Source organism: Streptomyces sp. 351MFTsu5.1, from assembly GCF_000383655.1.
GTDB classification, from domain to species: Bacteria; Actinomycetota; Actinomycetes; order Streptomycetales; family Streptomycetaceae; genus Streptomyces; species Streptomyces griseorubiginosus.
The window spans coordinates 53941-166874 of sequence record NZ_KB911784.1 but is presented as its reverse complement, the minus strand read 5'-3'; the positions used below and the strand labels follow the sequence as shown (position 1 = coordinate 166874).

109 protein-coding genes, 2 tRNA genes and 3 pseudogenes (1 of these 114 running past the window's edge) are annotated in these 112934 nt (G+C 71.1%); 56 read left to right on the top strand and 58 right to left on the bottom strand.

Going from position 1 to position 112934, the window contains the following annotated elements:
• The 6 genes from glmU to H295_RS0123600 all read left to right on the top strand — a co-directional run.
• Window positions 1-221: the end of a bifunctional UDP-N-acetylglucosamine diphosphorylase/glucosamine-1-phosphate N-acetyltransferase GlmU gene (gene glmU / locus H295_RS0123625; protein WP_078616733.1), read on the top strand. The gene continues 1228 nt to the left of window position 1, outside the view; only the last 221 of its 1449 coding nucleotides appear in the window; its start codon lies off the left edge, out of view; the stop codon is at window positions 219-221.
• Window positions 222-298: 77 nt separating this feature from the next.
• The gene (locus H295_RS0123620; protein ID WP_020137830.1) at window positions 299-1279 is read left to right on the top strand and encodes a ribose-phosphate diphosphokinase; all 981 of its coding nucleotides are present in this window, start codon (window positions 299-301) and stop codon (window positions 1277-1279) included.
• 198 nt (window positions 1280-1477) lie between these two features.
• Entirely contained in the window at window positions 1478-2071 is a 594-nt protein-coding gene (locus tag H295_RS0123615) for a 50S ribosomal protein L25/general stress protein Ctc (RefSeq protein WP_020137829.1), read from the top strand.
• Between the two features lie 73 nt (window positions 2072-2144).
• Complete coding sequence (gene pth, locus H295_RS0123610; RefSeq protein WP_020137828.1) at window positions 2145-2747, top strand: aminoacyl-tRNA hydrolase; 603 nt, start codon at window positions 2145-2147, stop codon at window positions 2745-2747.
• A 63-nt stretch (window positions 2748-2810) separates the two neighbouring features.
• Window positions 2811-3314, top strand: coding sequence for a hypothetical protein (locus H295_RS0123605; RefSeq protein WP_020137827.1), 504 nt, complete (start codon window positions 2811-2813; stop codon window positions 3312-3314).
• 137 nt (window positions 3315-3451) lie between these two features.
• Entirely contained in the window at window positions 3452-4156 is a 705-nt protein-coding gene (locus tag H295_RS0123600) for an LPXTG cell wall anchor domain-containing protein (RefSeq protein WP_020137826.1), read from the top strand.
• A 67-nt stretch (window positions 4157-4223) separates the two neighbouring features.
• Here the strand turns inward: H295_RS0123600 and ppc are convergent, their stop codons facing one another.
• Window positions 4224-6965 (bottom strand): phosphoenolpyruvate carboxylase, encoded by a 2742-nt coding sequence (ppc, locus tag H295_RS0123595; RefSeq protein ID WP_020137825.1) that lies wholly within the window; start codon window positions 6963-6965, stop codon window positions 4224-4226.
• A gap of 308 nt (window positions 6966-7273) precedes the next feature.
• Between ppc and H295_RS0123590 the strand changes: the two genes are divergently transcribed.
• Genes H295_RS0123590 through H295_RS0123580 form a run of 3 tightly spaced genes read left to right on the top strand, consistent with a single transcriptional unit; the run spans window position 7274 to window position 9242 of the window.
• Window positions 7274-8284, top strand: a complete 1011-nt coding sequence (locus tag H295_RS0123590) for an acyl-CoA desaturase (RefSeq protein ID WP_020137824.1) — start codon at window positions 7274-7276, stop codon at window positions 8282-8284.
• Window positions 8281-8961: a TetR/AcrR family transcriptional regulator gene (locus H295_RS0123585; RefSeq protein ID WP_028809670.1), complete on the top strand. Its 681-nt coding sequence runs from the start codon at window positions 8281-8283 to the stop codon at window positions 8959-8961. The genes H295_RS0123590 and H295_RS0123585 overlap by 4 nt, the downstream gene beginning before the upstream one ends.
• 5 nt (window positions 8962-8966) lie before the next feature.
• Window positions 8967-9242 (top strand): hypothetical protein, encoded by a 276-nt coding sequence (locus H295_RS0123580; protein WP_043217863.1) that lies wholly within the window; start codon window positions 8967-8969, stop codon window positions 9240-9242.
• Between the two features lie 66 nt (window positions 9243-9308).
• Here the strand turns inward: H295_RS0123580 and H295_RS45620 are convergent, their stop codons facing one another.
• Window positions 9309-9482 carry a CsbD family protein gene (locus tag H295_RS45620; RefSeq protein ID WP_020137821.1) on the bottom strand — a complete coding sequence of 58 codons (174 nt, stop codon included), beginning with the start codon at window positions 9480-9482 and terminating at the stop codon, window positions 9309-9311.
• A 65-nt stretch (window positions 9483-9547) separates the two neighbouring features.
• On the bottom strand, window positions 9548-10354 hold the full coding sequence (locus tag H295_RS0123570; RefSeq protein WP_020137820.1) for a trans-aconitate 2-methyltransferase: 807 nt from the start codon (window positions 10352-10354) through the stop codon (window positions 9548-9550).
• An 89-nt stretch (window positions 10355-10443) separates the two neighbouring features.
• Here H295_RS0123570 and H295_RS0123565 point away from each other — a divergent pair, with 89 nt between their 5' ends.
• Window positions 10444-10941, top strand: a complete 498-nt coding sequence (locus H295_RS0123565; RefSeq protein ID WP_007382615.1) for a MarR family winged helix-turn-helix transcriptional regulator — start codon at window positions 10444-10446, stop codon at window positions 10939-10941.
• A 163-nt stretch (window positions 10942-11104) separates the two neighbouring features.
• Here H295_RS0123565 and H295_RS0123560 read toward each other — a convergent pair whose 3' ends face one another.
• Window positions 11105-11872, bottom strand: a complete 768-nt coding sequence (locus H295_RS0123560) for a LuxR C-terminal-related transcriptional regulator (protein ID WP_020137819.1) — start codon at window positions 11870-11872, stop codon at window positions 11105-11107.
• A gap of 275 nt (window positions 11873-12147) precedes the next feature.
• On the opposite strand from H295_RS0123560, the gene H295_RS0123555 reads away from it, so the two are divergent.
• A complete protein-coding gene (locus H295_RS0123555; protein WP_020137818.1) occupies window positions 12148-12606 on the top strand; it encodes a GNAT family N-acetyltransferase in 459 nt (152 codons plus the stop codon).
• Here H295_RS0123555 and H295_RS0123550 read toward each other — a convergent pair.
• The 4 genes from H295_RS0123550 to galT all read right to left on the bottom strand — a co-directional run bounded on the left by H295_RS0123550 (window position 12596) and on the right by galT (window position 16644).
• Window positions 12596-13384: a hypothetical protein gene (locus tag H295_RS0123550; RefSeq protein WP_020137817.1), complete on the bottom strand. Its 789-nt coding sequence runs from the start codon at window positions 13382-13384 to the stop codon at window positions 12596-12598. The two genes, H295_RS0123555 and H295_RS0123550, sit on opposite strands and share 11 nt — an antisense overlap.
• 88 nt (window positions 13385-13472) lie before the next feature.
• Window positions 13473-14624: a galactokinase gene (gene galK / locus H295_RS0123545; RefSeq protein ID WP_020137816.1), complete on the bottom strand. Its 1152-nt coding sequence runs from the start codon at window positions 14622-14624 to the stop codon at window positions 13473-13475.
• Window positions 14624-15586: a UDP-glucose 4-epimerase GalE gene (gene galE / locus H295_RS0123540; protein ID WP_020137815.1), complete on the bottom strand. Its 963-nt coding sequence runs from the start codon at window positions 15584-15586 to the stop codon at window positions 14624-14626. Before galE ends, galK begins: the two co-directional genes overlap by 1 nt.
• Window positions 15583-16644 (bottom strand): galactose-1-phosphate uridylyltransferase, encoded by a 1062-nt coding sequence (galT, locus tag H295_RS0123535; RefSeq protein ID WP_020137814.1) that lies wholly within the window; start codon window positions 16642-16644, stop codon window positions 15583-15585. Before galT ends, galE begins: the two co-directional genes overlap by 4 nt.
• 111 nt (window positions 16645-16755) lie before the next feature.
• Here galT and H295_RS0123530 point away from each other — a divergent pair, with 111 nt between their 5' ends.
• Window positions 16756-18462, top strand: a complete 1707-nt coding sequence (locus tag H295_RS0123530; protein WP_020137813.1) for a sodium:solute symporter family protein — start codon at window positions 16756-16758, stop codon at window positions 18460-18462.
• A gap of 21 nt (window positions 18463-18483) precedes the next feature.
• The gene (locus H295_RS0123525; protein ID WP_020137812.1) at window positions 18484-18783 is read left to right on the top strand and encodes a hypothetical protein; all 300 of its coding nucleotides are present in this window, start codon (window positions 18484-18486) and stop codon (window positions 18781-18783) included.
• Window positions 18784-19042: 259 nt separating this feature from the next.
• On the opposite strand, the gene H295_RS0123520 is transcribed toward H295_RS0123525, so the two are convergent.
• From H295_RS0123520 to rsmI, 10 genes are all read right to left on the bottom strand, one after another.
• A complete protein-coding gene (locus H295_RS0123520) occupies window positions 19043-19735 on the bottom strand; it encodes a helix-turn-helix transcriptional regulator (protein ID WP_028809668.1) in 693 nt (230 codons plus the stop codon).
• Window positions 19736-19964: 229 nt separating this feature from the next.
• On the bottom strand, window positions 19965-21767 hold the full coding sequence (locus H295_RS0123515; protein WP_020137810.1) for an ABC-F family ATP-binding cassette domain-containing protein: 1803 nt from the start codon (window positions 21765-21767) through the stop codon (window positions 19965-19967).
• A 209-nt stretch (window positions 21768-21976) separates the two neighbouring features.
• Window positions 21977-23875, bottom strand: a complete 1899-nt coding sequence (locus H295_RS0123510; protein ID WP_020137809.1) for a nitrate- and nitrite sensing domain-containing protein — start codon at window positions 23873-23875, stop codon at window positions 21977-21979.
• A gap of 141 nt (window positions 23876-24016) precedes the next feature.
• A complete protein-coding gene (locus H295_RS0123505) occupies window positions 24017-24796 on the bottom strand; it encodes an MHYT domain-containing protein (protein ID WP_020137808.1) in 780 nt (259 codons plus the stop codon).
• 215 nt (window positions 24797-25011) lie between these two features.
• The gene (locus H295_RS0123500) at window positions 25012-25911 is read right to left on the bottom strand and encodes a 4-(cytidine 5'-diphospho)-2-C-methyl-D-erythritol kinase (protein WP_020137807.1); all 900 of its coding nucleotides are present in this window, start codon (window positions 25909-25911) and stop codon (window positions 25012-25014) included.
• Entirely contained in the window at window positions 25908-26789 is an 882-nt protein-coding gene (gene rsmA, locus H295_RS0123495) for a 16S rRNA (adenine(1518)-N(6)/adenine(1519)-N(6))-dimethyltransferase RsmA (RefSeq protein WP_020137806.1), read from the bottom strand. The genes H295_RS0123500 and rsmA overlap by 4 nt, the downstream gene beginning before the upstream one ends.
• 94 nt (window positions 26790-26883) lie before the next feature.
• Window positions 26884-28200, bottom strand: a complete 1317-nt coding sequence (locus tag H295_RS0123490; protein ID WP_020137805.1) for a resuscitation-promoting factor — start codon at window positions 28198-28200, stop codon at window positions 26884-26886.
• A gap of 99 nt (window positions 28201-28299) precedes the next feature.
• The gene (locus H295_RS0123485; protein ID WP_020137804.1) at window positions 28300-29184 is read right to left on the bottom strand and encodes a TatD family hydrolase; all 885 of its coding nucleotides are present in this window, start codon (window positions 29182-29184) and stop codon (window positions 28300-28302) included.
• A gap of 68 nt (window positions 29185-29252) precedes the next feature.
• Window positions 29253-29648: a hypothetical protein gene (locus H295_RS0123480; RefSeq protein ID WP_020137803.1), complete on the bottom strand. Its 396-nt coding sequence runs from the start codon at window positions 29646-29648 to the stop codon at window positions 29253-29255.
• 247 nt (window positions 29649-29895) lie between these two features.
• Window positions 29896-30744 carry a 16S rRNA (cytidine(1402)-2'-O)-methyltransferase gene (gene rsmI / locus H295_RS0123475; protein WP_020137802.1) on the bottom strand — a complete coding sequence of 283 codons (849 nt, stop codon included), beginning with the start codon at window positions 30742-30744 and terminating at the stop codon, window positions 29896-29898.
• Between the two features lie 85 nt (window positions 30745-30829).
• Here rsmI and H295_RS0123470 point away from each other — a divergent pair, with 85 nt between their 5' ends.
• The 4 genes from H295_RS0123470 to H295_RS0123455 all read left to right on the top strand — a co-directional run bounded on the left by H295_RS0123470 (window position 30830) and on the right by H295_RS0123455 (window position 36587).
• A complete protein-coding gene (locus tag H295_RS0123470) occupies window positions 30830-32569 on the top strand; it encodes a dolichyl-phosphate-mannose--protein mannosyltransferase (RefSeq protein WP_020137801.1) in 1740 nt (579 codons plus the stop codon).
• A 25-nt stretch (window positions 32570-32594) separates the two neighbouring features.
• Window positions 32595-32858: a hypothetical protein gene (locus H295_RS0123465; protein ID WP_020137800.1), complete on the top strand. Its 264-nt coding sequence runs from the start codon at window positions 32595-32597 to the stop codon at window positions 32856-32858.
• Between the two features lie 133 nt (window positions 32859-32991).
• Entirely contained in the window at window positions 32992-34614 is a 1623-nt protein-coding gene (locus tag H295_RS0123460) for a penicillin-binding transpeptidase domain-containing protein (RefSeq protein ID WP_020137799.1), read from the top strand.
• A gap of 308 nt (window positions 34615-34922) precedes the next feature.
• Window positions 34923-36587, top strand: coding sequence for a penicillin-binding transpeptidase domain-containing protein (locus H295_RS0123455; protein ID WP_028809666.1), 1665 nt, complete (start codon window positions 34923-34925; stop codon window positions 36585-36587).
• A 30-nt stretch (window positions 36588-36617) separates the two neighbouring features.
• On the opposite strand, the gene H295_RS0123450 is transcribed toward H295_RS0123455, so the two are convergent.
• Window positions 36618-36965, bottom strand: a complete 348-nt coding sequence (locus H295_RS0123450) for an SsgA family sporulation/cell division regulator (protein WP_028809665.1) — start codon at window positions 36963-36965, stop codon at window positions 36618-36620.
• Window positions 36966-37133: 168 nt separating this feature from the next.
• On the opposite strand from H295_RS0123450, the gene H295_RS0123445 reads away from it, so the two are divergent.
• The 6 genes from H295_RS0123445 to H295_RS0123420 all read left to right on the top strand — a co-directional run bounded on the left by H295_RS0123445 (window position 37134) and on the right by H295_RS0123420 (window position 41929).
• The gene (locus H295_RS0123445) at window positions 37134-38177 is read left to right on the top strand and encodes an energy-coupling factor ABC transporter permease (protein ID WP_028809664.1); all 1044 of its coding nucleotides are present in this window, start codon (window positions 37134-37136) and stop codon (window positions 38175-38177) included.
• A gap of 1 nt (window position 38178) precedes the next feature.
• Window positions 38179-38940 carry a cobalt ECF transporter T component CbiQ gene (gene cbiQ, locus H295_RS0123440; RefSeq protein ID WP_020137795.1) on the top strand — a complete coding sequence of 254 codons (762 nt, stop codon included), beginning with the start codon at window positions 38179-38181 and terminating at the stop codon, window positions 38938-38940.
• A complete protein-coding gene (locus tag H295_RS0123435) occupies window positions 38928-39686 on the top strand; it encodes an energy-coupling factor ABC transporter ATP-binding protein (protein WP_028809663.1) in 759 nt (252 codons plus the stop codon). Before cbiQ ends, H295_RS0123435 begins: the two co-directional genes overlap by 13 nt.
• Window positions 39683-40144 carry a MarR family winged helix-turn-helix transcriptional regulator gene (locus tag H295_RS0123430; protein WP_020137793.1) on the top strand — a complete coding sequence of 154 codons (462 nt, stop codon included), beginning with the start codon at window positions 39683-39685 and terminating at the stop codon, window positions 40142-40144. Before H295_RS0123435 ends, H295_RS0123430 begins: the two co-directional genes overlap by 4 nt.
• Before the next feature lie 143 nt (window positions 40145-40287).
• Entirely contained in the window at window positions 40288-40734 is a 447-nt protein-coding gene (locus H295_RS0123425; protein WP_020137792.1) for an organic hydroperoxide resistance protein, read from the top strand.
• Window positions 40735-40768: 34 nt separating this feature from the next.
• Window positions 40769-41929, top strand: coding sequence for a serine hydrolase domain-containing protein (locus H295_RS0123420; protein ID WP_020137791.1), 1161 nt, complete (start codon window positions 40769-40771; stop codon window positions 41927-41929).
• Window positions 41930-41932: 3 nt separating this feature from the next.
• Here H295_RS0123420 and H295_RS0123415 read toward each other — a convergent pair whose 3' ends face one another.
• The 6 genes from H295_RS0123415 to H295_RS0123390 form a co-directional block, all read right to left on the bottom strand.
• The gene (locus tag H295_RS0123415; RefSeq protein ID WP_020137790.1) at window positions 41933-42208 is read right to left on the bottom strand and encodes a DUF1876 domain-containing protein; all 276 of its coding nucleotides are present in this window, start codon (window positions 42206-42208) and stop codon (window positions 41933-41935) included.
• A 75-nt stretch (window positions 42209-42283) separates the two neighbouring features.
• Window positions 42284-45013 carry a bifunctional YncE family protein/alkaline phosphatase family protein gene (locus H295_RS0123410; RefSeq protein ID WP_020137789.1) on the bottom strand — a complete coding sequence of 910 codons (2730 nt, stop codon included), beginning with the start codon at window positions 45011-45013 and terminating at the stop codon, window positions 42284-42286.
• A 3-nt stretch (window positions 45014-45016) separates the two neighbouring features.
• Entirely contained in the window at window positions 45017-46363 is a 1347-nt protein-coding gene (locus H295_RS0123405) for an ABC transporter permease (protein WP_020137788.1), read from the bottom strand.
• Window positions 46360-47283: an ABC transporter ATP-binding protein gene (locus tag H295_RS0123400; protein WP_020137787.1), complete on the bottom strand. Its 924-nt coding sequence runs from the start codon at window positions 47281-47283 to the stop codon at window positions 46360-46362. The genes H295_RS0123405 and H295_RS0123400 overlap by 4 nt, the downstream gene beginning before the upstream one ends.
• Before the next feature lie 167 nt (window positions 47284-47450).
• The gene (locus H295_RS0123395; protein ID WP_020137786.1) at window positions 47451-48296 is read right to left on the bottom strand and encodes a DMT family transporter; all 846 of its coding nucleotides are present in this window, start codon (window positions 48294-48296) and stop codon (window positions 47451-47453) included.
• Window positions 48293-48787 (bottom strand): YbaK/EbsC family protein, encoded by a 495-nt coding sequence (locus H295_RS0123390; protein ID WP_028809662.1) that lies wholly within the window; start codon window positions 48785-48787, stop codon window positions 48293-48295. The genes H295_RS0123395 and H295_RS0123390 overlap by 4 nt, the downstream gene beginning before the upstream one ends.
• An 89-nt stretch (window positions 48788-48876) precedes the next feature.
• Here H295_RS0123390 and H295_RS0123385 point away from each other — a divergent pair, with 89 nt between their 5' ends.
• Complete coding sequence (locus tag H295_RS0123385) at window positions 48877-49506, top strand: GNAT family N-acetyltransferase (RefSeq protein WP_020137784.1); 630 nt, start codon at window positions 48877-48879, stop codon at window positions 49504-49506.
• Between the two features lie 30 nt (window positions 49507-49536).
• On the opposite strand, the gene H295_RS0123380 is transcribed toward H295_RS0123385, so the two are convergent.
• Window positions 49537-50142, bottom strand: coding sequence for a TetR/AcrR family transcriptional regulator (locus H295_RS0123380; RefSeq protein ID WP_020137783.1), 606 nt, complete (start codon window positions 50140-50142; stop codon window positions 49537-49539).
• Between the two features lie 185 nt (window positions 50143-50327).
• Between H295_RS0123380 and H295_RS0123375 the strand changes: the two genes are divergently transcribed.
• Window positions 50328-53567: a S41 family peptidase gene (locus H295_RS0123375; protein ID WP_020137782.1), complete on the top strand. Its 3240-nt coding sequence runs from the start codon at window positions 50328-50330 to the stop codon at window positions 53565-53567.
• Between the two features lie 114 nt (window positions 53568-53681).
• On the opposite strand, the gene H295_RS0123370 is transcribed toward H295_RS0123375, so the two are convergent.
• The 4 genes from H295_RS0123370 to H295_RS43505 all read right to left on the bottom strand — a co-directional run bounded on the left by H295_RS0123370 (window position 53682) and on the right by H295_RS43505 (window position 57306).
• Complete coding sequence (locus H295_RS0123370; RefSeq protein ID WP_020137781.1) at window positions 53682-53876, bottom strand: hypothetical protein; 195 nt, start codon at window positions 53874-53876, stop codon at window positions 53682-53684.
• Between the two features lie 87 nt (window positions 53877-53963).
• Window positions 53964-54848 (bottom strand): SDR family oxidoreductase, encoded by an 885-nt coding sequence (locus H295_RS0123365; RefSeq protein ID WP_020137780.1) that lies wholly within the window; start codon window positions 54846-54848, stop codon window positions 53964-53966.
• A complete protein-coding gene (locus H295_RS0123360; RefSeq protein WP_020137779.1) occupies window positions 54845-55762 on the bottom strand; it encodes an alpha/beta fold hydrolase in 918 nt (305 codons plus the stop codon). Before H295_RS0123360 ends, H295_RS0123365 begins: the two co-directional genes overlap by 4 nt.
• A complete protein-coding gene (locus tag H295_RS43505) occupies window positions 55759-57306 on the bottom strand; it encodes a flavin-containing monooxygenase (protein ID WP_020137778.1) in 1548 nt (515 codons plus the stop codon). The genes H295_RS0123360 and H295_RS43505 overlap by 4 nt, the downstream gene beginning before the upstream one ends.
• A gap of 157 nt (window positions 57307-57463) precedes the next feature.
• On the opposite strand from H295_RS43505, the gene H295_RS0123350 reads away from it, so the two are divergent.
• Both H295_RS0123350 and H295_RS0123345 read left to right on the top strand, forming a co-directional pair.
• Window positions 57464-58084 (top strand): MerR family transcriptional regulator, encoded by a 621-nt coding sequence (locus H295_RS0123350; protein WP_020137777.1) that lies wholly within the window; start codon window positions 57464-57466, stop codon window positions 58082-58084.
• A gap of 77 nt (window positions 58085-58161) precedes the next feature.
• Entirely contained in the window at window positions 58162-58569 is a 408-nt protein-coding gene (locus tag H295_RS0123345; protein WP_028809661.1) for a hypothetical protein, read from the top strand.
• A 19-nt stretch (window positions 58570-58588) separates the two neighbouring features.
• Here the strand turns inward: H295_RS0123345 and H295_RS0123340 are convergent, their stop codons facing one another.
• On the bottom strand, window positions 58589-59392 hold the full coding sequence (locus H295_RS0123340) for an exodeoxyribonuclease III (protein ID WP_020137775.1): 804 nt from the start codon (window positions 59390-59392) through the stop codon (window positions 58589-58591).
• Window positions 59393-59421: 29 nt separating this feature from the next.
• Between H295_RS0123340 and H295_RS0123335 the strand changes: the two genes are divergently transcribed.
• Complete coding sequence (locus H295_RS0123335; RefSeq protein WP_028809660.1) at window positions 59422-59898, top strand: GNAT family N-acetyltransferase; 477 nt, start codon at window positions 59422-59424, stop codon at window positions 59896-59898.
• A gap of 109 nt (window positions 59899-60007) precedes the next feature.
• A pseudogene (locus H295_RS47245) lies at window positions 60008-60090 on the top strand.
• An 83-nt stretch (window positions 60091-60173) separates the two neighbouring features.
• Here the strand turns inward: H295_RS47245 and H295_RS0123330 are convergent.
• From H295_RS0123330 to galU, 7 genes are all read right to left on the bottom strand, one after another.
• Window positions 60174-60247 (bottom strand) — tRNA-Ala (locus tag H295_RS0123330).
• A 103-nt stretch (window positions 60248-60350) separates the two neighbouring features.
• A complete protein-coding gene (gene glpR, locus H295_RS0123325) occupies window positions 60351-61592 on the bottom strand; it encodes a gephyrin-like molybdotransferase receptor GlpR (protein WP_020137773.1) in 1242 nt (413 codons plus the stop codon).
• 172 nt (window positions 61593-61764) lie between these two features.
• A complete protein-coding gene (locus H295_RS0123320; RefSeq protein ID WP_020137772.1) occupies window positions 61765-62346 on the bottom strand; it encodes a GNAT family N-acetyltransferase in 582 nt (193 codons plus the stop codon).
• 59 nt (window positions 62347-62405) lie between these two features.
• Window positions 62406-62912, bottom strand: a complete 507-nt coding sequence (locus tag H295_RS0123315; protein WP_020137771.1) for a MogA/MoaB family molybdenum cofactor biosynthesis protein — start codon at window positions 62910-62912, stop codon at window positions 62406-62408.
• Window positions 62909-63388, bottom strand: coding sequence for a cyclic pyranopterin monophosphate synthase MoaC (gene moaC / locus H295_RS0123310; protein WP_020137770.1), 480 nt, complete (start codon window positions 63386-63388; stop codon window positions 62909-62911). Before moaC ends, H295_RS0123315 begins: the two co-directional genes overlap by 4 nt.
• Before the next feature lie 62 nt (window positions 63389-63450).
• A complete protein-coding gene (glp, locus tag H295_RS0123305; RefSeq protein ID WP_020137769.1) occupies window positions 63451-64776 on the bottom strand; it encodes a gephyrin-like molybdotransferase Glp in 1326 nt (441 codons plus the stop codon).
• A 4-nt stretch (window positions 64777-64780) separates the two neighbouring features.
• Window positions 64781-65683 carry a UTP--glucose-1-phosphate uridylyltransferase GalU gene (gene galU, locus H295_RS0123300; RefSeq protein ID WP_020137768.1) on the bottom strand — a complete coding sequence of 301 codons (903 nt, stop codon included), beginning with the start codon at window positions 65681-65683 and terminating at the stop codon, window positions 64781-64783.
• 93 nt (window positions 65684-65776) lie between these two features.
• On the opposite strand from galU, the gene H295_RS0123295 reads away from it, so the two are divergent.
• Entirely contained in the window at window positions 65777-66400 is a 624-nt protein-coding gene (locus H295_RS0123295; RefSeq protein WP_078616732.1) for a 5-formyltetrahydrofolate cyclo-ligase, read from the top strand.
• Between the two features lie 59 nt (window positions 66401-66459).
• On the opposite strand, the gene H295_RS0123290 is transcribed toward H295_RS0123295, so the two are convergent.
• Entirely contained in the window at window positions 66460-69309 is a 2850-nt protein-coding gene (locus H295_RS0123290; RefSeq protein ID WP_020137766.1) for a penicillin acylase family protein, read from the bottom strand.
• 267 nt (window positions 69310-69576) lie between these two features.
• Here H295_RS0123290 and H295_RS0123285 point away from each other — a divergent pair, with 267 nt between their 5' ends.
• From H295_RS0123285 to mscL, 6 genes are all read left to right on the top strand, one after another.
• Window positions 69577-71160, top strand: coding sequence for a potassium/proton antiporter (locus H295_RS0123285; RefSeq protein WP_020137765.1), 1584 nt, complete (start codon window positions 69577-69579; stop codon window positions 71158-71160).
• A 205-nt stretch (window positions 71161-71365) separates the two neighbouring features.
• Window positions 71366-72631, top strand: coding sequence for an MFS transporter (locus H295_RS0123280; protein ID WP_020137764.1), 1266 nt, complete (start codon window positions 71366-71368; stop codon window positions 72629-72631).
• A gap of 68 nt (window positions 72632-72699) precedes the next feature.
• Entirely contained in the window at window positions 72700-73029 is a 330-nt protein-coding gene (locus H295_RS45615; protein ID WP_078616731.1) for an FmdB family zinc ribbon protein, read from the top strand.
• Window positions 73030-73128: 99 nt separating this feature from the next.
• The gene (locus tag H295_RS0123270; RefSeq protein WP_020137762.1) at window positions 73129-73962 is read left to right on the top strand and encodes an S-methyl-5'-thioadenosine phosphorylase; all 834 of its coding nucleotides are present in this window, start codon (window positions 73129-73131) and stop codon (window positions 73960-73962) included.
• A gap of 145 nt (window positions 73963-74107) precedes the next feature.
• Complete coding sequence (locus H295_RS0123265) at window positions 74108-74653, top strand: hypothetical protein (RefSeq protein ID WP_020137761.1); 546 nt, start codon at window positions 74108-74110, stop codon at window positions 74651-74653.
• A 138-nt stretch (window positions 74654-74791) separates the two neighbouring features.
• Window positions 74792-75247 carry a large conductance mechanosensitive channel protein MscL gene (gene mscL / locus H295_RS0123260; protein ID WP_020137760.1) on the top strand — a complete coding sequence of 152 codons (456 nt, stop codon included), beginning with the start codon at window positions 74792-74794 and terminating at the stop codon, window positions 75245-75247.
• Between the two features lie 8 nt (window positions 75248-75255).
• Here mscL and H295_RS0123255 read toward each other — a convergent pair whose 3' ends face one another.
• A complete protein-coding gene (locus H295_RS0123255; RefSeq protein WP_020137759.1) occupies window positions 75256-75438 on the bottom strand; it encodes a hypothetical protein in 183 nt (60 codons plus the stop codon).
• Between the two features lie 99 nt (window positions 75439-75537).
• Between H295_RS0123255 and H295_RS0123250 the strand changes: the two genes are divergently transcribed.
• Together H295_RS0123250 and H295_RS0123245 are read left to right on the top strand one after the other, a co-directional pair.
• Complete coding sequence (locus tag H295_RS0123250) at window positions 75538-76746, top strand: low temperature requirement protein A (RefSeq protein ID WP_020137758.1); 1209 nt, start codon at window positions 75538-75540, stop codon at window positions 76744-76746.
• A complete protein-coding gene (locus H295_RS0123245; protein WP_020137757.1) occupies window positions 76736-77770 on the top strand; it encodes a P1 family peptidase in 1035 nt (344 codons plus the stop codon). Before H295_RS0123250 ends, H295_RS0123245 begins: the two co-directional genes overlap by 11 nt.
• Here H295_RS0123245 and H295_RS0123240 read toward each other — a convergent pair.
• Window positions 77767-78372: a TIGR03086 family metal-binding protein gene (locus H295_RS0123240; protein ID WP_020137756.1), complete on the bottom strand. Its 606-nt coding sequence runs from the start codon at window positions 78370-78372 to the stop codon at window positions 77767-77769. The two genes, H295_RS0123245 and H295_RS0123240, sit on opposite strands and share 4 nt — an antisense overlap.
• Window positions 78373-78506: 134 nt before the next feature.
• Here H295_RS0123240 and H295_RS0123235 point away from each other — a divergent pair, with 134 nt between their 5' ends.
• A complete protein-coding gene (locus H295_RS0123235) occupies window positions 78507-79742 on the top strand; it encodes a L,D-transpeptidase (protein ID WP_020137755.1) in 1236 nt (411 codons plus the stop codon).
• A gap of 157 nt (window positions 79743-79899) precedes the next feature.
• Window positions 79900-80646, top strand: a complete 747-nt coding sequence (locus H295_RS0123230; protein WP_020137754.1) for a DUF6227 family protein — start codon at window positions 79900-79902, stop codon at window positions 80644-80646.
• 18 nt (window positions 80647-80664) lie between these two features.
• Here the strand turns inward: H295_RS0123230 and H295_RS0123225 are convergent, their stop codons facing one another.
• From H295_RS0123225 to H295_RS0123205, 6 genes are all read right to left on the bottom strand, one after another.
• Window positions 80665-80919 carry a hypothetical protein gene (locus H295_RS0123225; RefSeq protein ID WP_020137753.1) on the bottom strand — a complete coding sequence of 85 codons (255 nt, stop codon included), beginning with the start codon at window positions 80917-80919 and terminating at the stop codon, window positions 80665-80667.
• A 99-nt stretch (window positions 80920-81018) separates the two neighbouring features.
• Complete coding sequence (locus tag H295_RS0123220; protein WP_020137752.1) at window positions 81019-83070, bottom strand: PTS fructose transporter subunit IIABC; 2052 nt, start codon at window positions 83068-83070, stop codon at window positions 81019-81021.
• The gene (locus tag H295_RS47240; RefSeq protein WP_158691062.1) at window positions 83067-83297 is read right to left on the bottom strand and encodes a hypothetical protein; all 231 of its coding nucleotides are present in this window, start codon (window positions 83295-83297) and stop codon (window positions 83067-83069) included. The genes H295_RS0123220 and H295_RS47240 overlap by 4 nt, the downstream gene beginning before the upstream one ends.
• Window positions 83294-84241, bottom strand: coding sequence for a 1-phosphofructokinase (gene pfkB, locus H295_RS0123215; protein WP_020137751.1), 948 nt, complete (start codon window positions 84239-84241; stop codon window positions 83294-83296). Before pfkB ends, H295_RS47240 begins: the two co-directional genes overlap by 4 nt.
• 12 nt (window positions 84242-84253) lie before the next feature.
• Window positions 84254-85015 carry a DeoR/GlpR family DNA-binding transcription regulator gene (locus H295_RS0123210; protein ID WP_020137750.1) on the bottom strand — a complete coding sequence of 254 codons (762 nt, stop codon included), beginning with the start codon at window positions 85013-85015 and terminating at the stop codon, window positions 84254-84256.
• A 224-nt stretch (window positions 85016-85239) separates the two neighbouring features.
• Window positions 85240-86757: an MFS transporter gene (locus H295_RS0123205; RefSeq protein WP_020137749.1), complete on the bottom strand. Its 1518-nt coding sequence runs from the start codon at window positions 86755-86757 to the stop codon at window positions 85240-85242.
• 62 nt (window positions 86758-86819) lie between these two features.
• Between H295_RS0123205 and H295_RS0123200 the strand changes: the two genes are divergently transcribed.
• Window positions 86820-87785 (top strand): helix-turn-helix transcriptional regulator, encoded by a 966-nt coding sequence (locus H295_RS0123200; protein WP_020137748.1) that lies wholly within the window; start codon window positions 86820-86822, stop codon window positions 87783-87785.
• 92 nt (window positions 87786-87877) lie between these two features.
• On the opposite strand, the gene H295_RS0123195 is transcribed toward H295_RS0123200, so the two are convergent.
• Window positions 87878-88324, bottom strand: a complete 447-nt coding sequence (locus H295_RS0123195) for a DUF1772 domain-containing protein (RefSeq protein ID WP_020137747.1) — start codon at window positions 88322-88324, stop codon at window positions 87878-87880.
• Window positions 88325-88414: 90 nt separating this feature from the next.
• On the opposite strand from H295_RS0123195, the gene H295_RS0123190 reads away from it, so the two are divergent.
• A complete protein-coding gene (locus H295_RS0123190; protein WP_020137746.1) occupies window positions 88415-88993 on the top strand; it encodes a TetR/AcrR family transcriptional regulator in 579 nt (192 codons plus the stop codon).
• A 48-nt stretch (window positions 88994-89041) separates the two neighbouring features.
• Here the strand turns inward: H295_RS0123190 and H295_RS0123185 are convergent, their stop codons facing one another.
• Together H295_RS0123185 and H295_RS0123180 are read right to left on the bottom strand one after the other, a co-directional pair.
• Complete coding sequence (locus H295_RS0123185) at window positions 89042-89683, bottom strand: helix-turn-helix domain-containing protein (protein ID WP_020137745.1); 642 nt, start codon at window positions 89681-89683, stop codon at window positions 89042-89044.
• A gap of 361 nt (window positions 89684-90044) precedes the next feature.
• Window positions 90045-91043, bottom strand: a complete 999-nt coding sequence (locus H295_RS0123180; RefSeq protein WP_020137744.1) for a sigma-70 family RNA polymerase sigma factor — start codon at window positions 91041-91043, stop codon at window positions 90045-90047.
• Window positions 91044-91237: 194 nt separating this feature from the next.
• Between H295_RS0123180 and H295_RS0123175 the strand changes: the two genes are divergently transcribed.
• The gene (locus tag H295_RS0123175) at window positions 91238-91768 is read left to right on the top strand and encodes a GNAT family N-acetyltransferase (RefSeq protein ID WP_020137743.1); all 531 of its coding nucleotides are present in this window, start codon (window positions 91238-91240) and stop codon (window positions 91766-91768) included.
• A 25-nt stretch (window positions 91769-91793) separates the two neighbouring features.
• Here H295_RS0123175 and H295_RS0123170 read toward each other — a convergent pair whose 3' ends face one another.
• Window positions 91794-92585: a dioxygenase gene (locus H295_RS0123170; RefSeq protein WP_020137742.1), complete on the bottom strand. Its 792-nt coding sequence runs from the start codon at window positions 92583-92585 to the stop codon at window positions 91794-91796.
• Between the two features lie 128 nt (window positions 92586-92713).
• Between H295_RS0123170 and H295_RS0123165 the strand changes: the two genes are divergently transcribed.
• A complete protein-coding gene (locus H295_RS0123165) occupies window positions 92714-93223 on the top strand; it encodes a MarR family winged helix-turn-helix transcriptional regulator (protein ID WP_020137741.1) in 510 nt (169 codons plus the stop codon).
• A 91-nt stretch (window positions 93224-93314) separates the two neighbouring features.
• Here H295_RS0123165 and H295_RS0123160 read toward each other — a convergent pair whose 3' ends face one another.
• Window positions 93315-94853 (bottom strand): MFS transporter, encoded by a 1539-nt coding sequence (locus H295_RS0123160; RefSeq protein ID WP_028809657.1) that lies wholly within the window; start codon window positions 94851-94853, stop codon window positions 93315-93317.
• Window positions 94854-94949: 96 nt separating this feature from the next.
• On the bottom strand, window positions 94950-95594 hold the full coding sequence (locus H295_RS0123155) for a TetR/AcrR family transcriptional regulator (protein WP_020137739.1): 645 nt from the start codon (window positions 95592-95594) through the stop codon (window positions 94950-94952).
• A gap of 254 nt (window positions 95595-95848) precedes the next feature.
• Here H295_RS0123155 and H295_RS0123150 point away from each other — a divergent pair, with 254 nt between their 5' ends.
• From H295_RS0123150 to H295_RS0123140, 3 genes are all read left to right on the top strand, one after another.
• A complete protein-coding gene (locus H295_RS0123150; protein ID WP_020137738.1) occupies window positions 95849-97129 on the top strand; it encodes a M6 family metalloprotease domain-containing protein in 1281 nt (426 codons plus the stop codon).
• 70 nt (window positions 97130-97199) lie between these two features.
• Window positions 97200-98786, top strand: coding sequence for an IclR family transcriptional regulator domain-containing protein (locus H295_RS0123145; protein ID WP_020137737.1), 1587 nt, complete (start codon window positions 97200-97202; stop codon window positions 98784-98786).
• Between the two features lie 60 nt (window positions 98787-98846).
• Window positions 98847-98922 (top strand) — tRNA-Arg (locus tag H295_RS0123140).
• Window positions 98923-98969: 47 nt separating this feature from the next.
• On the opposite strand, the gene helR is transcribed toward H295_RS0123140, so the two are convergent.
• Complete coding sequence (helR, locus tag H295_RS0123135) at window positions 98970-101135, bottom strand: RNA polymerase recycling motor ATPase HelR (RefSeq protein WP_028809656.1); 2166 nt, start codon at window positions 101133-101135, stop codon at window positions 98970-98972.
• A gap of 305 nt (window positions 101136-101440) precedes the next feature.
• On the opposite strand from helR, the gene H295_RS0123130 reads away from it, so the two are divergent.
• The 6 genes and pseudogenes from H295_RS0123130 to H295_RS48005 form a co-directional block, all read left to right on the top strand.
• Complete coding sequence (locus tag H295_RS0123130; protein WP_020137735.1) at window positions 101441-102118, top strand: glycoside hydrolase family 11 protein; 678 nt, start codon at window positions 101441-101443, stop codon at window positions 102116-102118.
• The gene (locus H295_RS0123125) at window positions 102118-102795 is read left to right on the top strand and encodes a polysaccharide deacetylase family protein (RefSeq protein ID WP_020137734.1); all 678 of its coding nucleotides are present in this window, start codon (window positions 102118-102120) and stop codon (window positions 102793-102795) included. Before H295_RS0123130 ends, H295_RS0123125 begins: the two co-directional genes overlap by 1 nt.
• Window positions 102796-103085: 290 nt before the next feature.
• Complete coding sequence (locus H295_RS0123120; RefSeq protein WP_020137733.1) at window positions 103086-104006, top strand: N-acetylmuramoyl-L-alanine amidase; 921 nt, start codon at window positions 103086-103088, stop codon at window positions 104004-104006.
• Between the two features lie 114 nt (window positions 104007-104120).
• On the top strand, window positions 104121-105530 hold the full coding sequence (locus tag H295_RS0123115) for a DUF2235 domain-containing protein (protein ID WP_020137732.1): 1410 nt from the start codon (window positions 104121-104123) through the stop codon (window positions 105528-105530).
• Between the two features lie 71 nt (window positions 105531-105601).
• Window positions 105602-106435, top strand: a complete 834-nt coding sequence (locus tag H295_RS0123110; RefSeq protein ID WP_020137731.1) for a helix-turn-helix domain-containing protein — start codon at window positions 105602-105604, stop codon at window positions 106433-106435.
• A pseudogene (locus H295_RS48005) lies at window positions 106432-106539 on the top strand (DUF397 domain-containing protein); the annotation flags it as partial. The gene H295_RS0123110 and the pseudogene H295_RS48005, both read left to right, overlap by 4 nt.
• On the opposite strand, the gene H295_RS0123105 reads toward H295_RS48005, so the two are convergent.
• Window positions 106507-107745, bottom strand: coding sequence for an MFS transporter (locus H295_RS0123105; RefSeq protein ID WP_020137730.1), 1239 nt, complete (start codon window positions 107743-107745; stop codon window positions 106507-106509). The pseudogene H295_RS48005 and the gene H295_RS0123105 sit on opposite strands and share 33 nt — an antisense overlap.
• Window positions 107746-107818: 73 nt before the next feature.
• Here H295_RS0123105 and H295_RS0123100 point away from each other — a divergent pair, with 73 nt between their 5' ends.
• Entirely contained in the window at window positions 107819-108832 is a 1014-nt protein-coding gene (locus H295_RS0123100; RefSeq protein ID WP_020137729.1) for an ArsR/SmtB family transcription factor, read from the top strand.
• A 19-nt stretch (window positions 108833-108851) separates the two neighbouring features.
• The gene (locus tag H295_RS0123095; protein WP_020137728.1) at window positions 108852-109349 is read left to right on the top strand and encodes a glutathione peroxidase; all 498 of its coding nucleotides are present in this window, start codon (window positions 108852-108854) and stop codon (window positions 109347-109349) included.
• Between the two features lie 254 nt (window positions 109350-109603).
• Here H295_RS0123095 and H295_RS0123090 read toward each other — a convergent pair whose 3' ends face one another.
• The 3 genes from H295_RS0123090 to H295_RS0123080 all read right to left on the bottom strand — a co-directional run bounded on the left by H295_RS0123090 (window position 109604) and on the right by H295_RS0123080 (window position 111979).
• The gene (locus H295_RS0123090; protein ID WP_020137727.1) at window positions 109604-109795 is read right to left on the bottom strand and encodes a DUF397 domain-containing protein; all 192 of its coding nucleotides are present in this window, start codon (window positions 109793-109795) and stop codon (window positions 109604-109606) included.
• Between the two features lie 190 nt (window positions 109796-109985).
• Complete coding sequence (locus H295_RS0123085; protein ID WP_020137726.1) at window positions 109986-110855, bottom strand: helix-turn-helix domain-containing protein; 870 nt, start codon at window positions 110853-110855, stop codon at window positions 109986-109988.
• Between the two features lie 368 nt (window positions 110856-111223).
• Entirely contained in the window at window positions 111224-111979 is a 756-nt protein-coding gene (locus H295_RS0123080) for a GOLPH3/VPS74 family protein (protein WP_028809655.1), read from the bottom strand.
• A 235-nt stretch (window positions 111980-112214) separates the two neighbouring features.
• Between H295_RS0123080 and H295_RS47235 the strand changes: the two are divergent.
• Window positions 112215-112934, top strand: a pseudogene (locus tag H295_RS47235) (hypothetical protein); the annotation flags it as partial.

The following is a 112934-nucleotide window of genomic DNA, read 5'->3' as shown; positions in this document are numbered from 1 at the left end:
GCACGGGTTCGGACAACATGTTTGTGGCTCCTGTCACGGTCGGGGACGGTTCCTACACCGCGGCGGGGTCGGTGATCACGAAGGACGTGCCGCCCGGTTCGCTGGCCGTGGCCCGTGGCCAGCAGCGGAATATCGAGGGTTGGGTGGCCCGCAAGCGCCCGGGGAGCGCGGCGGCGAAGGCTGCCGAAGCGGCCTCTGGCCAGCACGAGCGCGAGAGCTGACCGGAAACAGGTGCGCCGAAGTCGTCGTACCGTGATAAGTGCACACCCCCGCTGTAGACACCTCTGAGGAGACAGCTGTGACCGGGATCAAGACGACCGGCGAGAAGAAGATGATGTTCTTCTCCGGCCGCGCCCACCCCGAGCTTGCCGAGGAGGTCGCCCAGCAGTTGGGTGTCGGGGTCGTCCCGACCAAGGCCTTCGACTTCGCGAACGGCGAGATCTACGTCCGCTACCAGGAGTCGGCCCGCGGTGCGGACTGCTTCGTGATCCAGAGCCACACTGCTCCGATCAACCAGTGGATCATGGAGCAGCTCATCATGATCGACGCGCTGAAGCGCGCGTCGGCCCGCTCCATCACGGTCATCGTGCCGTTCTACGGCTATGCGCGCCAGGACAAGAAGCACCGCGGCCGTGAGCCGATCTCGGCGCGGCTGATCGCGGACCTGATGAAGACCGCCGGTGCCGACCGTCTGCTGACCGTCGATCTGCACACCGACCAGATCCAGGGCTTCTTCGACGGGCCCGTGGACCACCTGTTCGCGCTGCCGCTGCTCGCGGACTACGTGGGCCGGAAGATCGACCGGGCGAAGCTCACGGTGGTCTCGCCGGACGCCGGCCGGGTACGGGTCGCGGACCGCTGGTGCGACCGGCTGGGCGCGCCCCTGGCGATCGTGCACAAGCGGCGCGACAAGGACGTGGCGAACCAGGTGACCGTCCACGAGGTCGTGGGTGAGGTCAAGGGCCGCGTGTGCGTCCTGGTCGACGACATGATCGACACCGGTGGCACCATCTGCGCGGCCGCGGACGCGCTGTTCGCGCACGGCGCGGAGGACGTCATCGTGACGGCCACCCACGGTGTGCTGTCCGGTCCGGCGGCCGACCGCCTGAAGAACTCCCGGGTGAGCGAGTTCGTGTTCACCAACACCCTGCCGACGCCGGGCGAGCTGTCCCGGGACCTGGACAAGATCAAGGTCCTGTCGATCGCGCCGACGATCGCGAGCGCGGTGCGTGAGGTGTTCGAGGACGGGTCGGTGACCAGCCTCTTCGACGAGCAGTGAGCGTGCGGTGAGCTGTAAAAACGCTTCTGCATGATCGATTTTTCAGTGGCCTCCCGCGCCGAGTAGACTGCCCCAGTTGCTCGGCGAGGGAGGCCGTATCCGTGGATACGGCGATCCGTTATCGACGCGCTCTTCGTAGCAGGCCGTTCGTGGCCGGGTGACCCTGTCCGTTACTCACCCATACGAGGAGTGATCCGCATGTCCGAGGTCAAGATCTCCGCCGAGACCCGTACCGAGTTCGGCAAGGGCGCCGCCCGCCGCATCCGCCGTGACTCCAAGGTTCCCGGTGTTCTCTACGGCCACGGTGGCGAGACCGTCCACCTGACCCTCCCGGGCCACGAGCTGCTGCTCGCGCTGCGCACGTCGAACGTCCTGATCTCCCTGGACATCGACGGCAAGACCAACGAGCTGGCGATCCCGAAGTCCGTGCAGCGCGACCCGATCAAGGGCTTCCTGGAGCACGTCGACCTGCTGCTGGTCAAGCGCGGCGAGAAGGTCAACGTCGAGGTCTACGTCCAGACCGAGGGCGAGCTGGCCCCGGGCGCCTTCCTGCTGGAGCACGTCCTGAACGCGCTTCCGGTCGTGGCCGAGGCCACGCACATCCCCGAGTCGGTCACCGTCTCCATCGCGGGCCTGGCCGCGGGTGACTCCATCCTCGCCAAGGACATCACCCTGCCGAAGGGCACCACGCTGGACGTCGACGGCGAGACCGTCGTCCTCCAGGTGCTGGCCGCGCAGGCCGAGGAGACCGAGGGCGAAGAGGCCGAGGGCGACGAGGCCGCCGAGGCCTGAGCCCCAGCGCTCGCCGTATAAGCTCCAGCCGCTGCTCCCTCAGGGGGGCGGCGGCTGTTGCACGTGAGGAGACATGGACGTGACCACCCCTGCCAGCGAGCCCTGGCTGATCGTGGGCCTCGGCAACCCGGGACCCGAGTACGCCGCCAACCGGCACAACGTCGGCTTCATGGTGGCCGATCTGCTGGCCCAGCGGATCGGGGGCCGGTTCAAGCGGGCCGGCAAGGCGCAGGCGCAGGTCGTCGAGGGGCGGATCGGACCGCCCGGACCGGCGAACCGGCGGGTGATCCTGGCCAAGCCGATGTCCTTCATGAACCTGTCCGGCGGCCCGGTGAACGCGCTCAAGGACTTCTACAAGGTGCCGGTCGCGAACATCGTGGCGATCCATGACGAGCTCGACATCGACTACGGCGTCCTGCGCCTCAAGCTCGGCGGCGGGGACAACGGCCACAACGGGCTGAAGTCGATGACGAAGGCGTTCGGCGCGGACTACCACCGGGTGCGGTTCGGGATCGGGCGGCCGCCGGGCCGTATGCAGGTCGCCGACTTCGTGCTGAAGGACTTCTCGTCGAGCGAGCGCAAGGAGCTGGACTACTTCGTGGACCGGGCGGCCGACGCGGTGGAGGCGCTGGTGACCGAGGGTCTCGAGCGCGCGCAGACCACGTACAACTCCTAGCCCTGGCCCTCCTCCCCCGGCTCGCATTGACTTCCGGCAATGCCATGGCCAATGATCCCGGCCATGCCTGCCACCGCCGCCTCCTCCCGTCCAGCCGCCCGCCAGACCTCGACCGCCGCCCTGCGGTTCGGGCGGCTCGCGGCGATGGGAACGGTCACGGTGGTCATCCTGATCGCCGGGGTGTGGGCCTCCTGGGGCAGCGCGCAGTACGTGATGCTGACCAAGGGGCGCGAGCGCGGCACGGTCGAGGTGGAGCGGTGTGCCGGGGACGTGTGCAGCGGGCCGTACACGCCGTCGTCGCACGGGTCGGTGGCGCGGGACCGGGTCGATATCGAGCACACGGCGGCGGTGCGCAAGGGGCAGCGCTACGCGGTCGTGGTCAAGCCCGGTACGCGGGACGTCGTACGGTCCGGACCGGCCGGAGTGCTCTACTCCTGGGTGCCGATGGGCGGGGCGCTGCTGCTCGCGTCGGTGGTCGTGGCGGGCGGGCTGCGCCGGACGCGGTTCGCGTGGGTGCTGGCGGGGTCGGGGATCGCGCTGCTCACGGCCGCTTTCGTGACGGTCTGAGAGGGTTCGGCGTTCTCTCTTTCTGTAGAGAACCTGAGTGTTGTCTGTTCGTGATTGACCAGAGGTCAGTCACAGCCACATGCTGAGCCGCCCCCTCCACATCTTCCCGTTCACTCCCGAAGATGGATAACTGCCCCATGCGTACCCTCCACCGCGCCGGCGTCCTGTCCGCCGTCGCCGCAGCGGCCTTCGTCGTCGCTCCGGCCGCCCACGCCACCCCGCCCGGGGACAACGGCACCGTGAAGATCCACGACGCCACCACCGGCGAAGAGCTCCGCAAGAACGAGCCGCACGTGTGCACCTTCTACCTGGACGCCTTCGGCTTCGACGCCGTCCAGGAGGTCGACTGGCACATCGAGGCCTGGGCCCCGACGGCCGACGTCAAGGGCGAGACCGTGAAGTCCGGCGAGATCACGCTGGACTCCGACGGTCACGGCCGCACGGACGACCTGTCGCTGCCCGACGGCCACTACAAGCTGTTCTGGAACTTCGAGGGCGAGAAGGGCGCCGCCAAGCACAAGGTGTTCTGGACGGACTGCGAGGACGAGCAGGGCGGTGGCGGTACGGCCACGCCCACCACCTCCGCTTCTCCCTCCACCTCGGCCACGTCCACGCCGTCCGGCTCGCCGAGCACCGGCCCGAGTGACGAGCCGAGCGCCGAGCCCGGCGAGTCCACCGAGGCCGGGGCCTCCGCGTCCGCCGCCTCCTCCGCCTCCCCGCAGGGCTCCACCGGTGACCTCGCCGAGACCGGCAGCAGCGCTCCGGTCGGCCTGCTCGCCGGGGTCTCCGCGGCGCTGCTGGCCGCGGGCGGTTACCTCGTGGTCCGGCGGCGCCGGGCCTGACGTACCAAAAAAAGGGCGGTGCCCCCGGGATCCCGGGGGCACCGCCCTTTTCCGTGCGTGCGGGAGGTCAGCCGGTGTTGCGCAGGCCGGCCGCCACGCCGTTGACCGTCAGGAGCAGGGCGCGGGAGAGCAGCGGGTCGGCGGGCTCGCCCGCGGCGGCCGCGTCGCGCTGGCGCTTGAGCAGGGTCACCTGGAGGTAGGAGATCGGGTCCAGGTAGGCGTCCCGGATCGCGAAGGTCTGCCTCAGGACCGGGGTGGCGTCGAGGAGTTCGGCCTCGCCGGTGATGCGCAGGACCTCGCGGACGGTGAGCTCGTGCTCGGCCTCGATGGCGGCGAAGACGTGCTGGAGCTCGGCCGGGACGAGGGTCTCGACGTAGTGGCGGGCGATGCGCAGGTCGGTCTTCGCGAGCGTCATCTCCACGTTGGAGATGAAGTTGCGGAAGAAGTGCCACTGCTCGTGCATCTCGTCGAGGACCGTGTCCAGACCCGCCTCGCGCAGCGCCTTGAGGCCCGAGCCGACGCCGAACCAGCCCGGGACGATCTGCCGGGACTGGGTCCAGCCGAACACCCACGGGATGGCGCGGAGCCCGTCGAGGGAGACGCCGGAGCCGGGGCGCCGGGAGGGCCGGGAGCCGAGGTGCAGGTCGGCGAGCTGGTCCACCGGCGTCGAGGCGAGGAAGTAGTTCGGCAGGTCCGGGTCCTCGACGAGGCGCCGGTAGGCCGCGTGGGCGGCGTCGCTCACCACGTCCATGGCCGCGTCCCAGCGGGCCAGCGCCTCGTCGGACTGGCGCGGGGCGGTGTGCAGGGCGGAGGCCTGGAGGGTGGCCGCGACCGTCAGCTCCAGGTTCTCCCGGGCCAGCGACGGCACGAGGTACTTGTCGGAGATGACCTCGCCCTGCTCGGTCACCTTGATCTCGCCCTCCAGGGTGCCCCAGGGCTGGGCGAGGATCGCGTCGTGCGAGGGACCGCCACCGCGGCCGACGGTGCCGCCGCGGCCGTGGAAGAGGCGCAGGCGTACGCCGTAGCGGTGGGCGACGTCGCGCAGGCGGCGCTGGGCGCGGTGGATCTCCCACTGCGAGGTGGTGATGCCGCCGAACTTCGAGGAGTCGGAGTAGCCGAGCATGACCTCCTGGACATCGCCCCGGAGCGCGACCAGGCGCCGGTAGGACGGGTCGGAGAGCATGTCCTCCAGGATGGTGTCGGCGGCCTTCAGCTCGTCGGTGGTCTCCAGGAGCGGCACGATGCCGATCTTCGCCCAGCCGGCGTGCAGGTCCAGAAGACCCGCCTCGCGGGCCAGGACCGCGGCGGCGAAGACGTCGTCGGCGCCCTGGCACATCGAGATGATGTACGACTCGATGACCTCGGGCCCGAAGACGTCGAGGGCGCGCTTGACGGTGTGGAAGACGCCGAGGGTCTTCTCCCCCGCGGCGTCCAGCGGCGCCGGGGTCGGGGCCAGCGGCCTCCGGGACCGCAGCTCCTTCGCGAGCAGCTTGCCGCGGTAGTCGCGGGGCATGTCGGCGTACCGCCAGGACTCCTCGCCGAGCCGGTCGAAGAGCTGGCCGAGGGCGTGGTGGTGGGCGTCGGCGTGCTCGCGGACGTCCATGGTGGCGAGCTGGAGGCCGAACGCGGCCAGGGTGCGGATGGTGCGGTCCAGCCGGCCGTCGGCGAAGAGCCCGCCCCGGTGCTCGCGCAGCGAGGTCTGGATCAGGGTGAGGTCCTGGAGCAGCTCGCTGGTGCCGAGGTAGTCGCGGCCGTCCTCGTGCGGGATGCCCTTGGCCAGGCGGGTCTTGGTGTTCTCCAGCTTCTGCCGGATGCAGGTGGCCTTGAGGCGGTACGGCTCCTCGGCGTTCAGCCGCTTGTAGCGCGGGCTGATCTCCGGGAGGCGCTCCAGGTCGGCCTTGAGGGACTCCAGGAGTTCCTCGGTGGCGCCGGTGTAGCGGATGGAGTTCGACAGGAAGCCGCGCAGCTCGTCGATGAGCTCCAGGGCGTCGTTGATGCCGTGCTCGTGCTGGAGGATCAGGACGTCCCAGGTGACCTGCGGGGTGACGTTGGGGTTGCCGTCGCGGTCGCCGCCGATCCAGGTGCCGAAGGTCAGGGGGCGGGTGGCGTCGGGGAGTCGGACGCCGACGCGCTCCAGCTCGGCGGTGAGGTCCTCCAGGACGTCGCCCACCGCGCCGGCGTGCAGCTCGTCGAGGTAGTAGATGGCGTTGCGGGCCTCGTCGGCGGGCTCGGGGCGGACGACGCGGAGTTCGTCCGTCTGCCAGACGAGGTCGATGTTCTCGGCCAGACGGGTGTCGTAGCGACGCCGGTCCGCCTCGATGACCGGTGTCTCCAGGAGGGCGGCGATCCGACGGAGCTTGTTCAGCACCGAGCGGCGGGCGGCCTCGGTGGGGTGCGCGGTGAAGACCGGGCGGACGTTGAGGTTGGCGACGGTCTGGCGCAGGTGCTCGGGGTCGGCGTCCTTGAGGCGGTCGGCCGTGCGGGCGAGGAGACCGCCCTCGGCGGCCCGGCGGGCCCGCAGCTCACGGCCGCGGTGCACCTGCTCGGTGACGTTGGCCAGGTGGAAGTAGGTGGAGAAGGCGCGCACCAGCTTGGCGGCGGTCTCCAGTTCGGTGCCGCGCAGCAGCTCGGCGGCGGCCTCGCCGTCCTCACGGGTGAGGTGGCGCACCCGCTCGACCAGGTCCAGCAGCTCGGGACCCTCCTGGCGGACGAGGGTCTCGCCCAGGAGATCGCCGAGGCGGCGGATGTCGGCACGCAACTCACTACCGGTCGACGTGGCGCTCGTAGTCAGGTCGTCGGCACTGCTCACAGGTGCGGCTCCTTGCAGTGTTGAAGCTCGTCCGGGAGGGGAACCCGGAGTGCGGTCGTGCGGCAGCCGCCGCATACGGGCCGGACATCCGGGAAGAATTCAGAGCGGACCGCGCTGTCCGACCGACTCCAAGGATAGGTGTCGATGCGGACGCGCAGACTTTTGGGCTCTTGCCGTGAGACGGCGACGCACTGCCATACTTACGACGCCGTAGGTTACGGAACCGTAGGGACCGCCGTAACGGACCACGGGAAGGATTTCCGCAGCCCGGCACCTGTCTCAACCCTCGACCCCACAGGGGACGCCCCATGACCGCGAGCTCCGATGTGATCGATGACGCCCCGAAGTCGACCGACGGCCCGACCCCGCCCTCCGCGACCCTGGGCGGCGAGCAGAAACGCTCGATCGAGCAGATCACGCTGGTCCTCTTCATCACCGTCCCCTTCCTCGCGCTGCTCGCGGCGGTGCCGCTGGCGTGGGGCTGGGGTGTGAGCTGGCTGGACCTCGGTCTGCTGGTCTTCTTCTACTACCTCGGATGCCACGGCATCACGATCGGCTTCCACCGCTACTTCACGCACGGCTCCTTCAAGGCCAGGCGGCCGCTGCGGATCGCGCTGGCGATCATGGGCTCGCTGGCGGTCGAGGGGCCGCTGGTGCGCTGGGTCGCCGACCACCGCAAGCACCACAAGTTCTCCGACGCCGAGGGCGACCCCCACTCGCCGTGGCGGTTCGGCGAGACGGTCCCGGCACTGGTCAAGGGCCTGTGGTGGGCTCACATCGGCTGGATGTTCGACGAGGAGCAGACCCCGCAGGACAAGTACGCGCCGGACCTGATCAAGGACCCGGCGATCAGGTCGATCTCCCGCAACTTCATCTACTGGACGATGCTCTCGCTGGCCCTGCCCGCCGTGATCGGCGGTCTGGTGACGATGTCCTGGTGGGGCGCGTTCACCGGCTTCTTCTGGGGCTCGCTGGTCCGCGTCTGCCTGCTCCACCACGTGACCTGGTCGATCAACTCGATCTGTCACGCGGTCGGCAAGCGGCCCTTCAAGTCCCGGGACCGCTCGGGCAACGTGTGGTGGCTGGCCGTGCTGTCCTGCGGTGAGTCCTGGCACAACCTGCACCACGCCGACCCGACCTCGGCGCGGCACGGGGTGATGCGGGGGCAGGTGGACTCCTCGGCACGGATCATCCGCTGGTTCGAGCTGCTGGGCTGGGCGTACGACGTGCGCTGGCCGTCACGCTCGCGTATCGATTCCCGCCGGATCACGGACGGGGACGGCTCCCGGCGCAAGGAGGAGACCGCCGAGGCGGCATGATGGACGCCGTGGCGACCGACTCCAGCAGTACCCCGAGCGACGAAGCGAAGCCGCGGCGTGCCCGGCGCACCCGGATGACGGGTGCCGAGCGCCGCGCGCAGCTTCTGGAGATCGGTCGCACGCTGTTCGCCGCGAAGGGCTTCGAGGGCACGTCGGTCGAGGAGATCGCAGCGAAGGCGGGCGTCTCCAAGCCGGTGGTGTACGAGCACTTCGGCGGCAAGGAGGGGCTGTACGCGGTGGTGGTGGACCGCGAGATGCGGCGCCTGCTGGACATGGTGACGAGTTCGCTGACCGCGGGGCATCCCCGTGAGCTGTGCGAGCAGGCCGCGTTCGCGCTCCTGGACTACATCGAGGAGTTCACGGACGGTTTCCGGATCCTGGTCCGCGACTCCCCGATCCCCCAGTCCACGGGTTCCTTCGCCTCGCTCATCTCGGACATCGCCACGCAGGTGGAGGACATCCTGGGCCGCGAGTTCAAGAGCCGCGGCTTCGACCCGAAACTGGCCCCGCTGTACGCCCAGGCCCTGGTCGGCATGGTCGCCCTGACCGGTCAGTGGTGGCTGGACGTGCGCCGCCCGAAGAAGGCGGAGGTCGCCGCGCACCTGGTCAACCTGGCCTGGCACGGCCTGGACGGCCTGGAGGCGAAGCCGCACCTGATTGGGCGCCGCAAGAGCTGAAGGGGCTGGACAGGGTGGCGGAACCGTCGGAGACCGTCTGCCGTGTCTGCGGATACGACGACGGGATGGAGCCCTTCTGGGAGGGGGGCTGGCCCAACGAGGGGGCCATCTGCCCGTGCTGCGGAAACGAGCCCAGCATGAGCGATGTCAGCGTGATGGGCCTGCGTGACTACCGCGGCTACTGGCTCGGCCGGGGTGCGCCCTGGAACTCGCCCGGCGCACGCCCCAAGGACTGGGACATCCTGGAGCAGGTCAAGCACATCCCGGCGGAGTGGCGCTGACCCGTCACCGCCCGCACGACGGCCCGTGCACCTCGTCGGTGCACGGGCCGTCGTGTCTGTCGCGGGTCAGTGCTTGAAGACGTCCTTGGTCTTCTCCTTGGCCTGGCGAGCGTCGCCCTTGGACTGGGCGGCACGGCCCTCGGCCTCCATGCGCTCGTTGCCGACCGCGCGCCCCACCGTCTCCTTGGCCTTGCCCTTGGCCTGCTCCACCTTGGCCTTGGCCTTCTGGTCTCCTGCCACGGTTCTCACTCCCAGCGATGGACGACTTCGCTTTCATCACCGCGGGTAACCCGAAAGGGCCCGCCCTAACCGGGAAGTCCCCGCTTCTTTCGCGCCACCGCGAAGACGCGGCGGAACGGGAACGGGGTGCCGTGCGGGCCCCTCGGATACGCCTCGCGCAGGGCGGACCGGTACGCGGCCAGGAACTCCTGCCTGGCTCCCGGGTCGTCGGCGAGCGCGGCCAGGAGCGGGCGCAGGCCCGTCCCCTTCACCCAGTCCAGGACCGGGTCCTCGCCCTGGAGCAGGTGCACGTAGGTCGTCTCCCAGGCGTCGGCCTCGCAGCCCAGGTCGGCCAGCACCGCGAGATACGCCTCGGGCGTGAGCACGGCGTCCTCGTGGCGCAGGGCGTCCGCGAGGCCCGCGGTCTCCGCCAGTTCGCGCATCAGGCGGTGGCTCGGGGAGCCGAAGTTGCCGGGGACCTGGAAGGCGAAGGTGCCGCCCGGGGCGAGCCCGGCGATCCACTCGGCGAACCGCTCCACATGCCCCGGCACCCACTGGAGCGTGGCATTGCTGATGATCAGGTCGTACGGCTGTGCGGGCGCCCAGGTGCGCACGTCCGCGTGGGCGAAGTCGAGGCTCCCACCGCCGGCCGTGGGTCCCGCGTACTCGACCCGTGCCTTGTCGAGCATCTCGGCCGAGTTGTCGTAGCCGGTGATCCGGGCGGTGGGCCAGCGGGCGGCGAGGAGCGTGGTCACGTTGCCGGGGCCGCAGCCGAGGTCGGCGATCAGGGGCGTCCGACCGGGCAGGTCGGGGACCCTGGCGAGGAGGTCCGTGAAGGGGCGGGCGCGGTGGCCGGCGTGGCGGAGGTACTGAGCGGGGTCCCAGGTCGTCATGGGGCTCAGTGTTCCCGTTCTATTATCTTGACGTCAAGAGACTTGACGTCAAGAGACTTCATGTCGACACAACCACTACACTGATCGTCATGGAGGACGAGGTCGATCGGCTGGTCGCTGCGTGGCGCCGGGAGCGCCCTGACCTCGACGTGGAACCGCTCGAGGTGCTCAGCCGGGTGAGCAGACTGGCCCGGCACCTGGACCGGGCGCGCCGGCTGGCCTTCGCCGAGCACAGCCTGGAGCCCTGGGAGTTCGACGTGCTGACCGCGCTCCGGCGCGCGGGGACGCCGTACCAGCTCTCCCCGGGGCAGCTGCTGACGCAGACTCTGGTCACCTCGGGCACCATGACCAACCGCATCGACCGGCTGGCCAAAAAGGGCCTGGTGGAGCGGCTGCCCGATCCGAGCGACCGGCGCGGAGTGCTGGTCAGGCTCACCGAGGACGGCAAGGACCGCGCGGACCAGGCCCTCGCCGGTCTGCTGGAACAGGAACGAGCGATCCTCGCCGAGCTCTCTCGCGCCCAGCGCGGGGAACTGGCCGGGCTGCTACGCCAGTTGACCGCCCCGTTCGACAACATCCCCGGCTAGGCGCTCCGCCGGGAGAGCCGTTCGGGGCAGTGCCGCGCCGGGCCGGCGTCGGACGGCGGAGCCGTGGTGGCTCGTCGCGCCCGCGCGGCGGAGCCGCCTGGCGATACAGCCCCGCGCCCTACGGCGTGGCCGCCCGCGGACGATGATCAGGCGGCCTTGCTCCCTACGCCAGCTGACCGCCCCGTTCGACCACATCCCCGGCCAGGTCGGCCGGCCCCACACCCGCGCGCCGCGCCAACGCGACGGCGGCCAGGGTGGAGTGGACGCCCAGCTTGCCGAGGACGTTCTGCATATGGGTGCGGACGGTGTGCGGGGAGAGGAACAGCCGCTCGGCGACCGCCTTGCGGCCCAGCCCGGCCACCATGCAGCGCAGCACCTCGCGCTCCCTCGGAGTGAGGGACTCCACCAGGCGCTCGCTCTCGGTGCGGTGCTTGCGGGCCGCGGTGAGCTCGCGCAGGACGCCCGTGAGCAGCGCGGGCGGCAGATGGGTCTCGTCCCGCAGGACCCCCCGGATGACGGTGAGCAGCCGGGACAGCGAGCAGTCCTTGGCGACCCAGCCCGAGGCGCCCGCCTGGAGCGCGAGCGCGGCCCGGCGCGGGTCGTCCTTCTCGGCGAGCACGACGATCCGGACCGCCGGCTGCGCCGTACGGACCCCGGCGACCAGCGAGATGCCGTCTACCAGACCGTCCTCGTTGCCCTCCTGCACGGAGACCGCGGGCCTGATGCCCTGGACGTTGCCGCCCAGGTCGGCGTCGACGAGCAGGACGTCGAAGCGGCGGCCCTCGGCGGCCGCCCGCTCCAGCGAGCGCAGCGCGGCAGGACCGCTGCCGGCCGCGGAGACCTCCACGTCCGGCTCGGCCGCGAGCGCCGCGGCGAGCGATTCGGCGAAGATGCGATGGTCGTCGACGACCAGGACTCGGATGCGAACCACGTAACCCCCTTCCCCGAGCTCTCGAAGAGCAGGGGATACCCCATCGCCATCGTCTGAGGACGACTCGGGAGACGACACCGCCGCGAGTACGACGCCTGAAGCACGATGGCCGCACGACCGTCGCCGCGCAAGAACTGCTACCCCCACTTCGGGCGCCGTACCCGACTGTCTCGCCCCCCTGCATCAGCACCGGCCCCCACCGGTGCTGTTCATCAGGGTACGGCCGGGGGGCAGGAGCGGAAGGTTATTTGCAGAACTGGCTGTCCGGTGCGTTTATGGTGAGCCGCATGTTTCGTCTGGAGACAGAAGTCGACAAGGCCCGGCTCGATCTGCTCCGCACCCGGCTGCGGGACGCCAACACGGCGGCCTCCCCGGTGCTCCGCGCCCTGCGCGGAACCCCAGGTGAACGCGAACTTCCGCTCCATCTCTGGGTGTTGGACGAGGCCGGCGCCCTGGCGGGCGGACTGGTCGGCCACACCTGGGCCGGCTGGCTCCACGTGACCTATCTCTGGGTCGACGAACGGCACCGCGGGGCGGGCCTGGGTTCGCAGTTGCTCGCACAGGCGGAGCGCACGGCACGTCACAAGCGGGGCTGCACCTCCGTGCGCCTGGAGACCTGGGACTTCCAGGCGCCGGAGTTCTACCGGAAGCAGGGTTACGACGTGGTCTGCGTGATCCCGGACTACCCGCCGGGGGTCACGGAGTTCACGCTGACCAAGCGGCTCAGCCCCTGAAGCGCCAGGAGCCCGGATCGTCCGCGGGTTCCAGGCCGAGCTCGCCCGCGATGCCGGCCGCGCGGCGGTGGGAGACGTCCGGGTAGTGCTCGGGGTGCACCTCGACGAAGCCGTTCGGGTCGGCGGCGGCCGTGCGCAGGGCCTCGCGGAGGATGTGCTCCTGCTCCTCCAGCCTGGCCCGCTCCTCCCGCCGGCGGGAGACGGTCATGCCCCGGCGGGCCGTGGCCGCGACCACGCCGAGTGCGATCAGCGCGAACGCTCCGACGCTCAGCACGTCCCGGGTCGCGTCCAGGTCTCCCGGGACGCGGGGGCGCAGTTCGCCCCGGGGGTCGGCGAGCACGGTGACGCGCTGGCCGAGGGCGAAGCTGCCGGACCCGGCCTGGAGGGCGGGGCCGGGGAGCCGGGTGCCGTCGCGGCGGGCGAGGGCGTAGTCGTAGGTGTGGTCGGCCCGGCTCTGGTCGGGGTCGAGCCACTCACGGACGACGGTCGCGCTGATCCGTTCGCCGCGCCGCTCCAGGGTGAGGTCGTCGCGGGCCAGGTCGGCGATGTACACCGCCACCAGGGAGGCGCCCACCACGAGGAGCGCCGCGGACAGGCCGGTCTCGTCGGCGGCGAGTTTCGTCAGCAGCACGGCGAGGAGCACGCCGTGGGCGATCCACAGGGGCACCAGGAGGCCGGAGCCCTGGTGGTCCGCCAGCACGAAGAGGCCGGCGATCGCGGCAAGTGCGTAGCAGCCGATGCCGATCGCCGACAGGATGCGATGACGCCCTCGACTCACGCTCCGAACCTACTGGGGCGTACGTCAGGGTGAGGCCCGGCTTTCCCCAAGTTCGGATCAAGCCGGGCAAAACAGCGGTCAGCCGGTCTCAGGCCAGGCGCCGGGCCCCCGGGGAGGGAACCGCCTCGAAGACCCGCGGAGCGGTGAACTCCGCGGCGGCGAAGGCCTGTTCGACCGCCTTGGTGATGGCCTCCACGTCGGTCGCCTCCGCCAGCACGATCGCCGAGCCGCCGAAGCCGCCGCCGGTCATCCGGGCGCCCAGGGCACCGGAGGCGAGGGCGGTGTCGACGACCAGGTCCAGCTCCGGGCAGGAGATCCGGAAGTCGTCCCGCAGCGAGGCGTGGCCCGCGACCAGCACCGGGCCGATCGCACGGGTCTCGCCCGACTCCAGCAGGGCGACGACCTTCTCGACCCGCTCGTCCTCGGTGACCACGTGCCGCACCAGACGGACGGCCTCCTCGTCGTCGCCGAGCCGTCCGAGGGCCGCGTCGAGCTCGCCGTAGGGGATGTCCCGCAGCGCGTCGACGCCGAGCAGGGCCGCGCCCCGCTCGCAGCCGGCGCGGCGCTTGCCGTACTCGCCCTCGCTGTGCGAGTGCTTGACCTGCGTGTCGACGACGAGCAGGACCATGCCCTCGGCGGCGAGGTCGAAGGGGATCTGCTTCTGGGAGAGGTCCCGGGTGTCGAGGAACAGGGCGTGGCCGCTCTCGCAGCAGGCGGACGCGGTCTGGTCCATGATCCCGGTGGGGGCGCCGACGTAGACGTTTTCGGCGCGCTGGCACAGCCGGGCCAGCTGCCAGCGCTGGAGGCCGAGTTCGTACAGGTCGTTCAGGGCGAGCGCGACGACGACCTCCAGGGCCGCCGACGAGGACAGGCCCGCGCCCGACGGGACCGTCGAGGTGAGGTGGATGTCCGCGCCGGTGACCGGGTGGCCGGCCTCGCGCAGCGCCCAGACCACACCGGCCGGGTAGGCGGTCCAGTTCCGGTCGCTCTCCGGGGCGAGGTCGTCCAGGCGCAGTTCGACGACGCCGCCCTCGACGTCGCCCGAGTGCAGCCGCAGGACGCCGTCGGTGCGCCGGGAGACGGCCGCGGTCGCGGTGTGCGGCAGCGCGAAGGGCATCACGAAGCCGTCGTTGTAGTCGGTGTGCTCACCGATGAGGTTGACGCGGCCCGGCGCCGACCAGACACCCTCGGGCTCGGCCCCGTACAGCTCGACGAACCCGTCCCGCACCTGCTGTGCCACTACTGCTCCTTCGCGATGTGCTGCGCGAACTCCCAGGCGTCCGCGACGATCCCCGCGAGGTCCGCGCGGGTCGGGTTCCAGCCCAGCTTCTCGCGGGCGGTGGCGGCTGAGGCGACCAGGGTGGCCGGGTCGCCGCCCCGGCGGGGGGCCACGATCTCGGGGATCGGGTGGCCGGTCACCCGGCGGACCGTCTCGATGACCTGGCGGACGGAGAAGCCCTCGCCGTTGCCGAGGTTGCAGATGAGGTGCTCGCCCGGCTCGGCCGCCTTCAGGGCGAGGAGGTGGGCGTCGGCGAGGTCGGCGACGTGGATGTAGTCGCGGACGCAGGTGCCGTCCGGGGTCGGGTAGTCCTCGCCGAAGACCGAGATCGCCTCCCGCCTGCCCTGGGCGACCTGGAGGATCAGCGGGATGAGGTGCGACTCGGGGTCGTGCCGCTCGCCCTGCTTGCCGTAGGCGCCGGCCACGTTGAAGTAGCGCAGGGAGACAGCACCGAGGCCGTGGGCGTTCGCCTCGCTGGTGATCATGAAGTCGACGGCGAGCTTGGAGGCGCCGTACGGGTTGGTGGGCTTCGTGGGCGCCGACTCGACGATCGGCACCTCCTCGGGCTCCCCGTACGTGGCGGCCGTGGAGGAGAAGACGAGCTTCCTGACGCCGGCCTCGCGCATCGCGCCGAGCAGCGCCATGGTGCCGCCGACGTTGTTGTCCCAGTACTTCTCGGGCTTCACGACCGACTCGCCGACCTGCGAGGACGCGGCGAAGTGGAGCACGCCGTCGTAGGAGGAGTCGAGCCACTTGGCGGCGTCGCGGATGTCGCCCTCGATGAACGAGGCGCCCGCGGGCACTCCGTCGCGGAAGCCGGTGGAGAGGTTGTCGAGGACGACGACCTCGTGGCCCGCCTCGATGAGGTGCTGGGCCACGACCCCGCCGACATACCCCGCGCCACCTGTCACCAGGTACTTCATGAACTCGCTACCTCTCGCAGTCGCTGTGCCGCGGCCTCCGGCCGGATGTCGTTGATGAAGACGTTCATCCCCGACTCGGAGCCCGCGAGGAACTTCAGCTTGCCGGACGTACGACGGATGGTGAAAAGCTCCAGATGCAGCGCGAAGTCGTCGCGGTTGACACCCTCGAAGTCCTCCAGCGCACCGAACGGGGCCTGGTGCCAGGCGGCGATGTACGGCGTCGGAGGCTCACCCTCGCCGAAAATCCGGTCGAAGCGCTTCAAGAGTTCCAGATAGACCTGGGGGAACTCTGTGCGGGCCTCCTCGTCGAGCCCGAGCAGATCGGGCACCCGGCGCTTCGGGTACAGGTGCACCTCGTAGGGCCAGTGCGCGGCGTAGGGCACGAAGGCGACCCAGTGCTCGCCCTCCAGGACCACCCGCTCACCGGCGAGCTCGCTCTCCAGTACGGCGTCGAAGAGGTTCTCCCCTCCGGTCGCGTCCTTGTGCGCGGCGAGAGAACGCAGCATCAGGGCGGTGCGAGGGGTGGTGAAGGGGTACGCGTAGATCTGGCCATGGGGGTGACCCAGGGTCACACCGATCTCCGCACCCCTGTTCTCGAAACAGAAGACCTGCTCCACGGAGGGCAGATGAGACAGCTCCGACGTCCGGTCGGTCCACGCGTCCAGGACGAGCCGCGCCTGCTCCTCGGTGAGGTCCGCGAAGGACGAGTTGTGGTCGGAGGTGAAGCAGACCACCTCGCAGCGCCCCGAGTCCCCGGCCAGCGAGGGGAAACGGTTCTCGAAGACCACGGCGTCGTACGACGAGTCCGGGATCTCGCTGAGGCGCTCACCCTGCGTGGGGCACAGCGGGCACTCGTCCTTGGGCGGGTGGTAGGTGCGCCCCTGTCGGTGCGAGGCGATGGCAACGGAGTCGCCGAGCAGCGGATCCCGACGAACCTCGGACGTGGTGACAGTCCGCTCCAGCGGACGCCGGTCCACGGCGTCGCGGACGGTGTCGTCGCGCAGGTCGTAGTAGATGAGCTCGCGACCGTCGGCCAGCCGGGTCGAGGTCTTCTTCACCGCTGGACTCCTTCACTCAAACATAACTAAACACAAATAACCATAACCCCCCACCAGAGTCAACACCGCAATCAAACAAAGCGCATCAGTCGAGGTGTTCAATTGCTGACTATGCAATCCCCCACAAACGGCGCACATGCCGCACATAGCGCATACCTCGCGGCCGAGCTGAGGCTCCCCACCAACTGGCTCGACTACACGATCCTCGGCATCTACTTCGTCGTCGTCCTCGGGATCGGCTTCGCGGCCCGCCGCTCGGTGAAGACGAGCCTGGACTTCTTCCTCTCCGGTCGCTCGCTGCCGGCCTGGATCACGGGTCTGGCCTTCATCTCGGCCAACCTGGCGGCGACGGAGATCCTCGGCATGGCCGCCAACAGCGCCCAGTACGGCGCCTACACGGTCCACTGGTACTGGATCGGCGCCATCCCGGCCATGGTCTTCCTCGGCCTGGTGATGATGCCCTTCTACTACGGCAGCAAGGTGCGCTCGGTCCCGGAGATGCTGCTCCTGCGCTTCGACAAGTGGGCCCACCTGCTGAGTTCGGCCCTGTTCGCCTTCGCGGCCATCCTCATCGCCGGCGTGAACCTCTACGCCCTCGCGATCGTCGTGGAGGCTCTGCTGGGCTGGCCGCAATGGGTGGCGATCGTGGTCGCCGGCGCCTTCGTCCTGGCGTACATCACGCTCGGCGGCCTCTCCTCGGCGATCTACAACGAGGTCCTCCAGTTCTTCGTGATCCTGGCGGCCCTGATCCCGCTGGTCGTCCTGGGCCTGAAGAAGGTGGGCGGCTGGGGCGGCCTCACCGACAAGCTGACGGCGGAGCACGGCGCCAACTTCACCACCGCCTGGGGCGGCACGGGCATCGGCAGCGCCAACCCGCTGGGCGCGAACTGGCTGACGATCGTGCTGGGTCTGGGCTTCGTGCTGTCCTTCGGTTACTGGACGACGAACTTCGCGGAGGTCCAGCGGGCCCTGTCCGCGAAGAACCTCTCGGCGGCCCAGCGCACCCCGCTCATCGCCGCGTACCCGAAGATCTTCATCGTGTTCCTGGTAATGATCCCGGGCCTGGTGGCGGCCGCCCTGATCCCCGGCTTCGGCACGTCCGACTCGGGCTACCAGTACAACGACGCCATCCCCTACCTCATGGAACAGCTCCTGCCGAACGGCGTCCTCGGCATCGCGGTCACCGGCCTCCTGGCCGCCTTCATGGCCGGCATGGCGGCGAACGTCTCGTCCTTCAACACGGTGTTCACCAACGACATCTGGGGCCGCTACGTGCGGCGGGGCCGGGAGGACGAGTACTACGTCCGCTTCGGCCGCCTGATCACGGTCATCGGCGTCTGCGCCTCCGTGGGAACGGCCTTCCTGGCCTCCTCCTTCTCGAACATCATGAGCTACCTCCAGACGCTGTTCTCCTTCTTCAACGTGCCGATGTTCGTCGTCTTCATCGTCGGCATGTTCTGGAAGCGGGCGTCGGCGAAGTCCGGCTTCTGGGGCTTGCTCGCGGGCACGGTCGCGGCGATGGTGAACTACTTCTGGATCTACAAGCAGGGCATCGTCGACATCCCCACCGACCAGGGAGCCAACTTCGTCTCCGCGATCGTCGGCTTCGTGGCGGGTGCGGTGGTGATGGTCGCGGTGTCGCTGTTCACGGCCCCGAAGCCCACGGAGGAACTCCAGGGCCTGGTCTACGGCACGACGTCCCCGGGCATGTCCGAGCCGCCGGCCGCGGGCGACGACGCGTGGTACCGCAGGCCGGCCCTGCTGGGCTGGGGTGCCGTGGTCCTGGCCGCCGCCTGCTACATCCCGTTCTCGTTCTGATCGCGGAGGATTCGAGGAACCATGTCCGAACACGACGTCCAGCGGGAAGTCTCCGAACTCCAGGCCAAGTCGGCCACGGCAGCCCGCATCTTCGACCTGCGCCGCATCATCGGCGGCCTGTTCGTCCTCTACGGCATCATCGTCACGATCGCCGGCATCAACCCCTCCGACTCCTCCCTCGACAAGTCGGAGGGCATCAACATCAACCTGTGGACGGGCCTGGGGATGCTGGCGCTGGGCATCTTCTTCCTGATCTGGCTGAAGCTGAAGCCTGCGGCGCCGGTGCGGGTGGATCCACCTGAGGGCGAGGACGCCCCCTGAGGGGGTGCCGGGTTCGGTCGGCGGGCGACTGCGGGTCCGTCGTGGCTGTTCGCGCAGTTCCCCGCGCCCCCGCTGCGCTGGGCTTGAGCCGGGCGCCTGGGGGTGCCGGGTTCGGTGGCGGGGCGACTGCGCGTCCGTCGTGGCTGTTCGCGCAGTTCCCCGCGCCCCTGGGTGGGTTGCGGTCGACGTGCGCCACGACGGGCATCTCAGGGGCGCGGGGAACTGCGCACAACGCCCGCCCCCACCGAACCCGCAGATTTCACGGCCCCACCGCCGGAGGCTGCGGCACCGGACCGGCCCGGTCCAGCAACCCCGTGCGCGCGGCCAGTGCCGCCGCCTCCAAGCGAGACCCGACCCCCAGTTTCATCAGCACCCGCTGCACATGCGTGCGCGCGGTCGACGGCGCTATCCCCATCCCCGCCGCGATCAGCCGCGTGTCCTCCCCGTCGGCTACCCGCACCAGCACCTCCACCTCCCGAGGCGTCAGCATCTGGAGCAACCGCTGCCCCTCGTCGTCCGGCTGCGCCGCGGGATTCAGCAGCTCACTGAACGCCCCCTGCAACAACTGCGGCGCCACCGCAGCCTCCCCCGCCCGCGCCTTCATGATCGCCCGCTCGACCCCCTCGATCCGCTCGTCGTGCCGCACATAGCCGGAGGCCCCCGCGGCGAACGCGGCGGCGATCCCGCGAGGACTCGGGACCGGCCCCAGCACCAGCACCGCCACCTGCGGCCGCTCCCGCTTGATCTTCACAACCGGGTCGAACATCCCCGGCTCGGCCGGCGTGGCCGTACCCAGCAGGCACACCTCGGGCGCCCGGCTGATCACCAGCTCCGCCGCCCCCGCGGCAGGCGCCGCCGCCGCGAGCACCCGGTGCCCCCGCAGCTTCAGTGCCGAGGCCAGCGCCTCGGCGAGCAATCGGTGGTCGTCGACCACCATGAGCCGAACTCCCATCGAGCAACCCCCCAGTCCCCCCATGGATCCGCGTGAAAGCCCCACTATGGATGCCCACTGATCCGCGCGGACAGAGGCCCTCTCCCAGCCCCCCGCCCTTCATGCCCCCGGAAGCTACACGCTAGTTCGACGTTGCGCTTCCCCTACCGGCGAGAAGTGTCCCGGAAGGGCTGAATTCCCGGCTTTCCTGACGTTCGAGGACGATGTACGACACCCGCACGCGCCGCCCTCACGCGTCCTCGGCCAGCTCCAGCCACCGCATCTCCAGCTCCTCCCGCTCCCCCGCGAGATCCCGCAGCTCGGCGTCGAGCGTGGCGACCTTCGCGAAGTCGGTGGCGTTGTCGGCGATCTGCCCGTGCAGCTTGTTCTCCCGCTCGGAGATCTTGTCCAGCTGCCGCTCGATCTTCTGGAGCTCCTTCTTCGCGGCCCGCTGATCCGCCGCGCTCTTCTCGGGCACGGCCTTCACCGGAGCCGGGGTGACCGCGGCCGCCGCCTCCTCCATCCGCTGCCGCCGCTCCAGGTACTCGTCGATGCCGCGCGGCAGCATCCGCAGGGTGGCGTCACCGAGCAGCGCGAAGACCCGGTCGGTCGTGCGCTCGACGAAGAACCGGTCGTGGGAGATGACGACCATCGAGCCGGGCCAGCCGTCGAGGACGTCCTCCAGCTGGGTCAGCGTCTCGATGTCGAGGTCGTTCGTCGGCTCGTCGAGGAACAGCACGTTGGGCTCGTCCATCAGCAGCCGCAGCAGCTGGAGCCGCCGCCGCTCACCACCGGACAGGTCCCCGACCGGCGTCCACTGCTTCTCCTTGTTGAAGCCGAACGTCTCGCACAGTTGCCCGGCGGTCATCTCGCGCCCCTTGCCGAGGTCCACGCGCTCCCTCACCTGCTGGACGGCCTCCAGCACCCGCAGCGCGGGGTTGAGTTCGGCGACCTCCTGGGAGAGGTAGGCGAGCTTGACGGTCCTGCCGACCACGACCCGCCCGCCCACGGGCTGCGTCTCGCCCTCGGTCCGCGCGGCCTCGGCCATGGCCCGCAGCAGCGACGTCTTGCCGGCGCCGTTGACCCCGACGAGACCGATCCGGTCCCCGGGGCCGAGCTGCCAGGTCACGTGCTTCAGCAGCACCTTCGGACCGGCCTGGACGGTCACGTCCTCCAGCTCGAAGACGGTCTTGCCCAGCCGAGAGGACGCGAACTTCATCAGCTCGCTGGTGTCCCGCGGCGGCGGCACGTCCTTGATGAGTTCGTTCGCCGCCTCGACCCGGAAGCGGGGCTTGGACGTACGGGCGGGAGCGCCCCGCCGCAGCCATGCCAGCTCCTTGCGGACGAGGTTCTGCCGCTTGGTCTCCTCGGTGGCGGCGATCCGCTCGCGCTCGGCCCGCGCGAAGACGTAGTCGGAGTACCCGCCCTCGTACTCGTAGACATCGCCCTTCTGCACGTCCCACATGCGGGTGCAGACCTGGTCGAGGAACCAGCGGTCGTGGGTGACGCAGACCAGCGCCGAGCGCCGTTCGCGCAGGTGCTTGGCCAGCCAGGCGATGCCCTCGACGTCGAGGTGGTTGGTGGGCTCGTCGAGGACGATCAGGTCCTGTTCCTCGATGAGCAGCTTGGCGAGGGCGATACGGCGGCGCTCGCCACCGGAGAGCGGCGCGATGACGGTGTCGAGGCCCTGCGGGAAGCCGGGCAGGTCGAGCCCGCCGAAGAGTCCCGTCAGGACGTCCCGGATCTTGGCGTTGCCCGCCCACTCGTGGTCGGCCATGTCCCGGATGACCTCGTGGCGGACGGTCGCCGCCGGGTCTAGGGAGTCGTGCTGGGTGAGGACGCCCAGGCGCAGGCCGCCGGAGTGGGTGACGCGCCCGGTGTCGGCGTCCTCCAGCTTGGCGAGCATGCGGATCAGGGTGGTCTTGCCGTCGCCGTTGCGGCCCACGACGCCGATGCGATCGCCCTCGGAGACGCCGAGCGAGACACCGTCCAGCAGGGCACGGGTGCCGTACACCTTGCTGACGTTCTCGACATTGACCAGATTGACGGCCATTTCTCTCCTGCCCAGGGGGATCGATCGACCCTCCAGGGTAGTCCGGCGCACGGACATCCCCGCGCCCCGGGGAATCACCCCCGGGAGGGGCCTCTCGCCTCTCGGGGAATCACCCCCGGGAGGGGCCTCTCGCCTCTCGGGGAATCACCCCGGGAGCGGCCCCCACCCGTCGGGGAACACCTCCGGGTGCGAGGGGCCGCTTGCGGGGCTCAGGCGCCGGCCATGCCCCGGCGTTGGATCAGTGCGGTCGCGGGGGCGAGACCGCGTCCGTGCTGGGCGGTCTCGGCCACCGGCATGTCGTCGCGGGTCAGCCCCTCGGGGATGAACACGGCCGCGGTCACCCCGCCGTTCGGCGAGGAGCGGACCTCCACCTGCAGTCCCTGGCGCTCGCGCAGCCGGTTGACCACGATCAGGCCGATCTGCTTGGCGTCGAGGAGGTCGACCCGGTCGGACTGGATCTTGCGGTTGGCCTCGGCGAGAGCCTCCTCGTTCATGCCGAAGCCGCTGTCCTCGATCTCGATGAGGACGCCCTCACGCAGCCGGGCGGCGCGCAGTTGGACCTGGGTGCTGGGCGGGGAGAACGCGGCCGCGTTCTCCACGAGCTCGGCGATCAGGTGGATCACGTCGGCGACCGAGCCGCCGACCACGGAGACCTTCGGCACCGCCCAGATCTGCACCCGGGGCGCGTTCTCGATCTCGGCGACGGCCGCGCGAAGCACCTCCGCCAGCGGGATCGGGTCCCGCCAGCCACGGCCCGGCGCGATCCCGGACAGGATGAGCAGGCTCTCGGAGTGCCGGCGCATCCGCGTCGCCAGGTAGTCGACCTGGTACAGCTCCCGCAGCACGGCCGGGTCCTGCTGGCGCCTCTCCAGGGCGTCGAGCAGGTCCAGCTGGCGGTGGAGCAGCACCTGGCTGCGGCGGGCGAGGGAGACGTACACCCCGGAGATCCCGCTGAGGAGTTCGGCCCGCTCGGAGGCGGCCTTGAGCGCGGCACGCTGGACCGCGGTCAGGGCGGTACCGACCTGGGCGAGCTCGTCACCGGCCAGGCGGCGCATGGGAGCCTCGGCGTCGATGTCGACGCCCTGCCCCGCGTGCAGCCTGCGCATGGCCTGCGGGAGGCGTCGGCCGGCCACCTCGAGGGCGGAGTTGCGCAGGTCGAGCAGTTCGACGATGAGACCGCGCCCGACGAGCACGGACACGAGCAGTGACAGCAGCACGCCCACCAGACCGAGCACCACGGCGATCCCGGAGGCGCCGAGGGTGTCCCAGCCGAACGGGTCGGCCTTGGCGGTGGCACCGGTGCCGGCCGCCGTCTCGGCCGCGGTCAGCTTCGCCAGCACCCCGGCGGAGGCGGTGTCCCAGCCCGCCTGCGCCGCCTGCGACAGGGGTCCCGGACCGGCGGCGCGCACCCGGTCCTCGACGGCCTGCACGCGCGCGTACCCGGTGCCCCGCAGGATCTCCTGGTACGCCGCCTGGTGCGTGGTCCTCAGATCGGCGACCGCGGGCTCGAGCAGCTCCCGCTGGGTGGCGACCGCGCCGACGAACAGCTCGTACTGCTCCCGGCCCAGCGTTCCGCCCGCCCGCGCGGCGGCCAGCAGCGCCTGCTCCTGCGCCAACGCCTCACGCGCGCGTGCCAGTTCGAGCACCACGCGCGCGTCGGAGGCGGCGCCGGTGCCCTCGTCCCCCGTGAGGCCGCCGGTCACGGCGAAGGCGTCGTCGATGACCGCCGTGTACTTCGTGTACGTCGTCGGGGGCGCCGCCCCCTTGGAACCCGCCTCGCCGCGCAGGGCCGTGAGCCGGCCGACGTCGGCCTCCAGGGTGTCGATGCGGCCGGGCAGGCTGGCGTCGAGGAGTGCGGCGTCCGAACTGGAGGCGTTGATGCCGTCCTTCAGCGCGTCGGCGGCCTTGTTGGTGGCCCGACGCGCGGGCCCGACCCCGGCACCGCTCAGCGTGGCCGTCCGCTCGGCCTGCAGCGCGGTCACGAACTCCCCGACCGGTGTGAGGAGTTCCGCGTTGACGTCCTTGGCCCGCTCGGTGTCCCCGATGCTGGACGCGGTCGTCACAGCGGCGAACCCCCACAACGCCATGAGCGACACGATGGGCAACATGAGCAGCGAAACGATTTTCGCTCGAACAGATCTGGGCCGCAGCCGCGCGAAGGTACGGGAAAAGGACATAGGGGAGACCTTGCTCGCGATGAAATGAACGTTTCTGCAACGCCCCTTCAGGGCGCGCAGTCGACCAGATGTCTACGCGGTGGTCAGCTCGACCTCGCGGAGCAACTCCGCGGCGATGGCCGACTCATGACGCTTACCGGTCGGCGACAAGGCGACGTACGCGGCAGCGAGGAACAGGAACGACCCCAGCACGACGGCCAACGGAAAGATGAACTCGGTCGGGGTGGCACCGGCCAACCCCGCACTGCTGGGCGTCAGTTCGATGCTCACCGCGTACATCGCCGTGTAGTGCATGCTGCTCACCGCGAGGCCCATGACCAGCGCCGCCGCGGTGGCCAGCACCGGCCCCCGCACCACCAGCGTGAGCGTCAACGCGGCGGTCGCCGCGACGACCGCGATCGCGACGGACGCGATGACCAGCCTGGGGTCGTAGTCCACCTGTCCATGCAGATTGAGCGCGGCCATGCCGGTGTAGTGCATGGCCGCGACACCGACGCCGGTTCCCAGGCCGCCGAACACGACCGAGGTCACCCGTGAGCGCCCGTAGCCCGCGGTGAAGACACCGGCGGCGACCACACCGACGGACATCAGCAGGCTGAGGACGGTGAGCGGGACGTCGTAGCGGATCGGGGTGCCCTCGACGCTGAAGCCCAGCATGGCGACGAAGTGCATGGTCCAGATACCGGAGCCGATGGCGACGGAGGCCAGAAGCAGCCAGTTCCGCTTGGAGGCGCCGTCCGCCTCCAGCGCCCGGACGGTGCAGCGCAGGCCGAGCGCCGAGCCGACGCAGGCCATCGCATAGGACAGGACGGGCGTGACCCATCCGGCGCTGAAGTGATCCATGTGGCCCATGGGAGTTTCCTCTCGTACCACCGGCAACCAAGTGACCGGGGTTGGCTGGATCGTGCCAGCGCTTCTCGTGTCAAACGGGGCGCAAAAGGGACCACGAGGTGTATTGCTGAAAATTAAAGTAATTAGTTTCAGTCAACACTTCAACCACATATTTGTGCAGGTCAGCTGGCCTTTGTGAAGGCTTCGCGAACGCCTCGGGGAGGCTCCGTGAGAGGCTACGCGCCGAGCACCGTCGCACCAGGTGCCGGACCCGACGCCACCCGCACGGTCCGGCAGGTGCCGGAGGTCCGCAGCGCGTCCGCGATCTTCGCCGCGGATCCGGCGTCGCGGGCCAGGAAGGCCGTGGTCGGGCCCGAGCCCGACACCAGCCCGGCGAGGGCGCCCGCGGCACTGCCCGCCGCGAGGGTGCCGGCCAGTTCCGGGAAGAGCGAGAGGGCGGCGGGCTGGAGGTCGTTGGAGACGGCGGCGGCGAGTGCCTCCGGGTCGCCCTTCGCCAGCGCGTCGAGAAGGGCCTCGGAGGCGACGGGCTCGGGGACGTCGAGGCCCTCGGTGAGCCGGTCGAACTCGCGGAAGACGGCCGGGGTCGACAGACCGCGCTCCGCCATCGCGAACACCCACGAGAAGTCGCCGCCGACGTCCAGCGGGCGCAGTTTCTCGCCGCGTCCGGTGCCGAGCGCGGCCCCGCCGACCAGGCTGAACGGCACGTCGCTGCCCAACTCGGCGCAGATGTCGAGCAGTTCCTCCCGGGAGGCGTCCGTGCCCCACAGGGTGTCGCAGGCCAGCAGCGCGCCGGCGCCGTCCGCGCTGCCGCCCGCCATGCCGCCGGCGACGGGGATGTCCTTGGCGATGTGGAGGTGCACGGCGGGCTCGATCCCGTACCGCCCGGCGAGCGTGAGCGCGGCCCGCGCGGCGAGGTTCGTGCGGTCGAGGGGGACCTGGGCGGCGTCGGGGCCCTCGCAGGTGACCCGGAGCTCCTCCGCAGGCGTCACGGTCACCTCGTCGTGGAGGCCGACCGCGAGGAAGACGTTGGCCAGGTCGTGGAAGCCGTCGGGGCGGGCGGCGCCCACCGCGAGCTGGACGTTGACCTTGGCGGGGACACGGACGGTGACGCTCACTGCTGACCGGGCTCCTTGTTCGGTGCGTGCTCGGCGATCCGCGCGAACTCCTCGACGGTGAGCGACTCGCCGCGGGCCTGGGGCGAGACCCCGGCCGCCACGAGAGCCGTCTCGGCGGCCGCCGCCGACCCCGCCCATCCGGCGAGCGCGGCCCGCAGGGTCTTGCGGCGCTGGGCGAAGGCCGCGTCGACCACGGCGAACACCTCGCGCTTCGCGGCGGTCGTCTTGACCGGCTCGGTCCTGCGGGTGAGCGCGACCAGGCCGCTGTCGACGTTCGGCGCGGGCCAGAACACGTTGCGCCCGATCGACCCGGCCCGCTTGACCTCGGCGTACCAGTTGGCCTTCACGGACGGGACGCCGTACACCTTCGAACCGGGCGCCGCGGCGAGCCGGTCGGCGACCTCGGCCTGGACCATGACGAGGGTCCGCTCGATGGTCGGGAAGGTGTCGAGCATGTGCAGCAGCACGGGTACGGCGACGTTGTAGGGCAGGTTCGCGACGAGTGCCGTTGGCAATGGAACCGGGAGGTCGGTGACGTGCATGGCGTCGGAGTGCACGAGTTGGAAGCGGTCTGCACGGTCGGGCATGCGAGCGGCGATCGTGGCCGGGAGCGCTCCGGCGAGTACGTCGTCGATCTCGACGGCGGTGACGCGGTCTGCGGTCTCCAGCAGACCGAGGGTCAGTGAGCCGAGACCGGGGCCCACCTCCACGACGACGTCCTCGGGCTTCACCTGGGCGGTCCGCACGATCCTTCGGACCGTGTTCGCGTCGATCACGAAGTTCTGGCCGCGCTGTTTGGTGGGGCGCACGCCGAGCACGGCCGCGAGTTCGCGGATGTCGGCCGGGCCGAGGAGGGAGTCTGGGGAGGGGGTGCTCACGTGGACAGCCTAGCTGCGGGCCGGTGGGGGTTGAGCGCGCCCGCGTGGCGGAGCCACACATCGATGCAGCCCCGCGCCCCTGAAAGCCCTCCCGTCACCCGTGCAGACGGCCCCCGCAATGCGGCCAAGGGCTCGCCCCCCGCCTCACATACAGCTTCTTCGCCCGGAACGTCTGTTCCGCCGCCGGGGCGTCCTGGGGGCGGCCGGAGCCGCCGAGGCCCTGCCAGGTTCTCGTGTCGAACTGGTAGAGGCCGCCGTAGGTTCCCGACGGGTCCACCGCGTTCGGGCGGCCGCCGGACTCGCAGTGGGCGAGGCCCTGCCAGTTCAGGTGGTCCGCGCCCTGGACGGAGGTCGGCATCGGCCTGGTGCCCACCCGCACCAGCTGGTCCCGGGGCTCGCGCACCGTCTCGACCCGGATCCGGCGCGGCTTCTGCTTGACGCCGTTGACGGTGCGCAGGGAGTACGTGACGCGTCGTACGCCCGGCTGTCCCGCCTGTTCGATGACCTCGGTGCCCTTGAACAGGGAGTGGTCCTGGGTCCGTTGCTCGCGGAACGGGATCTGCTCCTCGCGGACCTCCCTCGTCCCGGTGATCCGCAGCACGGTGATGGTCTGGCCCTCGCGTGGGAAGCTCCCCGACGGCACCGACGTGGTGTCCATCCCGCTCAGCGTGACGCCGGCCTCCTCGACGGCCTCCCCCACGGTCGCCGCGTTGGTGCGGATCGTGCGGGCCCGGCCGTCCGCCATGACGGTCACCGAGCGCTCGGTGCGCACGTCGAGCGCGAGCCCTTCCCGCCCGATCCGCCGGGAGCGCGAGGTGGACAGGTACGCGCCCTCGGCACGCACCCCGAGCTGTTCCAGGGCCCCCTCGACGGTCTGCGCCGTCGTCCACACCTCGCGCCGGTGTCCGTCGAGCGTGAGCCGCAGGGGACGGCCGTAGCGGACCTCGACCTCGTCCCCGCTGGCGAGCTCTTCGCCGGGGGCGGGCGCGACGACGTCGTGCGCGCCCACCGCCACGCCCTCCTCGGCGAGCAGCTCGCTCACGTCGTCCGAGAAGGTGTGCAGGGTGCGCGGCTTGCCGTCGACGGTCAGCTCGATCGCCTTGTCCTCGGCGACGAACGCGGTGGTGCCGCCCGCGAGGAAGGCGACGACCAGCGCCTGCGGAAGCAGCCGGCGCACGGTGCTGTCGGAGCGCTCGGTGTACCGCGCCCTGCGCCGGCGTGCGGCGCGCCGCCCCGAGTGCTGGAGCGGCAGCGTCGGCTCGGACGTCTCGTACGCGGGCCGGTAGGTGTCCTCGTACGGCAGGACCGGCGTCCCGTACACCTCGTACGGGAGCGTGTCCGCGGTGGTGGGCTCGGTGTACGGCTCGGTGGGGCCGTAGGCCTCGTACGTCTCGTACTGCGCGTTGCTCACGACGACACGCTCCAGGGGTCCGGATCGGGCCCCCAGAACCTAGCGGAGCGATCGTCACTCTCCAAAGCGACGCGACTACCCGGAGTTACGTTCGAGCGGTCAGTAACCGAAGGCGCGTGCGGTGTTGGCGGCGAGTGCCGTGGCCAACGCGTCCTCGTCGATGCCGCGCACGGCGGCCATCGCGCGCACCGTGACCGGAATGAGATAGGGGGCGTTGGGCCGTCCGCGGTACGGCGCCGGGGTCAGGAAGGGCGCGTCGGTCTCCACGAGCAGGAGCTCCAGCGGGGCCACCGCCACCGCGTCCCGCAGGTTCTGCGCGTTCTTGAAGGTGACGTTGCCGGCGAAGGACATGAAGTAGCCCTCACGGGCGCACACTTCGGCCATCTCCGCGTCGCCGGAGTAGCAGTGGAAGACGGTCCGCTCGGGAGCGCCCTCCTCCTTCAGCACCCGCAGCACGTCGTCGTGGGCGTCGCGGTCGTGGATGACGAGCGCCTTGCCGTGCCGCTTGGCGATCTCGATGTGGGCGCGGAAGGACGACTCCTGCGCCTCCTTGCCCTCGGGCCCGGTGCGGAAGTAGTCGAGGCCGGTCTCGCCGACGCCCTTGACCTGCGGGAGCGCGGCCAGGCGGTCGATCTCCGCGAGCGCCTCGTCGAGCGCCCCGGTGCCGCCGGGGGTGCGCGCGCCCTGCCGGGACCAGCCGTCCGGGTCGCCGTGGACGATGCGCGGGGCCTCGTTGGGGTGCAGGGCGACCGTCGCGTGGACGGAGTCGTGCCGGGCCGCCGTCTCCGCGGCCCACCGCGAGCCGCGGATGTCGCAGCCGACCTGGACGACCGTGGTCACCCCGACCGACGCGGCTTTCGCGAGCCCCTCCTCCACGGTCCCGTCCTGCATGTCCAGGTGGGTGTGGGAGTCGGCGACCGGCACCCGCAGGGGCTCCGGGAGCGGCGGTGCCGCGTTCTTCTCGCGGGGGCTGTTCGAAGGCATGCCCCGATCCTACGAAAGGGGCACACCCCGCCCGGCGGGGAGACCGGGTCGGCCCGGGTCGGTCCGGTTCAGCTCGCCTTGCGCTGGAACACGTGCAGCAGGTCGGACAGGTGCCAGTGGTGCCCGTCCGGCTCCGGCGCCCCGTCGGCGCCCGCGGGCACCTCCACGGGACCGGCGGGAGGCGTGCGGTGCTGCCGGTGCGCCGCGTCGCGGGTGGCGGCGACCCGGCCGGGCCGCATGATCCGCACGACATGGTGGTCGCAGTTCTCGCACGTGGGCCTGGAGAGCGGCGAGGGCACGACCCGTCCGTCCGCCGTGTACTGCACGAACTCCCGGCCGTCGCCGTCGATGTGGTGCTCTATCTCGTACGACTGCTCCCACCCGTGCCCGCAGCGCATGCAGGCGAAGGAGTAGGACTCGTTGACGACTGCCGTGGCACCGGGGTGCCCTGCGATCTCGCTCATGCCAGCTCCTGTGTGTCCGCTGGTTCGAAGGACGGGTACGTCCCTCACCCCAGTGGACGCCTCAGGGAAGACGAAGGCGACAGCCCCTGTCGAGTGTTGAGGCCGATTTGGACTTTCCTTGCCAAACGGACCCGCCACGCCGTGTGGACCTTTGCATTCCGAGACACCGCTTTGCGAGCACATGGGGCGCACGCTCAGACGTCATGCGCCCTGCTCAGAGGGGGTGTGACCCACCTCATGCGACCCGTCAGGAAGGGGCGTTCTTCGCCGCGACAACGGCATCGAACACCACGCGCTTGGGGATCCCGGCCTCGACGGCCACCGCCGCGATCGCCTCCTTGCGCCGCTCCCCCGCCTCCTCCCGGACCCGCACCCGGCGCACCAGTTCCGCGTCGTCGATCTCCTCGGTGCCCTTCTCGGGCGCCCCCTCGACGACGACGGTGATCTCCCCCCTGACCCCGTCCGCGGCCCACTCGGCGAGCGCGCCCAGCGGCCCCCGCTTGACCTCCTCGTACGTCTTGGTCAGCTCCCGGCACACCGCGGCCCGCCGCTCGGCACCGAACACCTCGGCCATCGCGGCGAGCGTGTCGTCGAGCCGGTGCGGGGCCTCGAAGTAGACGAGGGTCCGCCGTTCCCCGGCGACCTCCCGAAGCCGCGAGAGCCGCTCCCCGCTCTTGCGCGGCAGGAACCCCTCGAAGCAGAACCGGTCCACCGGCAGCCCGGACAGCGCGAGCGCGGTGAGCACCGCGGACGGTCCCGGTACGGCGGTGACGCGGACGTCCTTCTCGACGGCGGCGGCGACCAGCCGGTACCCGGGGTCGGAGACGGACGGCATGCCGGCGTCCGTGACCAGCAGCACGCGCGCGCCGCCGAGGAGTTCCTCGACCAGTTCGGGGGTCCGGGCGGCCTCGTTGCCCTCGAAGTAGGACACGATCCGCCCCTTGGGCGTCACACCGAGCGCCTGGGTCAGCCGGCGCAGCCGCCGGGTGTCCTCGGCCGCGATCACGTCGGCCCCGGTCAGTTCCTCCGCGAGGCGGGGAGGAGCGTCCGCGATGTCGCCGATAGGGGTGCCCGCCAGGACAAGGGTTCCAGTCACCCGCCCATCCTCCCAGGGGCGCCGCGAACCGGACGCATCCACCCATGCACGGGACTCACACAGCGCGGTTCCCTACGATGGCGCGGTGACCAGTACCGCGTCCTCCACGGACACCCGGCAGGACCAGGCCCCCCAGGACCGGCGGCCGTCGTGGCAGCAGAGGCTGCGCCGTTTCGGCTACACCGCGCAGACCAGCGGCGACGTGCGCGAGCGTCTGGTCCCGCCCTATGTGGCACCCAGCCCGCGGATGTGGCAGGTGCTGGGGGTTCCGCGGCTGCTCTCCGACCGGATCTCGCGCTGGTCGGGCTGGCTCGGGCCGCTGCTGGTGACGCTGGTGGCGGGGATCATGCGGTTCTGGAACCTGGGCAGCCCGAAGAAGGTGATATTCGACGAGACGTACTACGCCAAGGACGCGTGGGCGATCGTCCACCGCGGCTTCGAGCTGAGCTGGGACAAGAACGCCGACAGCCAGATCCTGTCCTCGAACGGGCATGTCCCGCTGCCGACGGACGCCGCGTATGTCGTGCATCCCCCGGTCGGCAAGTACGTCATCGGGCTCGGCGAGCTGATGTTCGGGTTCAACCCGTTCGGCTGGCGGTTCATGACGGCGGTGCTGGGGACGCTGTCGGTGCTGATCGTGTGCCGGGTGGGCCGCCGGATCTTCCGCTCCACCTTCCTGGGCTGCCTGGCCGGTGCCCTGATGACGGTGGACGGGCTGGCCTTCGTGATGGCGCGGACCGCGCTGCTCGACGGTGTGCTGATGTTCTTCGTGGTGGCCGCGTTCGCGTGCCTGGTCATCGACCGCGACCGGGCCCGGGAGAGACTCGCGGCTGCGCTGCCGGTGGACTCCTACGGCCTCGTGCGCCCCGACGCGCACGTCGGGGACACCCTGCGCCTGGGGTGGCGCCCCTACCGCTGGCTGGCGGGCCTGCTCCTCGGACTGGCCATGGGCACCAAGTGGAACGGCCTGTTCTTCCTGGCCGCCTTCGGCCTCATGACCCTGTTGTGGGACGTCGGCTCCCGCCGGGTCGCGGGGGCGCGGCGCCCGTACGAGGCGGTCCTCAAGTACGACCTGGGGATCGCGTTCCTGGCGATGGTTCCGGTCGCGGTCGTCACGTACCTCACCTCGTGGATCGGCTGGATCCTCTCCCCGGCGGACGGCAGCGGCGGCTACTACCGCAACTGGGCGGCGACCGACGGCAAGGGCGGCAGCTGGACCTTCCTGCCCGACTGGTGGCGCAGCCTGATCCACTACGAGCACGAGGTCTACAAGTTCAACGTCGGGCTGTCCTCGCCGCACACGTACATGTCGAACCCGTGGAGCTGGATCGTCGACGGCCGCCCGATCTCCTTCTTCTACGAGTCGCCCTCGCCCGGCACCGACGGCTGCCCGGCGGACGCGGGCGAGAAGTGCGCGCGCGAGGTGCTGGCGATCGGCACGCCGCTGCTGTGGTGGGCCGCGTGCTTCGCGATCCTGTACGTGCTGTGGCGCTGGTTCTTCCGCCGCGACTGGCGGGCCGGTGCCATCGCCTGCGGCATCGCGGCGGGGTACCTGCCCTGGTTCAACTACCAGGAGCGCACGATCTTCTTCTTCTACACGATCGTCTTCCTCCCCTTCCTCTGCCTGGCCGTTGCCATGCTGGTCGGCGCGCTCATCGGCCCACCCCGAGCGACCGACACCCGCCGCGTGGCGGGCGCGACGGCGGCCGGCGTCCTGGTCCTCCTGATCGCCTGGAACTTCATCTACTTCTGGCCCCTGTACACGGGAACGGCGATCCCGATCGACTCCTGGCGGTCGCGGATGTGGATCGACACCTGGGTCTAGTCCGGGACGGCAGGGGAGGCCGCAGATGGAGATCGTCGGTTGGGCGGGTGTGGCCCTCGGCACAATCCTGGTGTTGGCCGCCTTGTGCCCGTTGCCCGCGGGGGCGCAAGGACAGGTGGCCCGAGTGCGCCCGATCCTGGCAGCCATGGGGGTCACCGTCATCGGGAGCGAAGGCCAGGACCTCCAGTGGTCCGACCGTCTTCAAACGCCCCTTGCCGCCGCGGCCCTGGCCCTGTGGCTGGTTGCCGTCGTGAGGATCGTGTGGGTCCGTCGCAACAGGAGGGGATGATCCTGTCGCCGACCGTCGTTCACGTACGTGATTGAGCACCCGGGTCGAGGAATCAGAAAACTCTTACCCCTGGTGTCACACCTCCCGCTTAGGCTGCCCACAACAACGGGGAAAACGGGGAGGGGGCCACACCATGGCCAAGGGGGTGAAGGTCGCTGTCGTCAGCACGGTGTTCGCCGTGATGGTCGGCGGGGCCGGATACGGGGCGTACAACTTCGTGTCGGCGCTGAGCGACGACGGCAGCGGTGGCGTCGGGGACGCCAAGCGGAGCGGGCCGCCCAGCGCCGACGAGATCAAGGAGACCTCCCGGGACTTCTTCGCCGCCTGGGAGAAGGGCGACGCGGCGAGCGCCGCCGCGCTCACCAACAACAACACGACCGCCGAGACCCTGTTGACGGGCTACAAGGCGGACGCGCACATCGGCGACTTGAGGATCACCCCCGGCAGGGCGACCGGCGCCACCGTGCCGTACAGCGTCAGGGCGACCGTGTCGTTCGACGGCAAGTCGAAGCCGCTGACGTACAGCAGCAAGCTGACCGTCGTGCGCGGGGTGACCACCGGCAAGGCGCTCGTCGACTGGCAGCCCTCGGTGGTGTACCCGAAGCTCCAGCGGGACGACCGTCTCGTCACCGGTGACTCCGCGAGCCCGTCCATCGAGGCGGTGGACCGCGACGGCAAGGTGCTGACCAAGGAGAAGTACCCCTCCCTCGGCCCGGTCCTGGACGCCCTGCGGGAGAGATACGGCAGCGAGGCCGGCGGCACCCCGGGGATCGAGCTGGTCATCAAGCACCCGGACCAGACCCCCGACACCTCCCTGCTCACCCTCGCCGAAGGCAAGGCGGGCAAGGTGCGGACCACGATCAGCGCGACCGCGCAGGCCGCCGCCGAGAAGGCCGTGAAGCTGTACAAGCAGTCGTCGGTCGTCGCGGTCAAGCCCAGCACCGGCGAGGTGCTGGCCGTCGCCAACAACCGTACGGACGCCTTCAACGCGGCCTTCGAGGGCACCAAGGCCCCCGGCTCCACCATGAAGATCATCACCGCCGCGATGCTCATCGACAACGGCGTGACCTCGATGAACGGACCGGCGCCCTGTCCGGACAGTGCCGTGTGGCAGGGGCAGACCTTCAAGAACCTCACCACCATGAAGCCCAACGAGGGCGCCACGCTCGCCAACAGCTTCATGCGGTCCTGCAACACCGCCTTCATCAAGCTGATCGACGAGAAGCCGCTCACCGACGAGTCGCTGACCCTGGAGGCCCAGGACCGGTTCGGGATCGGCCAGGACTGGAAGACCGGCATCGTCTCCTTCGACGGCAAGGTCCCCGCGGTCAGCGGTCCGGACCGGGCGGCGAACGCGATAGGCCAGGGCCAGGTCCAGATGAACCCGCTGAACATGGCCTCGGTCACGGCCACCGCCATCACCGGCACCTTCCGCCAGCCCTACCTGGTCTCACCGAAGCTCGACGGCCGCGAACTGGCCACCGCCAAGGGGCTGCCGTACAACACCGCCTCCCAGTTGAAGCAGATGATGCGGATGACCGCGACCCAGGGCACGGCGGCCACGGCGATGGCGGGGCTGCACGGGGACTTCGGCGCGAAGACCGGGTCCGCGGAGGTCGACGGACAGCAGGTGTCCAACAGCTGGTTCACCGGCTTCCGCAACGACGTGTCGGCGGCGGCCATGACCGAGGAGGGCGGCCACGGCGGCGACGCGGCCGGCCCGATTGTCGCAGCTGTGCTACGAGCCGCAGGCTGACGTCACCCATGCGGGACAGGGACTCTAGTCTGTTGCAGTCGTTGAGGTGGGTGAGGGCCGGACCCTGGCGTCACATTCCCGTCGTCCGCCCGAAGGGCGGGCCCGGCGGCGTCTGGTACGTGTGATCGCAAGGCGCCGGCCGTCCTCGATGGGGGTGCCCCCGCGCGAGGTTGTTCGAGCGTGGGGGAGGAGCCACGTGGGCGGTTCGGCAACGCGGCGAGCGCGCGTGCCAGGCGTCGCCGGGCAGGCGGGAATGTGACGCCAGGGTCCAGAGGGGACCCTGGAACAGCGCGGAGGAAGCGTAGGTCGTGGGTAACAGAAGGCGCGTCGCCGAGCGACGGAAGACCAGGCCGGCCGTGGTCGCCGGGATGATCGCCGTGGTCGTCGGCGGCGCCGGCATCGGCGTCTACGCGCTGTACGGCAGCGGGGCCGCGGCCGACGACCGGACGCAGACCTCCGCGGCCGACCACAAGCCGAAGGTGAAGACCGGCCCGCTGTCGGCGGCCGAGGTCACTTCCACCGCGACCGCGTTCCTGACCTCCTGGCAGCAGGGCAAGGTGACCACGGCCGCCGCCGCGACCAGCGACAGCAAGGCCGCCACCGCCCTGCTCACCGGCTGGACCAAGGACGCCCACCTCACCGCCACGACCCTCACCCCCGGCCCCCGCACCGGCGACAAGGTGCCCTTCTCCGTGAAGACGACGGTGGCGTACAAGGGCCTCAGCAAGCCGCTGACGTACGGCAGTTCCCTGACCGTCGTCCGCGACGCCACCACCGGCAAGCCCCGGGTGCACTGGACCGCCTCGCTCGTGCACCCCGACCTGAAGGACGGGGACACCCTGGTCACCGGTGAGTCCGGGACCCCGCCGATCAAGGCGTTCGACCGGGACGGCGGTGAGCTCACCGCGGCCAAGTACCCGTCCCTCGGCACCGTGCTGGACGGGCTGCGCGACAAGTTCGGCAAGACGGCGGGCGGCAAGGCGGGCATCGAACTGCGGGTGATCCGCGCGAAGGACAGCAAGTCGTCCGACAAGACCCTGGCCGAGCTCAGCAAGGGCACCCCGGGCACCGTGAAGACCACCCTGAGCCCGACGCTCCAGGCGGCGGCCGAGCGGCAGGTCACGACGCAGGCGCGGTCCTCCGTCGTCGTCCTGCGCCCCTCGACCGGCGAGATCCTCGCGGTGGCCAACGCGGGCCACGGCTTCAACACCGCCTTCCAGGGCTCCCTCGCCCCCGGTTCCACGATGAAGGTCATCACCTCCTCGCTGCTGATCGAGAAGGACCTCGCGTCCCCGGACAAGCCGCACCCGTGCCCGAAGTACTTCACGTACGGCGGCTGGAAGTTCCAGAACGACGACAAGTTCGAGATCAAGGGCGGCACCTTCAAGGCGAGCTTCGCCCGCTCCTGCAACACCGCCTTCATCAGCCAGGCGGGCAAGCTGGACAACGACTCCCTGACCAAGCAGGCCCAGCAGGTCTTCGGTCTGTCCATGGACAACTGGGCGATCGGCGTCCCGTCCTTCGACGGCGCGGTGCCGGTGCAGAGCGCGGCCCAGAAGGCGGCCTCGCTGATCGGCCAGGGCGGGGTGCGGATGAACCCGCTGAACATGGCGTCGGTCGCGGCCACCGTCGAGTCGGGCACCTTCAAGCAGCCCTACCTGGTGTCCCCGAGCGTCGACCACCGCACGCTGGCCACCGCGTCGCGCACGATGTCCCCGGCCACGCTGTCGGCGCTGCGTGAGCTGATGTCGTACACGGCGGCCTACGGCACGGCGGCCGAGGCGATGTCCGGGGTCACCGGCAACGTCGGCGCGAAGACCGGCTCCGCGGAGGTCGACGGACAGAAGAAGCCCAACGGCTGGTTCACCGCCTACCGCGGTGACCTCGCGGCCGCGGGCGTCGCCCAGGCGGGCGGCCACGGCGGCGACACGGCGGGCCCGATCGTGGCGGCCCTGCTGAAGATCGGCGGCTAGCCGCGCACAGAGGCCAGCCGCGCACGAAGGCTAGCTGCGCACGGGGGCGGCGGCCATGTACGTCCGCCGCAGGAATCTGAGCAGCGCCTTCTGCTCGAACTGCACCACCGACACCCCGTGCGCCGAGTGGAACTCCAGCACGGCCTGGACCCGGCCGCACGGCCACACCCGCACCTCGCCGCTGCCGGCCGGTGCCCTGAGTCCCTGCTCCAGCAGGGCTCGCGAGAAGGTCCACTCGTCGGTGCCCGGCAGGCCGACGCGCACCGAACGCGGATCGGTGTCCGGGTCGTAGCGCAGGACGACGGGAATCGCCTCGTCCTCCGCGATGTCCACGTCCGAAACGATGTGGGCTCGCGCGTACTGTTCGACTACAGACATCGTGACGGGCCTCTCACGCTGCGTAACCTGTGCGGAAGCTGTGCATCCGTTCCCTCTCCAGCGTCGCACATTTCCCGGATTCCGCCCCCGGGACCGAAAGCCCGCGACTTGCTGTTCGTGGCACGACTCTCTTGCAAAGAGTTCGCAACAAGCCACTATCATCGAACGGTGCATGTGCCTGACGGATTCATAGACGCCCCCCTCTCGGCAGCGACCGGAGTCGTCGCCGCGGCCGCCGTCGCGGTGAGCCTGCGCGGCGCCCGGCGTGAACTCGACGAACGCACCGCGCCCCTGGCCGGCCTCGTCGCGGCGTTCATCTTCGCCGTGCAGATGCTGAACTTCCCGGTGGCCGCCGGAACCAGCGGCCACCTCCTCGGCGGGGCGCTGGCCGCGATCCTCGTCGGCCCGTACACCGGAGTCCTCTGCGTCTCGGTCGTCCTGCTCATGCAGGGCATCCTCTTCGCGGACGGCGGCCTGACCGCGCTCGGCGTGAACATCACCGACATGGCCGTGGTCACGACGGTCGTGGCCTACGCCGTCTTCCGCGGGCTGGTCAAGGTCCTTCCGCGCAGGCGCAGTTCGATCACCGCCGCCTCCTTCGTGGCCGCCGTGCTCTCCGTGCCCGCCGCGGCCGTCGCCTTCACCCTGATCTACGCGGCCGGCGGCACCACCGACGTCTCGATCGGCAAGGTCGCCACCGCGATGATCGGCGTCCACGTCCTCATCGGCATCGGCGAGGCGGCCATCACCGCGCTGACCGTGGGCGCCGTCGTCGCCGTACGCCCCGACCTGGTGTACGGCGCGCGGGGTCTCCAGCAGAAGCTGAAGCTGCGGGTCGGCGGCGAGCTGGTCGACGTACCGGACACCGCGCCCGTCGCCGCCGCCCGCTCCCCCCGCAAGGTCTGGATCACGGGCCTGGTGGCCTCCCTGGTCCTCGCCGGGTTCGTCAGCTTCTACGCCTCCGCCAGCCCCGACGGTCTGGAGAAGGTCGCCGCCGACCAGGGCATCGACGCGAAGACCGAGGAGCACGCCTCGGCGGACTCGCCGCTCGCCGACTACGGCGTGAAGGACGTCGAGGACGCCCGTCTGTCCGGGGGGCTTGCGGGCGTGATCGGCGTCGGCGTGACCGTGGTCGCGGGCACCGGGATCTTCTGGGCGGTCCGCAGGCGTCGCGGTGCCGACGTCTCGCCGGCGAGCACGAGCGGCGTCTGACGTGGGGGCGGGACACGCACACCGGCTGTACCGGTACGGGCACTCCCCCGTGCACGCCCTGCCGCCGCACACCAAGCTCGCGGCGGTGTTCGCCTTCGTGGTGGTCGTGGTCTCGACCCCGCGGGAGGCGATGTGGGCGTTCGGTCTGTACGCCGTCCTGCTGGGCGTCGTCGCCCGTCTCGCGCGCGTGCCCGCCGGGTTCCTGCTGAAGCGGCTGCTGATCGAGGTGCCGTTCGTGGCGTTCGCGGTGCTGATGCCGTTCGTCGCGGAGGGCGAGCGGGTCGAGGTGCTCGGGATGTCGTTGAGCGTGAGCGGCCTGTGGGGCGCGTGGAACGTCCTCGCCAAGGGCACGCTCGGCGTCGCCGCCTCGGTCCTGCTGGCGTCCACCACCGAACTGCGCGAACTCCTGCTGGGACTGCAACGGCTCAAGCTGCCGCCGCTCCTCGTCCAGATCGCGTCATTCATGATCCGCTACGGCGACGTCATCACCGACGAGATGCGGCGGATGCGGATCGCGCGCGAGTCACGGGGGTTCGAGGCGAGCGGCGTGAGGCACTGGGGCGTCCTAGCGAAGTCGGCGGGCGCCCTGTTCATCCGCTCCTACGAACGCGGCGAGCGGGTACACCTGGCCATGGTCAGCCGGGGGTACGCCGGCGCGATGCCGGTCATCGACGAGGTGACCGCGTCCCGGGCGCAGTGGTCGTACGCCCTCGCGCTCCCCGTGACCGCCCTCTTCGTCTGCGTGGTGGGATGGACCCTGTGACAGCCTCCCTGGAAGTGACCGGACTCGCCTTCGCCTATCCCGACGGGCACCAGGCCCTGTTCGGCGTGGACTTCTCGATCGCGCGCGGCGAGCGGGTCGCGCTGCTCGGGCCGAACGGCGCCGGCAAGACGACCCTCGTGCTGCACCTCAACGGCATCCTGGGCGGCGGGGTCGGCTCGGTGAAGGTCGCCGGACTGCCCGTGGACAAGAAGCACATGGCGGAGATCCGGCGCCGGGTCGGCATCGTCTTCCAGGACCCCGACGACCAGCTGTTCATGCCGACCGTGCGCGAGGACGTGGCGTTCGGGCCGGCGGCGGCCGGGCTGAAGGGGGACGAGCTGGAGGAGCGGGTGCGGACCGCGCTGGAGCGCGTCGGCATGGCGGAGTTCGCCCACCGGCCCCCGCACCACCTCTCCTTCGGGCAGCGGCGCCGGGTGGCCGTGGCGACCGTGCTCGCCATGGAGCCGGAGATCCTCGTCCTCGACGAGCCCTCCTCGAACCTCGACCCGGCCTCCCGCCGCGAACTCGCCGACATCCTGCGCTCGCTGGACGTGACGGTCCTGATGGTCACGCACGACCTGCCGTACGCGCTGGAGCTGTGCCCGCGCTCGCTGATCCTGAGCGAGGGCACCATCGCCGCGGACGGGAGGACCGGCGAACTCCTCACCGACGACGAGCTGATGCGGGCCCACCGGCTGGAGCTGCCCTTCGGATTCGATCCGCGGTCCGTGACAATGGGCGCGTGACGAACGCAGAGGACGCCGGATCACCGCTCCTTGACGACCAGTTGTGCTTCGCGCTGTACACGGCCCAGCGTGCGGTGACCGCCGCGTACCGGCCGCTCCTCGACGAGCTCGGGCTCACCTACCCGCAGTACCTGGTGCTGCTGGTGCTGTGGGAGCGCGGCGAGACGACGGTGAAGGAGCTCACGGGGGCCCTGCGCCTGGACTACGGCACGGTCTCGCCGTTGCTCAAGCGGCTGGAGGGCGCCGGGCTGGTCCGCCGGGAGCGGGCGGTGGACGACGAGCGCTCGGTCCGCGTGGCGTGCACGGGGCGTGCGGAGGAACTCCGGGAGCGCGCGGCTGCCGTACCGGGCGCCCTGCTCGCGGCCACGGAGCTCGACGGGGCGGAGGCCGAGCGGTTGCGCGGGGAGCTGTGGCGGCTCGCGGAACGGGCGGGCACGGCGGCGGCCCGCTCCCGCTGACCCCTCCCGCACGCCGACCCCGCGCACACTCCCCGACCTCGGGTTACCCGCGGTTGCCGCCCCCTGACGGCACCGCCCCTCCCTACCGGCCGGTATCTTGTGCACGATGTTCTTGTGCGCACCTGTTCTGGGGGGAGCCAGCCATGAGTGACGACACCGCCGTCGACACCCGCCCGACGAAGATCATGTACGTCGCCGAGGCCACCGCGCACGGCGGCCGTGACGGCTATGTCACCAGCCAGGACGGCCAGATCGAGCTGAAGGTCGCGATGCCGCCCGCGCTCGGCGGGGACGGCAACGGCACCAACCCTGAACAGCTGTTCGCCGCGGGCTACAGCTCCTGCTTCCACAACGCGCTGATCCTCGTCGGCAACCGCGCGGGCTACGACCTCACCGGCTCGACGGTCGCCGCGAAGGTCGGCATCGGCCCCAACAAGACCAAGGGCTACGGCCTCGCGGTCGCCCTCAGCGTCTCCCTGCCGGTCCTCGACGCGGACCTTGCGGCGAAGCTGGTGGACGCGGCCCACCAGGTCTGCCCGTACTCCAACGCGACCCGCGGGAACATCGACGTGACCATTCTGCTTGGCTGAGGGGGCAGCGAGCAGCAGTGGGAGGAGTGCGGACGTGGACGTGAACGGCACAGTCGCCGAGGGCTTCGAGCCGGTCAGGGACGCGTTCGCGCGGAACTTCGAGGCGCTCGGGGACCGGGGCGCGGCCCTCGCCGTGTACCGGGACGGGCGCAAGGTGGTCGACCTGTGGGCCGGCACCAAGGACGTCGACGGCACCGAGCCCTGGCGACCCGGCACCGCGCAGGTCGTGCGCTCGGCGACCAAGGGCGTCGCCGCCGCCGTACCCCTGCTGCTGCACCAGCGCGGGGAGCTGGACCTGGACGCGCCGGTGGCCGAGCACTGGCCCGAGTTCAAGGGGCACGGCAAGGAGCGGGTGCTGGTGCGGCATGTGCTGAACCACCGCGCCGGGCTGCCGGTGATCGACCGGCCGCTCACCCCCGAGGAGGCCCTCGACCCGCTGCGGGGCCCCGAGGCGGTGGCCGCCCAGGCGCCCGTCTGGGAACCCGGCACCGACCACGGGTACCACGCGCTGACGTACGGCTGGATGCTGGACGAGCTGGTGCGCCGGGTGACCGGGCTCGGCGCGGGCGAGTGGATCGCGCGGGAGATCGCCGGGCCGCTCGGGGCGGAGTTCTGGCTCGGGCTGCCGGAGGCGGAGGAAGCCGCGGGACGGGCCGGACGAGTCGGCCGTGTCGAGGCGCCGGAGCCGACCGGTGCTCTGCGCGCCCGGCCCAGGCGGTCGGTCACCGAGGCCTACCAGGACCCGGACTCCCTCACCCGGCGCGCCTTCGCCGCGATCACCCCGTTCCCCGACCAGAACGAACCGGCGTACCGGGCGAGCGCGTTGCCCGCGACCAACGGGATCGCGACCGCCGACGGGCTGGCGCGGATCTACGCGGCGCTGATCGGCGAGGTCGACGGGGTGCGCCTGTTCGACCCGGCCACGGTGGAACTCGCCCGGGCCGAGGAGTCGGCGGGACCGGACCGGGTGCTCGTCGTGAACACCCGGTTCGGCCTCGGCTACATGCTGCACGGCAGCGCCTCGCCGTTCCTCGGTGAGGGCTCGTTCGGGCATCCCGGCCGCGGGGGCTCCCTCGGTTTCGCCGACCCGGAGACCGGCATCGCCCTCGGCTATGTCACCAACGGCTTCCGCAAGACGGTGACGGCGGACCCGCGGGCGCAGGCGCTGGTCAGGGCGGTGCGGGCGGCCCTGTGACCGCTAGACGTTGATCGGGTGGGACGTCCGGCCCGACGCCTCGTCGATCTCGCCGTGCGCCTTGACGAGCAACTGCATCGCGAGTTCGTTCAGCGCCCGGGCACCGGCGACCTCCTCCCCCACCCGGGGCTGGTTGCTGTCCGTGTGGTGACGGGTGGCGTGCCCGTGCGTGCGTACCTCGGTGCCGTCCGGCAGCCGGACCATCGCCGCCGCCCGCGTGTGCTGGTCGTCCTCCTGGAACTCCAGCTCGATGTGCCACCCCACAGCGGTGTGTGTCATGACGATCGCCTCCGAAGCGTGTGTTTCCAGGGTGCTCCTCGGCGGGCGGCGGCGCACGGGGGTCAGCCTTCGGACTCAGCCGTCGGACTCCGCCGAGGGCAGGTAGGCGCCGGGGACGGCGTTCGGGGCGTAGACCTTCTTGTCGCCGGGATAGGGCTTGGTCCAGTCGTGGGTCTGGTACCAGGTGTAGCGGTTCATCTGCTCGTTGTTGGCGTAGTCCGGCACGGCGTGCGGGCCGGTCAGGCGCTGGTGCGAGGCCCAGCTCTTCCACTGTGCCGCGAGCGGCTGCTCGGCCTTCGGCACGGCGGCGGAGGTCGGCGCGGGCGCCGCGTCGGTGTCCTGCGCGGCCGGGGTGTCCGCGCCGCAGGAGGGCGCCGGGCTCACACCGAGGGTCAGCGAGGTGCGGTTGGGCACCGCGGTGAACGGGGTGGTGTCCGGCTTGGCGGTGAAGGCCCCGTACATCGGGGTGGCCGCGCTGTCCTTCTGGTTCATCGGGTGGATCCCGAGGATCTGCTCGATGGTGCGGATCATGGTGATCTGCGTGTAGTAGTGGCTGTCGACCGTGCCGTGCTGGGCGTACGGGCTGATGATCTGGACCGGGGCCCGGTGGCCGTCGACATGGTCGAGGCCGTTCTGGGAGTCGTCCTCGACGACGAAGATCGCCGAGTCCTTCCAGTACTTGCTGTGGGAGATCGCGTCGATCGTCCGGCCGACCGCGAGGTCGTTGTCGGCGACCTCGGCGGCCGCGTTGGCCGGTCCGCCGGTGTGGTCGTCGGAGTACCAGAACATGTTCAGGTTCGCGGGACCGTTCTTCTCGAAGTCCTGCTGCCAGATCTGCTCCTTGTAGATGTCCGGGACGTCGAGGTCGAACATCGGGAAGCCCTGCACGGAGACCTTGTTGAGCGAGGGGATCGCCGAGCCGGTCCGGATGGGGTACTGGGTCGGCGCCCCGGTCGCCGCCATGGTCTTCGTGTCGCAGTACAGGTTCTGCCAGGTCGCCCCGGCCGGCTTGGACTCCGTCGACTGGAACTCGCCGAAGTCCTTGACCGACTCGTCGGCCGCCTGCGCGCCGGTCCACAGGAACCCGGACTTCTGGTGGCCGAGGACGTCGTTCTCGGTGTCGTAACTGCGCGTGTACTCACCGGCGGAGGACTCGGTGTACTCCGGGTTGTCCGACTGCATCAGCCAGTTGTGGCCCTCGGCGGAGTTGGTGCCGATGTCGTAGAAGTTGTCGTAGAGGCCGAACTGCTGGGCGAGGGCGTGCTGGTTGGGGGTGACGTTCGCGCCGAAGGTGGTGAGCGCCGGGTCGCCGTCGCCCTGGGGCAGGTCGCCGTAGACCTGGTCGTAGGTGCGGTTCTCCTTGACCAGCAGGAAGACGTGCTTGATGGTCGAGGGGTCGCCGAGGCGGGCGGGGACGGGGACGGGCCTGGCGCTCCTGGCGTTCTTCGCCGTGCGGACCGAGCCCGGCGTCCAGCCGTTCTGCTGGAAGACCTTGGCCGTCTGGGCCCTGATGACGAGATCGCTCGGCAGCGTGAACTCGGTCAGGCTGGACGTGGTGTCGTGGGTGCCGTGGCCGGCGGCGGTGGTGGGGCGGCGGGCGTCGATGCCGCGGGTGTTGGAGACGACGATCTTCCCGCCGGCCGTGGTGATCTCGGCGGGGAAGTAGTCGGTGGGCAGGAGGCCCACGTAACCGGCCGGTTCCTGCGCGGACTTGTAGCGGTAGACGGCGACCGCGTTCGCGCGGCCCAGGGTCACCAGGAGACGGCCGTCGTCGGTGAGGGTCACCGCGTCGGGTTCGTAGCCGACCTTCGCCTCGGGCCAGGGCTGGGTGGCGATGGTCTGGACGACCCTGTCCTTGCGGGTGTCGATCACCGAGACGCTGTTGTCGGCGGTGTTGGTGACGAACACCGTGCCGTGCTTGGCGTAGACGGCGGTCGGGTGCAGACCGACCGTGATCGTGCCCACGGCGGCCGAGGGCCTGGCGGTGTCGATGACGCTGACCGTGCCGGTGGTCGAGGCGCCGGTGTCCGGGTTCGCGGGCACCTGGGTGCCGTAGGAGTTCATGGTGGTCTCGCCGGGCTTCGCCGGGCGGCCGCCCTCGTTGCTGACGTACAGCTTGCCGTCGACCAGGGCGATTCCGCGCGGGGCGGTGCCGACGGACCAGGTCCGCTCGACGGTGCCGGTCGCCGCGTCGAGGGCGACGACCGTGTTCTGCCCGTTGACCGCCGCGTACACGGTGGAGCCGTCGGGCGAGAAGACGGCCCCGCCCACCAGCGCCTGCTGGGAGCCGACAGCCGGGATCGGGACGGCCACCGGGTCGGAGAGCGTGCCGTCGGCGTTCACCGTGAACTTCGTGTAGCCGGTGGCCTGTCCGAGCCACAGCTGCTTGCCGTCGGGCGAGTAGACCGGGCCCTCCTGGCCGACGGCGACGCTGCCGATGCGCAGGTCGTCGGCCGCGTTGGCGCCGACCTTCTGCTTCACCTGACCGGTCGCCAGGTCCATGATGACCAGGGCCGCGTCGCCGTCGGTGACGGCTGCCGCGAGGTGGGTGCCGTCCGGGCTGACCGTGGACGACATGATCTTGCCGTCGTTGATGACGGTCCGGCTGCCGTACGGCCTGAGGTACTGGTCGCTGGAGATGACCTCGCCCCTGGCGGTGTCCTGCGCGACCTGCCGGGTGCCGAACTGGTAGGTCGAGGCGACCGCGGTGCCGGTGACGCCCAGGGCGACCGCGATGCCGGCCGCCACCAGCAGGGTCCGGCGTCCGGCCGGCTGCTTCTCCCTGATACGGCGCGTTACGTGCATGGCCTATCCCTTCGAGGTGGTGTCGAGCAGGTCGACGTTTCCGTCGAACTGCCACAGCGGGTTCGGGGCGTCCCCGGTCTCGGTCCGCACCAGGAAGTAGCCGTTGACTTCCTTCGGACCGTCCCCGTCGGCCACGTACCGGCCGTCCGATCCGACGTCGAGTTGGTAGATCGCGGTCCCCGCGACCGCGGTCCCGGGCAGGTGCCAGGTCACGACACACCGCCAGTCGTTGCCCGGGCCCTCCTGCGCGGCCTGTCCGTCGCTCTTGGTGCAGGCCGCCGAGGCCCGCAACTGAGCCTCGGTGACGGCGGGGCGGTGCAGTTGGCCGGTCTGCATCCGGTAGAGGTGGGCGAAGGCGGTGGCGAGGGAGCGCTGGACCTTGGCCTGCCGGATGCCGTCCGCCGGTACGGCCACGGCGATCACCGCGACGCTGAGGGCGAGGAGACCGGCGAGCGGGAGCAGCCCCGCGGTGAACGCGCGGCGCCCGGCACCGTCGTAGGCGAGGTTGGTGAAGTCCCGCCGCAGGAACAGCAGATACGCCAGCGCGGTGGCGAGCACCGCCCACAGCAGGGAGACGGCGACGCCGATCAGGAGCGGGGCGAGTTGGGCGGGACCGGTGAACAGGCCGTTCCAGGTCACGTAGGCGTTGCCGGGCAGGGCGAGACGGACGGCGACGGGCAGGGGCAGCATCTGTGCGACCGACATCGCGAGCGCGAGCAGCGGCGGCAGCAGGAGGCCCGTCGGGGAGCGGCCGAGGGCGACCGACCCGAGCAGGCCGATCGCGGCGAGGGCGAGGGTGGGGGCGAGGGCCGCGGTCCAGGCGAGGAGGACCTTCGCCGCCGCGTCGCCGGGTGCCAGGAGGTGTCCGTCGAGGCCGACCAGCGGCTGGTCGCCGACCGCGGTGAGGCCGCCGACCGTGCCGGAGACGGCCATGCCTGCCACCAGCAGCAGGACGACGGTGAGACTGGCCAGCGCCTTCGCGGCGAAGATCCGCCGCGGTGAGCGGGCCGCGACCAGCAGGTGCCGCCAGGTGCCGAGCCGGTCCTCGGCGGCGAACACGTCACCGGCGACCACCGAGGTCAGCAGCGGCAGCGCCCAGGTGCCCGCGAACCCGAGGATCACCAGCGGCCCGGCCCAGCCGGTGGCGTGCATCCAGCGGCCGAAGAGGGTGTCGGAGGGCAGGGTGCTCTGCTGCGACACCCCGGCGACGAAGAGCGCGGGCGCGATCCAGCAGGCGAGGAGCAGCAGCCGGACGCGCCACTGGGAGAGGAGCTTGCGCAGCTCGAAGCGGTAGACGCGGGAGACCGGGACAGCGGGGGCGGCGCTCTCCCGGATCGCGGTGGCCGTCATCCGTCCGCCTCCCGGGACGCGGTGAGCTCCAGGAAGGCCGCTTCCAACGGCGAGACCACGGGGGCCAGTTCACGCACCGCGATCCCCGACGTCACGAGCCGCGCGACGAGTTCGTCGAGGGCGGGCACCCGGGCGCGGACGACGAGCGGATCGCCGTCCTCCACCAACCTGACGCCGGCCGTGTCCGCGGCCAGCCGGCGCGCGGCCCGCGGGTCGGACGTCCGTACCCGGTAGTCGAGTTCACGGCTCTCCGTGGCCAGCTTGCCGAGCGGTCCGGAGAACACGACCCGGCCGGTGGCGAGGAGGGTGACCTCGGAGCAGAGCGCCTCCAGGTCGTCCATGCGGTGACTGGAGACCACGACACTCGTGCCGTTCGCGGCGAGCCGGTCGAGCACCCCGTGCACATGCCGTTTCCCGGCCGGGTCCAGGCCGTTGGCGGGTTCGTCGAGGACCAGCAGCCGGGGCCGGGTCAGCAGGGCGGCGGCGAGCCCGAGCCGCTGGCGCATGCCGAGGGAGAAGCCGCGGGCCCGTTCGTCGGCGACGGCGGTGAGTCCGACCTGGTCGAGCACGTCGTCGATGTCCGCGGTACGTTCCCGTCCGCCCCGGAGCCGGGCCAGCGCGGCGAGGTTCTGCCGGGCGGTGAGCGAGGGGTAGAGGCCGGGCCCGTCCACGAAACCGGCGACCGAGCCGGGGGCGGCGAACTCCCGCCCGACAGGGGACCCGAGGATCTCCAGGCGGCCGGCGTCGGCGACGGCCAGCCCCAGCAGCAGCCCGAGCAGGGTCGTCTTCCCGGCCCCGTTCGGCCCGACCAGGCCGTGGATCTGACCCTGTGTCACGTCCAGGTCGACGCCGTCGAGCGCGACGACGTCCCCGAACCCCTTGCTGATCCCACGGGCCCGGACCGCGTGCGGTGTGTCCATGAGTCCCCTCTTCCGGTTCCGGAGGGGACCCTAGGGACGGCACACGGCCGGACCGCGAACACCCGCCTGAACGCTCAGGGAACGAACCGTCAAGGCCTCGGCAAGGACGGCAAGGGAGGGCAAACGGGGAGCGGGCGGGACCCGGGCGGGACCCGGGCGAGGGAGACCTACCCGGTGTGCAGCATCAGCCCGATCCCCGCGACCAGCAGGCCCGCCGCGACGATCCTCGGCGCCCCGAACCGCTCCTTGAAGAAGACCGCGCCGATGGCCGCGCCGACGATGATCGAGGACTCGCGCAGGGCCGCGATCGGGGCGAGTTCCGCTTTCGTCTGGGCCCACAGGACCAGGCCGTACGCGGCCACGGAGAGGGCGGCGCCCAGGAGGCCGACGGGGGCGAACGGCCGGAGAACGGTGACGAACCGGCCGCGCCAACGGGTGAGCGCGTACGCCGGGATCACCACGCCCTGCACCGCCATCAGCCAGGCGATGTAGCCGAGGGAGGAGCCGGAGGCGCGCACGCCGAGTCCGTCGACGACCGTGTACACGGCGATGCTCAGCCCGGTCGCCAGCGCGGCGCCGATCGCCGCCCAGTCGGGCCGCCGCCCGCGCAGCCCCCACAGCGCGACCCCGGTGAGTCCCGCGCAGGACAGGGCGATCCCGGCGGCGGCCCAGCCGTCGGGCACCTCGTGGGCGAACAGGGCGGCGAGCACCGTGACGACCAGGGGCGCGGTGCCGCGCGCGATGGGATAGGCCTGCCCGAAGTCGCCGAGCCGGAAGGACTTCATCAGCAGTGCGTAGTAGGCGATGTGGACGCAGGAGGAGGTGAGGAGATACGGCCACGCCCCGGCCGCCGGGACCGCCGCGAAGGGGATGATCGCGAGCCCGATGAGCATGCCGCCGCCGGAGATCAGCGTGAACCCGACCAGCTTGTCGGTGATCCGGTGCGCGATGGCGTTCCAGCTGGCGTGCGTGACCGCGGCCAGGAGGACGGCCGCGGTGACGAGCGGGGTCACGAGGTCTGCTCGCGGACGTCCACGAGGGTGGCGCCGGCGTGGGCGACGAGGTCCTTGGGCGCGATGGGGAACACGGCGTGCGGATTGCCGGCCGCGGCCCACACGAGCTCGTGGTCGAGCAGCGCCCGGTCGGCGAGGACCCGGGTCCGCGTCCGGTGCCCGAACGGCGGCACACCTCCGATGGCGTATCCGGTCGTCTCCCGTACGACGTCGGCCTTGGCCCGGGTGACCTGGCCGGCACCGAGTTCCCGGCGCACCAGCTCGAGGTCGACCCGGGACGCCCCGTCCATCAGCACGAGCACCGGCACCCCGTCCGCCGCGAAGATCAGCGACTTGCAGATCTGGCCGAGCTCGCAGCCGACCGCCGCGGCGGCCTCGGCGGCGGTCCGGGTCGCGTCCGGGAAACGGCGGACCTGCGCGTTCAGCTCGTCGAGTCCCAGCTCCCTCAGTGCCTCGGCGAAACGGGGGTGGGCGGCGTCTGCGGTCGTCATGTCCGTCACGCTAGCGGTGGGTGTACGGGCCACGCGACCCTGTTCCACGGACCGTTCCCGTTCCCGCTCCCGTCGTGCAGGATGCTGCGATGACCCCGTCTCCCGGCATACGCCCCTACGGCCCCCAGGACCGTGCCGCCCTCGACGACATCTGCGTCCGCACCGCGCACGTCGGCCAGGACGCGCGCCCTCACTACCGCGACCCGGGTGTCTTCCCGGCGGCCTTCGCGCAGCCGTACGCCCATCTCGAACCGGACCTGGTCTTCGTGCTGGACGACGGGGAGGGGCGGGCCGTCGGGTACGTCGTGGGGACCGCGGACACGGCCCGGTTCGTGGCGGACTACCGAGCCAGGTGGCTTCCGCTCGTGGCCGACCGCTATCCGGAGCCCGCCGGGCCGCCGCGCACCCCGGACGAGGAGATCGTGGCGCTGCTGCACGATCCGGAGCGGATGCTGGTGCCCGAAGTCGCCGCCTACCCGGCCCACTTGCACATCGACCTGCTGCCCGGGTGGCAGGGGCTCGGGTACGGGCGGGCGCTGATGGGCAGTCTGCTGCGCGCCCTCCACGACAAGGGCGTGCCCGCCGTGCACCTGTGCATGCTCTCCGCCAATACCCCCGCCCGCGCCTTCTACGACCGTCTCGGCTTCCACGAGATAGCCGTACCGGATCCCGGACCGGTCACCTATCTGGGCCGGCCCACGGCAACGGAGAGCTGGTGAGCGGGTCGGGCGTGGAGCCGGTGGGGCGGGTCAGTCGTGGGGAACGCCCAGCGCCGGGAGGACCACGGCGTCGATGTACGAGATGAGGTAGGCCTGGGTCGGCGGCAGCTCGTCGATCATCGTGCGGGCGGCGAACCCGCCGATCATCATGTGGATCATGAAGTCGATCGCCGGGTTGTCGGGGCGCACCTCGCCGCGGTCGACGGCCCGCTGCACGATCCGGCGGAACGCCTCCATCTCGGGCTCGATGAGGTGCTCGCGGAACGCCTTCAGGAGATCCGGGTTGCCGTGGATCGCCATGGCCAGCCCTCGCATGAGCGCGGAGTCCTGCTCCATCTTGCAGTCGTCCGAGCGCAGGGTGAGGGTGTGCAGGTCACCCCGGAGCGAACCGGTGTCGACCTCGTCGAGACCGAGGGCGCCGGGCTTGGAGTGCCGCACCGCCTTCGCCACCAGCTCGGCCTTGCCGCCCCACTGACGGTAGAGCGTGGCCTTGCTGGACCGGGTGCGCGCCGCTACGGCGTCCATGGTCAGGGTGTCGTACCCGACCTCGCGGAGCAGGTCGAGCACGGCCCCGTAGAGCTCGGCCTCGCGCTCGGGGGTGATACGGCTGCGACGTGCTGTCGTGACCTCGGTCATGCCACTCACCCTTCCCGCTCCGGACATCGAACGACACTGTTTCGTACGACACGAATGTAGCGCATCCCCAAGCGAAACGAAACGGTTTCGTTCGTGCCGTGGGTCACCCGGGCAGGTGTCCGCCCCTCCGTCCGGGTGATTTTTCATAAGTTGCTCCGGTCCATCCCCCGGAAAAGCATGGGGAGGTGAGCTATCTGCGCCTTCCGCACCTGAGCGGCGACCTGCTGTGCTTCGTCGCCGAGGACGACCTCTGGCTGGCCCCCCTCGACGCCCCGGGCCGCGCCTGGCGGCTGACCGTGGACCGCACCAAGGTCGGCCACCCCCGTTTCTCCCCCGACGGCACCCGCATCGCGTATACGAGCTGGCGCAGCCTCGTGCCCGAGATCCACCTGGCCGAGGTGGACGGCGGACCGGCCCGGCGGCTCACCTACTGGGGCTCCTCGGACACCCAGGTGACCGGCTGGACCCCGAACGGCGAGATCCTCGCCGTCGCCTCCCACGGCGAACCCTTCTCCTACTTCACCTGGGCGTACAAGGTCCCCACCGACGGCTCCCCCGGCCGCAAACTCCCCTGGGGCCCGGTCTCCGACATCCAGGTCGCCGACCGCAGGACCCTCCTGCTGACCGGCACCCCGCCGCACGAGCCGGCCGCCTGGAAGCGCTACCGGGGCGGCGCCACCGGCCGGCTCTGGCTGCACGGCGAACGCCTGCTGCCGGACCTGAACGGCCACCTCCACTCCCCCATGTTCGTCGGCGACCGGATCGCCTTCCTCTCCGACCACGAGGGCGTCGGCAACCTCTACTCCTGCGCTCCCGACGGCTCCGACCTGCGCCGCCACACCGACCACGACGCCTTCTACGCCCGGCACGCGGCGAGCGACGGCACCCGGGTGGTGTACCAGTGCGGCGGCGACCTGTGGATCGTGGACGACCTCGCGTGGGCGGAGCCCCGCAGGCTCGACGTACGGCTGAGCGGGCCGCGTGCGGGACGTCGTACCTACCAGGTGCCCGCCGCCCAGCACGTGGACGGCATCTCGGTCGACGAGACGGGCCGGGCGAGCGCGGTCGTCGTCCGCGGCAGCCTGTACTGGCTCACCCACCGGGACGGTCCCGCGCGCACGATCACCGACACCCCGGGGGTACGGGTCCGGCTCCCGGAGATGCTCGGTTCCGTCGGCCAGGTCGCGTACGTGACCGACGCGGAGGGCGAGGACGCCGTCGAGATCGCCTCCCTGCCCCGGGCGACCGGCGACCGTGCGCCGCGACGGCCGGCCTCGGGCGACCTGGGCCGGGTCCTGGAGCTGGTCTCCGACCCGAGGGGCGAACGCCTGGCCATCGCCTCGCACGACGGCCGCCTGCTGCTCCTGACCGTGCCTGACAGTGCGGCTGAGGCCGCGGGCACGGAGGACTCCGCCGGACAGGTCACCGAGCTGATCCGCTCCGTCAACGGCCCGGTCCGCGACCTCGCCTTCTCCCCCGACGGCAGCTGGCTGACGTGGTCGCACCCCGGCATCGGCCGCTCCCTTCGCCAGATCAAGATGGCCCGCATCAAGGATCGTCTGATCGTGGACGTCACCAACGGCCGCTTCGAGGACGAGAACCCGGTCTTCACCAGGGACGGCCGCTACCTGGCCTTCCTCTCCTGGCGCGGCTTCGACCCGGTGTACGACGTGCACACCGGCGACCTGTCCTTCCCGCTCGGCTGCCGCCCCTATCTGGTCCCGCTGTCCTCCGCGACCCCCTCCCCCTTCGCCCTCAACCCCGAGGGCCGCCCGGCCGCCGGGGGCCTGGACCCGTTCCCCACCGACGAGGACGGCGACGGGGCCGCCGTGACCGTGGAGACCGAGGGCCTGGAGAGCCGGGTCACCCCCTTCCCGGTCCCCGCCTCCAAGTACTCGGCGCTGCACCCGGTCGCGGGCGGCGGCCTGGTCTGGCTGCGCTGGCCGATCTCGGGCGCCCTCGGCGAGACCTTCGTCGACCCGGACGACACCTCCGAGCGCCCCACCCTCGAACACTTCGCCGTCGGCAAGGCGAAGAAGACCGAACTCGTCGAGCACCTGGACTGGTTCGCGGTCAGCGGCGACGGCTCCCGGCTGGTCCTGGTGGACGAGGGCGAACTGCGCGCGATCCCCGCGACGGAGTCAGGCGACAGCGACTCGACCGTCTGGATCGACCTGCGCCGCATCCTCCACGAGGTCGACCCGCCCGCGGAGTGGCGCCAGTCGTACGAGGAGGCGGGCCGGCTGATCCGGGCGTACTTCTGGGACCCCGGGATGTGCGGCATCGACTGGGACGCGGTCCTCGACCAGTACCGCCCGCTGCTCGAACGGGTCGCCTCCCCCGACGAGTTCGCCGACCTGCTGCGCGAGGTCCTCGGCGAACTGGGCACCTCCCATGCCTACGTCACCCCCGCCCGCCGCAACGAGGGCCCGCCGCACTACCAGCGCCGCCAGGGCCTGCTGGGCGCCAACTTCGAGCTCAGGGAAGGCGGTTGGACGGTCCGGCGGATCCTCCCCGGCGACTCCTCGGACTCCAGGGCCCGCTCCCCGCTGGCCGGCACGGGCATCCGTGAGGGCGCGGTCCTCACCCATGTGGACGGCCGCCCGGTCGATCCGGTCGCGGGCCCGTACCCCCTCCTCGCGGCGGCGGGCGGTACGACGGTGGAGCTGACCTTCACCCCGGCCGCGGGCGAGGGCGGCTCCCGCCGGGTCGCGGTGGTCCCCCTCGTCGACGAACGCCCCCTGCGCTACCAGGACTGGGTGGCCAAACGCCGGGCCGTGGTCCGGGAGTTGAGCGGCGGCCGCTGCGGCTATCTGCACATCCCGGACATGGGCGGCTCGGGCTGGGCCCAGTTCAACCGGGATCTGCGCATGGAGGTCTCCCGCCCCGCCCTGATCGTCGACGTCCGCGGCAACGCGGGCGGCCACATCAGCGAACTGGTGGTGGAGAAGCTGACCCGGACGATCCTCGGCTGGGACCTGACGAGGAACGCCCAGCCGGTGTCGTACGCCTCGAACGCCCCGCGCGGTCCGGTGGTCGCCCTCGCCGACGAGGCGACCTCCTCGGACGGCGACATGATCACGGCCGCCTTCAAACTCCTGAAGCTGGGGCCGGTGGTGGGCCAGCGCACCTGGGGCGGAGTGGTCGGCATGACCGGCCGCCACCAGCTCGGCGACGGCACGGTGATCACGGTCCCGATGAACGCGGCCTGGTTCGACGCGTACGGCTGGTCCGTCGAGAACGAGGGCGTCACCCCGGACCTGGAGATCCTGCGCACCCCGCTGGACTGGGCGGAGGGCCGCCACGCCCAACTCGACGACGCGGTGACGCTGGCGCTGGCCTTGCTGGAGACAACGCCCCCGGCAACCCCGCCCGACTACCGGGACGTCCCGAACAGGGCACGTCCGAAGCTGCCGCCCAGGTAAGGGCCTTCAGGGGCGCGGGGAACTGCGCGACAAGCCCCCACCGGCCGGCAGCCGAACACAAAGCACAGGGTGCCCTCCCAACAACCAGAGGGCACCCCACACTTCAAGCCGCAACTACATGTCGTAGTCGGGGTCCAGCCGCTCCTGCTCCTCGCGCCGCATCCGCTCGGACTCCTCGTCCCGCATGCGCTCGCCGTCCTGCTCGCCGCGGCGACCCCGCTGGGCCTGCTCCCGGCCCTCCTGGGCCTTCTGCTTGGCCTGCTGCTGCCACTGCTCGGACTTGTCCTGGAACTGGTCCTTGATACCCATGTGGGTTCACTCCCGTGGGGGTGAGGGAAGAGCCCCGGTCCGGGGCCTCGACCAGATTCACACGGCCGGACAAAGAACGCATTTCGATCAACTACGGTGCGTAGCGCGAGCCTCCTCGTCCGCCGCCCCACCTGCGCCGACGAGCCCGACCCGCATCCCCTCCAACCGCTGTCCGAACCGCCGCATCTCCCGCTGTCCGACGGTCCCGATGAGCCCCGGCAGAGCCCCGCGCAGGCCCTGCATCCCGCGCAGCCACCCCTGCCCGTACACATGGCTGGAGCGCCGCTCGATCCCGGCCACGATCCGCTCCACGGCGGGTCCCAGCGGATACGTCTTGTTGGCCGGCCACGGCAGCCGCTGCCGCAACTCCCGCATCACGTCGTCCTGGTCGGCCCCGCGCACCATGTCGGTGTCGGTCCACGACAGGTACCCGACCCCGACCCGCACCCCCCGGTAGCCGACCTCGGCCCGCAGGCTGTGCGCGAACGCCTCCACACCGGACTTGGACGCGCAGTACGCCGTCATCATCGGCGCCGGCGTGATCGCGGCGAGGGAGGCGATCTGGAGCAGGTACCCCCGGCTCTCGACGAGCGCCGGGAGGAACGCCCGTGCGGTGACGGCCGATCCGATGAGATTGACCTCGATCACCCGCCGCCACGCCTCGGGATCGGAGTCGACGAAGGGCCCGCCGGTCGCGACCCCCGCGTTGGCGACCACGATGTCGACCTTCCCGAACCGCTCCTTCACCTCGTTCGCGACCCGGGCCATCGCCTCGTGGTCCGTCACGTCGGCGTACCAGTGGTCGCTGTCGCCGTGCAGCCGCTCGGACAGCTGCTTGAGCGCGTCCGGTTCGAGGCCGACCAGCGCGACCTTCGCACCGCGCGCCGACAGCTTGCGGGCGAGCAGCTCGCCCACGCCCCGCGCGGCCCCCGTGACGACCGCGACCTGACCTTCCAGACCGACCCTGCTCATGCACCCTCCCTGACCTGGACGTAGCTGCTGACGAGTTCCCGGATCCGCGCACTGACCAGCTCGGGCGCCTCGACCGGTGTCATGTGGCCGAGCCCGGGCAGCTCGGTCACCCCGAGACTGTGGGGCAGCGCGGCGGCCAACCGGTGTGCGTGCACCGGCGGGGTGAGCCGGTCGGCGGTCCCGACGAGGACGGCCGTGGGCACGGCGAGCTGCCGTACGCCCTGGTCCAGGTCGAGCAGATCGAGCACCTGCGACCAGGCGTGGCGCACCTTGCGCGGACACGCGTGCACGATCCGCGCGCACGCCTCCACCATGTGCGGGGCCGAACCGGGGCCCATCGTCCCGTACTTGAGGATCCGCAGCGCGAGCGGTGTGACCGGCCCGAGCGGCGCCCGCGCGCCGAGGACGTGCCGGGTCAGCCAGGTGCGCAGCCGCCCGGCCCGGATCGGCACCACGGTCGACTCGGCGACCAGCCTCGACGACCCGGTGCTGCACAGCAGCACGGCGGCCGTGTGCTCCCGGAACACCGGCCGGTCCGCCGCCGCCATCACCGTCATCCCGCCCATGGAGTGACCGACGACGACCGCTTTCTCGTCCGCCGCGAGAGTCGCCTCCAGTACGGCCACGAGATCGTCGGCGAGTGCGTCCGCACTGCACGCCGGGCTCGCCGGACTGCGTCCGTGACCGCGCTGGTCGTACGCGACGACCCGGTGGTCCACGGCGAGTTCGCGGATCTGCGCGGCCCAGAAGGCCGTGGAACAGGTCCAGCCGTGCGCGAGGACGACCGGGGGCGCGCCCTCGGGGCCGTGCACCTCGACGTGCAGCCGGGCGCCGTCGGCGGAGGTCACGGTCAGTTCGCCGGCCGGCAGGGGCGGGGCGTACGGCCCGGAGGAGACATGCGCCAGTCGGCTCATACGGCGGCCTCCGCGCTCTCGTCCGCGACCGGGCTCCCCTGTGCGGTGGGCCGCAGCACCTCGTACTCGGCGAGGTCCACCCGCCGGGTCGCCCGCCGGAACTCGGTCGTCGTGCCCGGCCAGATCGTGCTGTTGCGGCCGTTCGCGTCCAGGTACCAGCTGGTGCAGCCGCCGGTGTTCCACACCGTGCGCTTCATGCGCTCCTGCACCCGGTGGTTCCAGGCCCGCACGGCGGCGGGCCGGGCGTCGAGGGCCACCCTGCCTCCCCCAGTGCCTTGAGGGCCTGGGGGGACCCCCAGCACGTCCAACTGCCGTACGAAGTCGGCCAGGTAGTTCAGCTGGGACTCGATCATCAGGATCATCGAGGAGTTCCCGAGCCCGGTGTTGGGTCCGATGACCGTCATCCAGTTGGGGAAGCCGGCGGCGGAGGCACCGCGCAGCGCCTCCATCCCGCCCTTCCACGCCTCGGCGAGCGTCCGCCCGTCCGCGCCGACGACCCGGTCGGCGATGGGCATGTCGGTGACATGGAAGCCGGTGCCGAAGACGATCGCGTCGACCTGGGCCTCGGTGCCGTCGGCCGCGACGAGCTTCGACCCCTCGACCCGGCTGAGGCCGCTGGCGACCACGTCCACGTTGGGCTGGGCGAGCGCCGGGTAGTACGTGCTGCTCAGCAGGATCCGCTTGCAGCCGATGCGGTAGTCGGGGGTGAGCTTGGCCCGCAGCGCCGGGTCCTTGATGGCGCGGGCCATGTTCCGCCTGGCCAGCTGCTCGACCGCGCCGAGCTGGCCCGGGTGCTTGGTGAAGGCCTGTACCTGCAACTCCCTGATGCCCCACAGCAGTCCGCGCCGGGCCTGGGTGGTGAAGGGCAGCTGCCGGTGCAGCCGCCGCTCGACGCCGCTGATCGCCCGGTCCATGCGGGGCATCACCCAGGGCGGGGTCCGCTGGAAGAGGGTGACGTTACGGGCGAGGGGCTGGATCGCCGGCACGATCTGGATGGCCGAGGCGCCCGTGCCCACCATGGCGACCCGCTTGCCGCGCAGGTCGTAGTCGTGGTCCCAGCGGGCGGAGTGGAAGACCTTGCCGGGGAAGGAGTCCAGGCCGGGGATGTCGGGGATCTTCGGATCGGACAGCGGCCCGGTGGCGGAGACGACGAAGTCGGCCGACAGCCTGCCGCCGGCGGTCTCGATGTCCCACCGCAGCGTCTCGCTGTCCCAGGTCATCCGCAGCACCTCGGAGTTGAGGCGCAGGTGCGGGCGGAGCCCGAAGACGTCGGTCACGTGCTCCAGGTAGGCGCGGATGTGCTCCTGTCCGGAGAAGGTGCGCGGCCAGTCGGGGTTGGGCGCGAAGGAGAAGGAGTACAGATGGGAGGGCACATCGCACGCGCACCCCGGATAGCTGTTGTCCCGCCAGGTGCCGCCGACACTGCCGGCCCGCTCCAGCACGACGAAGTCGGTGACGCCCTCCCGCCGCAGCCGTACGGCGGCCCCCAGCCCACCGAACCCGGATCCGACCACCGCCACCCGCACATGCTCGTGTTCGGCCATGCCGACGCCTTCCCTGCGACTCTGCCAGTGAACACTGGCGCAATGGGAGGATAGAGCGGCTCCGTACCGATGGGTAGGGGTCGGGAAGAAGGAAGTTACCGGGAGTACGACATAGGGTGCGGGCGTGGCAGAAGACGGAGGACGACACGAGTACCGCATGGAGGAGCTGGCCCGCCTGGCCGGCATCACCGTGCGCACCCTGCGCTTCTACCGCGAACGCAAGCTGATAGCGCCGCCCCGCCGCGAGGGCCGTATCGCCTGGTACGACGACCACCACCTGGCCCGGCTGCGCACGATCGCGGCGCTCCTGGAGCGGGGTCACACCCTCACCGGCATCGCGGAACTGGCGGAGGCCCTCGACCACGGCCGCGACGTCGCCGACGTCCTGGGGGTGACCCCTCCCACCGAGGAGGAGCCGGTCCGCCTGACCCCCGAGGAACTCGCCGCCCGCTTCGAGGGCGAGGTCACCGCGGAGAACCTGGCGGCCGCTCTCGACCTCGGCTACCTCGGCACCGACGGCGACGAGATCGTCCACATCAGCCGCCGCCTCCTCGACGTCTCCTCGGCCCTGGTCCGCGAGGGCATCCCCCTCGCGGAGGTCCTGACCGCCGGCCGGCAGGTCCGCGAACACGTCGACGCCCTGGCCGAGATGTTCGCCGACCTGGTCCTGCGCCACACCACCGAGAACGACCTCCACCGCCTGCGCCCCCTGGCCCGGAGCGTGGTGGAGGCGGAACTGTCCCTGGCGCTGGATCGGCGGCTGCGGAAGCGGGACTGAGGGGCCGCTGATGTACTCATGCCGGGCTGAGTAATGACGCTCTGGGCGGGGACGGGACGAGCGGAAACACTCGGAGCATGCGAAACCGACCTCTGAGAAGCGTTTCCCACCTGCTGCCGACCCTGGTGACGGCCGGCGTGTCGATGGCGGCGTGGGCTGCCTGGCTGGGCTGGGACCAGCACTACGACGTACAGCCCGACGGCACCACGACCGGCCCGTACGAGGCCTGGCAGGTGATCGGGCTGGTGGTGACCCTGCTGGTGGCGGTGTACTGGGCGGCATCGCGTCGCCACGTCGCCTCGGCCGTGCTCGGCACCACGACCGGCCTCACCCTCGCTGCCTTCCTCGACTGGTCGGACGACTCCACCGGCCAGTTCATGGTGGGCGTGATGATGGTCACGGTGGGGAGCCTCGCCGCGACCGCCCTCGCGACCAACGTGATCACCTCCGTGAGACGGCGGCCGGCACAGACGCCGCCCGCATGACGCACACCCACGTCACACGTCACACGTCGAAGACGACCGTCACGGGCGCGTGGTCCGACCAGCGCTCGGCGTGCGTGGCGGCCCGCTCGACGTACCCCTTGACGGCCTTGGCGGCTAGCCCGGGCGTGCAGACGTGGAGATCGATGCGCCATCCGCTGTCGTTGTCGAAAGCCCGCCCCCGGTAGGACCACCACGAGTACGGCCCCTCCATGTCCGGATGCAGCGACCGTACGACGTCCACGTACCCGCCGTCCTCGAGGTCGAGGACCCGGCTCAGCCAGGCGCGCTCCTCCGGCAGGAAGCCCGAACTCTTCTGGTTGGAGCGCCAGTTCTTGAGGTCGGCCTGCTGGTGGGCGATGTTCCAGTCGCCGCAGACGACGACTTCGCGGCCGTCGGCGGCGGCGCGCTCGCGCAGACCCTTCAGGTACGTCAGGAACTCGTCCATGAAGCGGACCTTCTCGTCCTGCCGCTCGGTGCCGACCTCGCCGGAGGGCAGGTAGAGGGAGGCGACGGTGACCCCGCGCAGGTCGGCCTCCACATACCGTCCGCTGGTGTCGAACTCGGCCGACCCGAACCCGACCTGGACCCGGTCCGGCTCACGGCGGGAGTAGAGGGAGACCCCGGCCCGCCCCTTGGCGGCGGCCGGCGCGTGCGTCACGTGCCAGCCCTCGGGAGCCCGGACCGCGTCGGGCAGCTGCTGCGGCTCGGCACGCACCTCCTGAAGGCAGATCACATCGGCGGAGGTGTCCGCGAGCCACTCCACGAAGCCCTTCTTCGCGGCGGCACGCAGCCCGTTCACATTGGCGGAGGTCACAGTCAGCACCCCGGCACGATACCGGCACACTGGAGGGCATGATGATCCGCCGTGTCCCCTTCGACCACCCCGACGCCGTCAAGCTCAACGACCAGGTCCAGGCCGAGTACCACGTCCGCTACGGCGACGGCGGCGACGCCACCGAGCTGGCCCCGGCGGACTTCGAGCCCCCGAACGGCGTGTACCTGATCGCGTACGACGCCCTGGACAGCCCCGTCGCCACGGGTGGCTGGCGCGCGCAGGACGCCAACGGCGAGGGCCACCTGGACGGCGACGCCGAGCTCAAGCGGATGTACGTGATCGAGCAGATGCGCGGCCGCGGTCTCGCCCGCCGCGTGCTGTCCGCCCTGGAGGAGGACGCCCGCGCGGCCGGCCGCCTGCGCATGGTCCTGGAGACCGGCACCAAGCAGCCGGAGGCGATCGCGCTGTACACCTCCAGCGGCTACGAGCCCTGCGCCAAGTTCGGCTACTACCGCCATTACGAGGACAGCCGCTGCTTCGCCAAGCCGCTGTGAGCTGGTCGGACGGACGCGCAGGTAGGGGGTCGACCTGGACCGATACTGAGTCGTCACCCCCTCGAAAAGAACTGGGCTCGCTCTTCCACGAGTCGGTAAAGTCCCTCTGGCCATGAGTCGTTCAGCGGCCCAGGACGTCGCCCGGGGGTTCGCCCCTACGCGGAAACCCCGGTTCGAATCCGGGCCATGGCACCCTTCGCCCGTGCCGTCGGATTCGTGCCGCACGGCATGCCAAAGCCCCCACCGGGAGTCCCCGGCAGGGGCTTTGAGCTGCGTGGACCTGAGGGGATTTGAACCCCTGGCCCCCTCGATGCGAACGAGGTGCGCTACCGGACTGCGCCACAGGCCCTTGCAACGAGTGAAACTCTAGCATCCCCGTCAGGGTGCTTGGAAATCCGTTCCCGGCTGGTCAGGGACGGGGGTCCGCGGGCCTCGCGTTCCCGCCCCGGGCGTCACTCGTTGGCCGCACGCGGCCGTTCGCCTTCCTCGTACTGGTCGAAGAGAGGGGTACGGCCACGCTCACGTGCCCGGCGGGCGGAGGCGGCGCGGCGGGCGTCGGTGCGACCGTCCGCCGTGGGCCTGTCGTCCGCGTCGTCGGGCAGCTCCTCCGATCCCTCGTCCTCGGCGACGGGCGCCGCCTCGTGCTCCGGGGTGACGGTGCTGGAGCGTGCCGAGCTCCACGCGTCGGGCGCCCCGAGGTCCACGTCCGCGGTGGCCCGCGGCGCGACCGGCGCGGTCACGTAGGTCGGCAGCGGGACCGGTACCGGGTCCCAGCTGTCCCCGTGCCCGGGCCTGCGCTGCCGCTCACGCTGCTGGTCGACCCACTCGGCGTGGTCGGTCTGCTCGACGAGGGCGCGCCGGTCGGCGGCGAGGGCGGAGAGCCCGGGGTCGGTGACCTGCTCTGGTCCTCCGTCCGGTTCGTCGGCGTCCACGTCGGTACTGACGGATGCCCGCCGGCGCGGCTGGCGCGCCCGCTCCCGCAGGTGCTGCGCGGCGGCCTCGGCCCGGCGCCGGTCCATCTGGTAGGCGAACCGGCGGCGTTCCTGGGAGCGCAGGTAGGCGATGTACGTGCTGAGCATGACCGCGGGCACCCCGGGCGCCCACAGGAAGGCGAGCCCTCCGACGGCGGCGACGATCGCGCCGAGCGTGAACGCCGCGAAGAGCATCACGGTGGTACGCCGTCGGCGCGCGAGGGACTTGGTGCGCCGGGCGCGCGCCGCGGCCGCTTCCGCGGCGGCCGTGCGCCGTGCGGCGGACACGGGCGGCTGCTTGCGGGTGGGGGCGCCACCGTCGTGCGCCGCCTCTCGTCCCGCGTCCCGCCCTGCTTCCCGTCCCGCGTCCCGCGCGGTCTCGCGCGCCGGCTCCGGGGGGCGTCCCGTGGACGGCGGCTGGACCGTCGCCTTGGCCTGTGGACGGGTCGGGGGCATGGCGAAGGACCGGACGTCCACCGAGTCGGTGACGACGGCGTCCGGATCGTCGGCGCCGCCCTCCCCCTCGTCGGTGGAGCGCGCGCGCAGGTCCTTGGCGTATCGGCGCTCCATGCCCGCCCGTCCGGACAGCAGCCGGATGGCGGTGCTGAAGCGTTCCGTCGGACGGGCCTCGTTCAGCTCGTCCTGCCTACGGAGCCACATCGGCACCAAGTAGGCGGCCCAGGCCCCGACAATGACTGCGTAGATGAGGCCGCTGCTGCTCACGCCTCACACGGTAGAGGGGTTTGCGTGAGGCCATCTGCCAATTGAGCCGGTGTGTCGCACGATCTGGCTGATATTTCGAGCTTTTTTTGCGACCGATCCGATCAGCAGACCGCCTCAGCCGTGAATTCAATGCCCCGAGACGGTCATGCACCGATCATTTTCGAACACTTATTCAATTTCCGGGACCTGTATCCGGAACCTGCTTGGCGGCGCGGGCCCGCTGCCAGCGTCTGAGCAGTCCGTCCGGCACCTCTTCCGCGGTGAGCGCGAACACGAGATGGTCCCGCCAGGCCCCGTCGATGTGGAGATAGCGCGGACGGAGCCCTTCCTCGCGGAATCCGAGTTTCTCCACGACCCGTCGGCTCGGTCCGTTCTCCGGGCGAATGCAGACCTCGATGCGGTGCAGACCGACGGTGCGGAAACAGTGGTCCACGACCAGCGCCACGGCGGTCGGCATCACCCCGCGCCCGGCGACCGACTGGTCCACCCAGTAACCGACGTGCCCCGAGCACATCGAGCCCCAGGTGATCCCGGCGACCGTCAGCTGCCCGACCAGCTGTCCCCGGTACTCGATGACGAACGGCAGCATCCGGCCGGCGTTCGCCTCGGACCTGAGGTGGCGGACCATCTGCCGGTACGTCGGCCGGTGGGCGATCGGCCCGCTCGGGGTGGGCGGCGGAATTGTCGCCTCCCAGGGGCGCAGCCAGTCCCGGTTGCGCCGGTTGACCTCACGCCAGAGGCGTTGGTCGCGCATCCTTATCGGCCTCAGGACGACATCGCCGTCCGCCAGTACGACGGGCCATGACGGGCTGTTCAGCTCGCACCCCCCTCGCCGGCGCCGGGTCTGACGTGGTCGCCGCCGCGGATCTGGTCGACGGCGTGCTTCAACAGGGGCTCCAGGACGGCCAGCCCGTCCTTCACCCCGCCGCTGGAGCCCGGCAGATTGACGATCAGGGTGCCGGCCGCCACTCCGGCCAGGCCCCGGGAGAGCGCGGCGGTGGGCACCTTGTCCCGTCCGAAGGCCCGGATGGCCTCCGCGATGCCGGGCACCTCGTACGCGATCACCGCGCGGGTCGCCTCGGGGGTGCGGTCGGTGGGCGAGATTCCGGTGCCGCCGGTGGTGACGACGACGTCGTAGCCCGCTTCGACGCCCGCGCGCAGGGCGGCCTCCACGGGGTCGCCGTCGGGGACGACCTGCGGGCCGTCGACCGCGAAGCCGAACCGCTTGAGGCCGTCGGCGATCAGCGGGCCGCCCTTGTCCTCGTAGACACCGGCGGCGGCCCGGTTGGAGGCGGTGACCACGAGAGCGCGGTACGTCATGACCGGCTCCAGTCGCCCGACTTGCCGCCCGTCTTCTCCTCCACCCGCACGTCCGTGATGACCGCTCCCTTGTCGACCGCCTTGACCATGTCGATCACGGTGAGCGCGGCGACGGAGACCGCGGTGAGGGCCTCCATCTCGACACCCGTACGGTCCGTGGTCTTCACGGTGGCGAGGATCTCCACGGCGTCGTCCGCGACCGACAGATCCAGTTTCACACCCGACACCGACAACGGGTGGCACAGCGGAATGAGGTCCGGGGTGCGTTTGGCGCCCATGATCCCCGCGATCCGCGCGGTGGCCAGCGCGTCGCCCTTGGGGACGCCCTCGCCGCGCAGCAGCTCGATCACCCGGGGCGAGACGAGGACGCGCCCGCTCGCGCGCGCGGTGCGCGCGGTGACGTCCTTGCCGGATACGTCGACCATGCGGGCGGCTCCCGCTTCGTCGATGTGCGTCAGTCGGTCCTGCGTACTCATGGTTGTGCGGCGCTCCCGGTCCGGCCTGTTGTGCGCGACACGGTACCGCCAACCCGGGGTGCTCAGCCGAGCAGGACCACTTCGACCTCGGTGCCGGGCTCCACGGACTCGGCGTCCTCCGGTACGACGATCAGCGCGTCCGCCTGGGCGAGGGCGGCCACCAGGTGGGACCCGGCACCGCCGACCGGGGCGACCGTGCCGTCGGCGTACGCACCGCGCAGGAACTGCCGGCGTCCCTTGGGCGAGCTCAGCGCCTTGCCCGCGGTCAGGGTGGCCCGGGTGCGCGGGCGGTGGAGGTCGTCGAGGCCCATGAGGGCGCGGATCGCGGGGCGGACGAACAGCTCGAAGGAGACGTACGACGACACCGGGTTGCCGGGCAGGGCGAGCAGCGGGGTGTGGTCGGGGCCGATGGTGCCGAAGCCCTGGGGCTTGCCGGGCTGCATGGCGAGCTTGCGGAAGTCGACGCCGCTGCCCGGTTCGTCCTCGTCGCCCACGGAGGTCAGCGCCTCCTTGACGACGTCGTAGGCCCCGACGCTCACGCCGCCCGTGGTGACCATGAGGTCGGCGCGGACGAGCTGGTCCTCGATGGTGGAGCGCAGGGTCTCGGCGTCGTCGGCGACGGCGCCCACCCGGTAGGCGATGGCGCCGGCGTCCCGGGCGGCCGCGGTGAGGGCGAAGCTGTTGGAGTCGTAGATCTGGCCGGTGCCGAGGCTCTCGTCGGGCTGGACGAGTTCGCTGCCGGTGGACATGACGACCACGCGCGGGCGCGGGCGTACCCGGACGGTGCCGCGGCCGATGGCGGCGAGCAGGGCGATCTGGGGCGGGCCGAGGACCGTGCCGGCGTCCAGGGCGCGGTCACCGGCCCGGACGTCGCTGCCCTGGGCGCGTACGTGCGCGCGGGCCTCCGCGGACCGGTACACGTGCACATGCCCCTCGGCGCCCTCGGGGGCGAGGCTGCGGGCGCGCATCCCGGTGACCGGGCCCTCGCCGAGGCCGCCGTCGGTCCACTCGACGGGGACGACGGTCTCGGCGCCGGGCGGCAGCGGGGCGCCGGTCATGATGCGGGCGGCCTGGCCGGGGCCGACGTGGAGCAGGTCGACGGCCTGGCCCGCCGCGACGTCCCCGACGACGTCGAGGACGGCCGGGAACTCCTCGCTCGCGCCCGCCACGTCCGCGACCCGTACCGCGTACCCGTCCATGGAGCTGTTGTCGAACGGCGGGAGGGACACCGGGACCGTGACGTCCTCGACCAGGACGCAGCCCTGGGCGTCGAGCAGTTGCAGCTCGATGGGTTCGAGGGGGCGGACGGTCGCGAGGATGTCCTCCAGGTGTTCGTCCACCGACCAGAGGTCGTCCTGGTCGGCCGGGCGGGGCGCGGCGCTGCTCAAATCCCTACATCTCCTCGGCTACGAAGCTGCGAAGCCAGGTCCGGAACTCCGGGCCCAGGTCTTCACGTTCGCACGCGAGTCTGACAATGGCACGCAGGTAGTCGCCGCGGTCACCGGTGTCATAGCGGCGGCCCTTGAAGACCACGCCGTGCACCGGGCCGCCGACGGTCTCGTCCTGGGCGAGCTGCTGGAGGGCGTCGGTGAGCTGGATCTCGCCGCCGCGGCCGGGCTCGGTCTTGCGGAGTATCTCGAAGATGTGCGGGTCGAGGACGTAGCGGCCGATGACCGCGTAGTTCGAGGGGGCGTCGGCCGCGTCCGGCTTCTCGACGAGACCGCCGACCTTGACGACGTCGCTGTCCTCGGTCTCGGCCACGACGGCACAGCCGTAGAGGTGGATCTGCTCGGGGGCGACCTCCATGAGCGCGATGACGCTGCCGCCGTGCTGCTCCTGCACCTCGATCATCCGCTGGAGCAGGGCGTCACGGGCGTCGATCAGGTCGTCGCCGAGGAGGACCGCGAAGGGCTCCTGGCCCACGTGGGGCGCAGCGCACAGGACGGCGTGGCCGAGGCCGCGGGGGTCGCCCTGGCGGACGTAGTGCATGGTGGCGAGGTCGCTGGACTCCTGGACCTTGGCGAGCCGGCCGGCGTCGCCCTTCTTCTGGAGGGCGGACTCGAGCTCGTAGTTGCGGTCGAAGTGGTCCTCCAGGGGCCGCTTGTTGCGTCCCGTGATCATGAGGACATCGTCGAGGCCCGCCGAGACGGCCTCCTCGACCACGTACTGGATCGCCGGCTTGTCGACGACCGGCAGCATCTCCTTGGGAGTGGCCTTGGTTGCCGGCAGGAAGCGGGTGCCGAGCCCGGCTGCCGGGATGACAGCCTTGCTGATCCGAGGGTGCGACAGAGTCATGGCCGCAACCCTATCCGGTGCCTTTGCCTGGAATATGAGGCTCCGGTTAATAAGCTCTTATATGAGCGTATTGGAAGGGTACGGGTGCAGACTTTGAGCCACATCGGACGTCCCACCAAGCCTGACAAGCGAGGGTTGCGGCGAGAATACCTGGCGGTGAGGAGCAGGTTGACGGCCGATGACGTGCGGGAAGCGGCCTCCGCGCTGGCCGGCCGGGCCCTCGGCCTGCCCGAGCTGGCGGATGCGCGCACGGTCGCGGCGTACGTCTCCGTCGGGAGCGAACCCGGCACCCTCGCGCTCCTGGACGCGCTGCGCGAGCGGGGCGTGCGGGTCCTGCTGCCCGCCCTGCTGCCGGACAACGATCTGGACTGGGGCGCCTACACCGGCGAGGGCTCCGTCGCGCGGGTCCAGCACGGCGGAAAGATGGCCCTCTTCGAGCCCGCCGGCGAACGTCTGGGCCCGGACGCCGTGACCGGCGCCGACGTGGTGCTGCTGCCCGGCCTCGCGGTGGACGGGCGCGGGATGCGACTGGGGCGCGGCGGGGGGTCGTACGACCGGGTGCTCGCGCGCCTGGAGCGCGCGGGCGCACGACCGGCGCTGGTGGTGCTGCTGTACGACACCGAGGTCGTCGCCGAGGTCCCGGCGGAGGCACACGACCGGCCGGTGCACGTGGTGGTGACGCCGTCGGGCGTGCGTCGCTTCCCCGGCCCGGCATGAGGAAGGGCCCCTCCACGCGCGTGCGTGGAGGGGCCCCTGCTTCGGTCCCGCGGCGGTCCCTACGGCTTCAGGACCAGGGTGTCGCTCGTGCTCTTGTCGACAGCCTCGTCCGAGAAGGACCAGTCCAGCAGCTCGCCCTTGGCCCACTTGCCGGTCTGGTCGGTGTAGTGCGCGCTGTAGGCGTGCCCGGAGGCCCCGGTGAGGTTGATCCACTTCGACTTGTCGAGGTCGCCGAGGTTGACCACCATGCGCATCGACGGCACCCAGACGACGCCGTAGCCGCCCGCGGCGTTCCAGCCGGTGGCGTTGACCGTGGCCTCGCCGCCGCTGAGCTTCCAGGGGCCCCGGTTGAGCAGGTACTTGACGATGTCGGGGCCCTGGGTGCCCAGGGTCTGGTTCTTCAGGAACAGGCGGTGCAGCCGGCCCCAGCTCCAGGTGTCGATGTCCTTGCCGAGCTTGGCGGTCAGCTCCCAGCGGGCGTCGATCATGGCGCGCTTGAACAGTTCGTCGCGGTTGGTGGCCGCGGGCCGGTCGCCGACGCCCTTCGGGGTCTTCCACCAGTCGCTGTTCTGGTCGTTCATGAGGTTGCGCACGACCTCGAACCAGCGGTCGCCGCCGTCCGGCTGCGCCTCGTCTGCGTCGCGCTGCCCGCACTCGCGGGTCTTGTCGGTCTCGTCGGCGGGGCCGGTGGTGTTGACCGGGTCGACCCACAGGCACTGGCCCTTGACCCGCAGCTCCTTGGGCAGCTTGTTGCCGAAGGCGAGCTTGAGGATGTTGCGCCAGACCGCGTTGAAGTAGGCGGCCGCCGCCGAGTCGGCGTCCTGGGTGTAGTCCCAGCCCTCCAGCAGCTCCTGCGCCTGGCGGACGTCCTTGTCGTCCATGTCGATCTTCAGCAGCTTGGGCACCAGCAGCTTGGCGATCTCGCTGCTGTTGTCGAGCTGCATCTGCCGCATGTCGTCGGTGGAGATCTTGCCGCCGCCCTTGATCTTCTGCTCGATCAGGTCGGTGATGCGCTGGCTGCGGGTGCCGTAGCCCCAGTCGGTGGTGAGCGTGTAGGGGTACTTGTCCTTGTCGACCACGGCCTGGTTGGCGGTCACGATGTAGCCGCGCGACGGGTTGTACTCGTAGGGCAGCTCGTCCTGCTGGATGTACTTGCCGGTCCAGCGGTACTTCGGGTCCCAGCCGGGCGCCGGGAGGGAGCCGTCGTCGCCCTTGGCGCGGATCGGGATGCGGCCCGGCAGGGTGTAGCCGATGTTGGTGGCGTCGGCGTAGACGAGGTTCTGGGACGGGACGTCGAACAGGGCCGCCGCCGCGCGGAAGTCGCTCCAGTCCGACGCCCTGTCCATCGCGAAGACGGCGTCCATGGTGGTGCCCGGGTCCAGCGCGGTCCAGCGCAGGGCGACGCCGTAGCCGTCGCCCCGGTCGGGGGCCGCGTTGTCGACGGTGGCCTTCTTGCCGACGTTCACCAGCTCGTCGGAGCGGTCGGACAGCAGGGGGCCGTTGTTGGTCTCCCGGACGACGATCTTCTTGGAGGCGCCGCCGGCGACCTTGATGGTCTCCTCACGCGTGGTGAAGGGAACCGTCTTGCCGTCGTACAGGTAGCCGTCCCCGGAGAGCTTCTCCAGGTAGAGGTCGGTGACGTCGACGCCCGAGTTGGTCATGCCCCAGGCGATCTTCCCGTTGTGGCCGATGACCACGCCGGGCATGCCCGCGAAGGTGTAGCCGGTGACGTCGTACTGGCACTTGCTGGACAGGCTCCGGCAGTGCAGGCCCATCTGGTACCAGACGGACGGCAGGGAGGCCGTCAGGTGCGGGTCGTTGGCCAGCAGCGGGTGCCCGGTGATGGTGTGCTCGCCCGCCACGACCCAGGAGTTGGAGCCGATGCCCTGTCCGTTCACGCCGACGGCCGTCGGGACGTCGTCCAGGACCTCGGAGAGGCCCGACAGCTGGCTCTGGAGGGCCGAGGCGGCCGTCCCGGAGCCTGCGGAGGACGACGTGCCGGTGGTGCCGCCCGTGGACGTCCCCGTGCCGCCCGTGGAGGTCCCCGTGCCTCCGGTGGACGTCCCGGAGCCGCTCGTGGAGCTGCCGGAGCCCGACAGGCCGTTGTCCTTGGAGCTGCCGTTCTGCTCGAACGTCCCGGTGAGCTCGTCGTACTGGCCCTCCTGGACGATCGCCTTGTTCCGGTTGTACGGGTACTCCGGGTACAGGTCGGCGATCTGCTTCGGGCCGAGGCGGCTGGTCATCAGGGCGCGGTCGATCTCGTCCTTGACGTTGCCGCGCAGGTCCCAGGCCATCGCCTTCAGCCACGAGACGGAGTCGACCGGGGTCCACTGCTCGGGCTTGTAGTCGTTGACGAAGCCGAGAGCCGCGTACTCCAGGGAGATCTGCTTGCCGCTCTTGCCCTGGAGGTAGGCGTTGACTCCCTTGGAGTAGGCCTGGAGGTACTTCTTGGTGGAGGCCGACAGCTTGGTGTCGTACTCCTTCTTCGCCACCCGGTCCCAGCCCATGGTGCGCAGGGTCTCGTCGCTGTCGACCAGCCCCTTGCCGAACATCTCCGACAGCCGCCCGGCGGTCAGGTGCCGGCGTACGTCCATCTCGTAGAACCGGTCCTGCGCCTGGACGTAGCCCTGCGCCATGAACAGGTCCTCGTCGGAGGAGGCGTAGATCTGCGGGATGCCGTAACTGTCGCGTTTCACGTCGACCGGGCCCGACAGGCCCTGGAGCTCGACGGAGCCCTTGGTCTGCGGGAACGACGCGCGCACGGTGCTCACCGACCAGTAGCCGCCGTACGCGACAGCGCCGACGAGGGCCAGGACGAGGACCAGCACGATCAGACGGGCTCTGCGCCCCTTCTTCCTGCCGGACTTGCCGGGCTGCTGACCCGAGGAGGCGGTGGTGGTGGGGGGCATCGCTGTCCTTGCTGTCCTAACGCGAGCGGCAGGGCGGGCTGGTGCATTCGACTCAGAGCCTGTGTGACGCAGGCTCTGCGCGCTGGAGCAACCATAGGCGCAGCGCCTGAGGGCACTTGACGCGGAGTCGGGAACCAACGCGGACGAGCGTTCGATCTTGCCTCGCCGAGCGTCAAGAAATCGTCAAGAGTTAGGTAAGGTAACGAAGTACTTGGATGCGGAGTCCCACCACTTCGTGTCCTATGTACGTGAGCTCACGCGCGCGTGATGCGGGTGAGCCAGGGAAGGGAACGGCCGCTGACTGTCCACCACCTCAACCAGCTCCTGCTCGTCTGCTCGCTCGTCCTGCTCGTCGCCGTGGCAGCGGTCCGGATCTCCTCGCGCAGCGGGCTCCCCAGCCTGCTCGTGTACCTGGGGATCGGCATCGCCATGGGTCAGGACGGCATCGGCGACATCCACTTCGACAACGCCGAACTGACCCAGGTCATCGGGTACGCGGCCCTGGTCGTGATCCTGGCCGAGGGCGGCCTCGGCACGAAGTGGAAGGAGATCAAGCCGGCCCTGCCCGCGGCGACCGCGCTGGCACTGGCCGGGGTCGCGGTGAGCGTCGGGGTCACGGCGTCCGCCGCGCACTACCTGATCGGGCTGGAGTGGCGGCAGGCGCTCATCATCGGGGCCGTCGTCTCCTCGACGGACGCGGCGGCGGTGTTCTCGGTGCTGCGCAAGATCCCCCTTCCCGCGCGCATAACGGGCACCCTGGAGGCCGAGTCCGGCTTCAACGACGCCCCCGTGGTCATCCTGGTCGTCGCCTTCTCCCAGGCCGGTCCGGTCGAGCACTGGTACCGGCTGATCGGCGAGATAACCCTCGAACTGGCCATCGGAGCCGCCGTCGGCATCGCGGTGGGCTGGCTCGGCTCCTGGGGCCTCAGGCACGTCGCCCTGCCCGCCTCCGGCCTCTACCCGATCGCGGTCATGGCGATCGCCGTCACCGCCTACGCGGCGGGCGCGCTGGCGCACGGCAGCGGCTTCCTCGCCGTCTATCTCGCCTCCATGGCGATGGGCAACGCCAAGCTGCCGCACTGGCCCGCCACCCGCGGGTTCGCCGACGGCCTCGGCTGGATCGCCCAGATCGGCATGTTCGTCCTGCTCGGCCTGCTGGTCACCCCGCACGAGCTGGGCGACGACGTCCTGCCCGGGCTCGTCATCGGTTTGGTGCTGACCATGGTCGCGCGGCCTCTGAGCGTGGTGCTGTGCCTGACGCCGTTCCGGGTGCCCTGGCAGGAGCAGACCCTCATGTCCTGGGCCGGGCTGCGCGGCGCCGTGCCCATCATCCTGGCGACGATCCCCATGGTGAACGGCGTCGAGGGCAGCCGGCGCGTCTTCAACATCGTCTTCGTCCTGGTCGTCGTATACACCCTCGTGCAGGGCCCGACACTGCCCTGGCTGGCCCGCAAGCTGCGCCTCGGCGGCGACCCGGAGGCTGCCGACCTCGGCATCGAGTCGGCGCCCCTGGAGCGGCTGCGCGGACACCTGCTGTCCGTCGCGATCCCCGAGGGGTCGCGGATGCACGGCGTCGAGGTCCACGAGCTGCGGCTGCCGGCCGGAGCCGCCGTCACCCTGGTCGTCCGCGACGCAAAATCGTTCGTTCCGCTGCCCACGACCGTGCTGCGGCGCGGGGACGAACTGCTCGTCGTCACCACCGACCCGGTCCGCGACGCCGCCGAACGACGGCTCCGCGCGGTGGGCCGCGGCGGCAAGCTGGCCGACTGGCTGGGCACGGGCAGCGGCAGCGGCAGCGGCAGGGCTGACGGCAGGGGCGGTGGCGGCGGTGGCAGCGGCGGCTCAGGTTAAGGCCGTGTTTCGTGCCCCCTGTACGATGGGGGCGCACCCCTGATCGAACCAACTCTGCCTGACGCAGAGCTGGCGCGACCGTATGGCGGCCGGGACGTCCCTCGTGGCGTGGTCTTCGGCATCTACCGCAGTCCGCGCAAGAGGACAGCTCTCGGTGCCGCCCCTGACGGGAGCGGCGCTACCAGGCGGCAGAAAGGCACGGGCCGTGGCATCCACGGTCACCTCCTCCCGCCCGGGATACGGGCAGCTGCTGCGCACCCGCGGCGCCTGGACGTTCCTGCTCCCCGGCTTCGCGGCGCGCCAGCCGTTCGCGATGCTCACCCTCTCCCTGGTGCTGCTCGTGCAGCACACCACCGGCTCCTACGGCGCGGCGGGCGCCGTCGCGGCCGTCACCGGCGTCTCCATGGCGCTCTTCGCGCCCTGGAGCGGCCGTCTCGCGGACCGCTACGGACAGCGCGCCGTGCTCGTCCCCGGTGTTCTGGTGCACACCCTGGCCGGCCTGTCCCTGACCGCGCTCGCCCTCTCCCACGCCCCCCTGTGGGCGCTGTTCGCGGCGGCCGTGCCCACCGGCGCCTCGGTGCCGCAGATCGGGCCCATGGTGCGCGCCCGCTGGGGCGTGAAGCTCCAGGACTCGCCCCTGATGACGACGGCGGCGGCCTTCGAGTCCGTCACGGACGAGCTGACCTTCGTCTTCGGCCCGCTGCTGGCCACCGCCCTGTGCACGGCCGTCCACCCCGCCGCGGGCCTGCTGACGGAAGCGACCCTGACGCTGCTCGGCGGACTGCTGTTCGCCGCACAGAAGAGCACCCAGCCGACGGTCGTGCTCGGCGAGCACGCGCGCGTGGAGCACGCCTCGGCTCTGCGCGTGCCCGGTGTGCGGGTCCTGATCGTGGCCTTCCTCGGCATCGGATCCGTCTTCGGCGGCATGCAGGTCTCGCTCGCCGCGTTCAGCGAGTCGATCGGCGAGCCCGGCCTGAACGGCGTCCTGTACGGCGTCTTCGCTGCCGGCAACATGCTCTCCGGCCTGGTCTGCGGCGCCATCGCCTGGAAGGTGGCCCCGCGGCAGCGCCTCGTCATCGGATACGGCGCCCTCGCACTGACGGCCTCCGGCCTGTGGGCGGCGCACTCCGTGCTCGTGCTCGCGGGCCTCGGCCTTCTGGTCGGCATGTGCATCGCGCCCGCCCTGATCACCGGCTACACCCTGGTCGAGAGCCTGGTCCCGGCCGGCGCCCGCACCGAGGCCTTCACCTGGCTCACCGGAGCGGTGGCCCTCGGCCAGGCGGCCGCGGTCACGATCGCCGGACAGCTGGAGGACCGCTTCTGGGGCGGCGCCGGGTTCCTGGTGCCGATGGCCGGCACCCTGCTCGCCCTGGCGACCCTGCTGGCGCTGCGCTCCCACCTGGTCGGGCGGCCCCGCGGCCGTACCGTCGCACGTGGCGTGGGTCACCGAGTGCCGGTGGCAGTGGACTGATCCCCGGGAATACGTCACTATGGACCCTCGTTAGCACTCATTGAGTGAGAGTGCCAGGAGGAAGACAAGTGCCGACCTACCAGTACCAGTGCACCGAGTGCGGCGAGGGCCTCGAGGCGGTGCAGAAGTTCACCGACGACGCTCTGACCGAATGCCCCAACTGCCATGGTCGCCTCAAGAAGGTGTTCTCCGCGGTCGGCATCGTCTTCAAGGGCTCCGGCTTCTACCGCAACGACAGCCGCGGCTCCTCGTCGAGCAGCTCCCCGGCGTCGTCCTCGAAGTCGTCGACGTCCAGCTCCTCGAACTCGTCCGACTCCTCGTCGTCGACCTCTTCGTCCTCCTCGGACTCGAAGTCGTCGAGCACGGGCACCTCGTCGAGCAGCAGCTCCGCCGCATAGATCGCACGTCCAGGACCCTGTCGTCGCACGACGACAGGGTCCTCGGCGTTACCTGAGCCCCTCGCCGCGCGGGTTTTCGGGGCCGGATACTGTGCGGGCATGGCGAACGCAGAGATCGGCGTAATCGGCGGCTCCGGCTTCTACTCGTTCCTCGAGGACGTGACCGAGGTCCAGGTGGACACCCCCTACGGTCCGCCCAGCGACTCCCTCTTCCTCGGCGAGGTCGCCGGCCGGCGGGTCGCCTTCCTGCCCCGGCACGGACGCGGCCACCATCTGCCGCCGCACCGGATCAACTACCGGGCCAACCTGTGGGCACTCCGGTCGGTGGGGGCACGGCAGATCCTCGGCCCCTGCGCGGTGGGCGGACTGCGCCCCGAGTACGGTCCGGGCACGCTGCTGGTGCCGGACCAGCTGGTCGACCGCACGAAGTCCCGGGCGGGCACCTACTTCGACGGACTGCCGCTGCCGGGCGGCGGGGTGCCCAACGTGGTCCACGTGTCCCTGGCCGACCCGTACTGCCCCGCCGGGCGGGCGGCCGCGCTGAAGGCGGCTCGCGGGCGGGACTGGGAGGCGGTGGACGGCGGCACGCTCGTGGTGATCGAGGGGCCGCGGTTCTCCACCCGCGCCGAGTCGCTGTGGCACCAGGCGCAGGGCTGGTCGGTGGTGGGGATGACCGGCCACCCGGAGGCCTCCCTCGCCCGTGAACTGGAGCTCTGCTACACGTCGTTGACCCTGGTCACCGACCTCGACGCGGGCGCCGAGACCGGTGAGGGCGTCTCCCACGACGAGGTGCTGCAGGTGTTCGCGGCGAACGTGGACCGGCTGCGGGGCGTGCTCTTCGACGCGGTGGCGGCGCTGCCGGCCGGGGACGAGCGGGACTGCCTGTGCGCGAACGCGCTGGGTGGGATGGATCCGGGGTTCGAACTGCCGTAGCGGACCCCGGGGTTGCGATGGAGTTCCTCGTTCGGGTGAGGGAGTTGTCCACAACCGGTGGACTGTCCACCGGCCCCGACGGGATCCGGCGCAAAGCCTCATCGTGGGACCGCAAGCCGATCTCTCCTCGTTGGTGGTGGTCCCCATGCCCTTCGCTCCGTACCCCTCTCCTTCCCCTCTCGCCGCGCACCCGCCCGGCACCGACACCCCGCCGACCTGCGAGGTACCCCACTTCGCGCCGGTGCGGGTGCGCGGCGGGCGGTATCAGCTGCGGCAGCTCGTACGGCACCGACGACGTGCCGTGGCCGTCGGACTGGTCGTCACCGCGGCCGCGCTGGTGGCCGCCGGCCCCCGGGACGCCGACGGGGCACGCGGACATCCGGTGGTCGCCCCCGTGCGCGAGCACCGAGCCGTGACGACGGTCTCGGCGCCGGTGCGGATCGCCGACGCGGCGACGGTGGGGCTGCTGCGTCCCGGGGACCGGGTCGACGTGATCGCCGCGGAGGAGACGGCGACGGGGGGTGGCGACGCGCAAGTGATCGCGCGGGGTGCCCGCGTGTCGAAGGTGCCGGAGGCGCTGGAGGGCGCGGGCGACAGCGGGGCCCTGGTGGTGCTGTCTGTGCCGCGCTCCACGGCGGCACGTCTCGTCGGGGCGAGCGCCACGGCACGGCTGGCGGTGACACTGTGTTGAGCCGCGTGGTCAGCCCGTTGCGCCGACTCGTGTCAAGTCGCCCTTTCGAGCTACCCAATTGGACAGGGTCGCCTCCGGTTGACGTAGGTTGCGGAGCTGTTTGTTCCACAAGCTGTACGTACGAGAAGAGGCCTGCGGGTGAGCGAGAAGAAGCCGAGCGTCTGGGAGGGCTTCAAAGCCTTCCTGATGCGCGGAAACGTCGTCGATCTGGCAGTAGCGGTGGTCATCGGCGCCGCCTTCACCAACATCGTGAACTCGGTGGTGAAGGGGATCATCAACCCGCTGGTCGGGGCGATCGGGACCAAGAACCTCGACCACTACAGCTCGTGCCTGAGCACCTCGTGCGAGGGCCAGCAGGGCATCACGATCCTGTGGGGCTCGGTGCTCGGTGCCACGCTCAGCTTCGTGATCACCGCGGCCGTCGTCTACTTCCTGATGGTGCTGCCGATGGCGAAGTACCTGGCCCGCGTGGAGGCTCGCCGGAAGGCGAAGGAGGGCACGCGCGAGGTGATCGAGGTGACCGAGCTGGAGGTCCTCAAGGAGATCCGCGACGCGCTGGTCGCGCAGCGGGGCTCGGGGCACAGGGAGCCGTAGCGGCGGGCTCAGATGTGGTGGGGCGGCTTCTCGTCGAGGAAGCGCTTCAGGTCGGCCGCGCTGTCCCCGTCGGACCGCGGCCGGTCGCCCCAGCCGCGGTCGGTGTCGTCCGACGACTGCTGGTCCAGCGGATCGTCGAAGACGAGCCCGGGCTTCGGCTCGGCGGGTTCGGGGGCGGGGGCGGAGGTCATGTGTCCAGGGTACGGGGGATCGGCGGTGGGGCCTGTGACCCCGACGCCCACACCCCCATCCATGAGCGTTTCCGGTCGGTATCTGCTGTGCTTGGGTCCATGACGTCCAGCCCGCCCCACAGTCCACTGCGCAGACTCACCGCCCGCGGCCGGGACGAGGCCCACCGGGTCGCGTCGCCGCTGGAGCTCTTCTTCGACCTGTGCTTCGTCGTCGCCATCGCGCAGGCGGGTGTCGCCCTGGTGCACGCGGTCGCCGAGGGGCACGCCAGCGAGGGCATCCTCAACTACGCGATGGTCTTCTTCGCCATCTGGTGGGCCTGGATGAACTTCACCTGGTTCGCCTCGGCCTACGACAACGACGACGCGCTGTACCGGGTCGTCACCCTGGTGCAGATCGCCGGTGTCCTGGTGCTGGCGGCCGGGGTGTCCAGGGCGTTCGAGCAGCACGAGTTCCTGGCCGTGTGGCTGGGCTATCTGATCATGCGGCTGGCGTTGATCACGCAATGGCTGCGAGTTGCGTGGTCGAGCGAGGGCGCGGAGCGGACGACGGCGCTGCGGTACGCGTTCGGCGTGCTGCTGTGCCAGGTCGGCTGGCTGGGACTGCTGGTGCTGCCCGAGGGTGGGCGGCCCTGGGTCTTCCTGGTGATGGCGGTGCTGGAGATGTGTGTGCCGCCGTTCGCCGAGCGGGACCATCCGACGTCGTGGCATCCGCACCACATCGCGGAACGCTACGGGCTCTTCACGATCATCGTGCTCGGTGAGACGATCGCCGCCGCCACGGTCGCCGTGAAGTCCGGTATCGACGAGCACGACGCGCTGGGGGAGCTCCTGCCGATCGCGGCGGGCGGGCTGCTGATCATCTTCGCCGCCTGGTGGATCTACTTCGTGGTGCCCATCCATGACCGTCTGCGCTCCAACAGACAGGCGTTCCTGTGGGGTTACGGCCACTACGTGGTCTTCGCCTCCGCCGCCGCGATCGGGGCGGGCCTGGAGGTGGCCGTGGAGCAGGCGGTCGGCAAGGCGCACATCTCGACGCTCGCCGCGTCGGCCGCGGTGACCCTGCCGACGGCGCTCTACCTGCTCACCGTGTGGCTGCTGCACTCCCGGTTCTTCAAGGTGGGCATCGCACAGCAACTGGTGCTGCCGGTCACCGCGTTGCTGGTGATCTGCTGCACCTTCCTGGGCGAGGGTGCGGTGCTCGCGGCGGGCGTGGTGGCGGGGCTGGCGGTGGTGACCGGGACGACGCTCACCTCGCGCAGGGCGGCCCGGGAGACGGCGACGGACGCGGAGCTGCGCCATGTCAGTTGACGCTCTGACCGATGTCGCCGGGGTGCGGGTCGGGCACGCGACGCGTACCGGGGACGGCTGGCTCACCGGGGTCACGGTCGTGCTCGCTCCGGAGGGCGGGGCGGTGGCCGCGGTGGAGGTGCGCGGGGGTGGTCCCGGGACCAAGGAGACCGACGCGCTCGATCCGCGCAACGTGGTGCAGAAGGTCGAGGCGGTCGTGCTGACCGGCGGGAGCGCGTACGGGCTGGACGCGGCCTCCGGGGTGATGGCCTGGCTGGAGGAGCGGGGGCGCGGGGTGCGGGTCGGGCCGGATCCCTCGCACGTGGTGCCGGTCGTGCCCGCCGCGTGCGTCTTCGACCTGGGCCGGGGCGGGGACTTCCGGGCGCGGCCGGACGCGGCGACCGGGCGGGCCGCCGTCGAGGCCGCGGCGGCCGGTGCGCCGGGTTCGGCGGTGCCGGAAGGGTGTGTGGGGGCCGGTACGGGGGCCGTGGCCGGAGGGATGAAGGGCGGGGTGGGGACGGCCGCTGTCGTGCTGCCGTCGGGGATCACCGTGGCGGCGCTGGTGGTGGTCAACGCGGTCGGCGCGGTGGCGGATCCGGAGACGGGGGTGTTGTACGGGGAGTTGTTCCAGGGACGGGTGCGGTATCCGGACGAGCGGGTGCACGAGGCAGCGCGCCGGCGGCTCGCGGAGCTCTCGGCTCGGCAGCCGCCGCCGTCGTTGAACACCACGCTCGCGGTGGTGGCCACCGACGCGGAGCTGTCCAAGGCGCAGGCGCAGAAGGTGGCCGGTACGGCGCACGACGGGATCGCCCGCGCCGTACGGCCGGTGCATCTGCTGCACGACGGGGACACCGTGTTCGCGCTGGCGACGGGGGCGCGGACGTTGGACACGGGCGATCCGCTCGCGCTCAACGACGTCCTCGCGGCGGGGGCGGACATGGTGACCCGGGCGATCGTGCGGGCCGTCCGGGCGGCGGAGTCCGTGGACGGGCCCGGCGGGGTGTGGCCGTCGTACGAGTCGCTGTACGGGGGGTCCTCGGCCTAGGAGGCGCTCCAGCGGGGGTCGCGGCCGAGGTGGCGCAGGAGGACGGCCGTGGCGTCGTCGCCCTGCTCGGCGGGCAGGGCGGCGGCGTACGCGCCGTAGGCACGCAGGGGTTCGACGATCTCCAGGGCGACCTTGAGGAGGGGGCGGGCCAGCTCGGGCGGGAGCGGGGACGGCCGGCCGGTCGCGGCGGCGAGGTCCCAGGCGTGGACCGCCGCGTCCAGCCCGCAGGCCGCGGAGCCGGACCACGGGGACATGCTGTGCGGTGGTACCGGTGTGGGGACCTCGGGGGCGTCCCGGTCGACTCCCGCCCACGCCTTGGCCGCGCGGGCCAGGGCGTCCTCCAGGAGCGCCGTCGGGTCGGCGCCCGCCAGGTCGCCCGAGGGTTCGAAGGGGTTGAAGTCGGGGCCGGGTTCGCCGGTCAGCGCGGCGGCGAAGCCGATCTGGTCGCCGACGGCGTGCTGGAAGACCTGGGTGACGGTCCACCGCTCGCAGGGCGTCGGCAGGTGCCAGCCGTCGTCGGGGACGGACCGGACCGCAGCGCGCAGCGCTTCGTGCGAGGCGTCCAGAACGTCCCAGCCGCTGGAGATGGTGCCATCGCTCATCGGAGAGCCCCCTTTTTTTCGGTCGGTGTCCTCACTGTCACATGAGGGCATTCGTCTCGCGCACGGGGAACCCGGCCGGGGACCGGGTCCCTCTTTTCCTCACACAGGAGAACGGAGCGGGCCACGCATCTCACATGAATCTGGAGCAGACCTTGGCAACGCCGGACATAGCAGCACGGCGCGCACTGGGGACCTGTGCCGTCCTGGTGGTCGGCGCCCTCACCCTCAGCGCGTGCGGAGGCGACTCCGACGGCGGCAGTGAGGGCAAGGGCGGCAAGGACTCCGCGCAGTCGTCCGCGGCGGAGATCGCGATCTCCGCGAAGAACGGTTCCACCGGTGCCTCGATCAACTCGACCGGCGTGAAGGTCAGCGACGGCACGCTGACCGGCGTGAGGATGACGGTGGCGGGGACGGGCGAGGACGTACCGGGGACGATCGCGGCCGGCGGCGGGAGCTGGCAGCCCGCGGAGCAGCTGGAGCGGGGGACGAAGTACCGGATCACCGCGACGGCGAAGGACGCGGACGGGAAGGCCGTGGCCGCGAAGTCGGTGTTCACGACCGTCTCGAAGGCGAACAGCTTCATCGGGACGTACACGCCGGACGACGGGACGACGGTCGGCGTGGGGATGCCGGTGTCGTTCAGCTTCGACAAGGCGATCAGCGACAGGAAGGCCGTGCAGTCGCACATCACGGTCAGCTCCAGCAGCGGACAGCGGGTGGTGGGGCACTGGTTCGGGTCGCAGCGGCTCGACTTCCGGCCCCAGGAGTACTGGAAGGCCGGCTCCAAGGTCACGATGAGGATCGACCTGGACGGGGTCGAGGGGGCGAACGGCGTGACCGGCGTGCAGCGCAGGACCGTCAGCTTCACCGTCGGACGGTCCCAGGTCTCCACGGTGGACGTGAAGACGCAGACCATGACGGTGGTGCGGGACGGCAAGGTCCTCAAGAAGGTGCCGATCTCGTCCGGCAGCAAGGAGTTCACCACCTACAACGGGCAGATGGTGATCACCGAGAAGCACAAGAAGATCCGCATGGACAGCCGGACGGTCGCGCTGGCCAACGCGTACGACATCCCGGACGTGCCGGACGCGATGCGGCTGACGCAGTCCGGCACCTTCATCCATGGCAACTACTGGTACAGCCAGGGCAATCCGCCCTTCGGCCGCACCGGCACCAGCCATGGCTGCGTGGGGCTGCGGGACGTCAAGGGCGGCCAGGGCGACACACCGGCCAAGTGGTTCTACGACAGCTCGGTCGTCGGGGACGTCGTCATCGTGAAGAACTCCCCCGACAAGCAGGTCGCACCCGACAACGGACTCAACGGCTGGAACCTCCCCTGGGGCGAGTGGACCGCCGGAAGTGCCGTCTGACCGGCGGCTTTTGACGGAACATCGGGCCGCGTGGGAACTTCTCGCGCGGCCCGGGCGTTTTCCGGACGTACGTTTTCTCGGTTCCCGGACATGATGTCCGACCGAGGGGCTACGGTATGCACCCACAAGGTGACATGCAGCAACGCCGGGAGAAACCTTGAGCGTTCCGTACGAGACGGCAGCGTACGAACCACCCGAGTCGCCCGAGTCTCCGGAGGAGCACCTCGCGCGTCTCCTCGGTCGTGCCCTGAACTCCTTCGAGCTGCCGGACGAGACCATCCGGCGCCTGGACTGCGCGCTGGCGTACGACAGTTCGCTGCACTCCGCGCACCACAGCGCGGGCCTGCACCGCGAGACGTACCGGCACACCTGGCTGATCGACGACGGCTCCGCGCTCACCCTGTGGGAGCTCGTCCACAACACCGCCCGCGACAGCCTGCCCCAGCACGAGGTGTACGTCGACGAGGAGGAGCTGCGGGCGGCGACCGCCCGGCTGCCCTTACCGGCGGAGACCCCTGACTTCGAACTGCCGGTGACGGTACAGCTGGAGCCCGTGCACCCGCCGCGGCACACCTACGTCCCGGACGACTCACCGGACCACGCGCGCCGGCTGCTGCGCCGCGCGGAGAACGCGGACCGGCCGGGCGCGGAGACGGCGGCGCTGCTGTCCGAGGCGTTCGCGCACCAGATCACGCAGGCCTTCGGGCGCCCGTGCCGGGCGGGGCGGGCCGGGCTGGGTTTCTCGCTGTACGAGCACGCGTTCCTGCTGCGCGACGGCGCGGAGATCTCCCTGTGGGAGGTCGAGCACACGGCCACGCCGGACGGACGGCACATGTGCGAGGTGTACGTCAGCGAGGACGCGGCCCGCGAGGCGATGGAACGGCGCGCGGCGCAACTGTCCTGAGCGGACCGGCGGTTGACGTCAGCGGCCGCCGCTGAGCTGTCGTACCAGACCCGCGAACGCGTCCTCCTCCGCCGGGGTCAGGGGGACGGACTCATGGCCGGGGGCGGCCGCGCGCTGGCGGGGGAAGGCGGGCAGGCCGTGGTCGACGCGCCAGGTGACGGCTTCGTGGCGGCCGTGGCGCAGCAGGTAGGCCAACCCCGCGGTCCAGGCGAAGACCACCAGGACGAGAAGGGTCACACCCAGCAGTTGATAGACGGAGACGTGCTCAGGCATGCCGTCCAGTAGACACCACGGTCCGGGACTTTGGCCCCGGACCGTGACGTATCTCGCAGGTGCCGTGAACACCTCACAGCAGCCCCAAAGGGGCGGTTCCTACGCGGCGACCGGCTGCTTCGCCTGCTGTTCGGTGACGGGTGCCGCGGGGGCCTCGGCCTCCGGGGCCGTCTTGCGCAGCCCCTTCAGGACGATGACCAGGCCGGCCGTGATCGCCGTACCGATGGCGATGGCCAGCAGGTAGAGGAACGGCTTGCCGATCAGGAAGGTGACCCAGATGCCGCCGTGCGGGGCGCGCAGGGTGGAGCCGAAGGCCATGGTCAGGCCGCCGGTGACCGCGCCGCCCACCATGGAGGAGGGGATGACGCGCAGCGGGTCGGCCGCGGCGAACGGGATCGCGCCCTCGGAGATGAAGGAGGCACCGAGGACCCAGGCCGCCTTGCCGTTCTCGCGTTCGGCGGGGGTGAAGAGCTTCTTGCGGACGGTGGTCGCGAGGGCCATGCCCAGCGGGGGCACCATGCCGGCGGCCATCACGGCGGCCATGACCTTCATCGCGGAGTCGCTCGGGTTCTGGACGGCGATTCCGGCGGTGGCGAAGGCGTAGGCGACCTTGTTGACCGGGCCGCCGAGGTCGAAGCACATCATCAGGCCGAGGAGGATGCCGAGCAGGACGGCGTTGGTGCCGGAGAGGCTGTTGAGCCAGTCCGTCATGGCCTTCTGGGCCTCGGCGATGGGCTTGCCGATGACGATGAACATCAGGAAGCCGACGACGATCGACGAGATCAGCGGGATGACGACCACCGGCATGATGCCGCGCAGGACCGGCGGGATCTTCACCCGCTGGATGCCGAGGACCACGCCACCGGCCAGCAGACCGGCGACCAGGCCGCCGAGGAAGCCGGCGTTGATGTTGACGGAGATCATGCCGCCGACGAAGCCCGGCACGAGTCCCGGCCGGTCGGCCATGCCGAAGGCGATGTATCCGGCGAGCACCGGGATCAGGAAGCCGAAGGCGACCCCGCCGATCTGGAACAGCAGCGCGCCCCAGCTGTCGACCTGGCCCCAGTCGAAGTGCTCGGAGACCGACTTGGCGCCGTTGATCTGGTATCCGCCGATCGCGAAGCCGAGGGCGATGAGGAGACCGCCCGCGGCGACGAAGGGGACCATGTAGCTCACGCCGGTCATCAGCCACTTGCGGAGCTTGGTGCCGTAGCCGTCGCCGGGGTCGCCGGCCCGCTCGACCGGAGTTCCGCCCGTGGCGGAGGCGCTGACCTCACCGCGGGCCGCCTTTCCGCGTACCTCGGTGATGAGTTCGGCGGGGCGGTTGATGCCCGCCTTCACGCCGACGTCCACGGTGGGCTTGCCGGCGAAGCGGTCCTTCTCCCGCACGGGGACGTCGTGGGCGAAGATCACGCCGTCCGCCGCCGCGATGACCGCCGGGTCGAGCCGCTCGAAGCCGGCCGAGCCCTGGGTCTCGACGACGAGTTCGACACCTGCCTCGCGGCCCGCGTTCTCCAGCGACTCGGCGGCCATGTAGGTGTGGGCGATGCCGGTCGGGCAGGAGGTGACGGCGACGATCCGGAAGGGTGCCGCCGGGGCGGCGGGGGCGGCCGGCGCGGTGTCGGCCGTTGCGGCATCGGCGGAGGCCGCCGCCGATGCCGCAACGGAGTCTTCGGAGGTCTGCGGGGCGGTGGCCGCCTCGGCGGGGGCCTCGTCCCCGCGGATCAGCGCCGCCGCGCCCGCCGCGTCCCCCGCGGCCCGCAGCGCGTCCGTGAACTCGGTGTTCATCAGCTGCCGGGCCAGCGAGGACAGGATCGTCAGGTGGGCGTCGTCGGCGCCCGCGGGGGCGGCGATCAGGAAGATCAGGTCGGCGGGGCCGTCCGGCGCGCCGAAGTCGATGCCGGCGGCGCTGCGCCCGAAGGCGAGCGTCGGCTCGGTGACGTGCTCGCTGCGGCAGTGCGGGATGCCGATGCCGCCGTCGAGGCCGGTCGGCATCTGGGCCTCACGGGCGGCCACGTCGGCGAGGAAGCCGTCCAGGTCGGTGACCCGGCCCAGGGCGACCATGCGCTCGGCGAGGGCACGTGCCGCCGCTTCCTTGGTATCGGCGGACAGGTCGAGGTCGACCAGGTCCGCGGTGATCATCTCGCTCATCGCGGGCTCCTTCGCACGCGTATCGCCCGGAAAGTGGAGTGGGCGTCGGGGGTGGGGACGGGGGTGCAGCGGGGGTTCTTCACCGGGAGGGGGGTGGCGGCGGGGAGTAACAGCGCCGGTACGGCCGTAGGGGCGTCCATGCGGGCCGGTACGGCCGCCGGGGCGTCCATGCGGGCCGGTGCGGCTGTGGGGAGAGCCGCGAGGGGCGGTATGAACGGGCCGTTCATGACACGGGCTCCTTGAGCGGGCGGTCCACCGGCACCTCGGCCGTGACCGTGACGGCCGCCGGGTCCAGGTCGGCCGGGGTCGGCATGACGCTGCCGGGCAGCTGGACGGCCGCCGCGCCGTGCGCCACCGCGGAGGCGAGGGCGTCCGGGCCGCTGCCGCCGGCGATCAGGAAGCCGGCCAGGGACGAGTCGCCCGCGCCGACATTGCTGCGTACGACGTCCACGCGCGCGCCGGCGAACCAGGCGCCCGAGGCGTCCACGAGCAGCTGCCCGTCCGCGCCGAGGCTCGCGAGGACGGCACGGGCGCCCATCTCGCGCAGTTCCTCGGCGGCCTTCAGGGCGTCGCCCACGGTGGCGAGGGGGCGTCCGACAGCCTCCGCGAGCTCCTCGGCGTTGGGCTTGACCACGTCGGGCCGCTCCCGCAGCGCCTCCTGGAGGGCGCGCCCCGAGGTGTCCAGGGCGATCCGGGCGCCTCCGGCGTGCGCCCGGGCGACCACGTCGGCGTACCAGGAGGGCGCGAGCCCCCGGGGCAGGCTTCCGCAGCAGGCGATCCAGGCCGCGTCCCGGGACTGCGCGCGCACCGTCTCCAGGAGCAGTTCCTGCTCGTCGGGAGAGAGTTCGGGGCCCGGCGCGTTGATCTTCGTGAGCACCCCGTCGGACTCGGCGAGCGCGATGTTCGAGCGGGTGGCGCCCGCGACCGGCACCGGCGCGACCTCGATGCCCTGTGCGTCGAGCAGGTCGGCGACGAGCGCGCCCGGCGCCCCGCCCAGCGGGAGGACGGCGACCGTGCGCTGTCCGGCGGCGGCGACCGCGCGCGAGACGTTGACGCCCTTGCCGCCGGGGTCCATCCGCTCGCCGGTGGCGCGGATGACCTCGCCGCGGTCGAGGGCGGGCACCTCGTAGGTGCGGTCCAGGGACGGGTTGGGGGTGACGGTGAGGATCATGCGCACTCGTTTCTAGACACAGAGCACTTCCGTGCCGCCGTGCTCGATGGCGGCGGTGTCTTCGGGGCTCAGCCCGCTGTCGGTGATCAACAGGTCCACGTCGCCCAGGTCGCCGAAGCGGGCGAAGTGCTCCTGGCCGTGCTTGGCGGAGTCGGCGAGGAGGACCACGCGGCGGGCGGCGGCGATCGCCGCGCGCTTGACCGCGGCCTCGGCGAGGTCGGGGGTGGTCAGGCCGTGCTCGGCGGAGAAGCCGTTGGCGGCGACGAACAGGACGTCGGCCCGGATCTCGCCGTAGGCCCGCAGCGCCCAGGCGTCGACGGCCGCGCGGGTACGGTGCCGTACCCGCCCTCCGACGAGGTGGAGCTGGATGCCGGGGTGGTCCGCGAGGCGGGCCGCGATCGGCAGGCTGTGGGTGACGACGGTGAGCGAGGCCTCCAGCGGGACGGCGGCGGCGAGGCGGGCCACGGTCGTGCCGGCGTCGAGAATCAGGGTGCCCTCGGCCGGCAGTTCCGCGAGGGCCGCCTTGGCGATGTGGTCCTTCTCGTCGGCCGCGGTCGTCTCGCGCTCGGCGAGGTCCGGCTCGAAGTCGAGACGCCCGGCCGGGAGGGCCCCGCCGTGCACCCGGCGCAGCAGGCCGGCGCGGTCGAGGGCCTTCAGGTCCCGGCGGATGGTCTCCGCGGTGACCTGGAACTCCTCGGCCAGCGAGACGACGTCCACCCGCCCGCCGTCACGCGCGAGCCGGAGGATCTCCTGCTGCCGCTCCGGTGCGTACATTCCGCTCGCCTCCGAGTGATGCCCGAACGTGTGGTTTCAGAACGGAGGCTACGCCCGGATTTCCGCGATGTAAACAGGTTCGGGCGCGACTCGGGCATGAACGGACGTCCGGTTGTGTCCGAGTGCGGCGAGCGGTGGTGTCCGGGCAGGGCGAGCGGTGGTGTCCGGGTACGGCGAAGGGGCCCGGTACCTGAGCAGGTACCGGGCCCCTTCGCATCGACCGGTCAGGAGACCAGCTCGGGCTCCTTCTCCTCCACGGCGGGCAGTTCGCCCGCGCCCTCCACATGCTGGGCCGGCCGCTTCGGCAGCGCGAACATCAGCAGGAAGATGACGGCCATGACCGCCGCGACCCAGCCGAGCGCGTGCTGGAAGGCGTCCACGAAGGCCGGCCCCACCTGCTCGGGGCGCAGCCGGTCGCCGATCACCCCGAAGAACACGACCGACACCAGCCCGAGACCCAGCGCGTTGCCCATCTGCTGCACGGTGTTGATGAGTCCGGAGGCCGACCCGGCGTGCTCCTTCGGCACCTCCGACAGCACCGCGTCGGTCAGCGGCGCCACGATCAGGCCCATGCCGACGCCCATCACGACCAGCGGCAGCGCCATCTGCCAGGAGCGGATCCCCATGCCGTACCGGTCGGCCTCCCAGAGGTAGAGCAGCACGCCCGCCGCCATCAGCAGCGCGCCGGCCTGGAGGACCTTGCGTCCGAAGCGGGGCACCAGTTGCTGCACGGAGAGCCCGGCGGCCGTGGACACGGCGAGGGAGAACGGCACCCCGGTGAGCCCCGCCCGCAGCGGGGTCCAGCCGAGGCCGGTCTGCATGTACAGGGTCCACACCAGGAAGAAGATGCCCAGCCCGACCCCGAAGACGGTCTGCACCGCGATCCCGGCCGCGAAGCTCTTCACCTTGAACAGCGACAGCTCGACCAGCGGCGACCCGTCCCGTGCGGCCTTCCGCCTCTCGTACGCCACCAGCGCGGCGAACACCAGGGGCGCGCCGGCCATCGACGCGTATCCCCACAGCGGCCAGTCCAGCTCCTCGCCGCGGGTCAGCGGGTAGAGCAGCATCAGCAGTCCGAGGACGACCATGGCCACGCCCACCAGGTCCAGCTTCAGTGCCCGCGGGGCCTTGGACTCGGTGATGAAACGGCTGCCGAGGACGAGCCCGGCGATCCCGACGGGCAGGTTGATCAGGAAGATCGGCCGCCACTCCAGCCCGAACAGGTTCCACTCGGTCAGCAGCGCCCCGAGCAGCGGACCGGACACGGCACCAAGTCCGACGACCGCGCCGAACAGCCCGAACACCTTGCCCCGCTCATGCGCCGGGAAGGTCGCGTGCACGATCGACAGCACCTGCGGAACCATCATCGCGGCCATGCCCCCTTGCAGGATCCGGGCCGCGACCAGCATCTCCGGGTTCGCGGCGAAGCCGCACAGCGCCGACGCGAGCGTGAAGCCCCCGATGCCGACGAGGAACAGCCGCTTGCGCCCGTGGATGTCACCGAGCCGCCCGCCGGTGATCAGCCCGGCCGCGAAGGCGAGGGCGTAACCGGCGGTGATCCACTGGATCTGGCTGACGGAGGCGCCGGCGTCCTGCCGGATGGACGGGATGGCGATGTTGACGATCGTGACGTCGACGAGGTCCATGAAGGCCGCGGTCATCACGATGGCGAGGGCGAACCAGCGACGCCGGTCGCCCGGGGCGGGCGCTACAGCGGTGGATGTGGTCTCGGTGGAGGTCATGGAACGAAGCTACGACCCCAGTAGGACAGATCGTGTCCTAGTTCTACGGCATCCTCGAACTCATGACGACGGACACCCCGGCACGGCTCCTGACGCTCCTCTCCCTCCTCCAGACGCCCCGCGAATGGCCCGGCGGCGAGCTCGCCGACCGGCTCCAGGTCTCCCGCCGTACGGTCCGGCGGGACATCGACCGGCTGCGTGAACTGGGCTATCCGGTCCAGGCGACGAAGGGCTCCGACGGCGGCTACCGCCTGGTGGCCGGCAAGGCGATGCCACCGCTGGTCCTCGACGACGAGGAGGCAGTGGCCATCGCGGTCGGTCTGCGGGCCGGGGCCGGGCACGCGGTCGAGGGGGTGGACGAGGCGTCCGTGCGGGCCCTGGCGAAGCTGGAGCAGGTCCTGCCCTCCCGGCTGCGGCACCGGGTGTCCACCCTCCAGGCCGCGACGACCCCGCTGACCAGTGGGGACGGGGCGAGCATCCCGACCGGGACGCTGACCGTGATGGCGTCCACGGTGGCCGGTCACGAACGGCTGCGGTTCGCCTACCGGGCGAAGGACGGGGCGGCCTCGCGGCGCGTGGTGGAGCCGTACCGGCTGGTGTCCACCGGGCGGCGCTGGTATCTCGTCGCCTACGACCTCGACCGCGGCGACTGGCGGACGTTCCGGGTGGACCGGGTGAGCGAGCCGTTCGCCACGGGAGCACGGTTCGCTCCGCGGGAGTTGCCGACGGGGAGTGCGGCGGAGTTCCTGCGGCAGTCCATGTACCGGCGCCAGGAGACGTACGAACTGGTGGTGACGTTCGAGGCGGACGTGTCCGTGGTGGCGGCCCGGGTGCCGGGGTGGATGGGCGTTCCGGAGCCCCTGGGCGAGGGCCGGTGCCGGCTGCGGAGCTCTGTCGGGGACGCGGTGGACTGGATGGCGGTGCGGTTGGCGATGACGGGCGTGGAGTTCCGGGTGGAGGAGCCGCCGGAACTGGTGGCCGCCGTGCGGGAGTTGGGGGGACGGTTGGTTCGGGCGGCGGGTGCCTGAGGGGCCGGGTGCGCCCAAAAGGGCCGGATGTCCAAGGAGGGCGCGCATGAAGCAGCCCCGCGCCCCTGAGCGGGGGCGGGGCACGCTGCGTGTCAGGCGCGAGCGACGGCCAGGAGCCCGAACGCGGCGATGATCTCGGCGACCCGGACGTAGTGCCAGCGGTTCCAGCGGTTCAGCTGCTCCTTCCAGTCGGCGGGCCGGTTCTCCGGGGTCCACGTCTTGTTGCGGTTGTTGATCGGGACGAGCAGCAGAACCGACATGACCACGCTGATCAGCAGCAGCACGCCGGCGACGACGACCAGTCCGGCGTGGTCGTGGTGCCGTCCCGCCACGGCCCAGACCGCGACGAGGCCGAGCGAGGTGAGGTACCAGACCGGCATCGCGGCGCCGAGCATCCGGCCCCCGTGGGCGTGACCGAGCTGGGCACTGTCCTCGGGCAGGGCGTCGAGGATCGGACCGAGGACGAAGGCGACGGCCACCTCCACCCCCACCATCAGGCCGACGACCACGACGGTGATGACCTCGAGTGAGCTGAGCATGATGATCCTCCCGGGATCTAGCGTTGCTAGCCGATGAGGCAACGCTAGTACTACTGCCGCTCGGTTGTCTAGCGGTGCTAGGATCCAGTCATGTCGGTACAGGAACGCAAGGAACGCGAACGGGCGGAGCGCGAGCGCCTCATCGTGGCGACCGCCCGCGAGATCGCCGAGCAGCAGGGCTGGGACGCGGTCACCACCCGCCGGCTCGCCGAGCGCATCGAATACAGCCAGCCCGTCCTCTACAGCCACTTCCGCGGCAAGCGCGAGATCATCGGGGCCGTCGCCGTCGAGGGGGCGGCCGAGATCGCGGTGACGGTGCGGGCCGCGACCGCCGGTGCGAGCGGCCCACGCGAGCGGGTCGTCGCCCTCGCCCGCGCCTACCTCGACTTCGCCGCGCGCAATCCGGCGGTCTACGACGCCCTCTTCCAACTCGACGGGGGTCTGGCCTTCGCACAGGAGGACACCCCGGAGTCCCTGAAGGACGCCTTCGCCGCGCTGCTGGAGAGCCTGGGCGAGGTCGCCGGGGAGGGGGTCGACACGGGACTGTTCACCGAGCTGTTCTGGGCCTCCCTGCACGGCCTGGCCACCCTGACCCGAGCGGGACGGCTGCCACCGCAGGACATCGAGCCGAGGGTGGAACTACTGGTGGACCGTCTCGCCGTGATCTGATCCCGAGACCGTGTGCGGGCGGGGCGGGGCAGATGGACTGAACCCCCGTCAGACACCGCCCAGAAAGCCCCCCACCGCCCCCAGATTCCGCACCGCCACTTCCACCAGCCTCTCCGCCGGCTCCTCCCCCGCCGCCCACGCCTCGACGGCCGTGCGGACCGCCGCGCTGCCCACCGCCGCGAGGAAGCGCACGTCCTCGCGGCCGGTCCGCTCCGTGAGGACCTCCGCGAGGCGTCGTTCCGAGGACCGGCACACCTCCGCCCACACCCGCCGCAGTCCCGCGTCACCGTCCGCGAGGCGGATCAGGGTGCGGACGAAGGCCCAGGAGGAGACGGAGACCCCCTCCCCCGGTGTCAGGGTCCGCCGCGCGCCGTGGGTGAGGGCCTCGGCGACCGACAGCTCCGCCGGCGCGGACCGCACCGCCTCCGCCCACAGCCGCGCCCCCGCCGAGTACAGCGGCTCGACCGCCTCCTCCTTCGTCGCGAAGTAGCGGTAGAAGGTGCGCGGCGCCACCCTCGCCGCCGCCGCGATGTCCTCCGCCCGGGTCCCCCGCGGCCCCTGCCGCACGAAGAGCTCTCCCGCGGCCCGCGCGATCTCCATCCGGGTCGCCGCCTTGCGCCGCTCGGTCAGGGAGACGGCCACCGGACGGGCGGCCGGGACATCGGACGACTCGCTGCTCACGGCCTGCACGCTATGCCGATGTGACAGAATCTGCCATCCGGTGGGTCACCCCGTGGTTCAGGTACGGGGTGACCCACCGTTTCGCCCGCCGAGCCGCCACAGCTTCGCCCACCGATCCGGCGCCGGGCAGAAAAAAGAGCCGGACCCCGGCGCCCGGGGGGAGGGCGCCGAAGTCCGGCTCTGGGAGAGTCCCGGCGCCGGGGGGGGTGAGCGTCGGGACTTGGTTCAGGCGGGCCCGGAGGTGCGATCTCCAGGACCGAACACCTGGACCCTGAAGTCTTTTGCCCAGGGTCCGGCGGGTTAAGCGGCCTACTACAGCCATGTTTACGCGGTCTTCCGCCACCCGGCGTACGCGGTTGGCATACCCCGCTCACGCAGCCGCGTCGAACCCGGTGCTGCGCGCCAGCTTCTTCAGCTCCAGCAGGGCGTGCTTCTCGATCTGCCGGATCCGCTCGCGGGTGAGGCCGTGCTCCTTGCCGACCTCGGTCAGGGTGCGCTCCCGGCCGTCCTCGATGCCGTACCGCATCTTGATGATGGAGGCCGTGCGCTGGTCCAGGCGGCCGATCAGGTCGTCCAGCTCCTCGCTGCGCAGCAGCGTCAGCACCGACTGCTCCGGGGACACCGCCGAGGTGTCCTCCAGGAGGTCACCGAACTGGGTGTCGCCGTCGTCGTCCACCGACATGTTCAGCGAGACCGGGTCACGGGCCCAGTCCAGGACGTCCGTCACGCGCTCGGCGTTGGAACCGAGCTCGGCGGCGATCTCCGCGGGCTCCGGGTCGCGGCCGTGCTCGCGGTTGAACTCGCGCTGCACGCGGCGGATGCGGCCCAGCTCCTCCACGAGGTGGACGGGCAGCCGGATGGTGCGGGACTGGTCGGCGATGGAGCGGGTGATGGCCTGACGGATCCACCAGGTCGCGTACGTGGAGAACTTGAAGCCCTTGCGGTAGTCGAACTTCTCGACCGCGCGCACCAGGCCGGCGTTGCCCTCCTGGATCAGGTCGAGCAGGGGCAGTCCGCTGCGGGGGTAGCGGCGGGCCACGGCGACGACCAGTCGGAGGTTGGAGCGGATGAACACGTCCTTGGCGCGCTCCGCCTCCTCCACCAGGGCCTCCAGCTCCTCGCGGGTGGCATCCGCCTTGGCCTCCTCGAACCCGTCGAGGACCTGTCGGGCGAACACACCCGCCTCGATGATCTGGGACAGCTCGACTTCCTTGGCGGCGTCGAGCAGCGGCGTACGCGCGATCTCGTCGAGGTACATGCCGACCAGGTCGCGGTCGGCGATCTCGCCGCCATGGACGCGAACACTGCGTGCCGCGTCGGTAGACCCGCCGGTGGCGGACTTACGACGGGCGACGGCACGGGTTGCCATGCGTGCTCCCTTGCGATGGTGGGGTCAGCGGGTGGTCCTTGGATGCCGGATTCCGAGTGCCGGTTGCTCTCCGGACTCTCCTCGGGTGCCCTGCATCCGATGGAAACAACGACTGGAAACCGGACAGAATTCCCACCGGTGCCGCTATTTTTCTGATCTTGCAGTATCCTGCCCGGCCACACGGAGGAGGCGTGATGTCGTCGCAGCGTGCAGAGGTGCAGGTCAGGCCGGGAGTCGAAGGTGACCTCGAGGCGCTCACCGACCTCTACAACCACTACGTCCGTGAGACGCCCATCACATTCGATACCGCCGCCTTCACCCCGGAAGAGCGCCGCCCTTGGCTGCTCTCCCACCCTGAAGACGGCCCGTACCGCCTGATGGTTGCCACCGACACGCATTCGACAGGAACCTCACAGCGGCTCCTCGGCTACGCCACGTCCAGTCCGTTCCGCCCCAAGCCCGCGTACGCGACCTCCGTGGAGGTCACGATCTACCTCGCTCCGGACGCCGGCGGCCGCGGCATCGGCACGCTCCTCTACAAGGCCCTCTTCGAGACCCTGGCGGGCCAGGACCTGCACCGCGCCTACGCCGGCATCGCCCAGCCCAACGAAGCGTCCACGCGGCTGCATGAACGCTTCGGGTTCCGGTACGTCGGCACCTACCGAGAAGTGGGCCGGAAGTTCGGCCGCTACTGGGACGTGGCCTGGTACGAGAAGGACCTGTAGAGCGTCCCGGCAGGGCCCCCAGGGCTCAGCCGAACTGCACCGACCGCTTCGCCATCCCCATCCAGAACCCGTCGATGACGGACCGCTGGGTGTCCAGCTCGCCGCTCACGTCGGCCGCGCCCATGGTGACGAACAGCGGCGCGAAGTGCTCGGTGCGGGGGTGGGCGTAGCGCCCGGCCGGGGCCTTGTGGAGGAAGTCGAGCAGGGAGTCCACGTCCCGCGCCTCCAGCGCCTGCCGGCCCCACTCGTCGAACTCCGAGGACCACGTGGGCACTCCGGACCCGGTGTGGCGCAGGGCGGCGAGGTTGTGGGTGAAGAAGCCGGAGCCGACGATCAGGACGCCCTCGTCGCGCAGCGGGGCGAGCTTGCGGCCGATCTCCATGAGCTTGACCGGGTCGAGGGTCGGCATGGAGATCTGGAGGACGGGAATGTCGGCTTCGGGGAACATCTCGACGAGCGGGACGTAGGCTCCGTGGTCCAGACCGCGGTCCGGGATGTCCTGCACGGGGATGCCGGGGGCGCGCAGCAACTTACGCACGGACTCGGCGAGTTCGGGCGCGCCGGGGGCGTCGTAGGTCACCTTGTAGTAGTGCTCGGGGAAGCCCCAGAAGTCGTAGACGAGGGGGACACGGGTGACCGCGCCGAGAGCGAGGGGGGCCTCCTCCCAGTGGGCGGAGACCATGAGGATCGCCTTGGGGCGGGGCAGTTCCGCGGACCAGGCGGCGAGCTCACCGGGCCAGATCGGGTCGTCGGCGAGCGGCGGCGCGCCGTGACTCAGATAGAGGGCGGGCATGCGCTCCAGCGTGTCGGCGGACATGGCGGGGACTCCTCCGGTACTTCCGATGCGTTCGGTGCGATTGATGCTTCAAATTTAAAGCTTCTTCGGATATGACTGTACGCCTCATTTGTTTAATATTCAAGGAGAGGGCTCGTAGAGTGGGACCCATGAACACGGCACCCGCCCCCGATGACAAGCCCCAGTGGCTCGACGACGAAGAGCAGCGCATCTGGCGCTCGTACGTGCACGCCACCACACTTCTCGAGGATCACCTCGACCGCCAGCTCCAGCGGGACGCCGGCATGCCGCACATCTACTACGGGCTGCTCGTCGGCCTCGCCGAGGCCCCGCACCGGCGGCTGCGGATGACCGAGCTGGCCATGAAGGCGAAGATCACCCGGTCCCGGCTCTCGCACGCGATCGCCCGCCTGGAGCGCAACGGCTGGGTGCGCCGCGAGGACTGCACGGACGACAAGCGCGGCCAGTTCGCGGTGCTCACCGACCCCGGCCTGGAGATGCTCCAGGGCGCCGCGCCGGGCCATGTGCGGGCCGTGCGCAACGCCGTCTTCGACCGGCTCACCCCGGAACAGCAGAAGTCCCTCGGCGAGATCATGCAGATCGTCGCCGAGGGACTCCAGCCGAACGAAGCGGGTGCGGACCTGCCCTGGCTCCGCTGAGCCAGGGCAGGTCCTTGGTGGTCGTGCGTGCGGGGCGTCCCCGTCCCCGTCCGCACGACAGGCCCGAAGGGGTACGACCGGACGGTCGCCGTCAGTGGGCGACGACCGGGATCGCCAGCTCCTCGTCCGCGCCGTCGCCGGAGGCCACCGGGGTGGTGTCCGGACGGCCGGCGTTGACCAGGGTCACCACGATCACCGCGGCGAGCGCCAGCATGCCTACGGCGAACCAGATCGCGTTGGTGTAGCCGTGCACCTGGCCCTCCAGCGCCACCAGCTGCTGCTGGGACTTGGAGGCCGCGGAACCCATGTGGTCCTTGATGTACGCGGTCGTCGCCGAGGCGGCGATCGTGTTCAGCAGGGCCGTACCGATCGCGCCGCCCACCTGCTGCGAGGTGTTGACCATCGCGGAGGCGACACCGGCGTCACGCGGCTCGACGCCCAGGGTGGCCAGGGACATGGCCGGCATGAACGCCGTACCCATGCCGAGGCCGAGCAGCAGCATCGCGGGCAGGATGATCGAGGCGTACGACGAGCCGATCTCCAGCTGGGTCATCAGCAGCATGCCGACCGCGGCGACCAGGAAGCCGGGGCCCATCAGCAGGCGGGCCGGCAGCCGGGTCATCAGACGGGTGCCGATCTGGGTCGAGCCGACCATCATGCCGACGATCATCGGCATGAAGGCGAAGCCGGTCTTGATCGGCGAGAAGCCCTTCACGATCTGGAGGTAGTAGGTGAGGAACAGGAAGGTGCCGAACATCGCGATGATCGCGATGCCGAGCGAGAGGTAGATCCCGCCGCGGTTGCGGTCGGTGATCACGCGCAGCGGCAGCAGCGGGGCCTTGACCTTGGCCTCGGTGACCACGAACGCGATCAGCAGGACGGCCGACGCGACGAACATCGAGACGGTCACGGTGTCGCCCCAGCCGTCGGACTCGGCACGGGTGAAGCCGTAGACCAGCGCGACCAGGCCCAGGGTGGACAGCAGGACGCCGGGGATGTCGAGCGGGTTGCGGTTGCGGCCGCCCTCCGGCTCACGGATGACGAAGTACGCGCCGAGCGCGGCGACGATCGCGAACGGGATGTTCACGAAGAAGGTCCAGCGCCAGTCCATGTACTCGGTCAGCACACCGCCGAGGATGAAGCCCACGGCACCGCCACCACCGGCGATGGCACCGTAGATGCCGAAGGCCTTGGCGCGCTCCTTGGCGTCCGTGAACATCACGGCGAGCAGGGAGAGCGCGGCGGGCGCGAGCAGCGCGCCGAAGACGCCCTGGAGGGCGCGGGCGCCGAACATCATGGCGCCGGAGGTGGCGGCACCGCCGAGCGCGGAGGCCGCGGCGAAGCCGATCAGGCCGACGACGAAGGCGTTCTTGCGGCCCCACAGGTCGGCGATGCGGCCGCCGAAGAGCAGGAGTCCGCCGAAGGCGAGGGCGTAGGCCGTGACGACCCACTGGCGGTTGCCGTCGGATATGCCGAGGTCGGTCTGGGCCGACGGCAGGGCGATGTTCACGATGGTCGCGTCGAGCACGACCATGAGCTGGGCGAGCGCGATGAAGACGAGCGCTTTCCAGCGGTTGGCGTCACCGGTCGGTGCCGGTGCGCCGGGAGCCTTTGCGGCTGTTTCAGACATGGGGGTACCCACTTCGGGACTTCGGTTCGGAAAAAGGTGATCGAGGACGTACTAAGGACTGGTCTGGTCTTCTGAACTCATCGGCGCCGGGTCAGGTCAGGCCTGGCGCAGGTCCTCCATGGTCAAGGCCGCGCCCGGGAGGATGGAGCGGGCCGGGGCCCGCAGTCCGTCCAGGAACAGCTGGAGATGGCGGTGGACGAACCGGTCGACCTGGAAGCAGGCGGTGCCCGCCGGCGGCCGGCTGAGCTGGGCGACCACGATCAGCAGGTCGCCCGAGTCCACGTCGGTACGGAGCTGGCCTGCCGCCTTCGCGCGGTTCATGAGCTCCACGACGAGCTCCTCGCACCGCACGCGCGCGGCCTCCAGGTCCGGGTGGTTCTGGTCGAAGGTGCTCTGGATCATCGGGCACAGCGCGCTGACCCGCTCGTCGGCGGCGGTGTGCACGAAACGCTCCAGCGCCTCGAAGGCGTCCCCCGTCTCGGTGAGCGCGACCTCGGCCGCCTCGGTGGTGCGGTCCATGACGGAGCAGACGACCTCGCGGACGAGGGCGTCACGGTCGGGGAAGTTGCGGTACAGCGTGGCGTTGCCGACGCCGGCCCGGCGGGCGATGTCGTCGAGCGGCACATCCGGGCCGAACTCGGTGAACATCTCCCGGGCGGCGGTGACGATCCGCTCGCGGTTGCGCAGGGCGTCGGCGCGGGGCCGGGTCACCTTGCGCGGTGCGGTCGTCGTGGCGGTCACGGTGTACTCCCCTCAGGTCTGGTTTCCGCGATCCGGGGACGCGGTCCCCGTTTCGCTCGGACACAGGTCTAAACGGGGAGACGCTCCCCGGTTATTTCGGGTTGAGAAGAAAACATGTTGTGACCTGAGTCACATCTTTTCCGGTACCCACGTTCGGTCTCCTCCAGCGCGCGCCCACCCCTCCCCCGGCAGAGGGTGATCGAAAAGGTGCAGCCTTCCGACCAGCGGCTGCCGCGCTCCGAAGGGTGCCCCGCATGCCGTGGACCAGCCGTCGCATACGCCCGCGCCGGGTCGCCGCCCTCGTGTCCGTGACGGCACTGACCCTCGCGGTCAGCACCTCCGCCGGCAGCGGGCCGCTCACCGCGAAGGCCCCCACCGCGGCCGGCCCCGTCGCCCTGGCCCGCTCCGACTCCCACGGCGCCTGTCTGATCAACGGCGGCCCGACGGTCCAGATGTCCGAGGGCCTGCCCACACCCAACGGCTACTCCCGCTCCACCGGCACGGTCCACGCGCTGACCCTGATGGTCGACTTCTCCGACGCACCCGGCTCCGGCCCCGCCCTGAGCCGCTTCCGGGAGTTCTTCCCGCAGACCCAGGACTGGTTCCGCACCAGTTCCTACGGCCGTCTCGACTACCGCCCCGAGACCCCGATCCCCGACTGGCTGCGCATGCCGAGGTCGTTCCGGTCCTACGGCATAGAGCGCGGCGCCCCCTTCGACCCCGGCTACCGGCGGCTGATCCAGGACATCGTGGCCGCCGCCGACCCCAGGGTGGACTTCCGGCAGTACGACTTCCTGAACGTCCTGGTGACCCCGAACGCGGGCCCTTCCGCCCTGGACACGGTCCTGTCGGTGACCTTCGCCGGCAACACCGACGCCCCCGTCGCCGACGGGGTGCCCGTCGCCAACGCCTCCTTCGTGTACTCCCGCCAGGACGACGGCTCCGGCTCCTATCCGCAGACCGGCTTCCGGGTGCTGCCGCACGAGAACGGCCATGTCTTCGGGCTGCCCGACCTGTACACCCAGGCGGGCGGGGGCGCGGTCGGCCACTGGGACATCATGAGCGAGGACTGGGGGGCCGACAACGACGTGCTCGGCTGGCACAAGTGGAAGCTGGGCTGGCTGGACGCGGCGCAGGTCGACTGCGTGACCGAGCGCGGCACCACGCAGTACACGCTGACCCCGCTGGCCCGGCAGGGCGCCGGCACGAAGCTCCTCTTCGTCCCCCTCAGCCGCCGCACCGGCTACGCCGTCGAACTGCGCACCCACGAGGGCAACGACGAGACGGTGTGCCGGCCGGGCGTGCTGGTCTACCGCGTCGACGCGAACGTGGACACCGGACGCGGCCCGGTCCGGGTCTACGACTCCCACCCCGACAGCGGCGGCTGCACCCGCAGCCCCAACGTCCACGCGGAACTGTCGGACGCGCCGTTCACCACCGGCGAGGAGTTCCGGGATCCGCGCAGGGGGGTGCGGGTGCGGGTGGAGGGGGTGGACGAGGAGGGGAACGTCCGGGTCGGGGTCACGCGGGGGTAGGCGGCGGAGGGATGGGTGCAGGTGCGGCGGACTACCGTAGGCGTGCCCCGATCGCCGTACCGGAGAACCGATGCCCGCTGAGACGCCCCCTTCACCGGACGCACCGGAGTCCGCCGTCCCGGCCGAGGCGGTCGCACCGCTGATCAGGGGGGTCAGGGTGCTGCGGGAGCTGACCGAGGCGGGCGGGACGCTGAGCCTGAGCGGGCTGGAGCGGGCGACGGGCCTGGCGCGTTCCACGGTCGACCGGATCACCTCGACGCTGGCCCGCATGGGATACGTCCGCCTCGACGGCCGGGACGCGGTGGCGACCCCCCGGCTCATGGAACTCGGCAACGCCTATCTCGCCGCCCTGCGTCTGCCCGACCTGCTCTCCGCGCGGGCCGACGCCCTCGCCGACGCGCTGGACGAGTCGGTGTCGCTGGCGGTCGCCGACCGGGACGGCATCCGCTTCATCCACCAGGCCACCCGCCGCCGCGCGATGTCCCTCAGCTTCCGCATCGGCGACCTGCTCCCCGCCGAACGCACCGCGCCGGGGCCCCTGTTCGCCGCCGAGTGGACCGACGCCCAGTGGCGGGCCTGGCGGGAGCGCCGGGCGGCAGACCCGGAGAACCGGCACTTCACCGCCGTACCCCCGCGGGAACTACCCTTCCCGGACGCGGAGTTCGAGCAGCGGGCGGAAGCGGCGGGGCGTGACGGCTGGGCGCTGGACGACCAGTTGATCGAACCGGGCCTGGTGGCGGTCTCCGTGCCGGTACGGGACCCGCGCACGGGCCGGATCGCCTGCGTGGCGAACGTCGTGAGCCACACCAGCCGGCACACCGCGACCGGTCTGCGCGACACGCTGCTGCCGCGGCTGCGGGCGACGGTGGCCGAGATGGAGCACGAACTGGCGACCGCGCCCACGCCCGACCCCGGCCCGCCCCCCTCCGACCTGGCCTCCTGGACCGGCGCGTCCAAGCACGAACTGGGCCGGGAGTTCATCGAGTCCCTCGCGCGCGGCCTGACGGTCCTGACCGCCTTCGGCGCGGGCAGGGCCGCGCTGACCCTGACGGACGTGGCACGGGCGACCGGCCTGGCCCGGGCGACCGCGCGCCGGGCCCTGATCACCTACGAACACCTGGGCCTGGTCCGCCAGCACCCGGAGTCACGGACCTTCACCCTCACCCCGCGGGTCCTGTCCCTGGGCTTCCCGCCCCTGTCCCGTACGACCCTCCCCCGCATCGCGGCCCCGCACCTGACGGACCTCTCGGCCCGGATCCGGGAGTCGACGGCGCTGGCGATCCTGGTCTCCCCGGGCCCGGACGCGGAGATCCAGTACACGGCACGGGCGGTGTCCCCGCGGATCATGGGCGTGGACATCCGGGTCGGCACCCGGCTGCCGGCCGCGGCGACCTCGCTGGGCCGGGTGCTGCTGGCGGAGAACCGGTCCCACGCCCTGCTGGACGAGGACTGGGAGGACGGTCTGCGCACGCTCGCCGTCCCGCTGCACGACCGTACGGGCCGGGCGGTCGCCGCGGTGGGCGTGGCCCTGCACGCGGCGGGCCGCACGGCGGCGGAGTGCGCCGACGAACTCCTCCCCGAACTGCGCCGGACGGCGTCCCGCATCGAGGACGAGTTGCGTGCGGCGGGGCGTTTCACCCGGGTACCGCTGCTGTGATGCACCGGAACCGGGAAGAACACCGACGCCTCGATCGGCTACCCTGTCTGACGTTGGCTCGCCTTCGTAGCTCAGGGGATAGAGCACGGCTCTCCTAAAGCCGGTGTCGCAGGTTCGAATCCTGCCGGGGGCACCAGACAAAGGCCCCGGACCGATCATGGTCCGGGGCCTTCCGTTGTGGTCTCAGCCCTCCTGACCGGCACTCGTCAGGACCACCAGGCGCTGTGTCGCCCTCGTCATCGCCACGTACCGGTCCACCGCGCCCTCGACGCCCTCTCCGAAGTCCTGCGGGTCGATCAGGATCACCAGGTCGAACTCGAGGCCCTTCGCGAGGGTCGGGGTCAGGGAGCGGATCCGGGGGGTGGCCTTGAAGGCCGGGTCGCCGATGACGCAGGCCACGCCCTCGGGGTGGGTGCCGAGCCACTCCTCCAGCAGTGCGGGCAGTTCCGTCACGGAGCCGTGGGTGACCGGGGTGCCGGTGCTGCGGATCGACGTGGGGACGTTGGCGTCCGGGAGGGCGGCACGGATGACCGGCTCGGCCTCCTTCATGATCTCTTCCGGGGTGCGGTAGTTGATGCTCAGGGAGGCCATCTCGATGCGGTCGAGGCCCACCCGCCGCAGCCTCTCCTGCCAGGACTCCGTGAAGCCGTGCCGGGCCTGGGCACGGTCGCCGACGATCGTGAAGCTGCGGGACGGGCAGCGCAGCAGCAGCATCTGCCACTCCGCGTCGGTCAGTTCCTGCGCCTCGTCCACGACGACATGGGCGAAGGGGCCGGCCAGCAGGTCGGGGTCGGTCACCTGCAGGGCGCTCTCGTCGACCAGGGCGTGGTGGAAGTCCTCGCCGCGGAGCATCGTCACCAGGCCCATGCCGTACTCGTCGTCGGCGACCGCGCTCAGGTTCTCCACGACGGTGGCCATGCGTTCGCGTTCGGCGGCGGCGGTGGCCTCGTTGCGGCGCTTGCGCAGCGAGGCCTTCGGGTCGCCGAGGCGCTGGCGGGCCGCGTCCAGGAGGGGCAGGTCGGACACCGTCCAGGCCTGGCCGTCCGCGCGCTGGAGCCGTCGTACCTCGTCGCGGTCCAGCCAGGGGGCGCACAGCCGCAGATAGGCCGGGACCGTCCACAGGTCCGAGACCAGGTCGGCCGCCTCCAGCAGGGGCCACGCCCGGTTGAACGCGGTGAGCAGCTCCCTGTTCTGGCGCAGGGACCTGCGCAGCAGCGTCTCCGGGGCGTCGCCCTCGTGCTTGTCGACCAGGATGGTGAGCAGTTCGTTCCAGACCTGGTCGCGGGCGTCGTTGTGCGGGGCGCCCTCCGCCGCGTCGAAGGCCTCGGCCCAGTCGGCGGCGGTCAGCGGGATGTCGGACCAGTGGGTGGTGACGGTCATGCCCTCGGTGGGCGGCTCCTCGTAGAAGCGGACGGCCCTCTCGATGCCCTTCACCAGGTCGGCGGAGGACTTCAGACGGGCCACCTCGGGATCGGCCTCCACCCCGGCCGCCGCCCCCTCGGCCACGAAGTCCCGCAGGACGCAGGTCTGGACGCCCTCCTCGCCCAGGCTGGGCAGCACGTCCGAGACATAGGCCAGGTACGGCCGGTGCGGGCCGACGAACAGCACGCCGCCGCGGCGGTGGCCGAGGCGCGGGTCGGAGTGCAGGAGGTAGGCGGAGCGGTGCAGGGCGACGACGGTCTTGCCGGTGCCGGGGCCGCCGTCGACGACGAGCGCGCCGCGGGAGCTCGCGCGGATGATGGCGTCCTGGTCGGCCTGGATGGTGCCGAGGACGTCCCGCATCCGCTCCGAGCGGTCGCTGCCGAGGCTGGCGATGAAGGCGGACTGGTCGTCGAGCGAGGCGTGGTGCCCGGCGAAGTCGTCGGCGACGAACACCTCGTCCCAGTAGTCGCCGATACGGCCGTCGCTCCAGCGGTACCTGCGGCGGCTCGCCAGGCCCATCGGGTTGGCGTGGGTGGCCCCGAAGAACGGCTCGGCGGCAGGGGAGCGCCAGTCGACCAGCAGTCTGCGGCCCTCGCTGTCGGTGAGTCCGAGGCGTCCGACGTACACGGGCTCGGGGGCATCGGCGGTGACCATGTGGCCGAGGCACAGGTCCAGGCCGAAGCGGCGCAGGGTGCGCAGCCGGGCGCTGAGGCGGTGGATCTCCGTGTCCCGGTCCATCGCCTCCTGGCCGATGCCGCCGGGCGCCCTGAGGGTGGCGGCGAGGGTGTCGGACAGTTCGGCGATCGTCTGCTCCAGGCATGCCGCGATGGCCGCGAAGTGGCGCTCGTCGGCGGCGATCAGGGCCGGGGCGGCCTTGGCGGCGAGGCGCTCGGGGAGGTCGAACACGCTGGTGGGCAGGGAATTCAAGTCGGCAGCTCCGATGTGGGATCCAAGGTCGGTAAGTGTGCGCCACCTCGGGGGCCTTGCCGCAAGCCCCCACGTGCGCTATAGGTTGAACATGGCAGAGAGGTTCACCTCCCTGCCTTTTTCTTTGCCTTCGGTCGACCGGAAGGTCTTCGAAACATTCGAAAGATTCGAAGAGTTCGGATCGATCATTGAAATGCGCTGGTCCGACCCGTGATCAAATATCGCCAGCTCAAAGGCACTCGAATCATTCGAAACATCTGCCGAAACTGTTGACGCTTGACAGGGGCAGACCAAAACTGTGGAGCATGAACCCCACACCCGCACACCCCACGTCCCCCACCCGTCGCACCTTCTGCGGCCTCCTCCTCGCCACCGGTGCCACCCTCGCGCTGCCCGGTACCGCCGAGGCCGCCACGGTCATCACCACCAACCAGACCGGGACCAACAACGGGTACTACTACTCGTTCTGGACGGACGCCCAGGGCACGGTCTCGATGACCCTCAACTCCGGTGGCAACTACAGCACTTCCTGGCGCAACACCGGCAACTTCGTGGCCGGCAAGGGCTGGAGCAACGGCTCGCGCAGGACCGTGAACTACTCCGGCAGCTTCAACCCGTCCGGCAACGCCTACCTGGCCCTCTACGGCTGGACCTCGAACCCGCTCGTGGAGTACTACATCGTCGACAACTGGGGCACCTACCGGCCCACCGGGGCGTACAAGGGCACCGTCAGCAGCGACGGCGGGACGTACGACATCTACCAGACCACCCGCTACAACGCCCCGTCCGTGGAGGGCAACAAGACCTTCAACCAGTACTGGAGCGTGCGGCAGTCGAAGCGCACCGGCGGCTCCATCACCACCGGCAACCACTTCGACGCCTGGGGCCGGGCCGGCATGCCCATGGGCAGCTTCAAGTACTACATGATCCTCGCCACGGAGGGTTACCAGAGCAGCGGCAGCTCCAACATCACGGTGAGCTGATGAGGACCCGGGCGCATCTCCCGTTACTGGCCGCCGCCGCACTGGCCGCCGTCGGCACGCTCGCGGTCCCCGCCTCCGCGGCTCCCCCACAGGCCGCCGCCTGCTCCGGATACGTCGGGCTCACCTTCGACGACGGCCCGGGCAGCAGCACCACCACCCTGCTCAACTCGCTCAGGCAGTACGGCCTCAGAGCCACCATGTTCAACACGGGCCAGAACGCCGCCGCCAACCCGGCGCTCGTCAGGGCCCAGGTCAGCGCCGGGATGTGGGTGGGAAACCACAGCTACACGCACCCGCATCTGACCCAGCAGAGCCAGGCCGCCGTCGACTCGGAGATCTCCCGCACCCAGCAGGCGATCGCGAACGCCGGGGGCGGTACGCCGAGGCTGTTCCGGCCGCCGTACGGCGAGACCAACGCGACGGTCAGGGCCGTGGAGGCCAAGTACGGGCTGACCGAGGTCATCTGGCAGGTCGACTCGCAGGACTGGAACAACGCCAGTACCGACGCGATCGTCGCGGCGGTCGGGCGGCTCACCAACGGGCAGGTCATCCTCATGCACGACTGGCCCGCCAACACCCGCGCGGCGATCCCGCGCATCGCCCAGACGCTGGCCGCCAAGGGGCTGTGCTCCGGCATGATCTCGCCCCAGACCGGCCGCGCGGTGGCGCCGGGCTGACCCACGGCCCCGGCTCTCCCGGCACGGCACGGCACGACACCGCACAGCACGGAACGGCACGTCACAGCACGGCGCGGCGGTCGCACCCGCTTCCCCCTTGGACCGCCGCGCCGCACGCGGATCTCCGTCCCGGCACGACTCCCTTCGGCTGTCAATGTCGCGATTTCGCCACAGTGGCAGGACATCGGCGCCATCATGAGCCGCACGCGAGACGATCGCGCCTCGACAACTCGCACTCGCCGAAGCCTGCTTGACGTGTCGTCACACGCCTCACGGAGGGAACCGCTGCCATGGCCACTCCCCTGTCCGCCGCGAAGATGCTCGCCGCGCTGAAGGCCGAAGGCCTCACCGTGCACGAACACGCCGGCTGGAAGACCCACAACCGCGACGACGAGTCCGGGAAGTCGTTCGGTCCCGTCATCGGGGTGCTGATCCACCACACCGGCGGACACAACGACAAGGAGCTCTGCTTCAAGGGCAGATCCGATCTGCCCGGACCGCTGTGTCACGCCTGGCTCGGCAAGACCGCGGGACTGTGGATGATCGGCAACGGCCGTACCAACCACGCCGGTTACGCCGACATCGATGTCCTGCACGCGCTCCGCGACGAGAAGCCGCTCCCCCACGACGACTCGGCCAAGGCCGACGGCAACGACTGTCTGTACGGCCTGGAGATCGAGAACCTCGGCAACGGCAAGGACGCCTACCCGTCGGCGCAGTACCGGCAGGCCGTGCTGTGGGCGGCGGCGATCTGCCGGGCGCACGGCTGGAGCGAGAGGTCCGTCGCCGGGCACAAGGAGTGCCAGCCGGGCAAGATCGACCCGAGCTTCGACATGGACGACTTCCGGGCCGACGTGAAGAAGCAGCTGGCGGCCGGGGCCGGCAAGCCGAAGCCGACGAAGCCCGCCCCGGGCAAGCCCCGCGTGGACCTGTCCCGGCTGGTGACGGCCGCGAGGACCGACCCCGGGGCCAAGCAGGGCCACGTCAGCTACATGGCCGGCACCAACCTCACCGAGGCAGCCCTCGTCGAACTCGGCTACCTCTCCAAGTCCTACGCCGGGGACGGCTCCTTCGGCTCCACGACCGTCGCCGCCTACGCCAAGTGGCAGAAGCACCTGGGCTACACGGGCGCCGACGCCAACGGCATCCCCGGCAAGATCTCGCTGTCCCGGCTGGGCGAGAAGACGGGGCTGTTCAAGGTCGTGGCCTGAACGGTACCGGGTCGGTCCGAGTTGCGGGCCGGCCCGGTCCCTGCGGTACTGGCTGTATCTCCCGAACCGTCGCGGGCTCCTGTCTACAGGGGCCGCGGGGACAGGAGGCACGGCATGGCCAGACATCTGGTGGTCTGCTGCGACGGGACATGGAATCGCGCCGACCAGTCGTACAAGACCAATGTGGCCAAGGTGGCCCTGGCGGTACGGGGACGCACCGCCGACGACACGGAACAGCGGGTGTACTACCACAGCGGGGTCGGCGCCCAGCGGCCCGAACGACTGCGGGGCGGGGCCTTCGGTCTGGGCCTGTCGCGGAACGTGCTCGACGCCTACCACTTCCTCGTCCAGACCTACGAACCCGGCGACCGCCTGTACCTGTTCGGCTTCAGCCGGGGCGCGTTCACCGCACGCAGCCTGGCCGGGCTCGTGCGCAACTGCGGCATCCTGCGCCGGGAACAGGCCGACCGCACCGCCGAGGCGTGGGCGCTGTACCGCAGCCGCACCAAGCAGCCCACCAGCGTGGCGGCCACCCTCTTCCGCCAGGCCTACGCCCACGAGACGGAGATCCGCTTCGTCGGCGTCTGGGACACGGTCGGTTCCCTCGGCATCCCGGTCCCGGCGCCCTGGTTCCTGCGCCCGCTGGTCGACCGCTTCAACAGGCGCTGGGCCTTCCACGACACCACGCTCAGCAGCTGGGTCAACGGCGCCTTCCAGGCGCTGGCCGTGGACGAACAGCGCTCCGCGTTCCCGCCGACGCTGTGGCACCAGCAGAAGGGCGCCGCCGAGCAGGGCCAGGAGCTGCGGCAGGTCTGGTTCGCCGGGGTGCACACGGATGTGGGGGGCGGCGAGGAGGACTCGAGCCTGTCCGACCTCCCGCTGCTGTGGATGGCCGGGCATGCCACCCGGTACGGCCTGGAGTTCGACCCGCGGGTCCTCAGCAGGACGAAGCCTGAGGAGCCGGAGGAGCCGGAGTTTCCCACGGACTATTTCGTACGACCGGACGCGCTCGGCGAGCGGCACTACTCGCGCGTGAAGTTCTACAAGGTCTTCCGGGTCGTGAACCGGCCCATCGGCCAGGCGGTGGAACCTCCGGACCCGAAGAAGCCGAGGGCACCCGGAGTCGACGTCCTCGACGGGTGCGAGGCCCTGTCCGACTCCGTAGTCGAGCGGTACAAGACCCCGGACAAGCCCTCGGAGGGCGAGTACCGCCCTCCGGAGCTCGACGAGTACTTCAGGATCTACGGGGACGCCCGGTGCATCGAGCACGCACCCCTCCGGGTGGACGAGCCCGGCCCGTACAGTGCCCCCGTGACGACCGTGGAACCCTGCCCCGTCTGCGACGGGCCGTTGACGTCCGGCGGCATGCTCCTGGTCCACCGCGAGGACGACGGCCTGCGCGCCTGCCGCACGCTGTGGAGCTGCGCCGAGGGGCACCACTGGTGGCGGTGGGCCGACCGCCCCGGAAAGCCCCTGGAGGAGTGTCCGTATCCGCAGGTGTTCCGGGGCGTGTTCCAGGGCTGAGGAACCCGTACAGATTTCCTGTACGGGTGACAACGGGTGAACGTACGCCCCGAAATGGGGAGTTCACCGGCATGAGCAACAAGAGCCTCAGTACGCGGCGCCGGAAGAACGCGACCGCCGTGAAGATGGTCGGGTCCCTCGTCGGCACCTTCCGGCGGGCGGCCGGTCTCACCCAGCGGGCACTCGCCGACGAGGTCGCCGTGGACGAGGAGACCATCGCCTCCGTCGAGCAGGGCCGACGCACCCTGAAACCGGACCTCGCGGCCCAGCTCGACGAACTCCTGGACACCAAGGGGGCGTTGTCGGTCGCGTTGGAGAACATGCCGGAGATCGACCTGTTCCCGCGCTGGGCGGAGGAGTACATCGATCTGGAACGGGAGGCGCTGGCCCTGTCCTGGTACGACAACCAGGTCCTGCCGGGCCTCCTCCAGACCCCGGCGTACGCGCGGGCGGTGTTCCTGAACGACGTGCCGGCGCTGACGGAGGCGGAGATCGAGCAGCGGGTCGCGGCACGGACCGAGCGTCAGGAGATCCTGGAGCGCCCGGAGCCACCCACGGTCAGTTTCGTCATCTCCGAGGTGACCGTGCAGGACAGACTGGGCGGAAGCGAGGTGTACACCGGGCAGCTGGGCCGGTTGCGTGAGCTGGCGGCCGTGCCCAGCGTCACCCTTCAGATCATGCCGGTCGGCCGGGACTTCCACGCCGGGCTCTCGGGGCCGTTCATCCTGGTCGAGACGCCTGACCACCAGCGCGTCGGGTACGCCGAAGGGCAGCTCCACGGCCGGATGGTCGCCGAGCCCGACGAGGTCTCCGTGCTGGAACGCAAATATGCGATGCTGCGGTCACAGGCGCTCAACCCGCAGGAGAGCACAAGCCTGTTGGACCGTTTGCTAGGAGACGCATGAGCACCGCACTTCAGTGGTTCAAGTCGAGCTACAGCAGCGAGCAGGGCGGCGCGTGCCTCGAAGTCGCCGCCTCACCCGGCACCGTCCACATCCGTGACTCCAAGGACACCCACGGCCCCACGCTCACCGTCGCCCCCCGCACCTGGACGTCGTTCCTCGCGCTTGCCCAGCGCTGAGAGCGTCAGGGTCACGGCGATCGACGCGGTCGCCATGAGCGTCATCGCCGTGGCCGGGGAGGTCAGTTGGGCGAGGGTGCCGGCGAGGACCGCGCCGATGCCCTGGAGCGCGACCATGCCCGTGGCATGCAACCCGAGGGCCTGACCGGCGAGTTCGTCGGGTGTGAGGGACATCAGGCGTTCCTGGAGGACCAGCGAGGCGGCGAAGCCCAGCGCGGCCACGGTGACCGCCAGGACCGACAGCGCGAGACCGGGCCGTAGGAAGAAGAACAGGTAGGGCGCGGCCAGCAGCAGGCGCAGCGGGGTCGCGAGGCGGGGCCGCAGCGCGGGCGGCACCAGGCGGCCCACCGCCAGGTCGCCCAGGAACATGCCCAGCGCCCCGAACGCGTACATCGTGCCCGCGGCCGAGGGGGCGTAGGAGACGTAGAGCGAATCGCCGCCCACGATCAGGCCGTTGGGGACCCACAGGCCGAGGAACACCAGGCGGCGGGGGCGCGAGGACCACAGCAGGGCGTTGGTGTTCCAGGTCGCGGAGAGGGACGGGCGGCCGGTGGCGCGGGGCGGGCGGGCCGTCAGGCCGAGGCGGGTGACGGCGGCCGAGAGCAGGTAGCAGGCCGCGGTGAGGAGCAGGCAGGTGCGCGGGGACAGGAGCGCGAGGAGCGCGCCGCCCGTCGCGAAGCCGGTGATCTGGATCAGGCCCCAGAGCATGTTGAAGACCGAACGCCCAAGGACGTAACCGCCCTTGGGGAGGATCTCGTTCATCAGGCCGCCGCGCACTCCCCCGCCCAGCGAGGCGACGAGCCCCTGCGCGAGCAGGACGACGAAGACCGCCCGGATCGGCAGGCCGGGCAGGGCCAGTACCGCCGTACCCGCCGCGAAGGCGAGGGAGATGAGGGTCAGGATCGCGCGCGGGGGCAGCCGGTCGGCGCCCGAGAGCAGGAAGGCGGCGCCCAGCAACTGGGCGAGCTGCGGCCCGAACATGCTCACCGCGGACAGTAAGGGGGAGCCGGTGGCCCGGTAGACGAGCGTGCCGAGGGCCAGGCCGCCGATGGTCTGGGCCGCCGCGTAGGCGGCGAAGGAGAGGAGGAAGGGGGCGTACTCCGGGGTGCGGAAGAGCTCGCGGTAGCTGCGCATGGGCAGGAGTGTCGTCAGGGGTCGGCGGGTGACGGTTAGTCTTTCGCGCGTCCGCGAAACGACCGGGGGGTTCATGGGCTGGTGGCAGGTCGACGGGGACACCCTGGTCCGCAGCCGGTTCGTGGTCTGCCCGTTCACCGAGACCTTCGCGGCCCTGCGGCTGCTGCACACCGGCACCGGCGCGCACCCGGGCGAGGAGGCCTGGCTCCGCGCCCACCTGCCCGCCTACCGGGCCCGTCTGGCGGCCGACCCGGTGACCGCGCTGCTGGTGCGCTCGGGGATGGGCACGTCCTGGATCGCCGACTTCCTGGCGCCCCTGCCGCGTGACGGGACGCCCCTGGAGGACACCCTGGCCCGCATCCGGGCGACCGACCCCGCCCAGGCCCGCGCGAACGTCCGGGTCTCGCTGCGCGGCCCGTTCCCGGCCGCCCTGGAGCGCGACGACCTCCCCCAGCGGGCGGCCGCCCTTCTCGCCCACGTCTGGACGGCGACCGTACGGCCGTACTGGGATCGTCGGCGGCGGATCCTGGAGGCGGACGTGGTCGCCCGGACCGCGCAGGTGAGCCGGGGCGGCTGGGCGGCGGTGATCGACTCGCTGCTGCCGGGGCAGACCCGCTGGCTCGGCGACAACCGGCTCCAGGTGAACCGGCACGCGTACCCGCCCCGCGACATCCGGGGCGCCGAACTCGTCTTCGTCCCGGTCACCGCGGGCCGCGGCTGGGCCACGTGGGAGCAGCCGAGTCGGTACGCCCTCGTCTACGGCTGCACCGGCGCCCTCGCCGACCCGGGAGCCCGGAGCGTGCCCGCGAGTCTCGGCACGCTGCTCGGCGCCGGGCGGGCCCGGGTGCTGGTGCTCCTGGACTCCCCGCTCAGCACCAGCCAGCTCGTCGCGGTCACCGGGCAGGCGCTGGGCTCGGTGGGGCGGCATCTGCGGGTGCTGCGGGACGCGGGCCTTGTGGAGCGGCGGCGGTCGGGGCGGTCGGTGCTGTATGCGCGGACGGCGGCGGGGGAGGTCCTGGTGACGGCGTCCGGGGCGGGTACGGGTGAGCGGGAGCCGGGGTCGGGGCCTGGGCCGGGGATTCACTGAGCGGAGTTAGCATCCGCTCATGACTACTTCTTCCTCTCCCCTGGATGTCGAGATCGGTGCCCTCACGGGTGGTGCGGCCGACCTCGGCCAGTACGCCGGCAAGGCCGTCCTCGTCGTGAACGTGGCGTCCAAGTGCGGGCTGACCCCGCAGTACAACGGGCTCGAGAAGCTCCAGGAGCGGTACGCGGAGCGGGGCTTCACCGTGCTCGGCGTGCCGTGCAACCAGTTCCTCGGGCAGGAGCCCGGCAGCGCCGAGGAGATCGCGGAGTTCTGCTCGGCGACGTACGGCGTGACCTTCCCGCTGACCGAGAAGGTCGAGGTGAACGGGGAGGGGCGGCACCCGCTGTACGAGCGGCTGGTGGACTTCGCCGACGCCGAGGGCCACACCGGGGACATCCGCTGGAACTTCGAGAAGTTCCTGATCGGGCGGGACGGGGCGGTCGTGGCCCGCTTCTCCCCGCAGACGGAGCCGGAGTCGGACGAGGTCGTGGCTGCGGTGGAGCGTGCGCTGGCTTAAGCCGTCGGTCGGGTGCGGGCCGGTGGGGGCTTGGCGCGCAGTTCCCCGCGCCCCTAAAGGCGGTGGGTACAGCTGGATGGGCCTGACTGCACCCACTCAGGGGCGCGGGGAACTGCGCGACCAGCCCCCACCGGCCGGCACTCGACGCACAACCCCCGCGGTCAAAGCGCCGCAGGCCCCCTCGGCTAGGACGGCGATCTGGTCGAGAGGGCTCTGTGGTGGTGCTTGTGGAGTTGTAGGGGGGTGGCGTGGTGTCACACCTTGACCGAGGTCACGAAGGCACTCCACGCCTCGGCGGGGAAGGCCAGCTTGGGGCCCTCGGGGATCTTGGTGTCGCCGAGTTCGAGTGCTTCCTCCTCGGTCGACCTCACCATCAGGCACGCCCCGTTGGCGTTGGTGTAGGTGGAGGTCGTCCATGTGTCCAGGGTGCCCAGACGAATTGCCATATCCGCTCCGTAGCCAGATGCGCAGTGTTCGGATTACGCCAACCTTTACTGATCGTTGGCGTGATCGACGCTACTCGCCGACTTCCTCTTTCGGAGCAGCCGTTCACTCTTCTGGTGGCATATTCCAGAGGAGTCTTCCAGCTGGGCCTGCCCGGGGTGTACTATTCGGCCCGCCCTGTCGGGAAGCGGCTCAGCGGGCGTACTCCCGGGCGTATTCCTTCGCGAGATCCTCGATCAACTGGCGCGACTGGTCGACGTTGAGCGCCTGGGCCCTCAAGTGCTCGTACATCACGGTGTACTTCTGCACGTCGTGCGCCTTCTCCAGGTACAGGTCGCTGGTGACACCCTCGATGTAGACCACGCTGGAGTCGGCCGCGTCCGAGAACTCCAGGATCGAGTACTGGCCGCTCAGCCCCGGGTGGGCGCCCACGTCGAACGGCAGCACCTGCACGGTGATGTGGGGCTGCTGGGACATCTCCACCAGGTACTCCAGCTGCTCCCGCATGATCTGCCGGCTGCCCACGACCCGGCGCAGACACGCCTCGTCCAGGACGACCCACAGCCGCAGCGGATCGCGCTCCGCGGAGACCCGGCTCTGCCGCCGCAGCCGCACCTCCACCCGCTTGTCGTTCTCGGTCTCCGTCGCCTCCGGCGCGCCGCCGCGCACGATGGCCTCGGCGTACGGCCGGGTCTGCAACAGGCCGGTGATGATCTGGGGTTCGTACACCCGCAGCGACTCCGCGTCGGTCTCCAGGCCGATGTAGACGCTGTACGGGATGTCCCCGAACGCGTGCCACCAGCCCTGCTGGCGCGAGTCCTTGGCCATCTGCATCAGGGAGTCGACGATCCGCTGGTCCTCGACCTCGTACACCCCGCACAGATCGCGGACGTCACGCTGGCTGATGCTGCGCCGGCCGTTCTCGAGGCGGCTGATCTTCGACTGCGACACCAGCAGCCGCTCGGCCACCTCCTCGGCCGTCATGCCCTTGAGCTCACGGAGCCTGCGGAGCTCCTGGCCCAGCCGGCGCCGCCTGACGGTGGGATTGACATTGGACGCCACGGGACGTGCACCTCCGGCTGCGGGCCTCGTTCTTGACTTTGCGTATCTGCTGTTGAGCAGACTGCCACCAAGGTGCTTATTACCGCTGGGAAACGGCGTATATGCGCCGCGTGCACGACAGTTGGGAACAGCCTGGTCCGGCCCGGTGGGCGGCCGGGCCCGGACATGCGGCCGCGCGGGGCGGCGGAACCGTCCGACGCCCGGTGTACGGACGTACGTACGGTCCCGTCACCCCGCGCGGACCTGCGGCTCCCGAACCGGTCTCATGGGGACTGACGGTGCGGCGCTGTGGCGGTGCGGGTGGTACGGGTCGTGCGGGTGGTACGGGTCGTGCCGGTGGTGCTGTTCCGGTGCCGTGGGACTGCGGCTCAGTGGGCCACGGCGCGCGCCATCGGTCCTCGGCGCGGTTGCATCGGAACACCACGAGCGGGTTCCGGCGCGGGCCTGGCCCCGGGTGCGGCCTGCCGGCCGGCCGGTGCCGGGTTACGGCGTGGCTGTGCGCCCACGCCGTTCTGGACGTCCATCACGGCGTGCGCGACGAGACCGCCCATGGGGTCGTGCCTGATCAGATCCCGCAGCCGGGAGCGGGACGAGCGTCCCTCGTTGCCCGGATACAGGTGCTTGCCGAGGCCGACCGCGTGTGCCAGGGCGGCGAGCGCGGCGGTCCGCGGGTCCGGCGGTACGCCGGTGCGGATCGCCGAGTCCAGTCGGGCCTTGATCTCCCGGCTGATCTCGTTGTCCGTCGCCTGGTAGCGAGTCGTCGGCAGCACTCCGCACATCTGGCCCGCCACGGCATGCACCATGCCGCACCGCTCCAGATGCGAGAGGTAGGTCTGGCGGAGCCCGAGACGCGGCCCGCCGATCCAGTTCACTGCCCGCACGGGAGCGCCACGCCTTCGCAGCAACTCCAACGCGCAGTCCAAAGTCGGATCTCCAGTCGGCCGTGGTACCACCACGGCGATACGATCCCCGTCTGGGGCTATCCGTCCGGCCAGCGCCAGCTCCACTAGCTGTGCTCCGGCCAGACCGAGGTCGAGCGACTGCGGCTGTGCGGTGGTACCCGTGGTCGGGTCCAACGCCAGCAGCAGAAGCTCCTCCGGAATAGTTCTGCGGCTCCTGCCCATCCATGCCTCCCCGCGTGGATGTACGACAGGGTGACCCCTCTCACATTGGTCTGTCGAGGGTGCGTGACCTGTTTGTAGTGGAACCGGTAGGTATGTCGTTCTCGTCTACCGGCTTGGGCAGGGCCACACACAGGACACTGGTACATGGTTCGGACAGCGTGGTGTGGCGGCTGCCCGGGCGGCGAATCAACGGTTCGGCAGACGCACGGTGACGAATACCGATCACGTGCGGCAGATGGAGGAGGCATCGGTGGCGGGCGAGTCCCCCGACAGGTCGAAGCAGCGCGAGTCGTCGGGAGAACCGACGCCGGGGAGCGCGAGTCCGGTTCCCGAGGCGAGGAGTTCCTCACCCGACCCCCGGCTCGCGGTGGCCCGGGAGTCCGTCTCCCTCGGCGGCATCGACACCGCCACGAAGATCTTCTCGGTACGGGATCTCCCGAAGCCCTCCGAGAAGGCCGACGAGAGCCCCGCAGAGCCGGAAACGACGCCTCCGGCCCCCGAGCCCACGGACGAGGCCCCCGAGGCGCCGGAGACGCCCTCTGAGCCCGCGGAAGCGTCTTCCGAGGCCTCCACCGACCCCGGGGACGGCGACGAGCGCCTCCGGGAGGCGGTGGCGAAGTGGGTGACGAAGACCGACGGCGGCCCCAAGCCGGAATCGAAGCCCGCCGCACCGGAGCCAAAGCCGGCCGACGCCGAAACGAAGAGCGACTCCCCGGCACCGGACGCGGAGCCCGAGCCTGCCGACGCCGAAACGAAGAGCGACGCACCGGAACCGGACTCGGAGCCTGAGCCGGCCGACGCCGAAGCGAAGAGCGACTCCCCGGCACCGGGGGCCGAGACGGCCGTAGCGGACGAGGAGCGCGAGACCGACTCCGCCGAGCCCGACACCCCAGGGGCGCGGGGAACTGCGCGACCAGCCCCCACCGGCGACCAGACGGACGACGACGAGACGGCC

Coding starts and splice junctions, on each gene's coding strand:
- H295_RS0123615 (WP_020137829.1), top strand. CDS start 1,478: ATGTCCGAGGTCAAGATCTCCGCCGAGACCCGTACCGAGTTCGGCAAG.
- pth (WP_020137828.1), top strand. CDS start 2,145: ATGGACGTGACCACCCCTGCCAGCGAGCCCTGGCTGATCGTGGGCCTC.
- H295_RS0123605 (WP_020137827.1), top strand. CDS start 2,811: ATGCCTGCCACCGCCGCCTCCTCCCGTCCAGCCGCCCGCCAGACCTCG.
- H295_RS0123600 (WP_020137826.1), top strand. CDS start 3,452: ATGCGTACCCTCCACCGCGCCGGCGTCCTGTCCGCCGTCGCCGCAGCG.
- H295_RS0123590 (WP_020137824.1), top strand. CDS start 7,274: ATGACCGCGAGCTCCGATGTGATCGATGACGCCCCGAAGTCGACCGAC.
- H295_RS0123585 (WP_028809670.1), top strand. CDS start 8,281: ATGATGGACGCCGTGGCGACCGACTCCAGCAGTACCCCGAGCGACGAA.
- H295_RS0123570 (WP_020137820.1), bottom strand. CDS start 10,354: ATGACGACCTGGGACCCCGCTCAGTACCTCCGCCACGCCGGCCACCGC.
- H295_RS0123565 (WP_007382615.1), top strand. CDS start 10,444: ATGGAGGACGAGGTCGATCGGCTGGTCGCTGCGTGGCGCCGGGAGCGC.
- H295_RS0123555 (WP_020137818.1), top strand. CDS start 12,148: ATGGTGAGCCGCATGTTTCGTCTGGAGACAGAAGTCGACAAGGCCCGG.
- galE (WP_020137815.1), bottom strand. CDS start 15,586: ATGAAGTACCTGGTGACAGGTGGCGCGGGGTATGTCGGCGGGGTCGTG.
- H295_RS0123530 (WP_020137813.1), top strand. CDS start 16,756: ATGCAATCCCCCACAAACGGCGCACATGCCGCACATAGCGCATACCTC.
- H295_RS0123525 (WP_020137812.1), top strand. CDS start 18,484: ATGTCCGAACACGACGTCCAGCGGGAAGTCTCCGAACTCCAGGCCAAG.
- H295_RS0123520 (WP_028809668.1), bottom strand. CDS start 19,735: ATGGGAGTTCGGCTCATGGTGGTCGACGACCACCGATTGCTCGCCGAG.
- H295_RS0123515 (WP_020137810.1), bottom strand. CDS start 21,767: ATGGCCGTCAATCTGGTCAATGTCGAGAACGTCAGCAAGGTGTACGGC.
- H295_RS0123510 (WP_020137809.1), bottom strand. CDS start 23,875: ATGTTGCCCATCGTGTCGCTCATGGCGTTGTGGGGGTTCGCCGCTGTG.
- H295_RS0123505 (WP_020137808.1), bottom strand. CDS start 24,796: ATGGGCCACATGGATCACTTCAGCGCCGGATGGGTCACGCCCGTCCTG.
- H295_RS0123485 (WP_020137804.1), bottom strand. CDS start 29,184: ATGCCTTCGAACAGCCCCCGCGAGAAGAACGCGGCACCGCCGCTCCCG.
- H295_RS0123480 (WP_020137803.1), bottom strand. CDS start 29,648: ATGAGCGAGATCGCAGGGCACCCCGGTGCCACGGCAGTCGTCAACGAG.
- H295_RS0123465 (WP_020137800.1), top strand. CDS start 32,595: ATGGAGATCGTCGGTTGGGCGGGTGTGGCCCTCGGCACAATCCTGGTG.
- H295_RS0123460 (WP_020137799.1), top strand. CDS start 32,992: ATGGCCAAGGGGGTGAAGGTCGCTGTCGTCAGCACGGTGTTCGCCGTG.
- H295_RS0123450 (WP_028809665.1), bottom strand. CDS start 36,965: ATGTCTGTAGTCGAACAGTACGCGCGAGCCCACATCGTTTCGGACGTG.
- H295_RS0123435 (WP_028809663.1), top strand. CDS start 38,928: ATGGACCCTGTGACAGCCTCCCTGGAAGTGACCGGACTCGCCTTCGCC.
- H295_RS0123425 (WP_020137792.1), top strand. CDS start 40,288: ATGAGTGACGACACCGCCGTCGACACCCGCCCGACGAAGATCATGTAC.
- H295_RS0123415 (WP_020137790.1), bottom strand. CDS start 42,208: ATGACACACACCGCTGTGGGGTGGCACATCGAGCTGGAGTTCCAGGAG.
- H295_RS0123410 (WP_020137789.1), bottom strand. CDS start 45,013: ATGCACGTAACGCGCCGTATCAGGGAGAAGCAGCCGGCCGGACGCCGG.
- H295_RS0123405 (WP_020137788.1), bottom strand. CDS start 46,363: ATGACGGCCACCGCGATCCGGGAGAGCGCCGCCCCCGCTGTCCCGGTC.
- H295_RS0123400 (WP_020137787.1), bottom strand. CDS start 47,283: ATGGACACACCGCACGCGGTCCGGGCCCGTGGGATCAGCAAGGGGTTC.
- H295_RS0123390 (WP_028809662.1), bottom strand. CDS start 48,787: ATGACGACCGCAGACGCCGCCCACCCCCGTTTCGCCGAGGCACTGAGG.
- H295_RS0123385 (WP_020137784.1), top strand. CDS start 48,877: ATGACCCCGTCTCCCGGCATACGCCCCTACGGCCCCCAGGACCGTGCC.
- H295_RS0123380 (WP_020137783.1), bottom strand. CDS start 50,142: ATGACCGAGGTCACGACAGCACGTCGCAGCCGTATCACCCCCGAGCGC.
- H295_RS0123370 (WP_020137781.1), bottom strand. CDS start 53,876: ATGGGTATCAAGGACCAGTTCCAGGACAAGTCCGAGCAGTGGCAGCAG.
- H295_RS0123365 (WP_020137780.1), bottom strand. CDS start 54,848: ATGAGCAGGGTCGGTCTGGAAGGTCAGGTCGCGGTCGTCACGGGGGCC.
- H295_RS0123360 (WP_020137779.1), bottom strand. CDS start 55,762: ATGAGCCGACTGGCGCATGTCTCCTCCGGGCCGTACGCCCCGCCCCTG.
- H295_RS43505 (WP_020137778.1), bottom strand. CDS start 57,306: ATGGCCGAACACGAGCATGTGCGGGTGGCGGTGGTCGGATCCGGGTTC.
- H295_RS0123350 (WP_020137777.1), top strand. CDS start 57,464: ATGGAGGAGCTGGCCCGCCTGGCCGGCATCACCGTGCGCACCCTGCGC.
- H295_RS0123345 (WP_028809661.1), top strand. CDS start 58,162: ATGCGAAACCGACCTCTGAGAAGCGTTTCCCACCTGCTGCCGACCCTG.
- H295_RS0123335 (WP_028809660.1), top strand. CDS start 59,422: ATGATGATCCGCCGTGTCCCCTTCGACCACCCCGACGCCGTCAAGCTC.
- H295_RS0123320 (WP_020137772.1), bottom strand. CDS start 62,346: ATGCGCGACCAACGCCTCTGGCGTGAGGTCAACCGGCGCAACCGGGAC.
- H295_RS0123315 (WP_020137771.1), bottom strand. CDS start 62,912: ATGACGTACCGCGCTCTCGTGGTCACCGCCTCCAACCGGGCCGCCGCC.
- moaC (WP_020137770.1), bottom strand. CDS start 63,388: ATGAGTACGCAGGACCGACTGACGCACATCGACGAAGCGGGAGCCGCC.
- galU (WP_020137768.1), bottom strand. CDS start 65,683: ATGACTCTGTCGCACCCTCGGATCAGCAAGGCTGTCATCCCGGCAGCC.
- H295_RS0123290 (WP_020137766.1), bottom strand. CDS start 69,309: ATGCCCCCCACCACCACCGCCTCCTCGGGTCAGCAGCCCGGCAAGTCC.
- H295_RS0123285 (WP_020137765.1), top strand. CDS start 69,577: ATGCGGGTGAGCCAGGGAAGGGAACGGCCGCTGACTGTCCACCACCTC.
- H295_RS0123270 (WP_020137762.1), top strand. CDS start 73,129: ATGGCGAACGCAGAGATCGGCGTAATCGGCGGCTCCGGCTTCTACTCG.
- H295_RS0123265 (WP_020137761.1), top strand. CDS start 74,108: ATGCCCTTCGCTCCGTACCCCTCTCCTTCCCCTCTCGCCGCGCACCCG.
- H295_RS0123255 (WP_020137759.1), bottom strand. CDS start 75,438: ATGACCTCCGCCCCCGCCCCCGAACCCGCCGAGCCGAAGCCCGGGCTC.
- H295_RS0123250 (WP_020137758.1), top strand. CDS start 75,538: ATGACGTCCAGCCCGCCCCACAGTCCACTGCGCAGACTCACCGCCCGC.
- H295_RS0123245 (WP_020137757.1), top strand. CDS start 76,736: ATGTCAGTTGACGCTCTGACCGATGTCGCCGGGGTGCGGGTCGGGCAC.
- H295_RS0123240 (WP_020137756.1), bottom strand. CDS start 78,372: ATGAGCGATGGCACCATCTCCAGCGGCTGGGACGTTCTGGACGCCTCG.
- H295_RS0123235 (WP_020137755.1), top strand. CDS start 78,507: ATGAATCTGGAGCAGACCTTGGCAACGCCGGACATAGCAGCACGGCGC.
- H295_RS0123225 (WP_020137753.1), bottom strand. CDS start 80,919: ATGCCTGAGCACGTCTCCGTCTATCAACTGCTGGGTGTGACCCTTCTC.
- H295_RS0123220 (WP_020137752.1), bottom strand. CDS start 83,070: ATGAGCGAGATGATCACCGCGGACCTGGTCGACCTCGACCTGTCCGCC.
- H295_RS47240 (WP_158691062.1), bottom strand. CDS start 83,297: ATGAACGGCCCGTTCATACCGCCCCTCGCGGCTCTCCCCACAGCCGCA.
- pfkB (WP_020137751.1), bottom strand. CDS start 84,241: ATGATCCTCACCGTCACCCCCAACCCGTCCCTGGACCGCACCTACGAG.
- H295_RS0123210 (WP_020137750.1), bottom strand. CDS start 85,015: ATGTACGCACCGGAGCGGCAGCAGGAGATCCTCCGGCTCGCGCGTGAC.
- H295_RS0123205 (WP_020137749.1), bottom strand. CDS start 86,757: ATGACCTCCACCGAGACCACATCCACCGCTGTAGCGCCCGCCCCGGGC.
- H295_RS0123200 (WP_020137748.1), top strand. CDS start 86,820: ATGACGACGGACACCCCGGCACGGCTCCTGACGCTCCTCTCCCTCCTC.
- H295_RS0123195 (WP_020137747.1), bottom strand. CDS start 88,324: ATGCTCAGCTCACTCGAGGTCATCACCGTCGTGGTCGTCGGCCTGATG.
- H295_RS0123190 (WP_020137746.1), top strand. CDS start 88,415: ATGTCGGTACAGGAACGCAAGGAACGCGAACGGGCGGAGCGCGAGCGC.
- H295_RS0123180 (WP_020137744.1), bottom strand. CDS start 91,043: ATGGCAACCCGTGCCGTCGCCCGTCGTAAGTCCGCCACCGGCGGGTCT.
- H295_RS0123175 (WP_020137743.1), top strand. CDS start 91,238: ATGTCGTCGCAGCGTGCAGAGGTGCAGGTCAGGCCGGGAGTCGAAGGT.
- H295_RS0123170 (WP_020137742.1), bottom strand. CDS start 92,585: ATGTCCGCCGACACGCTGGAGCGCATGCCCGCCCTCTATCTGAGTCAC.
- H295_RS0123165 (WP_020137741.1), top strand. CDS start 92,714: ATGAACACGGCACCCGCCCCCGATGACAAGCCCCAGTGGCTCGACGAC.
- H295_RS0123160 (WP_028809657.1), bottom strand. CDS start 94,853: ATGTCTGAAACAGCCGCAAAGGCTCCCGGCGCACCGGCACCGACCGGT.
- H295_RS0123150 (WP_020137738.1), top strand. CDS start 95,849: ATGCCGTGGACCAGCCGTCGCATACGCCCGCGCCGGGTCGCCGCCCTC.
- H295_RS0123145 (WP_020137737.1), top strand. CDS start 97,200: ATGCCCGCTGAGACGCCCCCTTCACCGGACGCACCGGAGTCCGCCGTC.
- H295_RS0123130 (WP_020137735.1), top strand. CDS start 101,441: ATGAACCCCACACCCGCACACCCCACGTCCCCCACCCGTCGCACCTTC.
- H295_RS0123125 (WP_020137734.1), top strand. CDS start 102,118: ATGAGGACCCGGGCGCATCTCCCGTTACTGGCCGCCGCCGCACTGGCC.
- H295_RS0123120 (WP_020137733.1), top strand. CDS start 103,086: ATGGCCACTCCCCTGTCCGCCGCGAAGATGCTCGCCGCGCTGAAGGCC.
- H295_RS0123115 (WP_020137732.1), top strand. CDS start 104,121: ATGGCCAGACATCTGGTGGTCTGCTGCGACGGGACATGGAATCGCGCC.
- H295_RS0123110 (WP_020137731.1), top strand. CDS start 105,602: ATGAGCAACAAGAGCCTCAGTACGCGGCGCCGGAAGAACGCGACCGCC.
- H295_RS0123105 (WP_020137730.1), bottom strand. CDS start 107,745: ATGCGCAGCTACCGCGAGCTCTTCCGCACCCCGGAGTACGCCCCCTTC.
- H295_RS0123100 (WP_020137729.1), top strand. CDS start 107,819: ATGGGCTGGTGGCAGGTCGACGGGGACACCCTGGTCCGCAGCCGGTTC.
- H295_RS0123095 (WP_020137728.1), top strand. CDS start 108,852: ATGACTACTTCTTCCTCTCCCCTGGATGTCGAGATCGGTGCCCTCACG.
- H295_RS0123090 (WP_020137727.1), bottom strand. CDS start 109,795: ATGGCAATTCGTCTGGGCACCCTGGACACATGGACGACCTCCACCTAC.
- H295_RS0123080 (WP_028809655.1), bottom strand. CDS start 111,979: ATGGGCAGGAGCCGCAGAACTATTCCGGAGGAGCTTCTGCTGCTGGCG.